We start from the raw sequence: 84,583 nt of genomic DNA on the forward strand, positions 1-84,583 counted from the left end.
ACTGCCAATGCGCGCCTGAAACTGGCAGAACCGAAACTTGAACTGAGCCAGCTCAAAGGCGATTTCCGTTTTGACAGCGCCAAGGGGCTGAGCGGGCAGAACATCGCGGCGCAGGCGTTCGACAAGCCAGTCACCGCGCAGATTTTTGCCGATGGCAGCGCCAACAAGATCAAGACCCGGGTCGCCGCCTCCGGGCAGGTCGAGGTGAAGAAACTCACTGACTGGCTGGGCGTGACTCAGCCGTTGCCGGTGTCCGGGACCATTCCCTATCAGTTGCAGGTCAACCTCGACGGCAGCGACAGCCAGCTGACGGTCAGCTCCAACATGAAAGGTGTGGCGGTGGATCTGCCGGCACCGTTCGGCATGTCGGCCCAGCAGGGCCGGGACACGGTATTCCGCATGACCCTGCAAGGTCCGGAGCGGCGCTACTGGGTCAGCTACGATCAGCTGGCCAGTTTCACTTTCGCGGCGCCACCGAGCAATTTCGCCGATGGCCGCGGCGAATTGTTCCTCGGTACGGGCGATGCGGTTCTGCCGGAGGCCAAGGGTTTGCGCATTCGTGGTGTGCTGTCGGAGCTGGACGTCGCACCGTGGCAGGATCTGGTCAGCAAATACGCCGGCAACGACCCGGGTGGCAGCGCCAAGCAACTGCTCAACAGTGCCGACTTCAAGGTGGGCAAGCTCACCGCTTTTGGCACCACGCTCGATCAGGCGGCAGTGCAGGTCAACCGCAAACCGTGGGCCTGGAATCTGTCGCTCGACAGCCAGCAGGCCAAGGGCTCGGCCAGCCTGCCTGATGCCAAGGGCGCACCGATTGGGGTCAATCTGCAATACGTGCGCCTGCCGGCGCCGGATCCGACGGTGCAGGCTGACGAGAACTCGCCCGACCCGCTGGTTTCGGTCGACCCGACGAAGATTCCTGCGCTGGATATCACCATCAATCAGTTGTACCTCGGCCCGGATCTGGTGGGCGGCTGGTCGCTCAAGGTGCGGCCAACGGCCAAAGGCATTGCCCTGAACAATATGGACATGGGCCTCAAGGGCATCCTGTTGCAGGGTAATGGCGGCTGGGAAGGTACACCGGGGTCGACCAACAGTTGGTTCAAGGGCCGGATCAGCGGCAAGAACCTCGCCGATGTGCTCAAGGGCTGGGGCTTTGCACCGAGCGTGACCAGTGAAGAGTTTCACATGGACGTCGATGGCCGCTGGCCCGGTTCGCCGGCATGGCTGGCGACCAAGCGTTTCTCGGGCACGCTGGATGCCTCGCTCAATAAAGGTCAGTTCGTTGAAGTGGAGGGCGGCGCGCAGGCGTTGCGGGTGTTCGGTCTGCTCAACTTCAACTCCATCGGCCGCCGCCTGCGTCTGGATTTCTCCGACTTGTTCGGCAAGGGCCTGAGCTACGACCGGGTCAAGGGCCTGCTGGTGGCCAACGCCGGTGTCTATGACACTCGCGAGCCGATTCGCCTGACCGGGCCGTCGAGCAATCTGGAACTCAACGGTACGCTGGATCTGGTGCGTGAGCAGGTCGATGCGAAATTGCTGGTGACCTTGCCGGTGACCAACAACCTGCCGATTGCCGCGTTGATTGTCGGCGCGCCGGCGGTGGGCGGGGCGTTGTTCCTGATCGACAAGCTGATCGGTGACCGTGTGGCACGCTTCGCCAGCGTCAAGTACACCGTCAAAGGCCCGTGGAAAGAACCGAAAATCACCTTCGACAAGCCTTTTTGAACAGCCATATCCCAAGCCTATGGAGTAGCATGGCCGCATACCTGTTGCGGAGCGCGCCATGTCTTTAGCGGTGATTCAAATGGTCAGCCAGAGTGATGTGCTCACCAATCTGGCGCAGGCTCGACGCCTGCTCGAACAGGCCGCGGCCGGCGGCGCGAAGCTGGCGGTGCTGCCGGAAAACTTCGCTGCCATGGGCCGTCGCGATATCGCCGACATCGGCCGCGCCGAAGCGCTCGGCGAAGGGCCGATCCTGCCGTGGTTGAAACAGACCGCCCGTGACCTCAAGTTATGGATAGTGGCCGGTACCTTGCCGTTGCCGCCGCTCGGGCAACCGCAGGCCAAGTCCCACGCCTGTTCGCTGCTGGTCAACGATCAGGGTGAAACCGTCGCGCGGTATGACAAGCTGCACCTGTTCGATGTCGATGTGGCGGACAATCGCGGGCGGTATCGCGAATCCGATGACTATGCTTATGGCAGTGGCGTGGTGGTGGCGGACACGCCGGTCGGCCGCGTCGGTCTGAGCGTGTGTTACGACTTGCGCTTCCCGGAGCTGTACAGTGAACTGCGCGCCGCCGGTGCCGAGTTGATCACCGCTCCATCGGCCTTTACCGCGGTGACCGGTGCGGCGCATTGGGACGTGCTGATTCGCGCCCGGGCCATCGAGACCCAGTGTTATGTGTTGGCAGCAGCGCAGGGCGGAACCCATCCGGGGCCGCGGGAAACCTTCGGTCATGCGGCGATTGTCGACCCGTGGGGCCGTGTGCTGGCGCATCAGGATCAAGGCGAAGCGGTGTTGTTGGCCGAACGCGACAGTGATGAACAAGCGTCCATCAGGGCGCGAATGCCGGTGACGAGTCATCGGCGGTTTTTCTCGCAGGGCGCACAGCGGCCTGCTTCAGAACATGAATTTAAGGCGTAAACCTATGAGCGAGTTGTTGTCCTCAGTCAGTGATCACCTGTTGGCGCCCGGCGGCGTGACGATCGAGAGCCTGCAAGGCGTGCTCGGCGATCTGGCAGGCCCGGGCATCGATGCTGCCGACCTGTATTTCCAGGGTCAGATCTCCGAGTCGTGGTCGCTGGAAGACGGCATCGTCAAGGAAGGCAGCTTCAACCTCGATCAGGGTGTTGGCGTTCGTGCGCAGTCCGGTGAGAAGACCGGTTTTGCCTACAGCAACGCGATCACCCTTGAAGCGCTGGGCGCTGCGGCTCGTGCCGCGCGTTCGATCTCCCGCGCCGGGCAGAACGGCACGGTGCAGGCGTTCAGCACTCAGGATGTCGCGCAGCTGTATGCGCCGGACAATCCGCTGGAAGTGTTGAGCCGCGCCGAGAAAGTCGAGCTGCTCAAGCGCATCGACGTCGCTACCCGCGCCCTCGACCCACGGATTCAGCAGGTCAGCGTGAGCATGGCCGGGGTCTGGGAGCGGATTCTGGTGGCGTCCACCGACGGAGGCCTGGCCGCTGATGTGCGACCGCTGGTGCGTTTCAACGTCAGCGTGATCGTCGAGCAGAATGGTCGTCGCGAGCGCGGCGGGCATGGCGGCGGCGGGCGTACCGACTACCGTTATTTCCTCGCCGAAGACCGTGCCATGGGTTATGCCCGTGAAGCGCTGCGTCAGGCCCTGGTGAACCTCGAAGCGATTCCGGCACCGGCCGGCACCTTGCCTGTCGTCCTCGGCTCGGGCTGGTCCGGCGTGCTCCTGCACGAAGCGGTCGGTCACGGTCTGGAAGGCGACTTCAACCGCAAGGGCAGTTCGGCCTACAGCGGGCGGATGGGCGAAATGGTCGCTTCCAAGCTCTGCACCATTGTCGATGACGGCACGTTGAGCGGTCGTCGCGGTTCGCTGAGCGTCGACGACGAAGGCACCCCGACCGAGTGCACCACGCTGATCGAGAACGGCGTGCTCAAGGGCTACATGCAGGACAAGCTCAATGCGCGCCTGATGGGCGTGGCCCGTACCGGTAACGGTCGTCGCGAGTCTTATGCGCATCTACCGATGCCGCGCATGACCAACACCTACATGTTGGGCGGCGAGAGCGATCCGGCGGAAATCATCGCTTCGGTGAAGAAAGGCATCTACTGCGCCAACCTTGGCGGCGGTCAGGTCGACATCACCAGCGGCAAATTCGTGTTTTCCACCAGCGAGGCGTACCTGATCGAGGACGGCAAGATCACTGCGCCGGTCAAGGGCGCGACGTTGATCGGCAACGGTCCCGAGGCGATGAGCCGGGTGTCGATGGTCGGTAACGATCTGGCGCTGGACAGCGGTGTGGGTACGTGCGGCAAGGACGGGCAGTCGGTGCCGGTGGGTGTCGGTCAGCCGACGCTGAAAATCGATGCGATCACCGTGGGTGGCACGGGCGCATAAGAAGAGGTGGAGCTTCGGGTGGCGCGCATTGCGGCCACCCGCTGACGACTATCAACGCAGGCCGCGTTGCGTATCGTCCAGCTCACGGATGTACTTGAAGATCTTGCGGCTGGAAGCAGGAGGTTTGTTTTGCGCAACCTCGTGCTGAGCCTGACGGATCAGGGAACGCAGTTGTTGGCGATCGGCGTCCGGGTACTCGACGACGAATTTCTCCAGCACGGCATCGTCACCGGCGATCAGGCGGTCACGCCAGCGTTCGAGGTTGTGGAAACGCTCGTTGTACTGACGGGTGGAGGCATCGAGTTGATCGAGCAGTACCAGAATCGCGTCAGTGTCCTGATCGCGCATCAGTTTGCCGATGAACTGCAGGTGCCGTTTACGCGCGATGTTCGCGGTGTGCTTGGGCGCATCGGCCAGGGCCCGGCGCAAAGCGTCGGTCAATGGCAGTTTTGCCTGCAAGTCGGGCTTGAGTGTTGTAAGGCGCTCGCCAAGGTCAACCAGAGCATGCAGCTCGCGTTTAACCTGAGATTTGCTTTTTTCTCCCGTATCGAGGGAGTCGTCGTAAGAATCAACCATGGTGGCAGTCCGCAAAGAAACGCCGCCATGATAACCAGTCGGGGGCCGCTTGTCCGGCCCGGTCGCTCGATGACCCCAGCCGAAAGCAGAATTTGAGTGGAGATGAGCATGAGTGCAGTTCAAAGCGTCGGCCCGCAGGCATTGCCGGCACTGCAGGAACAGGTCGAGCAGATCATCGCCGAAGCCAAGCGTCAGGGCGCCAGCGCCTGCGAAGTCGCGGTGTCGCTGGAGCAGGGTTTGTCGACGTCGGTGCGCCAGCGTGAGGTCGAGACGGTCGAGTTCAATCGCGATCAGGGTTTTGGCATCACCTTGTATGTTGGCCAGCGCAAAGGCTCGGCCAGCACTTCCGCCACCGGCCCTGACGCGATTCGCGAAACCGTTGCCGCTGCACTGGCCATCGCCAAACACACCTCTGAAGACGAAGCTTCGGGCCTCGCTGATGCGGCGCTGATGGCCAGGGATCAGCAGGATTTCGATCTGTTTCACGAGTGGGACATCACCCCCGAGCAGGCCATCGAGAAGGCGCTGATCTGTGAAGCGGCCGCGTTCGACGCCGATGCGCGGATCAAGAACGCCGACGGCACTACCCTCAGCACGCATCAGGGCTGCCGTGTGTATGGCAACAGCCACGGTTTCATCGGCGGTTACGCGTCGACCCGGCACAGCCTGAGCTGCGTGATGATCGCCGAAGCCGATGGCCAGATGCAGCGCGATTACTGGTATGACGTGAACCGTCAGGGCAGTTTGCTGGCGGATCCGGTGAGCATCGGCCAGCGTGCCGCGCAACGCGCCGCGAGCCGTCTGGGCGCGCGTCCGGTGCCGACCTGCGAAGTGCCAGTGCTGTTTTCCGCCGAGCTGGCGGGCGGGTTGTTCGGCAGTTTCCTGTCGGCGGTGTCCGGCGGCAGCCTGTACCGCAAATCGTCGTTTCTCGAAGGCACTTTGGGGCAGAAACTGTTTCCGGAATGGCTGACCATCGACGAGCGTCCGCACCTGATGCGCGCCATGGGCAGTGCGTCCTACGACGGCGATGGTCTGGCCACTTACGCCAAGCCGTTCGTCGAGAAGGGCGAACTGGTGTCGTACATCCTCGGCACGTACTCCGGGCGCAAACTCGGCATGCCGAGCACTGCCAACGCGGGTGGCGTGCACAACCTGTTCGTCACTCACGGTGACGAAGACCAGGCGGCGCTGTTGAAGCGCATGGGCCGTGGGCTGCTGGTCACCGAATTGATGGGCCATGGCTTGAACATGGTCACCGGCGATTATTCGCGCGGGGCGGCGGGTTTCTGGGTCGAAAACGGCGAAATCCAGTTCGCGGTGCAGGAGGTGACCATCGCTGGCAACATGCGCGACATGTTCAAGCAGATCGTCGCAGTCGGGAATGATCTGGAACTGCGTAGCAATATTCGTACGGGCTCGGTGCTGATCGAGCGGATGACTGTCGCAGGCAGCTAAGCCCCAGCGGCCAGACAAGAAAGGCGCGCCACCTTATTGGGTGGCGCGCCTTTTTTCTTGGCTCCACACAAAACCCTGTGGGAGCGAGCCTGCTCGCGAAAGCGATTTAACAGCCGACCGCAGCGGTGACTGACACGACGCCTTCGCGAGCAGGCTCGCTCCCACACTGGAGTCTGTGTAATCAGGCACTCTTGTTTTGGTTCTCATTATCATCTAATAATAAATCTCATCTCCGAACGAGTCCCGGATCATGAGTTCTGCCTTGCACGAGCAGCCGTACCTCGAAAGCTGGCGCTGGATGAGTCGCCAGATCCGTTGCGCAATGGATCCTGACGAACCGCGCCTGATCGAACATTACCTGGCCGAAGGCCGTTATCTGGCCTGCTGTACGGCGACTTCCCCGTGGACCATCGCTGAAACCTCCTTCCGTCTGCTGCTCGACACAGCCACCGACATCGCGTTGCCGTGGCACTGGCGCAGTCTGTGTCTCGATCAAGCCTGGCGCCCGCTGCGTGAAATGGAGCGCCTGTCGCTGTGCAACTGCCGGCTCCAGCGCTGGCAGCGCTACACCTGGCAACTGGCGACCTGCGAGTTGCTTCCCTCGATTCCTCTCATTGAACTGGTGCAAGGATTTTCAGATGACCAAGACACGTATTGAGCGCGACAGCATGGGCGAATTGCAGGTGCCGGTGGACGCTCTCTACGGCGCGCAGACCCAGCGTGCAGTGGATAACTTCCCGATCAGCGGCCAACCGATGCCGAGGCAATTCATCCGTGCGCTGATCCTCGCCAAAGCCGCTGCCGCCCGGGCCAACGTCGAACTCAACCAGATCAGCGCCGCCCAAGGCAAAGCCATCAGCGATGCGGCCCAAGGCCTGCTCGAAGGCGACTTCATGCAGCATTTTCCGGTGGATATCTTCCAGACCGGCTCCGGCACCAGCTCCAACATGAACGCCAACGAAGTGATCGCGACCCTCGCCAGCCGTCTGCTCGACGAGCCGGTCAATCCGAACGATCACGTCAACTGCGGCCAAAGCAGCAACGACATCATTCCGACCACCATCCACGTCAGCGCTGCCCTGGCTTTGCACGAACAGCTGTTGCCGGCGTTGCTGCACCTGGTGCAGGTGATCGAAAACAAAGCCGAACAGGTGCATCACCACGTCAAAACCGGTCGCACCCATTTGATGGACGCGATGCCGGTGCGCATGAGCCAAGTGCTCAATGGCTGGGCGCAACAGCTCAAGGCCAATATCGGTCACCTGCAGGATTTGCTGCCGAGCCTGCAATCGCTGGCACAGGGCGGTACGGCGGTGGGTACCGGGATCAATGCGCATCCTGAGTTCGCCGCACGTTTCAGCCGCCAACTGAGCCAGCTGACCCATGTGCAATTCACTCCGGGCAAGGATCTGTTCGCGCTGATCGGCTCGCAGGACACCGCCGTCGCCGTTTCCGGCCAGCTCAAGGCCACCGCGGTGTCGCTGATGAAAATCGCCAACGACCTGCGCTGGATGAACTCAGGGCCGCTTGCCGGTCTCGGCGAGATCGAGCTAGAAGGGCTGCAACCGGGTTCGTCGATCATGCCGGGCAAGGTCAACCCGGTGATTCCGGAAGCCACTGCGATGGTCGCCGCGCAAGTGATCGGCAACGACTCGGTGATCACCATCGCCGGCCAGTCGGGCAATTTCGAACTGAACGTGATGCTGCCGATCATCGCCCAGAACCTGCTCAGCAGCATCGAACTGCTGGCCAATGCCAGTCGTCTGCTCGGCGACAAGGCCATCGCCAGCTTCAAGGTCAATGAGTCGCGGCTCAAGGAAGCGCTGTCGCGCAACCCGATTCTGGTCACCGCGCTCAACCCGATCATCGGCTATCAGAAGGCTGCCGAAATCGCCAAGCAGGCCTACAAACAAGGGCGTCCGGTGATCGACGTCGCGCTGGAACACACCGATCTGTCGCGCAGCCAACTGGAAGAGTTGCTCAACCCCGAGAAACTCACCGCCGGCGGCGTGTAAATCCCGCAACCGCTTTGGAGGCTCACCATGGAGCACTGGAAACGCACGATCGAACGGGCCAATCGCTGCTTCATGCTGGGCGAGCTGATTGATGCCCGTGAAGCTTATCTGCAGGCCCTGGCCCTGGCGCAAGTGCTGTTCGAGCGCTGGGCCGATGCCGACGAAGCGGTGGCGGCCTGCGTCATCTCCCACCACAACCTGGCGGATCTGCACCTGCGCCTGAATCAGCCGGAGGAGAGCGCAGAGTACCTCTGCGCGATTCATCAACGGCTGTTGCAAACCATGCAGGACGAGCGCCTGCGTCCGGCCCTGCGTGAAGCCGCACTACGCCAGAGCAGCAAGACCTACGTCGAGCTGCTGAATTTCATCAGCGAGCACGGCGAATACCCGCGCACCCAGCGCCTGCTGCACCCGGATACCGGCGATGCGCGCCGCGCGCCTGCCTCACATCACCATGGAGTCCACTGAAATGGCTTTTACCTTGCCTGCCCTGCCGTACGCCTACGACGCTCTGGAACCGCACATTGATGCGCAAACCATGGAGATTCACTACACCAAGCACCACCAGACCTACATCAACAACCTCAATGCCGCCGTCGAAGGCACTGAGTACGCCGAATGGCCGGTGGAAAAACTGGTCGCCAGCGTCCAGCAGTTGCCGGAAAAACTCCGCGCAGCGGTGATCAACCAAGGCGGCGGCCACGCCAACCATTCGCTGTTCTGGGAAGTCATGGTGCCCAATGGCGGTGGCAAGCCGGATGGCGCGTTGGCCAAGGCGATCGATGAGCAACTGGGCGGCCTCGACAGTTTCAAGGACGCCTTCACCAAAGCCGCACTGACCCGTTTCGGCAGCGGCTGGGCCTGGCTCAGCGTCACTTCCGACAAGAAACTGATCGTGGAAAGCAGCGGCAATCAGGACAGCCCGCTGATGAATGGCAATACGCCGATTCTCGGTCTGGATGTCTGGGAGCACGCCTACTACCTGCGTTATCAGAACCGCCGTCCGGAATACATCAACGCGTTCTACAACGTGATCAATTGGCCTGAAGTCGCCGCGCGTTATCAGGCCGCACTGGTTTAAGCCATCTATAAAAACAATCCAGGGCTGACTATGGGCACTGAAACACTGTCGATTGGCGGTGGGCGCATGTTTCGTTACGCGGTCGGGTCGCTGTTGCTGCTGGCGGGCATGACACTGCTTGCGGCGCACGGCCTGGAATGGCTGGATCTGCAGCCGAAGCTGTCGCGGGCCTTGCAGGGTGGGGCGATCTGCGCCCTCGGCACGGCGCTCGGCGCGGTGCCGGTGTTGGTGATCCGGCGCATGCCGCAGATGCTCAGCGATACGCTGCTGGGTTTCGGCGCCGGCGTGATGCTGGCAGCGACTGCGTTTTCGCTGATCGTGCCGGGCATTGGTGCCGCCGAAACTCTGGGCCTGACACCGTGGGCAGCCAGCGGGCTGATCTGCTTCGGCATCATGCTCGGTGCATTCGGCTTGTATCTGGTGGACCTGAAACTGTCCGGCGCCTCACCGGAAATGCTCGTCGGTACCCCTGAGCGCCCGGTGATTGCGCCGCGGATCTGGCTGTTCGTCTTCGCCATCATTGCCCACAACATCCCGGAAGGCATGGCGGTGGGGGTCTCTGCAGGTGGTGGCATGCCGGATGCCGACAGTCTGGCGATGGGCATTGCCTTGCAGGATGTGCCAGAGGGATTGGTGATTGCGCTGGTGCTGGCCGGGGCGGGGATGTCGCGGGCCAGGGCGTTCTTGATCGGGGCGGCTTCAGGGCTGGTCGAGCCAGTGTTTGCGCTGCTCTGTGCGTGGATGGTCAGTCTGGCGGAGCTGTTGTTGCCGTTGGGGCTGGCGCTGGCGGCAGGGGCGATGTTGCTGGTGGTGACGCATGAAGTGATCCCCGAGTCGCGACGCAATGGTCATGACAAGCTTGCCAGTCTTGGCTTGCTGATCGGGTTCTGTCTGATGATGGTGATGGATACGGCGCTGGGCTGATTGGCAGAGAGGGAGCAAGCTCCCCCTCCATGCAGGATCAACCACCTTCATCGAAGTAGTTGTTGATCAACGCCACCAGCGCATCCAGCGCTTCCTGCTCCTGATGGCCTTCGGTACTCAGATAGATCTTGGTGCCTTTGCCGGCGGCCAGCATCATCATCGCCATGATGCTTTTGCCATCGACCGTGGTTTCGGGTGTACGCCCCACTCTGATCGTGCAATCCGGGAACTGGCCCGCTACCCCGACGAATTTGGCCGACGCTCGGGCATGCAGGCCCAGCTTATTGATGATTTCGATTTCCAGAGCAGGCATCGCGGTGTGAATCCTTTAAGTGAGGTCGCGGTGGCGAACCTGGACGTTCTTCAGGGTTTTCTGCAGGGCCTGACCCAGACGTTCGGTCAGGTAAACGGAGCGGTGATGCCCGCCGGTGCAGCCAATGGCAATGGTGACATAGGCGCGATTGCTCGCGGCAAAGCGCGGCAGCCATTTATTCAGGTAGCCGTAGATGTCTTGAAACATCTCCTCAACCTCCGGCTGCGCGGCCAGATATTCGGCGACCGGTGCATCGAGACCGGATTGTGCGCGCAATTCAGGCTTCCAGTACGGATTGGGCAGGCAGCGCACGTCGAACACCAGATCCGCATCCACCGGCATGCCGCGCTTGAAACCGAACGACTCGACCAGGAAGGCCGTACCCGGCTCCGGCTGGTTCAGCAGGCGTAGCTTGATGGTGTCGCGCAACTGGTACAGGTTCAGATTGGTGGTGTTGACCTTGAGGTCGGCCAGGTCGGCAATCGGCCCGAGCAGGGCGGTCTCGTCGTTGATCGCTTCGGCCAGCGAACGGTTGGCCGTGCTCAGCGGGTGACGACGGCGGGTTTCCGAAAAGCGCTTGAGCAGGGTTTCTTCGTCGGCATCCAGATACAGCACATCGCACTGGATGTGCCGGGCGCGGACTTCTTCCAGCAACTCGGGGAAACGCGACAGGTGGCTCGGCAGGTTGCGCGCATCAATCGACACCGCCACCAGCGGCTGGGCCAGTTCGGTGTGGATCAGCGCGCGTTCGGCCAGTTCCGGCAGCAGACCGGCCGGCAGGTTGTCGATGCAGTAATAGCCGTTGTCCTCAAGGACATCCAGGGCAGTGCTTTTACCCGAGCCGGAGCGGCCGCTGACGATGATCAAGCGCATGATTAATGCCCGTTTTGCTCGCTCAGGACGACCTGATACAAGGCTTCGTTGCTCGGTGCGCTGCGCAGTTTTTCGCGCACTTCCTTGCGATCGAGCATGCTGGCGATCTGGCGCAGTAATTCCAGGTGGGCATCGGTGGCAGCTTCCGGGACCAGCAGGACAAACAGCAGGTCAACCGGCGCACCGTCGATGGCATCGAAATCGATAGGCGCATCAAGGTGCATCAAAGCGCTGACAGGCGCTTCACAGCCTTTGAGGCGACAGTGGGGAATGGCGATGCCGTTGCCGAAACCGGTGGAGCCGAGTTTCTCACGGGCGATCAGCGCCTCGAAGACATCTTGCATCTCCAGACCCGGCACTTCGCGGGCGATCAGGTTGGCAATCTGTTCGAGGGCTTTCTTTTTACTGCCGCCCGGCACGTTCACCAGGGAACGGCCGGGGGTCAGGATACTTTCAAGTCGGATCATGGGTTGGGGGTGTTAACGACCTGTCGCGCCCTGGAGGAGGCTCTGGGTCTTTTCCTTATGCTTTTTGAGTTGGCGATCCAGCTTGTCGGTCAGTGCGTCGATCGCAGCGTACATGTCGGTATCTTCTGCGTTGGCGACCACTTCGCTGCCGGGAATATGCAAGGTGGCTTCGATTTTCTGCTTCAGCTTTTCGACGCACATCGTGACCTGCACGTTGGTGATCTTGTCGAAATGGCGCTCCAGTCGTTGGAGTTTTTCCTCGATATAGGAACGCAGAGGTTGGGTCACTTCCAGTTGGTGTCCACTGATGTTGACTTGCATACAGCTTCTCCTTCGTTGCCAGTGCATAAAGCGGCAGGCCGAAGAGCCTGCCACTGGAACGCTGTAACGTGGCTTACATCAACCGCTTGCGTTCGCTCGAAGGCGCGATCCCGAGGGATTCGCGGTACTTGGCGACGGTGCGGCGAGCCACCTGAATGCCTTGTGCCTCCAGTAAACCAGCGATCTTGCTGTCACTCAACGGCTTTTTCTGATTTTCCGCCGCAACCAGTTTCTTGATGATCGCGCGAATCGCCGTGGACGAGCATTCGCCGCCTTCGGAGGTGCTGACGTGGCTGGAGAAAAAGTATTTCAGTTCATAAATGCCCCGTGGGGTATGCATGAATTTCTGGGTAGTGACGCGGGAAATCGTCGATTCGTGCATACCAACCGCCTCGGCGATGTCGTGCAGGACTAACGGCTTCATGGCTTCGTCGCCGTACTCCAGGAAACCGCGCTGATGCTCGACGATCTGGGTCGCCACTTTCATCAGGGTTTCGTTGCGGCTTTGCAGGCTCTTGATGAACCAGCGCGCTTCCTGCAACTGATTGCGCATGAAAGTGTTGTCGGCGCTGGTGTCGGCGCGACGGACAAAACCGGCGTACTGTGCGTTGACCCGCAGACGGGGCACCGACTCCTGATTCAGCTCGACCAGCCAGCGTTCGTTGTCCTTGCGCACAATGACGTCCGGCACCACGTACTCGGCTTCAGTCGATTCGATCTGCGAGCCCGGGCGCGGATTCAGACTCTGCACCAGTTCGATGACCTGACGCAGCTCATCTTCCTTGAGCTTCATGCGCCGCATCAGCTGGCTGTAGTCGCGACTGCCGAGCAGATCGATGTAATCGCTGACCAGACGCTTGGCTTCGTTCAGCCACGGAGTCTTGGCCGGGAGCTGGCGCAGTTGCAGCAACAGGCATTCGCCGAGGTTGCGGGCGCCGATGCCGGCGGGTTCGAACTGCTGGATGCGGTGCAGGACGGCTTCGATCTCGTCCAGCTCGATATCGAGTTCCGGATCAAAGGCGTCGAGAATTTCTTCGAGGGTTTCGTCGAGGTAGCCCTGATTGTTGATGCAATCGATCAGGGTCACGGCGATCAGGCGGTCGGTGTCGGACATCGGCGCCAGGTTCAATTGCCAGAGCAAATGGCTCTGCAGGCTTTCCCCGGCAGAGGTGCGGGTGGTGAAGTCCCACTCGTCGTCATCGCTGCTGGGCAGGCTGCTGGCGCTGGTCTGGTAGACATCTTCCCAGGCAGTGTCGACCGGCAGCTCGTTGGGAATCCTCTCGTTCCATTCACCTTCCTCCAGGTTGTCCACCGTCGGGGCGGTTTCCTGGTATGACGGTTCCTGAATGTCGGTGTTGGGCTTTTGTTCGGCGTTGTCGGCCAAAGGATCGGAGTTGTCGAAGTCGTCGCCTTCTTCCTGGCGTTCGAGCATCGGATTGGATTCCAGGGCCTCCTGGATTTCCTGTTGCAGGTCCAGGGTCGACAATTGGAGCAGGCGGATGGCCTGTTGCAGCTGCGGTGTCATCGTCAGCTGCTGGCCCATTCTCAAGACTAGCGATGGTTTCATGGCAGGGGCTTAACACCTTATTCGCCGGCGCGCATGCGCCATCCACTACAGGGCGCCGAAGCGCCAAACTTAAGCAAATTATATGCCTGAAACTGTCGTGTTTGCCTAGAGCGCTGTAACAATAAAAGCGTATAAAAGCCTGCTTCATCGATACAGCACCCGGAGGCTGGCCAAGTGCCTTGGTGCTTACAGGCGGAACTCGTGGCCCAGATACACTTCCTTCACCAGATCGTTGGCAAGGATGGTCGCAGCATCGCCTTCGGCGATCAGTTGACCGTCGTTGACGATGTAGGCGGTTTCGCAGATATCCAGGGTCTCACGCACGTTGTGGTCGGTGATCAGAACACCGATGCCCTTGGCCTTGAGGTGGTGGATGATCTGCTTGATGTCGCCGACCGAGATCGGGTCGACACCGGCGAACGGTTCGTCGAGCAGGATGAATTTCGGTGCGGTCGCCAGTGCGCGGGCGATTTCCACCCGGCGGCGTTCACCACCGGACAGGCTCATGCCGAGGTTGTCGCGGATGTGGCTGATGTGGAATTCCTGCAGCAGGCTTTCCAGTTCCTTGCGACGACCGGCCTTGTCGAGTTCCGCGCGGGTTTCGAGGATGGCCATGATGTTATCGGCCACCGACAGTTTGCGGAAGATCGACGCTTCTTGCGGCAGATAGCCGATACCGGCCTTGGCGCGGCCGTGCATCGGCTGATGGCTGACGTCCAGATCATCGATCAACACGCGGCCCTGATCGGCCTGCACCAGGCCGACAATCATATAGAAGCAGGTCGTCTTGCCGGCGCCGTTCGGGCCGAGCAGGCCAACGATCTGGCCACTGTCGATCGACAGGCTGACGTCGCGCACAACCTGGCGGCTTTTATAGGCCTTGGCCAGGTGTTGAGCTTTCAGAGTTGCCATTACTGGGCCTTTTTCTCGTCGTTTTTCGGCTTCGGCTGGATCACCATGTCGATGCGCGGACGCGCCTCGGTGACTTTACTGCCGGTAGCGCGGCCGGCGCTGGCCAGTTTTTTCACCGTGTCATAGACGATTTTTTCGCCCTGAGTGGTGTTGTTGTCCTTGTCGACAACCTTGGCCTTGTCGATCAGCACGACGCGATTCTGCTGCGCATGATACTGGATGGTCACGCCCCAGCCCTGCACAGGTTTTTTGTCGCCGGCAGTCTGCAGCTGTTCGAAGTAGGCGAGGTTGCCGACTGAGGTCACCACGTCGATATCACCGGTCGGGGTGCGAGTCAGAGTCACGGTATTACCGGTCACCTTCATCGAGCCTTGGGTAATGATCACGTCACCTTTATAAGTGGCAACGCCATTCTTGTCGTCCATCTGGGCATCGTCGGCCTGAATGCGAATGGGCTGCTCTTGATCGTTCGGCAGAGCCCAGGCGCTCACGCTTCCCAGTGCTGCGCCCAGACTGAGCAAAATAGGGAGGGTTTTAACGAGCCTCATACTGTCCTCTTACGTTAGATAGCAGGTGTATCCTGCTTTCCTTCAAATACGCCTTCATTCCCACGCCAGTCGATACACCCCCAGCGCCGTCGATTCTAACGGGTTGCGCGGTCTGCGCATATTGCTGCTGCGGGAACACTGTCATGCGTGTGCTGGTGATCAAGGTGTCGCGGTTCTTTTCGTCAGTACGCTTGACGCGTACGGAATCGATCAGTTCGACCTCGGTGCCGCCTGAATTCACTTCACCGCGCTCGCTGGTCACGTGCCACGGAAACTCGGTGCCGCGGAACATGTTCAGGTCGGGTTTGGTGACAAGCGTCACATCCGTCGCTTTCAGGTGCTCGGCCTTGTCCGACGTCATCTCGTATTGCAGCTTGCCGTCCGGGAGGTACTGAAAGGTGTGTGTATTGGTGGCGTACCAGTCGATGGCAGTGTCTTCGGCCTTGGCTGCAGGCTTGTCGAGGAAGCGTTCCGGACTGATATTCCAGTAGCCGACCGCTGCAAACATGGCAGCGATGCAGCCGAACAGCAGGAAGTTGCGAAATTTTTTGCTAAACATGATTTGGCTCACAGGTACGCGGCGTTGGCCGCATCGAGGCGGCCCTGGGCGCGCAGGATCAATTCGCAGAATTCGCGGGCGGCACCTTCGCCACCACGGGCCCGAGTGACGCCATGGGCGTGTTCGCGCACGAAATCGGCAGCATTGGCGACGGCCATGCCCAGGCCTACGCGGCGGATCACCGGCAGGTCAGGCAAGTCGTCACCGAGGTAGGCGACCTGTTCATAGCTTAGGCCCAGTTGCTGCAGAAGACCGTCCAGAACCACCAATTTGTCTTCGCGGCCCTGAAACAGATGCGGGATGCCGAGGTTCTTCGCTCGACGCTCAACCACCGGCGTCTTGCGGCCACTGATGATGGCCGTCTCGACACCGGCATTCATCAGCATCTTGATGCCTTGGCCGTCGAGGGTGTTGAACGTCTTGAATTCGCTGCCGTCTTCAAGGAAGTACAGGCGCCCGTCGGTGAGGACGCCGTCGACGTCGAACACCGCCAGTTTGATCGCTTTGCCGCGTTGCAGCAGATCGCTTGTCATTACATCACTCCTGCACGCAGCAGATCGGAGAGGTTGAAGGCGCCAATCGGGCGATCTTCTTCGTCAACGACCACCAGTGCGTTGATTCGGTGGTCTTCCATGATTTTCAGCGCTTCGGCGGCGAGCATCTCGGGCCGTGCGGTCTTGCCGTGTGCGGTCATGACCTGGTCGATGGTGGCGCTGCGGATGTCGATGCTGCGATCCAGGGTGCGGCGCAGGTCGCCGTCGGTGAAGATCCCGGCCAGCTTGCCATCGGCTTCAAGGATGACGGTCATGCCCAGACCCTTGCGGGTCATTTCCATGAGCGCGTCCTTGAGCAGGGTGCCGCGTTGCACTTGCGGCAGCTCTTGCCCGGCGTGCATGACGTTTTCCACTTTCAGCAGCAGGCGTCGACCCAGGGCACCGCCCGGGTGGGAAAAAGCAAAATCTTCGGCGGTGAAACCACGCGCTTCCAGCAGCGCCACGGCCAGGGCATCGCCCATGACCAGCGCTGCGGTGGTAGAGGAAGTCGGCGCCAGGTTCAGCGGGCAGGCTTCGTGCTCGACGTGAACATTGAGATTGACTTCGGCGGCCTTGGCCAACGGCGACTGCGGATTGCCGGTCAGGCTGATCAACTGGATACCCAGGCGCTTGATCAGGGGCAGCAAGGTGACGATTTCGTTGGTCGAGCCGGAGTTGGAGAGGGCGAGAATCACGTCGTCACGGGTGATCATGCCCATGTCGCCATGACTGGCTTCGGCCGGGTGGACGAAAAATGCCGGAGTGCCGGTGCTGGCCAGGGTCGCGGCAATCTTGTTGCCGACGTGCCCGGATTTGCCCATGCCGACCACGACCACACGGCCTTTGCTGGCCAGAATCATCTCGCAAGCGCGTACGAAATCGGCGTCGATATGGGGCAACAAGCCTTGTACGGCTTCCACTTCGAGGCGGATGGTGCGTTGTGCCGATTGAATCAGGTCGCTGGATTGGCTCATGTCAGAAATCGTATAGCCCGATGAAAAGGCGGCGATTATAGCGGTTATGTTGAAAAGCCTCACGCAAGTTCGTTGTGCTTTGTCATTCCTCGTAACCAAAACCCTGAAAAAGCGCGGCCGCGCCTGTCATATCGCTGAACACAGGGGGGCATGGGCCTTGGGCGCTTGGCCTTTGCAGTGATATAGTTCGCCGCCAGTTCGGCCTGCCCGGGAGGTATGTGCTTTCTGCGGAAAGCCAGGCGTCCGAGTGAGAGGCTGCATCGCAAGGAGTTTAGATGAGTGCCGATAACGCCTACGCGGTCGAGCTGAAGGGAGTCTCCTTCAAGCGCGGTGCGCGCAGCATTTTCAATAACGTCGATATTCGCATCCCGCGTGGCAAGGTTACCGGCATCATGGGACCTTCCGGGTGCGGCAAGACCACTTTGTTGCGCTTGATGGGTGCACAGTTGCGTCCTTCCAGCGGCGAAGTCTGGGTCAACGGCCAGAACCTGCCGACGCTGTCGCGCAGTGATCTGTTCGATGCGCGCAAGCACATGGGCGTGCTGTTTCAGAGCGGCGCGCTGTTTACCGATCTCGATGTCTTCGAGAACGTCGCTTTCCCCCTGCGCGTTCATACCCAATTGCCGGACGAAATGATCCGCGACATCGTTCTGCTCAAATTGCAGGCGGTCGGTCTGCGCGGCGCCATCGAGCTGATGCCCGACGAACTGTCCGGCGGCATGAAGCGTCGCGTGGCGCTGGCCCGGGCAATTGCGCTCGATCCGCAGATTCTCATGTACGACGAGCCTTTCGTCGGTCAGGACCCGATCGCCATGGGCGTGCTGGTACGCCTGATCCGTCTGCTCAACGATGCGCTGGGGATCACCAGTATCGTGGTCTCCCACGATCTGGCCGAAACCGCGAGCATCGCTGACTACATCTATGTAGTGGGTGATGGTCAGGTGCTGGGGCAGGGCACGCCGGACGAGTTGATGAATTCGGATGAGCCGCGTATTCGCCAGTTCATGACCGGCAACCCCGATGGCCCGGTGCCGTATCATTTTCCAGCGACGGATTACCGCGCAGATCTTCTGGGGAAGCGCTGATGCGCAGAATTTCATTAATAGAACGCGTACGCCGTTTCGGCGAGGCGGCGATCGACGCCGTTGCGGTGTTTGGTCGTGCGACCCTGTTCCTGTTCCACGCCCTGCTCGGTCGTGGCGGCATCAGCGGCGGTTTTGGCCTGTTGGTCAAGCAGCTGCATTCGGTTGGCGTCATGTCGCTGGTGATCATCGTCGTGTCCGGGATTTTCATCGGCATGGTGCTGGCGCTGCAGGGCTTCAGTATTCTGTCGAGCTACGGTTCGGAGCAGGCGGTGGGGCAGATGGTGGCCCTGACGTTGCTGCGTGAACTGGGTCCGGTGGTGACCGCCTTGCTGTTTGCCGGGCGTGCCGGTTCGGCGCTGACCGCGGAAATTGGCAACATGAAGTCCACCGAGCAGCTTTCCAGCCTGGAAATGATCGGTGTCGATCCGCTCAAATACATTATTGCCCCGCGTCTGTGGGCCGGTTTCATTTCCCTGCCGGTGCTGGCGATGATTTTCAGCGTGGTGGGGATCTGGGGCGGTTCGTGGGTGGCTGTCGACTGGCTTGGCGTGTATGAAGGTTCCTACTGGGCGAACATGCAGAACAGCGTGAACTTCACCAGCGATGTGCTCAACGGCGTCATCAAAAGTATCGTTTTCGCCTTCGTCGTGACCTGGATCGCCGTATTCCAAGGCTATGACTGTGAGCCCACTTCCGAGGGCATCAGTCGCGCCACCACCAAGACCGTGGTATTCGCCTCGCTGGCGGTACTGGGCCTGGACTTTATTCTGACCGCTTTGATGTTTGGAGATTTCTGATGCAAAACCGCACCCTGGAAATCGGTGTCGGCCTGTTCCTGCTGGCAGGGATCCTGGCCTTGTTGCTGCTTGCCCTGCGGGTCAGTGGCCTGTCTCCGACTTCGACCACCGACACCTATAAACTGTATGCCTACTTCGACAATATCGCCGGTTTGACGGTCAGAGCCAAAGTGACCATGGCCGGTGTGACCATCGGCAAGGTCACGGCCATCGATCTGGATCGCGACAGCTTCACCGGGCGGGTAACCCTGCAAGTGGATAAAAAGGTCGACAACCTGCCGACCGACTCCACAGCGTCTATCCTGACCGCTGGCCTGTTGGGCGAGAAGTACATCGGTATCAGCGTGGGCGGGGAAGACACCCGTCTGAAGGATGGTGGAACCATCCACGACACGCAGTCGTCTCTGGTACTGGAAGACCTGATCGGTAAATTCCTGCTCAATACCGTTAGCAAAGACGCCAAATGAGGAGCTTTTGAATGATCTCTACCTTGCGACGTGGCCTGTTGGTGTTGCTCGCGACACTGCCACTGCTGGCTAACGCTGCGCCTGGACAGTCGGCGCACGATCTGGTTCAGGACACCACGAACCGGATGCTGGCCGACCTGTCGGCCAATAAAGAGAAGTACAAGAAGGATCCGCAGGACTTCTACACGGCGCTGAACACCATTGTCGGTCCCGTGGTGGATGCCGAGGGCATTTCCAAGAGCATCATGACCGTCAAGTATTCGCGCAAGGCCACGCCTGCGCAGATGCAGACGTTCCAGGAAAACTTCAAACGTGGTCTGTTCCAGTTCTATGGCAACGCTTTGCTCGAGTACAACAACCAGGGCATTACCGTTGATCCTGCCAAGGATGAGTCCGGCGATCGCACCAGCGTCGGCATGACCGTCAAGGGCAACAACGGCGCGGTCTATCCAGTGCAATACACGCTGGAGAAGATCAACGGCGAGTGGAAGCTGCGCAACGTGATCATCAACGGTATCAACATCGGCAAGCTGTTCCGTGACCAGTTCGCCGATGCGATGCAGCGCAATGGCAACGATCTGGACAAGACCATCAATGGTTGGGCCGGTGAAGTGGCCAAGGCCAAGGAAGAAACCGACAAAGCTGCCGCGAAGCCAGCGCAATGAGTGAGGCGGCAATACGTATGAGTGACGTCGACGAGCTATTGCTCAGTGGAGTACTGGATTACCGCACAGGTCCCGACCTGCGCAAGGAAGGCCAGGCGCTGATCAAGTCCAGCAAGGCGACGTCGCTGGTCATCGATTGCTCGGCAGTGAAGAAGTCCAGCAGCGTCGGCTTGTCCCTGCTGCTGTGCTTCATGCGCGATGCCCAGGCGGCCGGCAAGGTTGTCAGCATCCGCGCGATGCCGGAAGACATGCGCGAAATTGCTCAGGTCAGTGAACTGACCGAGTTGCTGGCGCACCCCTGAACCCGCATCGATAAAAAAGCCCCCCGTCAGAGTCCTGCCAATGCGGGGTTCGCAGGCGCGGGGCTTTTTTGTATGATGTCCGACCCGTGCGCACAGGGCGCCGATTGAGGTTGAGCATGCAGGCCGTAGAAGTGAAGAGCTTCCTTGAAGGGAAGCTGCCAGGAACGCAGGTGGAAGTTGAAGGCGAAGGCTGCAACTTTCAGCTGAACGTGATTAGCGATGAACTGGCGGCGTTAAGCCCGGTCAAGCGTCAGCAGAGCATCTATGCCCATTTGAACCCGTGGATCGCCGATGGCAGCATCCATGCGGTCACTATGAAATTTTTCAGCCGCGCGGCCTGGGCCGAGCGCACCTGAGCCCAAGGGCGTCGAGATTCTTATGGATAAATTGATTATTACCGGTGGCGTTCGTCTTGATGGCGAAATCCGTATCTCCGGGGCGAAGAACTCCGCCCTGCCGATTCTGGCTGCCACCCTGCTGTGCGATGGCCCGGTGACCGTTGGCAACCTGCCGCACCTGCACGACATCACCACCATGATCGAGCTGTTCGGTCGCATGGGCATCGAGCCTGTGATCGACGAGAAACTCAGCGTCGAAATCGATCCACGCACCATCAAGACCCTGATCGCACCGTACGAACTGGTGAAAACCATGCGTGCCTCGATCCTGGTACTGGGCCCGATGGTTGCGCGTTTCGGCGAAGCCGAAGTCGCCCTGCCTGGCGGTTGCGCCATCGGTTCGCGTCCGGTCGACCTGCACATCCGTGGCCTCGAAGCCATGGGCGCGGTGATCGACGTCGAAGGCGGCTACATCAAGGCCAAGGCACCTGAAGGCGGCCTGCGCGGCGCAAGTTTCTTCTTCGATACCGTCAGTGTGACCGGTACCGAAAACATCATGATGGCAGCTGCCCTGGCCAAGGGCCGCAGCGTCCTGCAGAACGCCGCGCGCGAGCCGGAAGTGGTTGACCTGGCGAACTTCCTCAACGCCATGGGCGCCAAGGTTTCCGGCGCCGGCACCGACACCATCACCATCGATGGCGTCGAGCGTCTGGGTTCGTGCTTCTACAAGGTCATGCCTGACCGTATCGAAACCGGCACCTACCTGGTGGCCGCTGCGGTCACCGGTGGCCGCGTGAAGGTCAAGGACACCGATCCGACCATCCTCGAAGCCGTTCTGGAAAAGCTCCGTGAAGCCGGCGCTGAAGTCACCAGCGGTGAAGACTGGATCGAGCTGAACATGCACGGCAAGCGCCCGAAAGCGGTCAACGTGCGCACCGCGCCGTACCCGGCGTTCCCGACCGACATGCAGGCCCAGTTCATCTCGCTCAACGCCATTGCCGAAGGCACCGGCGCAGTGATCGAGACGATCTTCGAAAACCGGTTCATGCACGTTTACGAACTGCACCGCATGGGCGCCAAGATCCAGGTCGAAGGCAACACTGCGATCGTCACCGGTACTGAAGTACTGAAGGGCGCGCCAGTGATGGCCACCGACCTGCGTGCTTCGGCCAGCCTGGTGATCTCGGCACTGGTGGCCGAAGGCGACACCCTGATCGACCGCATCTACCACATCGACCGTGGTTACGAGTGCATCGAAGAAAAACTGCAGATGCTGGGCGCCAAGATCCGTCGCGTTCCGGGTTAGTAGCTGCACTGGGCACAGGGAAGTGTCCACTGAATTCGTTTCGAGTCGAGCCGGTATCCGGCTCGATGTGTGTCCGGCGCCGATTGCGACCGGACATGAGTACCTTGATAAGGACTGACGTTTCCCATGTTGACCATCGCACTGTCCAAGGGCCGCATCCTTGACGACACCCTGCCGCTTCTCGCTGAAGCGGGCATCGTGCCGACCGAGAATCCGGACAAGAGCCGCAAGCTGATCATCCCCACCACTCAGGATGACGTACGTCTGTTGATCGTGCGTGCCACCGACGTGCCGACCTATGTCGAGCATGGCGCGGCCGATCTCGGCGTCGCCGGTAAAGACGTGTTGATGGAATACACCGGCCAGGGCCTGTACGAGCCGCTGGATCTGCAGATTGCCCAGTGCAAGCTGATGACCGCCGGCAAGATCGGCGCGGCCGAGCCCAAGGGCCGTCTGCGCGTGGCGACCAAGTTCGTCAACGTCGCCAAGCGTTACTACGCCGAGCAGGGCCGTCAGGTCGACATCATCAAGCTCTACGGCTCGATGGAACTGGCGCCGCTGATCGGCCTGGCCGACAAGATCATCGACGTGGTCGACACCGGCAACACCCTGCGTGCCAATGGCCTGGAACCTCAGGAACTGATCGCCACGATCAGCTCGCGCCTGGTGGTCAACAAGGCTTCGATGAAGATGCAACACGCCCGAATCCAGGCGTTGATCGATACCCTGCGCAAGGCAGTGGAATCGCGACACCGCGGCTGATGTACCTGCGCGACCTTGAGTCGCGCCCGTCTATCCGCCTCATAGCCAGAATCTCAGGTGCCCAAGCGGAAACGACTGCTAAGTTAGGGCGCCTGAGTTTTTGCCATTCCTATGAGGCTCTCGCTATGACCGCACCGACTGCAATTCGCCGACTCAACGCTGCTGACCCGGATTTCGCGCATCATCTGGATCATCTGCTGAGCTGGGAAAGTGTGTCTGACGACTCGGTCAATCAGCGCGTGCTGGACATCATCAAGGCTGTGCGCGAGCGCGGTGACGCGGCGCTGGTCGAGTTCACCCAGAAGTTCGACGGCCTCGAAGTGGCGTCGATGGCCGACCTGATCCTGCCGCGCGAGCGTCTGGAACTGGCCCTGACTCGCATCACCGTGGCACAGCGCGAGGCGCTGGAAAAAGCCGCGGCGCGGGTGCGCAGCTATCACGAAAAACAGAAACAGGATTCCTGGAGCTACACCGAGGCCGACGGCACCGTGCTCGGGCAGAAGGTCACGCCGCTGGATCGCGCTGGCCTGTATGTACCGGGCGGCAAGGCGTCGTACCCGTCTTCGGTGTTGATGAACGCGATTCCGGCCAAGGTCGCCGGCGTGACCGAAGTGGTCATGGTCGTGCCGACACCGCGCGGTGAAATCAATGAACTGGTGCTGGCGGCGGCTTGCATTGCCGGCGTTGACCGGGTGTTCACCATCGGCGGCGCGCAAGCGGTTGCCGCGTTGGCTTACGGCACCGAAAGCGTGCCACAGGTGGACAAGGTCGTCGGCCCGGGCAACATCTATGTCGCTACCGCCAAGCGTCACGTGTTCGGTCAGGTCGGCATCGACATGATCGCCGGCCCGTCGGAAATTCTCGTGGTCTGCGATGGCCAGACCGATCCGGACTGGATCGCCATGGACCTGTTCTCCCAGGCCGAGCACGATGAAGACGCCCAGGCGATTCTGGTCAGCCCCGACGCCGAGTTCCTCGACAAGGTCGCCGCCAGCATCGACAAACTGCTGCCGACCATGGATCGCGCGACCATCATCGAAACCTCGATCAATGGCCGTGGTGCGCTGATCCACGTGCGTGACATGGCGCAAGCCATCGAAGTCGCCAACCGCATCGCCCCGGAACACCTGGAGCTGTCGGTCGCCGACCCGCAAGCGTGGCTGCCGCAGATCCGTCACGCCGGCGCGATCTTCATGGGCCGCCACACCTCCGAGGCGCTGGGCGACTACTGCGCCGGTCCGAACCACGTGCTGCCTACCTCCGGCACCGCGCGTTTCTCCTCGCCGCTGGGTGTGTACGACTTCCAGAAACGTTCGTCGATCATCTTCTGCTCCGAGGCCGGCGCTTCCGAGCTGGGCAAGACCGCTTCGGTGCTGGCGCGCGGCGAATCCCTGAGTGCGCACGCACGCAGCGCCGAATACCGCATCAAAGCTGAGCAGAAGGGGAACTGATCATGAGTAAATTCTGGAGCCCGTTCGTCAAGGATCTGGTGCCGTATGTGCCGGGCGAACAGCCGAAGCTGACCAAACTGGTCAAGCTCAATACCAACGAAAACCCCTACGGCCCGTCGCCCAAAGCACTGGCAGCGATGCAGACCGAGCTCAACGACAACCTGCGCCTGTACCCGGACCCGAACAGCGATCTGCTGAAAACCGCTGTCGCCCACTACTACGGCGTGCAGAGCAATCAGGTGTTCCTCGGCAACGGTTCGGACGAAGTGCTGGCGCACATCTTCCACGGTCTGCTGCAACACGAGCAGCCGCTGCTGTTCCCGGACATCAGCTACAGCTTCTATCCGGTGTATTGCGGTCTGTACGGCATCCAGTTCGATGCCGTGCCGCTGGACGCGCAGTTCCAGATCAACCCGGCCGACTACGCCAAACCGAACGGCGGGATCATTTTTCCCAATCCGAACGCACCGACCGGTTGCCTGCTGGCACTGGAAGCGGTCGAGCAGATCCTCAAGGCCAGCCCGGATTCGGTGGTGGTCGTGGATGAGGCCTACATCGACTTCGGCGGCGAAACCGCGATCAGTCTGGTGGATCGTTATCCGAATCTGCTGGTGACCCAGACCCTGTCCAAGTCGCGCTCGCTGGCCGGGCTGCGCGTCGGTCTGGCGGTGGGTCATCCGGATCTGATCGAAGCGCTGGAGCGGATCAAGAACAGCTTCAACTCCTATCCGCTGGATCGCCTGGCGATTGTCGGTGCGGCGGCGGCGTTCGAGGATCGCGAGTATTTCGACAAGACTTGCCGTCTGGTCATCGAAAGTCGCGAATGGGTGATCGCCCAGTTGCAGGCCAAAGGCTTTGAAGTGCTGCCGTCGGCGGCGAACTTCATCTTCGCCCGTCACCCGCAACACGATGCAGCAGGGCTGGCAGCCAAACTGCGCGAGCAGGGTGTGATCGTGCGTCACTTCAAGCAGGAGCGGATTGCCCAGTTCCTGCGGATTTCGATCGGTACGCCGGAGCAGAACCAGGCGCTGATCGACGGCCTCGGCGACCTCTGAAAGCACTGCTGAACCTGTGGGAGCGAGCCTGCTCGCGAAAGCGGTTGGTCATTCAACATCATGATTGACTGTGACGACCTCTTCGCGAGCAGGCTCGCTCCCACATTGATTTGTACTGGCGGCTTACTCTTCTTCTTTGACCGGCGCCGGCGGTGGGCGCAGGCCGATTTCAGCGGTCAGCTTCAGTTCCTTGCCGTTGCGCATGACCTGAATGGTCACCTTGTCGGTCGGCTTGATCCGCGCCACCTGGTTCATTGACTTGCGGCCATCACCGGCCGGTTCGCCGTCGATACTCAGAATCACGTCACCCAGTTGCAGGCCGGCCTTCTGTGCCGGGCCATCGCGGAAGATCCCCGCCACGACAATTCCCGGACGCCCGGACAGGCCAAACGACTCGGCCAGTTCCTGGGTCAGCGGCTGCACTTCAATACCGAGCCAGCCACGAATCACCTGACCGTGCTCGATGATCGACTTCATCACTTCCATCGCCAGTTTCACCGGTATCGCAAAACCGATGCCCTGCGAGCCGCCGGACTTGGAGAAGATCGCGGTGTTGATCCCGGTGAGGTTGCCGTTGGCATCGACCAGTGCGCCGCCGGAGTTGCCCGGGTTGATCGCCGCGTCGGTCTGGATGAAGTCTTCGTAGTTGTTCAGACCCAGCTGGTTGCGCCCGGTGGCGCTGATGATGCCCATGGTCACGGTCTGGCCGACGCCGAACGGGTTGCCGATGGCCAGCGCGACGTCGCCGATGCGAATACTGTCGGAGCGGCCGACGGTGATTGCCGGCAGGTTTTTCAAGTCGATCTTCAGTACCGCGAGGTCGGTTTCCGGGTCGCTGCCGATGACGCGGGCGAGGGTTTCACGACCATCCTTGAGCGCCACCACGATTTGGTCGGCGCCGGTGGTCACGTGGTTGTTGGTCAGAATGTAGCCTTCCGGGCTCATGATCACGCCGGAGCCGAGGCTCGATTCCATGCGTTTCTGCTTCGGCGAGTTGTCACCGAAGAAACGCCGGAACTGCGGATCCTCAAACAGCGGATGCGCCGGTTTGGCGATGACCTTGGTGGTGTAGAGGTTGACCACCGACGGTGCGGCGATGACCACTGCGTCCGCATAGGACACCGGCCCCTGCTGCACGCTGGTGGTTTGCGGGGCCTGTTGCAGGTTGACGTCGAGGCTGGGTAGCCCGACCCACTGCGGGTAACGTTGAATAATCAACAGAGCGATAAGCACACCGGCCAACAGCGGCCAGCCGAAAAAACGCAGCGCCTTGAGCATTAAGCACGTCCTGGAAAAGTTGCAGGCGGGGTCAGACCGCCCATAATGTCGCGCATTATACGAGGCCGCGCGTGCCTCTGAACGGGATATTTAGGAGTCTTTCATGGCCGTCGCCCTCAGCACCCTGGTCGAAGAAGCCGACCGTTACCTCGGCAGTGCGAAAATCGCCGATTACTGCCCCAACGGCCTGCAGGTCGAAGGCCGTCCGCAGGTGATGCGTATCGTCAGCGGCGTGACTGCCAGTCAGGCGTTGCTCGATGCCGCGGTGGAAGCCGAGGCCGATCTGGTGCTGGTGCATCACGGCTATTTCTGGAAGGGCGAGAACCCGTGCATCACCGGCATGAAGCAGCGGCGCCTGAAGACGCTGCTCAAGCACGATATCAGTCTGCTCGCCTATCACCTGCCGCTGGACCTGCACCCGGAAGTCGGCAACAACGTGCAACTGGCGCGTCAGCTGGATATTACCGTCGAAGGGCCGCTGGACCCGGACAATCCGAAGATTGTCGGGCTGGTCGGCTCGTTGAATGAGCCGATGACCCCGCGTGATTTCGCGCGCAAGGTTCAAGAGGTCATGGGCCGCGAACCGCTGCTGGTCGAAGGCAGTGCGATGATCCGCCGGGTTGGCTGGTGCACCGGTGGCGGGCAGGGCTATATCGACCAGGGCGTGGCGGCGGGTGTTGATCTGTTCCTCAGCGGTGAAGCCTCCGAGCAGACCTTCCACAGCGCTCGGGAAAACGACATCAGCTTCATCGCCGCCGGCCACCATGCCACCGAGCGTTATGGCGTGCAGGCGCTGGGCGATTATCTGGCGAAGCGTTTTGCCCTCGAACACATCTTCATCGACTGCCCGAACCCGATCTGAGACTAAACATCTGACCAGTGTGGGAGGGGGCTTGCTCCCGAAAGCGGTGTGTCATTCAACAATGATTTTGACTGATCCTCCGCCTTCGCGAGCAAGCCCGCTCCCACAGGAACAGCGTTTCACGGCCGAACTGGTGGGCATATTCATATGCCCTTTCGATCTAGTAGGCGTCCTGATTAGAAGAGGTCGCTGTGCTAGGATTCCCCGCTCGAACACGGCCCGCTGGCCGTTCATAAGAAAGCTTTCGTGAGTAGCCATGGTCGACAAACTGACGCATCTGAAACAGCTGGAGGCGGAAAGCATCCACATCATCCGCGAGGTGGCCGCCGAGTTCGACAACCCGGTGATGCTGTACTCCATCGGTAAAGACTCCGCCGTGATGCTGCATCTGGCACGCAAGGCGTTCTTCCCGGGCAAACTGCCGTTTCCGGTGATGCACGTCGACACTCGCTGGAAATTCCAGGAGATGTACAAGTTCCGCGACAAGATGGTCGAAGAGCTGGGCCTGGACCTGATCACTCACATCAACCCCGATGGCGTGGCGCAGAACATCAACCCGTTCACCCACGGCAGCGCCAAGCACACCGACATCATGAAGACCGAGGGCCTGAAGCAGGCGCTCGACAAGCATGGTTTCGACGCAGCGTTCGGCGGCGCCCGTCGCGATGAAGAGAAGTCCCGCGCCAAGGAGCGTGTGTACTCGTTCCGCGACAGCAAGCATCGCTGGGACCCGAAGAATCAGCGTCCGGAGCTGTGGAACGTCTACAACGGCAAGGTCAACAAGGGCGAATCCATTCGTGTATTCCCGTTGTCGAACTGGACCGAACTGGACATCTGGCAATACATCTACCTCGAAGGCATCCCGATCGTGCCGCTGTACTTCGCCGCCGAGCGTGAAGTGATCGAGAAGAACGGCACGCTGATCATGATCGACGACGACCGTATCCTCGAACACCTGTCCGACGAGGACAAGGCACGCATCGTCAAAAAGAAAGTGCGTTTCCGTACCCTTGGCTGCTACCCGTTGACGGGCGCGGTGGAGTCCGAGGCTGAAACCCTCACGGACATCATTCAGGAAATGCTCCTGACGCGAACTTCCGAGCGCCAGGGCCGGGTCATCGACCACGATGGCGCAGGCTCGATGGAAGACAAGAAACGTCAGGGTTATTTCTAAGGGGTTGTCATGTCGCACCAATCTGATTTGATCAGCGAGGACATCCTCGCCTACCTGGGCCAGCACGAGCGTAAAGAGCTGCTGCGCTTTTTGACCTGCGGTAACGTCGATGACGGCAAGAGCACCCTGATCGGGCGCCTGCTGCACGACTCCAAGATGATCTACGAAGATCACCTGGAAGCCATCACCCGCGATTCGAAGAAAGTCGGCACCACCGGTGACGACATCGACCTGGCATTGCTGGTCGACGGCCTGCAGGCCGAGCGTGAACAGGGCATCACCATCGATGTCGCCTACCGCTATTTCTCCACCGCCAAACGCAAATTCATCATCGCCGACACCCCTGGCCATGAGCAGTACACCCGCAACATGGCCACCGGTGCGTCCACCTGTGACCTGGCGATCATCCTGGTCGACGCCCGTTACGGCGTGCAGACCCAGACCCGTCGCCACAGCTTCATCGCCTCGTTGCTCGGCATCAAGCACATCGTCGTCGCCATCAACAAGATGGACCTGAAAGACTTCGATGAAGGCGTGTTCGAGTCGATCAAGGCCGACTACCTGAAGTTCGCCGAAGGCTTGAAGATGAAGCCGACCAGCATGCACTTCGTGCCGATGTCTGCCCTCAAGGGCGACAACGTGGTGAACAAGTCCGAGCGCTCGCCTTGGTACAAAGGCCAGTCGCTGATGGAAATCCTCGAGACCGTGGAAGTGGCGGGCGACCGCAACTTCACCGATCTGCGTTTCCCGGTGCAGTACGTCAACCGTCCGAACCTGAACTTCCGCGGTTTCGCTGGCACCCTCGCCAGCGGCATCGTGCACAAGGGCGACGAAGTGGTGGTTCTGCCGTCGGGCAAGAGCAGCCGCGTCAAATCCATCGTCACCTTCGAAGGTGAGCTGGAGCAGGCCGGCCCGGGTCAAGCGGTGACGCTGACCATGGAAGACGAAATCGACATCTCCCGCGGCGACCTGCTGGTGCATGCCGACAACGTGCCGCCGGTCACCGACAGCTTCGAAGCGATGCTGGTGTGGATGGCTGAAGAGCCGATGCTGCCGGGCAAGAAATACGACATCAAACGTGCGACCAGTTATGTGCCGGGCTCCATCGCCAGCATCGTCAACAAGGTCGACGTGAACACCCTCGAAGAAGGCCCGGCGAGCGCGTTGCAGCTCAACGAAATCGGCAAGGTGAAGATCGCGCTCGACGCGCCGATCGCCCTCGACGGTTACGACAGCAACCGCACCACCGGCGCGTTCATCGTCATCGACCGTTTGACCAATGGCACCGTCGGCGCCGGCATGATCATCGCTCAGCCAGTGGCTCACGGGACTGCCTCGCACCACGGCAAACTGGCTCACGTTGCCACTGAGGAACGTGCCCAGCGCTTCGGCCAGCAGCCGGCTACCGTGTTGTTCAGCGGCCTGTCGGGCGCGGGCAAGAGCACGCTGGCCTATGCGGTCGAGCGCAAGCTGTTCGACATGGGCCGTGCGGTGTTTGTGCTGGATGGTCAGAATCTGCGTCACGACCTGAACAAGGGGCTGCCGCAGGATCGTGCTGGCCGTACTGAGAACTGGCGGCGTGCTGCGCATGTGGCGCGTCAGTTCAACGAGGCCGGTCTGTTGACGCTGGCGGCGTTTGTTGCGCCGAGTGCAGAAGGTCGTGAGCAGGCCAAGGATCTGATCGGTAAGGAGCGTCTGCTGACGGTTTATGTGCAGGCTTCGCCGGCGGTGTGTGCCGAGCGTGATCCGCAGGGCTTGTATGCTGCGGGTGGCGATAATATTCCGGGTGAGTCGTTCCCGTATGACGTGCCGCTGAATGCTGATCTGGTGATCGACACGCAGTCGTTGTCTTTGGAAGAAAGCGTCAAGCAAGTGCTGGATCTGCTGCGTCAGCGTGGCGCGATTTAAGCGTTAGCTGGAAATGAAGAGCCCGTGGATGAGTGATCATCGGCGGGCTTTTTTATTGGGGGGTATTTGGTTTTTGGCGGTGGCGGCCTTTGGGCCGACCATGCTCTTGGGTTTTGGGTGTATATCCGTTGCTGTGGTAACGGCGGCTTGGGGTTCCGCCCTTACGGCGGGTCACTTTTTCCAGACGCCGAAAAAGTAACCAAAAAGGCTTGCTCCTGCGTTCGGCCCGCTCGCTGGGGCTCGGGGTCCCTTCGCTGCGGGATTGATCCGGGGGCAGCGCCTACGGTTTGCTTCGCTGCACCTCCTCTCGCTGTGTTTGGCTGCGCCAAACGGTCGCTGCGCTCCCACCCCCGGATCAATCCCTCCGCTCAGCCTTCCGACGTCGCCTGTGGATCAAGATCAAGATCAAGAGCGACAGCCGAGCTTGCGCTCATCCTGGAGTGGGGCGGCATGCGCCGCGTGCGGGTTGTACTTATCTTCCCTGTAGGAGCTGCCGCAGGCTGCGATCTTTTGATCTTGATTTTGTGGGAGCTGGCTTGCCAGGGATGGCGGCCTGCCAGCCGACCAGTCTCCAACTGACCACACCCGATCCAACTGTAGGAGTGAGCCTGCTCGCGATGGCGGCCTGACAGCCGACCAATCCCCAACTGAACACACCCAATCCCTGTGGGAGCTGGCTTGCCAGCGATGGCGGTGTGTCATTCACCAATGATGCTTGCTGATCTCCGCCATCGCCAGCAGGCTGGCTCCCACAAGGTTTAGTGCTGGTTCGGGAATTCTCGGTGCATCTGTTCCAGCAGCGCATCCTTGTCCTGCCACAGCTGGTTGATCCAGCCCTGGAATTGCAGGCGATATTCGCCGTCCTGGTCGTAGTTCTTGCCGATGAATGCCGGGGGGATTTTCAGTTCTTCAAAGTGCACCACCACGTCGCGCACGTTGCCGCACAGCAGATCCCAGAAACCCGGGCGCCCGCCCGGGTAGTGAATGGTCACGTTGACGATCGACTCCAACTGTTCGCCCATGGCATCGAGCACAAACGCGATGCCGCCGGCCTTGGGTTTGAGCAGGTATTTGAACGGTGACTGCTGTTGCGCATGTTTGCCTTCGGTGAAGCGTGTGCCTTCGACGAAGTTGAAAATCCCCACCGGGTTGTTGCGGAATTTCGCGCAGGTCTTGCGCGTGGTTTCGAGGTCTTTGCCTTTCTTTTCCGGGTGCTTTTCCAGGTAGGCCTTGGAGTAGCGCTTCATGAACGGGAAGCCCAGCGCCCACCAGGCCAGACCGATCACCGGGACCCAGATCAGCTCCTGCTTGAGGAAGAATTTCAGTGGCTGGATACGGCGGTTGAGTACGTATTGCAGCACCAGGATGTCGACCCAGCTCTGGTGGTTGCTGGTGATCAGGTACGAGTGTTGGTAGTCCAGACCTTGCAGGCCGCTGATGTGCCAGCGCGTGCGGCGCACCAGGTTCATCCAGGCTTTGTTGTTGCTGATCCACGCTTCGTGGGTGTGGCTCATCAGCCACAGTGAGGCGCGGCGGGCGAGGTCGAAGGGCAGCACTTTGATCAGCGCCACGCAGAACAGGAACGAGCACAGCAGAATCGTATTGAGCGCCAACAGCAGTGCGGCGATTACGCCGCGAATCGGGGCGGGCAGGAAGTCCAGCATTTACACATCCATAGGTCGGTTGGCGGCTTGGATCGCGGTCAGGGCGATGGTGTAGACGATGTCGTCGACCTGCGCGCCGCGCGGCAGGTCGTTCACCGGTTTGCGCAGGCCTTGCAGCATCGGGCCGAGGCTGACGCAGTCGGCGCTGCGCTGCACGGCTTTATGGGTGGTGTTGCCGGTGTTCAGGTCGGGGAAGACGAACACCGTGGCGCGACCGGCCACCTGGCTGTTCGGTGCCAGTTGCCGGGCGACGTCTGCGTTGGCAGCGGCGTCGTATTGCAGCGGGCCGTCGATCAGCAGCGAATGCTGTTGCTCGTGGGCGAGCAGGGTGGCTTCGCGGACTTTCTCGACTTCTTCGCCGCTGGCCGATTCGCCGCTGGAGTAACTGATCATCGCCACGCGCGGGGTGATGCCGAATGCGGCAGCCGAGTCGGCGCTTTGCAGAGCGATCTCGGCCAGTTCTGTTGCGCTCGGGTGCGGGTTCATCACGCAGTCGCCGTAGACCAGCACCTCTTCGGGGAATAGCATGAAGAACACCGACGACACCAGCGTGCAGCCCGGTGCGGTCTTGATCAGTTGCAGGGCCGGGCGGATGGTGTTGGCGGTGGTGTTGATCACGCCCGAGACCAGACCGTCGACCTCATCCAGCGCGAGCATCATGGTGCCGATCACCACGGTGTCTTCCAGCTGCTGTTCGGCCATCGGCGCGTTGAGGCTTTTGCTTTTGCGCAGGGCGACCATCGGCTCGATGTAGCGCTCGCGGATCAAATCCGGATCGAGAATCTCCAGCCCCGGCGGCAACTCGATACCTTGCGCGCGGGCCACCGCCTCGACGTCCTCGGGTTTAGCCAGCAACACGCAACGGGCGATGCCGCGCTCCTGGCAGATTGCTGCCGCTTGCACGGTGAGCGGCTCGCTGCCTTCGGGCAGGACGATACGTTTGTTCGCCGACTGCGCCCGTTGAATCAGTTGATAGCGGAATACCGCGGGTGACAGGCGCATTTCCCGCGGCGTGCCGCAGCGCTGATGCAGCCACTTGGCGTCGAGGTGGCTGGCGACGAAGTCGGTGATGATCTCCGCGCGCTCGCGGTCATCGATGGGGATTTCCTTGTTCAGGCCATTGAGCAGGTTGGCGGTGTCGTAGGAGCCGGTGCTCACCGACAACACCGGCAGACCGGCCTGCAACGCGCCACGGCAGAGATCCATGATGCGCGGATCGGGGAGGGTGTCGCTGGTCAGCAACAGGCCGGCCAGCGGTACGCCGTTCAACGCCGCGAGGCTGACCGCAAGAATGATGTCGTCGCGGTCGCCCGGGGTCACCACCAGCACGCCGGGTTTGAGCAGCTCCACGGTGTTGCGCATGGTGCGCGCGCAGATGATGATTTTGGTCATGCGCCGGGTTTCGTAATCGCCGGCGTTGAGCACCTGCGCGCCCATCAGGTCGGCGACGTCACGGGTGCGCGGTGCGTTGAGTTCGGGCTGGAACGGAATGCAACCGAGCAGGCGGAAATCACCGCTGCGCAACAGCGGCGAATGCTCCTTCAGACGTGTGGCGAAGGCATCCATGCTTTCATCGGTCTTGACCTTGTTGAGGATCACGCCGAGGACTTTCGGGTCTTTCGGGCCGCCGAACAATTGCGCCTGCAATTCCACGCGGCCGGAGAGCTCGGCGAGCACTTCGTTTTCCGGCGCCGAGACCAGAATCACCTCGGCATCCAGGCTCTTGGCCAGGTGCAGGTTGACCCGCGCGGCGTAACTGGCGCTGCGGGTCGGTACCATGCCTTCGACCACCAGCACGTCTTTACCGATGGCGGCTTGCTGATAAAGGGCGATGATTTCTTCGAGCAACTCATCGAGCTGGCCGTCGCCGAGCATCCGCTCGACGTGGGCCAGGCCCAGTGGCTGCGGCGGTTTCAGGCCGTGGGTGCGCGCCACCAGTTCGGTGGAGCGCTCAGGGCCGGTATCGCCCGGATGCGGCTGGGCAATCGGTTTGAAGAAGCCGACTTTCAGACCGGCCCGCTCCAGGGTACGCACCAGCCCGAGGCTGATGGAGGTCAGACCCACGCCAAAATCGGTGGGCGCGATAAAAAAAGTTTGCATGCGGATTCTCTAAGGGTGCATGGCAATGGTGGCGATCTATACGTGACCGCCTACCGCAATTCAGTCGCCAAGGTTATCGCTAACCGAGCCTTGTGCGCACCAACCGCAGGCAAAGGGTTGGCCTATTTTTTCAATACGTTGCGCCGGATCAAGAACCCAGGCCCGCGATTGCCACGGCGGCTGGTGACGCAGGTGCTGGGTGTGGCCACAGGAAAGCTCGGCCACCCAGTGACCGTCTTCATCCTGATGGAAGCCGGTGATCGTCGAATCCCGTTTGTCCGGGTTGTGTTCGCTTTCGCGCGATTGCTTCGCTAAACTTGGCCTTTCTATATTCTTATGCAAAAGGTCTCGCCCCATGCTGATCGCCGCCAATAAGGCTGTCTCCATCGACTATACCCTGACCAACGACGCTGGTGAGGTCATCGACAGCTCCGCCGGCGGCGCTCCGCTGGTCTACCTGCAAGGCGCAGGCAACATCATCCCGGGCCTGGAAAAAGCTCTGGAAGGCAAAGCTGTCGGTGACGAGCTGGAAGTTTCCGTTGAGCCGGAAGACGCTTACGGCGAATACGCCGCTGAACTGGTCAGCACCCTGAGCCGCAGCATGTTCGAAGGCGTTGACGAGCTGGAAGTCGGCATGCAGTTCCACGCTTCGGCGCCGGACGGCCAGATGCAGATCGTGACCATCCGTGACCTGGACGGCGACGACGTCACCGTCGACGGTAACCACCCACTGGCCGGTCAGCGCCTGAACTTCAAAGTGAAGGTCGTTGCCGTTCGTGATGCCAGCCAGGAAGAAGTCGCTCATGGCCACGTCCATGGCGAAGGTGGCCATCACCACTGATTTTCTGCGCTAAGCTTCGAGTACTGGAGAGGCGCCTGCGGGCGCCTTTTTAGTCCGCGGCTGTCCTTGGTGGCCTCGCCAAGTGGCTGTTTCGAGTAGAACACGGAATCCCTGGAGTACGTCATGAGTGCTTTTCACGACCTTAAGTTGACAGCCCTGGATGGTCAGGAGCTACCGCTGGCGCCTTTCAAGGGCCGAGTCGTGCTGGTGGTCAACGTCGCCTCCAAATGCGGCTTGACCCCACAGTACGCGGCACTGGAAAACCTCTATCAGCAATTCAAAGACAAAGGCTTCAGTGTGCTGGGCCTGCCGTGCAATCAGTTTGCCGGTCAGGAGCCAGGTACCGAACAGCAAATCCAGGAGTTCTGCAGCCTGAACTATGGTGTGACGTTTCCGTTATCGAGCAAGCTTGAAGTCAACGGCCATGATCGTCATCAGCTGTACCGCTTGCTGGCGGGTGAGGGCGCAGAGTTTCCGGGGGATATCACCTGGAACTTCGAGAAATTCCTGCTCGGCAAGGATGGCCGGGTATTGGCGCGATTCTCGCCGCGCACGCCGCCGGATGATCCGACCATTATCCACGCGATTGAAAAAGCGCTGGGCTGAAATACAAAAATCGCAGCCATCGAGCTGCGATTTTTTTTGCCTGACTTTTGACCCTTAATCATTCAGATCAATAGTGCTGTTCAAAGGCACTGACTGTTCATATTATCGCCGTCATAAAGTCATTCCCTGTGGAGCCTTCCAATGCCGGTTCAAGCCCTGTTCAAACCGTTCCACCTCGGTGCCCTCGAACTGCCGACCCGTGTGGTCATGGCGCCGATGACCCGCTCGTTTTCCCCAGGTGGCGTGCCCAATTCCAAAGTGATCGAGTACTACCGTCGCCGCGCTGCGGCCGGTGTTGGTCTGATCATCACCGAAGGCACCACCGTCGGTCACAAGGCTTCCAACGGTTACCCGAATGTGCCGCAGTTCTTCGGCGAAGCGCCACTGGCGGGCTGGAAGAAGGTGGTTGATGCGGTACACGCTGAGGGCGGCAAGATCGTTCCGCAACTGTGGCACGTCGGCAGCGTGCGCCGCATCGGCACCGAGCCGGACGCCAGCGTCCCGGCTTACGGCCCGACGGAAAAACTCAAGGATGGCCAGGTCGTGGTGCACGGCATGACCAAACAGGACATTCAAGACGTGATCGGTGCTTTCGCCCAAGCGGCGAAGGATGCGCAAAGCATCGGTATGGACGGCGTGGAAATCCACGGCGCCCACGGCTATCTGATCGACCAGTTCTTCTGGGAAGGCAGCAACCAGCGTACCGATGAATACGGCGGCAGCCTGGCCAACCGTTCGCGGTTCGCCATCGAGTTGATTCAAGCGGTGCGCGCGGCAGTCGGTGAAGGCTTCCCGATCATCTTCCGTTTTTCGCAGTGGAAGCAGCAGGATTACACCGCGCGTCTGGTGCAGACCCCGGAGGCGCTGGGCAAATTCCTCAAGCCGTTGGCCGACGCCGGGGTGGACATTTTCCACTGCTCGACGCGGCGTTTCTGGGAGCCTGAATTTGATGGTTCCGAGCTGAACCTGGCGGGCTGGACGCGCAAGCTGACCGGCAAACCGACCATTACCGTGGGCAGCGTCGGTCTGGACGGCGAGTTCCTGCAGTTCATGGTCAACACCGATAAAGTCGCGCAACCGGCGAGCCTGGAGAAACTGCTGGAGCGTCTGAACAACGACGAATTCGATCTGGTGGCGGTTGGCCGTGCGCTGCTGGTGGATCCGGACTGGGCGCTGAAAGTCCGTGAAGGGCGTGAGCAGGACATTCTGCCGTTCAGCCGTGAGGCGTTGATGACCCTGGTTTAAGCGTCGCCATTACCGACCCCTTCGCGAGCAAGCCCGCTCCCACATTTTGAAATGCATTCCAAAATGTGGGAGCGGGCTTGCTCGCGAAGAGGGCATCAGAGTCGACGATTATCTAAGGCAATGTCTGCGCATTCGGCACCACCTGCTCCCACATTTTGAAATGCATTCCAAATGTGGGAGCGGGCTTGCTCGCGAAGAGGGCATCAGAGTCGACGATTATCTAAGGTAATGTCTGCGCATTCGGCACCACCTGCTCCCACATTTTGAAATGCATTCCAAATGTGGGAGCGGGCTTGCTCGCGAAGAGGGCATCAGAGTCGACGATTATCTAAGGCAATGTCTGCGCATTCGGCAACACCTGCTCCCGCACACACGCGCCACGCAAATGCTTTTCAAACTGCTCGATGATCGCCGCCCACCCCTGGCGACTGGCATGCTGCCGCGCATTCAGACGCACACAGCGCAAGCGCTCATCTTCCTCCAGCAGCCACGCCGCCGCATCGCAAAACGCTTCCTCATCCCCGGGCATCGCCAACACGCCGTTGTAGCCGTGACGGATGTGCTGCGCCGCCGCAGCCTGATCGTAAGCCACCACCCCCAGACCGGACGCCAGTGCTTCAAGCACCACGTTGCCGAAGGTTTCGGTCATGCTCGGAAACAGAAAGATATCGCCCGACGCATAGTGCGCTGCCAGCGCTTCGCCGCGTTGTGAGCCACAGAAAATCGCCTGCGGGATTTGCTTCAGCGCCAGACGTTGCGGCCCGTCGCCGACCACGATCAGCTTCAGATTGCGCTGTGGATAAGTGCTGCACAGGGTGTCGAAGCAGCGCTTGAGCAGGCCGAGGTTCTTCTCCGGGGCCAGACGTCCGACGTGAATCACCGCGATGTCCTGCTCGGACAAACCCCATTGTTCACGCAAGCCGTTCAGGCGCTTGGCCGGGTGAAACAACTGGCTGTCTACGCCACGGGACAGCAGGGCGAGGCGATCGAAATGCCGACGCTCCAGTTCCAGGCGCTGACTGACACTGGGCACCAGGGTCATCGCCGAACGGTTGTGAAACCAGCGCAGATAATGCGTGAGCAAGCGCGTCAGCAAACTCAGCCCGTATTGGTTGGTGTATTGCTGGAAATTGGTGTGAAAGCCGCTGACCACCGAGATCCCCAGACGTCGCGCCGCGCGCAAGGCCGACAAACCGAGCGGGCCTTCGGTGGCGATGTACAGCACATCCGGGCGCTGGCGTTTCCAGCGCCGCAGCAGCTTGTGCATCGACGACTGACCCCATTGCAGACCGGGATAACCCGGCAATGGCCAGCCCCGACACAACAGCAAGGCATCGTCCTCGACGCGCTGCGGATCGCCCGCCTGACGCGGGCGCACCAACTCCACCTGATGTCCACGCGCTCGTAAGCCATCGCACAAGCGGCCAAGGGTATTGGCCACCCCGTTGATTTCCGGTGGGAAGGTTTCGCTGATCAGGGTGATATGCAGAGCTGTCGTCATGACCTCAGTGTCGGCTGAGGCCATGTCGTGCCTGTGACGTTCGGATGATGGATTTGTGACTGGCTGTCTGGGGCGGCCTAGCGCTGCGTGACGAGGTTCTCCGCACCCCGTTCACGCACCCAGAACAATGTTGCCCCGGCCACAGCGGCCGGCATCATCAGGATGTTGACCACTGGAATCAGCAGCGCCAGATAGACGATCCCGCCAAAACTCATGCTCTGCCAGCGCTTCTGGCGCAGCCAGGCGAGCATTTCGTTCCAGCCCAGTTTGTGGTTGTCCGCCGGGTAGTCGATGTACTGGATCGCCATCATCCACACGCCGAACAGCAGCCACAGCGGTGCGGCGACGATGTTCACCACCGGGATGAACGAGAGGATGAACAGGCCGATCGCCCGGGGCAGGAAGTAGCCGAGTTTGCGCATTTCCCGGGCGAGGGTACGCGGGATCATAGCGATCAGCTCGCCCCAGCTGAAGGCCGGGAAATCATCGGTGCCGCGCACCACCACTTCGACTTTTTCCGCGAGGAAGCCGTTGAACGGCGCGGCGATCACGTTGGCGAGCATGGTGAAGGTGAAGAACACCATCAGCGCCACCAGCACCACGAACAGCGGCCAGAGGATGTAGCTGAGGAAACTCAACCAGTCGGGCAGCGATGGCATCAGGCTGTCGACCCACAGGCTGAACTGATGGCCGGCCAGATAGATCAATCCGACGAACAGCACCAGGTTGATTGCCAGTGGCAGCAACACGAACAGGCGCAGGCCGGGGCTGAGAACCAGTTTGAGGCCTTCGCGCAGGTATTGCGGGCCGGACAGAACAGGTGCGGGCATAAGGTGCTCCGAGCAAGGGAAAACGCGCCGACCTTACCGGCTTTGCACTGCGTGCGAAAGCGCGGCAGAGCGATCGACATTCACTGTAACAAAGACGTCGATCTGGTCGGAGTCTGCGCATAGAGACCACCTATGAGCTGGATTGTTAAACCGTATTTCCTTAATCTTGCCCCCCTCGATACGCTGCACCCAACTTTTTACAGGACTGTCGAGCTCATGCCTTCCCCAAGGTTATCCACAGTCCTTTTTTATTCCCGCCGGCAGTCCGGCGTTCCGCGCCAGTCTTTCGGCCCGGTCAACAGGAGCAGGTCATGTCTGAAGTCCGTCATTCGCGAGTGATTATTCTCGGTTCCGGCCCTGCCGGTTACAGCGCTGCGGTCTACGCCGCCCGTGCCAACCTCAAGCCACTGCTGATCACCGGCATGCAGGCTGGCGGTCAATTGACCACCACCACCGAAGTCGACAACTGGCCAGGCGACGTTCACGGCCTGACCGGTCCGGCGCTGATGGAGCGGATGCGCGAGCACGCCGAGCGCTTTGAAACCGAGATCGTTTTCGATCACATCAACGCCGTGGACTTCGCTGCCAAGCCATACACCCTGACCGGCGACAGCGCGACTTACACCTGCGACGCCCTGATCATCGCCACCGGCGCCAGCGCTCGTTACCTGGGCCTGCCGTCGGAAGAAGCGTTCATGGGCAAAGGCGTTTCGGCCTGCGCGACCTGCGACGGTTTCTTCTACCGCAACAAGCCAGTGGCTGTGGTCGGCGGTGGCAACACCGCTGTTGAGGAAGCACTGTACCTGGCCAATATCGCCAGCACCGTGACCCTGATCCACCGTCGCGAAACCTTCCGCGCCGAAAAGATCCTGATCGACAAGCTCAACGCCCGTGTGGCCGAAGGCAAGATCATCCTCAAGTTGAACGCCAACCTCGACGAAGTGCTGGGCGACAACATGGGCGTGACCGGTGCGCGTCTGAAGAACAACGACGGCAGCTTCGACGAAATCAAGGTCGACGGCGTATTCATCGCGATCGGCCACACTCCGAACACTTCGCTGTTCGAAGGCCAGTTGACCCTGAAAGACGGTTACCTGGTGGTGCAGGGCGGCCGTGACGGCAACGCGACTGCAACCAGCGTCGAAGGCATCTTCGCTGCCGGTGACGTGGCCGACCACGTTTACCGTCAGGCCATCACCTCGGCCGGCGCCGGCTGCATGGCGGCACTGGACACCGAGCGTTACCTGGACGGTCTGCAGAACGCTTCGTTCTAAATCGCAGACACAAAAAAACCGGCTTCGGCCGGTTTTTTTTGTGCCCGTGTTTCCGCTACACCGCATAACCCTGTGGGAGCGGGCTTGCTCGCGAAAGCGTTGTCTCAGACAAAGAAAAGTCGCCTGACACGGCGCCTTCGCGAGCAAGCCCGCTCCCACAGGGGATGGCGTTGTCTATGGGATTCAGCGGCGGGTCAGGGGCTGAGCGGTGAACTTCACGCCGGCCAGACCGTGCTTGATCAGCGCACGGATATTGCCGTGGTCGCTGCCCTCAGGCGTCGCCACCACCGAACGGTAATGTTCACCGAACGCCAGCAGCGCTTCTTCATCGCTCAGGCCTTCCAGCAGTGCCAGGCCCAGGGTCTTGCACGAGCCTTCGTTCTGCCCGGCGGCGTTTTCCACGCCACCGTTGTTGAACGCCTGAGGCTGATAGTCGTAACCGGCGGCGATGAAAGCCAGGGTGTCGGCGAAAGCGTGCTCGCCGCTTTTGAGGCTGGCGCGCAGGGTGTTCAGATCACTCATTGGGTTTTCCTTTGGCGAACGCCGCTTGTTGCTCGGCGCTGGCTTCTTGCTGATATTGGGCTTTCCACTCGGCGTAAGGCATGCCGTAAACCACTTCGCGTGCGTCATCGAGGCTGACCTCGATCTGCTGCTCATCGGCGGCAGCCTTGTACCACTTGGACAGGCAGTTGCGGCAGAACCCGGCGAGGTTCATCAGGTCGATGTTCTGCACGTCCTTGCGGCTGTCCAGGTGAGCGACCAGCCGGCGGAAGGCGGCGGCTTCGAGTTCGAGGCGTTGTTGCTCGGTCATGATGGGCTCTGTGCAGTCTATTCGTGGCGCGGATGATAAAAGTCTGGCGCGCGATGCGCCAGACATGCTCAGCGGCTGGCGGCGAGCGTAATCGACACCGACTCGGCAAACCGCAGCGCATGCGGCTTGTCGACTTCGACTTCGGCGTACAACACCGCGGTATTGGTCATCACCAGGTCCAGCAATTCCTGGGTCAGGCGTTCGAGCAGCGCAAAGCGATTGCCCTCGACGTGGGCGATGATCGCCTTGGTGATGGTGCGATAGTTCAGCGCGTGGTCGATGTCGTTGTCGCGCACCGCTTCCTGCGCGGCGTACTGGATGGTGAGGTTGATCAGCACATCCTGCTTGTTGAGGATCTCGTCCTCGTTGATCCCGATAAAGGTGCGCAGGCGCAGATCCTTGACCCGGATGCGCGCCATTCCCGGTTGAAGTTGTGACATTTACTTGCTCCGTCCAATCAATTGCAGGAACTCCTGGCGGGTGTTGCTCGACTCGCGAAAGGCGCCGAGCATGACCGAGGTGTTCATGGTCGAATTCTGTTTCTCGACACCGCGCATCATCATGCACATGTGCCGGGCCTCGATGACCACCGCGACGCCGGCGGCATCGGTGACCTGTTGCACCGCATCGGCAATCTGCCGGGTGAGGTTTTCCTGAATCTGCAGGCGCCGGGCGAACATGTCCACCAGCCGCGCGATCTTCGACAGCCCCAGCACCTTGCCTGTCGGAATATAAGCCACATGGGCCTTGCCGATGAAGGGCAGCAGGTGATGTTCGCATAACGAGTAGAGCTCGATGTCGGCGACGATGATCATCTCGTCGCTGTCGGAAGCGAACAGCGCGCCATTGACGATCTCATCCACACTCTGTTCGTAGCCGTGACACAGATACTGCATGGCTTTCGCCGCGCGCAGCGGCGTGTCGAGCAAGCCTTCGCGGTCGGGATCTTCGCCGAGGCCGATGAGGATCTCGCGGTAATTCTCGGGCAGGGAACGGGTCATGGCAGATCCTCGCGCAGCAACTTATTTGACGTGACGTCCGCCGTTGACGGTCAGGGTCGTGCCGGTGACATAGGGGTTGTCGAGCAGATAGCGCAGGCTCTGGTAGATCACTTCGCTGCCGGGCTCGATGCCCAGCGCGGATTTGGCCAGTGCCTTGGCGCGGTACGCCGCGTCGTCGTCGGGATTGAACAATAGCAGGGCTGGCGCGATGCCGTTGACCTTGATTGCCGGCGCATAGCGTGCGGCGAAGGACAGGGTCAGGCTGTCGAGCCCGGCCTTGCTGGCGCAATAACCGATGTGTTTGCTGCTGCCCTTGCGCGTGACATCGTCGCTGATGTGGATAATGTCGGCCGGCGTCGAGCGCTTGAGCATGTCGGCGCAGTGCAGGTTGATCAGGTATGGCGCGAGCATGTGCAAGTTGAACATGCGCGAGAAGGCTTCAGCTTCACTGCCCGGGGTTTCCGCCAGCCATTCGGAGGCGTTGTGCACGATGGCGCGCAGGCTATCGGTGCGGGTCTTCAGTTCATCGATGAAGGCAAGGATGGCAGCTTCGCTGGAAAAGTCCGCGAACACGCCGATAGCGCCCAGATCCTGCAAGGTTTGCACGCCGGGACGTTCGCTGCGGTAGGTAAAGATGACCCGATGGCCGTCCTCAAGCAAACGCTGCGCGCAGTGCAGACCGACACGCTGGCCGGCACCGGTAATGAGGATCGGGGCGGAGGATATGGACATGAACGGCTCGCGTCGCGGTGGGAGTAAAAACTATAACAGTGACGCGGGGTGCCCACCTATCGCAAGACGGGTGCTGTGCTTTTGTGGGAGCCGGGCTTGCTCGCGAAGGCGGTGTGCCAGGCACGGATACATCAACTGACACGACGCTTTCGCGAGCAAGCCCGCTCCCACATGGGCTCTCAGCGGTTTTGAGACACTGGTTCAACAGGCAGTCGAGGTGCTGGAACACTGTTCAGCCAGTTCGCCAGCAACCGCGTCGACAACGGAATAAAGAAATACACCATCAACGGCGTCAGGCACGCCGTGCTGATCAACACCCGCGGCAGCAGGCTCATCTCGCCCAGCAGCGGCCCGAGGACAAAGTTGAACAGCAGTGACACCGGGAAGAACGCCAGCCAGATCGCCACGGCCTGTTTCCAGCGCGGTGGCCGTTGACCGGCCGCGCCGAACCAGCCTTCGATGCCGCTGACGCGGTGTTCTTTGGGGTGTGCAAACAGATCGCTGCCACGGGCCAGCCACGCGGTACGCGAGGCCGAGTGCTCCCAGGCGTGCAGGGTCTGCTCGTCGACGAAGCGGAAAATGATCTGGAATTCGTTGTCACCGGGTGGCGGAGCGAGCACGCCGGAACCCAGGTAACCGGGAAAGTCTGTGGCCAGTTGTTCGCCTTCGCGCAGCCAGGTCATCAGGTCCTGATAGCGGCCGTCGGCGACGCGACGCGCAACCATCAGCGTGACGGGGGAAGTAGACATTATGTATCTCCGTATTCCGAGTGCGTCGCTCCGGGTAGGAACTTCGCAATACGCAGGCGGGGGTAGGAGCCTGCGCTTTTCAACAAGCAAGGATTATTCCTGATTTTCGTGATTAAACCAGAGACGTTCGTCGCAGATCATTGCTTGAACGCTGATGGGGCATCGGATATAGAATGGGATCCAAGAACCATCAAGGACATTGATCGGACAATGCCTGTCATAACGGACATTCACCCTGCCTCGCAGGCCTCTGTCGCGCTCGAGCGTGAAGAGCTGTTTCCCATTCGTGAGGTTTCGCGGCTGACGGGCGTGAATCCCGTCACGCTACGTGCATGGGAGCGTCGCTACGGGTTGATTCAACCAACGCGCACCGAAAGCGGGCATCGTCTGTATTCGATGACCGAAATCGAGCGTGTGCGCAGCATTGTCGACTGGATTGATCGCGGCGTGGCCGTGAGCAAGGTCGGCAAGATCCTCGCCAGGACCGAGCCGTTGAAAGCCTTGGCCCATATTATTTCCGATGATCTGGTACAGGCTGATTACGCGCAGTGGCAGCAGCAGGTGCAACTCGCCGTCCGTTCATTTGACGATCGGGCGCTGGATCAGGTCTACAACCAGATCTTCTCGTCCTACGCGTTGCCGGTGGTGTTTCAGGACATCCTCATGCCTTTGTGGCTGCAGATGCTGCAGCGCCAGGACGCCTTCGGCCAGACCAGCGAGTGGCTGTTTTTCGATGGCTTTCTGCGGGCGCGGGTCCTGCAGCGCATCGTCGTGCTGCGCGGCACGCAGCCGCGCAAAGTGGTCGTCAGCGCGCTGGCCGGTCAGTGCCGAGAGCTCGAGTTGCTGGTCGCCGCGTTGTTTCTCAGTGGCAATGACGCCGGGGTGCGGGTGCTGACCACCGGTCAGCCATTCGATGAGTTGGCGCTGGTGTGCGAGCGGATCAAGCCGCAGGCGCTGGTGCTGTTTTCCAATCACGCTCCGACAGCCGATTTGCCGCGACGGTTGAACCGTCTGGCCTTGAGCCTCGATTGTCAGGTGATGCTGGCCGGTGATACCGCGGATCTGGCGCAGGACAGCCTGGCGGGTTCTTCGATTGGTTGTCTGGGCAACGAAGGGGCGACAATGCGTCAGCGCATGACGCAGTTTCTCGCGGGCAAACTGGATACGTGAATTTCAGGTGTGCAGGGCAGGGTGGGTCAGGCGATGTTGCTGCAGGATGAACTGGCGCAGGCGTTCGGTTTCGTCGGCATCGGTCTGGCTGAGTTCATAGGCAAAGAAACCCTGTTCGGTCTCTCGCTCGAAGTTGCCACGCAGGGAGATCCGCTCATAACCTGACGGGCTGAACCACAGGGCGAAATGCCTCGGCGGTTTGGTTTTGTTGCGCATCTCCAGCAGCAGGCCTTTGTGCGATACCTCGTGAACCCACATCGCCCCCGGCTGGCCCTTGGCGTTTTCCAGTGCCACCGGTTCTTCGAGCGTCAGACGCCATGGCCGGATCATCGGGCCGTCTTCGTAAATGCTGGGTACACCGAGACGCAGATGCAGCGCGTGGAATTCGTCCTCCACCAGATGCAGCGGGAAAGTCATCTGCTGGTTTTCGAAGTTGGCCTGAATGGTCACTTGTTCGTGAGCAGCGAGGCGCGTGAGCAGATCGCGGATTTGCGAACCACCGTTGACCAACAGGCTCGACGTCGCATCCCGCACATTAAGCTGCGGGTTATGCTGCATGGTCTGGATGAAATCCAGCTCATCCTGGGTCAGGAGTGCGTCGCGTTGCATGGCCTGGCTCGAAAGAAATAGTTACAAAGTCATTGGTGATTGTAGTTAATGACACTTAGTTCGCAGTTTTGTTTGCGCCGTTCGTCGCTTTCAAAGCTGCCAGCTCCGCCTGCAGTGCGGCGACCTCGGCTTCCAGCTGTGTCACACGATGCTGGGCCTTGACCTGAACGGTCACATCCTTCTGCACGCCGACGAAGTAAGTCAGCCCGTCATCCGCGTTTTTCACCGTCGACAGTGACAGCTCATTCCAGAACGGCGTGCCGTCCTTGCGGTAGTTGCGCAGTGTTTCCCGACACGATCCACCGTTGCGCAGCACCTCGCGAATCCGCGTCAGGCTCGCCTGATCGCGGTCTCCGGCCTGCAGAAAACGGCAGTCCTGATAGAGGATTTCTTCGCTGGTGTAGCCGCTCAGGCGTTCGAAGGCCGGGTTTACATAGATCAGGATGTTGTCCTGCTCGCCTTCTTTCTCTGCCACCACAATTCCATCGTTCGACGCGTTGATCACCATTTGCAGCAGACTGGCATTGATCATCTGTGAATCCTTTCAGCATTGTCGATGGCTCGCATTCTAGAAGATCAATCGGCGCTGTCTATAGGCCATCAGTGTCCGTTGAGAGCCAATCGCAACTTCATCCTTCGGGCTGGTACTATCGCGGCTCTTTTTTTTCGTTTCAGGATCCGTTTGATGAAAGTCGCCATTCTCTCCGGTTCGGTCTACGGCACTGCCGAAGAAGTCGCTCGCCATGCCCAGAATCTGTTGAAAGCCGCCGGTTTTGAAACCTTCTACAGCCCACGTGCCAGCCTGGCGGATCTGCTGTCTTTCGGCCCTGAAGCGCTGCTTGCCGTGACCTCGACTACCGGCATGGGCGAGTTGCCGGATAACCTCATGCCGCTGTATTCGACGATTCGCGATCAATTGCCAATGGCCTGGCGCGGCTTGCCCGGCGCGGTGATCGGCTTGGGCGATGCCAGTTACGGCGATACGTTCTGCGGCGGCGGCGAACTGATGCGCGAGTTGTTCGCCGAGCTGGGCGTGCGCGAAGTGCAGGACATGCTGCGTCTGGACGCCAGCGAAAGCGTGACCCCGGAAGCCGACGCCGAGCCATGGCTGGCGCAACTGATCGCCACGCTCAAGGGCTGATCGCGCGCTCGCGCAGCAAGGCCAGCCAGGCCTGGGCGGCTTTTGACAGATAGGCGCCCTGACGCCAGATGAACGCGATGTCCCAGCGCAGATAATCCGGCGCGCGCAACGTCAGGCGCACCACGCCCGGACGCTCCAGTGCCCGGGCGACCACGCTGGGCAGCAGCACCACGCCTTGCCCGGCGGCGACCAGTGCCACGAGAAAGTCCGCCTGGCCGCTGCGCCCACCCTCTTTAGGGGTGAAACCCATTTGCTGGCAGGCCTGCAATAACCGGTCATTGAGCACGAAACTGCGCTGGTACAGCAGGAACGGCGTGTCGGCCAACTCCTCAAGAGCAATCTCGCCGCGAGCCGCCAACGGATGATCCACCGGCAGCAACGCATCGAGTTTCTCGTCGCAGAACGGCTGAAAGTCGAACTGCGGATCTTTCGGCAACAGGCTGCCGCCCAACTCCAGTTCGCCGCTGAGTACCGCCTGCTCGACGTTGCGACTGCCGCCTTCAAGCAATTGAATGCTGATGTTCGGATAGCGCCGCCGATACTCGGCGAACAGTCCGGCGAATAACGCATCACTGCCCAGCAGCGGCAGACCGAGGCGCAATTCGCCGCGCGCCAGTTGGCTCAGATCATCCAGCTCACTCAGCAACTCATTGCGCAAACGCAACATGCCTTCGGCCCGCTGCAGCACCACGCTGCCCGCGGCGGTCAGGCGCAGTTGCGAGCCGAGCCGTTCGAGCAACGGCGTGCCGAGGCTCTGCTCCAGTTGCGCGACTTGCTTGCTCACTGCCGACTGGCTGATGTGCAGGGTTCTCGCCGCTTGGGTGAAGCCACCTTGATGCATGACTTCGACAAAACTGCGCAGCTGTTTGAATTCCATGATCCGATTCCGTTTTGGAATAGTGCTGAGTCTAACAATTCGCTTCTGGGATGACAGGCCGCTTCGTAAAATAAGCCCCTGTCAGGAGCCCATCATGAACGCCGCATCCCTCAAGTATCTTTCCCGTCTATTCGCCGAGCTGGCCGTGTTGCTCGGTCTCTACCTGCTCGGCTGCCAGATCGCCGCGTGGCTGGCCTGGCCGATTCCCGGCGGAGTCATCGGCATGGCCTTGTTGCTGCTGGCGTTCGCGTTCGGCTGGGTCAAACCGGCGGCGCTGCAACTGGGGGCCGGATTGCTGATGGCCGAGATGCTGCTGTTCTTTATTCCGGCGCTGATGAGCCTGCTCGACTACGGCGCGCTGTTACGCAATGACGGCTGGCGGATTCTGCTGGTGATCGGCGCCAGTACCCTGATGGTGATGCTGGTGACCGCGTTCACCGTAGAGCTGGCCGTGCGTCTGAGGCGGTCCCATGAAGCTTGAATGGATGCCGATGTTCTGGCTCGCCTTCACTCTGCTGGCGTACCTGTTCAGTCGCTGGATTTATCGGCGCACCGGGCGCTATCTGCTGTCGCCGCTGATTCTGGTGCCGGCACTGCTGCTGGCGCTCGCCGTGCCGCTGCACACCGCGTATGCCGAATATTCGAGCAACACCCATTGGTTGATGCTGGTGCTCGGGCCGGTGACGGTCGCCTTCGCCGTGCCGATCTGGCAACAGCGGCGCTTGTTGGTGCGGCACTGGTCAGCGCTGTTGCTGGGTATGCTCGCCGGCAGCGCGGCGTCGATCGCCACCTCGTTCGGACTGGCCAGGGCGCTGGCGCTGGACACCTCAGTCACGATGTCGCTGGTGCCGCGTTCGATCACCACGCCATTCGCCATGCCGTTGGCGCAGGATCTGGGCGGTGTGCCCGAGCTCACCGCGGTGTTCGTGATGTTCACTGGCGTGTTCGGCGCGATGCTCGGCGGTGTATTGCTCAAGTGGTTGCCGCTGCGCAGTGCGCTGGCGCGTGGTGCGTTGTTTGGGGTTGGCGCGCATGGGGCCGGGGTCAGTCGGGCGCATGAAGTGGGCGGTGAGGAAGGCTCGGTGGCGGGGCTGGTGATGGTGCTGACCGGGCTGCTCAATCTGTTCGCCGCGCCTTTGTTGGCGTCGTTGCTTTGACATGGATCCAAGCTGTTTGCATTGCTGACCCGCTCAGTCATCAAGCTGGCTGGCAATGCAACTACGTGAATTGTGGGAGCTGACTAGACTGCTGACACGTGCAAAACAATAAGAACGCAGAGGTGCATACAGTGAGCGTAGCCCCCGTCCAATCGCCCCTTGATGTCAAAGACCAGGTCAGTGCCGCGGAATGGCAGACCCGGGTCGATCTGGCCGCCTGCTATCGACTGGTGGCGCTGCATGGCTGGGATGACCTGATCTTCACCCACATTTCCGCCAAGGTTCCGGGCACCGAAGACTTCTTGATCAACCCGTTCGGGTTGATGTTCCATGAGATCACCGCCTCGAGCCTGGTCAAAGTCGATCAGGCCGGCAACAAGCTCATGGACAGTCCCTACGAAATCAATCCCGCCGGTTACACCATCCACAGCGCCGTGCACGAGGTACGGCACGATGTGGTTTGTGTGCTGCATACCCACACCGCGTCCGGTGTAGCCGTTTCCGCGCAAAGACAGGGTGTGTTGCCGATCAGCCAGCAGTCGCTGTTCGTGCTGTCGAGCCTGGCCTATCACGCCTACGAAGGCGTGGCGCTGAATCACGAAGAGAAGGCGCGCTTGCAGGCCGACCTGGGCGATAACAATTTCCTGATGCTGCACAACCATGGTCTGTTGACCTGTGGCGGCACCATCGCCGACACCTTTCTGATGATGTTCACCTTCCAGCGCGCCTGCGACATTCAGGTCATGGCGCAAACCGGCGGTGCTGAACTGATCGCCATCGAACCGCAAATCCTCGCGGGCGCCAAGGCGATGATCGCCGGCGTGACCAAAAGTGCTCAAGGCATGGGCGGCGCGCTGGCTTGGCCGGCACTGCTGCGCAAACTCGATAAACAAGACCCCGGATATAAACTCTAATGCCTCTTGCCGAGATTCCTCTGTGTGTCTGGCGCAAACGCAGCCGGACGTTTGTCTTTCGCGGCCAGTCGATCCGTTACTGGACGGCGGGGCAGGGTGAACCGCTGCTGCTGATCCATGGTTTCCCGACGGCCAGTTGGGACTGGCACTACCTGTGGCAGCCGCTGGCCCAGCGTTACCGAGTGATCGCCTGCGACATGCTCGGTTTCGGTGATTCGGCCAAACCGCTGAATCACCAGTACAGCCTGCTGGAGCAGGCCGACCTGCAACAGGCGCTGTTGGCGCATCTTCAGGTCGAGCAAGCGGTGCACCTGCTGGCCCACGATTATGGCGACAGCGTTGCCCAGGAACTGCTCGCCCGGCATTACGAAAATCGTATCGAGGTCGCCAGTTGTGTCTTTCTCAATGGCGGCCTGTTCCCGGAAACCCATAGACCGGTGTTGATGCAAAAGCTGCTGCTCAGTCCGGTGGGCTGGATGATCGGGCGTGCGTTTACCCGTGATGCATTGGTGAAAAGTTTTCGGCAGATTTTCGGCCCGCAGACCCGGCCCAGCGAGAGCGAACTGGATGATTTCTGGAGTCTGATCGAGACCCATCGCGGCCCGCGCATCCTGCACAAATTGATCGGCTATATCCCGGAGCGTCGGGTGCAACGTGACCGCTGGGTGTCGGCGATGCAACGTGGTGAGGTGCCGTTGCGAGTGATCGATGGCGAAGTCGATCCGATCTCCGGTGCGCACATGGTCGAGCGTTACCGCAAGCTGATTACCGAGGCCGACACCGTACTGTTGCCGGGCATCGGCCACTATCCGCAGATCGAAGCGCCGGTGCAGGTGCTCAAGCATTATCTGGCGTTTCGTGAGCGCCTGGAGTTGCCGCCACGCAAGGTGGCGTGTTCCTGAAAGATCAAGAGATCGCAGCCTGCGCCAGCTCCTGCACCGATCTTCTGTAGGAGCTGCCGCAGGCTGCGATCTTTTGATTTTGCTGTTCATCATCCCCCAGCCTTATCGCCCACCATTCAGCCCCAGCCGTGTTCGTTGTGACCGAACGCCCCGTGCCTGACACTCGGGATTATTGTCCCTCAGGCCAGCTGGAGTTCCCGCGATGAATGAGTCCGTACGTTTCGAAGATAAAGTCGTGATCGTCACCGGCGCCGGTGGTGGCCTCGGTCGTGCGCACGCTTTGCTGTTCGCCCGGCACGGCGCCAGAGTGCTGGTCAACGACCTCGGCGGCTCGACCCAGGGGGAAGGTGCCAACGCCTCCGCCGCCGACCGTGTGGTGGCGGAAATTCGCGAAGCCGGCGGCATCGCCGAGGCCAACCACGATTCGGTCACCGACGGCGACAAACTGGTGCAAAACGCCCTCGATGTCTTTGGCCGTGTCGACGTGGTGGTGAACAACGCCGGGATCCTGCGCGACAAGACCTTTCACAAGATGGACGACGCCGACTGGGATCTGGTCTATCGCGTCCACGTCGAAGGCGCCTACAAAGTCACCCGCGCCGCCTGGCCGCACCTGCGCGAGCAAAGCTACGGTCGGGTGATCTTCACGGCTTCGACTTCGGGCATCTATGGCAACTTCGGCCAGTCCAACTATGGCATGGCCAAACTTGGTCTCTACGGACTGACCCGAACCCTGGCCATCGAAGGACGCAAGAACAACATCCTGGTCAACGCCATCGCCCCCACCGGTGGCACGCGCATGACCGAAGGCCTGATCCCGCCGCAAGTGTTCGAACAGCTCAAACCGGAACTGGTCAGCCCGCTGGTGGTGTACCTGGCCAGCGAGCAGTGCCAGGAGACCTCCGGCCTGTTTGAAGTCGGTGGCGGCTGGATGGGCAAGGTGCGCTGGGAACGCAGCCTCGGCGCCGGGTTCGATCCCCGCAGCGGCTTCTCCCCGGAAGATGTCGCGGCGCACTGGCAACAGATCTGCGATTTCGAGGGCGCGGCGCATCCGAAGGACAATATTGAAGCGTTGAAGGAGATGATGGGGAATTTGCAGAAGTATTCGCTTTAACAGGAAAAATAACGAGCAGGCACAAAGTGTTTGCTCGTTTTTTTATTTATAAGTTTGAATCCGGGCTTTCCATTGGCAGCACGCCGTGCCTTGACGGTCGGCAATACGATCCTTGTCGAGAGGCGATGCTTGAGTCGTTTTAAGTTGCGACAAGGCCTGAATTCAAAGTCTGAACACTCCATGAATTAAAGCTTGTTTGATTGAGTGCGCTTTCGAATTTTCTTTAATCGCAGGGTTGTGTACTTCTACGCAATAAGAAGTGTTCGATGGGTTTTTCGGAGTTTTCTTTCAGGAGGGTACGCTTGCTTTTTGTCAGGCATAAAAAAGGCCGCTGCAAACGCAGCGGCCAAGGTAAGACGTTGGATCAAGGAGCTACAAATCAACGTCAGTGAACACCGGGGCGATCAATCCGAAGATTCGATTGATCTGAAAACGGTCAGCGATGGCGTGAGGGGCTCAGCAGCCAAGGCTTCCTGCTTCACGGCGCCTGCCGTGAAAGCCCGCTCAGAATAAGGGGTTCGATCCGAAGGAAAAATACCGATTCCGGACATGCACTGTTACGGGGCATGCAACAGTCCAAGGGCTCAACGAGGGCATTGCCCCTTCGCCAGAGGGCAGCCGCGTGCAGTCCATGTCGTGGCGCCACTGAGGGGCCGATGCTTATTTTGATCAATATATTGCCGCAGCAATGCTGTTTCTTTTGCACGATGTGAAGTTGCCGATCCTGGCGTCTCTATTCAATGGGATTGCTGAATAACGAATACAGGGCAGAGGCACTAGACGTCAGTCGAGTGCGGTGTGGGTCAAATCACATTTATGTTTCGACATTAACGCTGTGTCATATGCGGTCATGTTCTCTGGATTTTGGTATTGGTTGTGAGGTTGGGAGTTGGTTTGTCCTTATTTAGATTGGGTTGCCAATTTTTGGAATTGGCTGATCGACTTCTCATAAGGGCAATTCAATGAACGTCATGAACACACATATTCTCACTCAAGACAGCACTGCGCCGACATGGCTGAGCCGTGTAGGGGCGGAAGAGAAACTTAAGTACTGCGAGCTGGAACAGCAGTGGGTCGATAGCCAGGTCGAGCTGGATCGGCAACTGGAGGACGCCGCAAGTTTGCGCGCTTTCGCCCGTTCACTGATGAGTCGGGAGTTGGAGCAGGACTTCGGCAACCCACTGGATCCCGATTTGATCGTCACTCACAGCCGTTATGTATTCCAGGCGGCGGGGCGCACGGTGATTCAGGAGGACAGGCGCTCGTTGACGGATCTGTTGCTGCAAGGCCTGCATGAGCCGGGCATGCGCGGGCGAATCAGCTTTTCCGGGGACGGACTGCCCGCGGGTCTGAACCAGCCATGGCTGGAAAAAATCGTCACCAGCAGTGTTCGCGCCGAATACGGTGTCCGCTTGCGCAAGGCGTACGAACGCCAGGGCGTGCTGGCAGCCTTGAACAGTCTCATCCGTGATCAATTGCTGCTGAGTGCTTTTGCCGCGAAGTGTCAGGGACATTTGAGTGATGCCAACTTGCAGCGGATTCAAAGAGCCGTCGCGGGGGACGCGGCGCTGACGATTGCCCCTTTGCAGCTGCGTGCGGACGTCCGCGCGCTCAAGGATCTGGTGGCCGTCGGCAGTCGCGGCGCGGGCGAGGATAGCTGGCTGCTGTATGCCCCGGGGTCGCCCGACGGTCGGGACTGGTATGAGAAACACACCTTCCGAATCCTCAATCTTGAAGTAGCGGCCTGGGCGGCCACCGAGCGTGGACGTGACTATCTGACCTGGCAGTCCCATGCCCTGGATCGCCAGCAAATCACTGGTTACCTCAAGCAGGCTTCTCAGCGCGGCGATGCCTGGATCGGCCTGACGCTCGCGCCCGCGCACTCTGGCGGTGCCGAAGTGCTCGACCCTCTGGTTTTCAACGAGCGCGCCTGGCGGGTGTCGCAGGAAGAAGGTCAGACGCCATACGGCTACCGCACGGCGGATGAAACGTTGCGTCAGGGCTTCACCCGGATCAACTGCGAACTCAAGGCGCTGCAGACCATCCAGATACGCCAGTGCGGTTTTGCATCCTATGAAAAGTTTTGCCGTGATCTGATCAAGGCGCGGGTAGAAGAAGTCTTGTTGCAACGGGGCCGGCAGGTTGTCATCGATCCGGACCTGATCGAGGTGCAGATCGACGAGCGACAGAGGATGACCTTGCATGAGTTGATCGTGGGTGAGGTCGCGTTTTATGCCGATCAAACGGGGCAGCCGCTATACCCGCGTTTCGTGCTGCTGGACGGGCATCCGCCGTTCACTGGGCTGGATATCCGTGACATCGCCAGTTGGTCGAGAACCTTGCGTCCGGGGGAGCAATACATCGGTCAGCTGCGCGCCGTTGACCTCAATCCAGCCAATTCCGAGGGGCTGCTCAAGCGAGGCATTGCACTGGCCATCCTCCAGCGGCGGATGCGGGTGGCGATCATGCAGGGACAGTTCAATGGGCAACTGCCGCAGGCGCACGTTGAGGCCTTGCTCGGGGTAGTCAACCTGTACGTCGAAAATGATCCGCGACAGATCACCCGGCAGGCCGACGCCTTCGGCAACGTCGGGCACAGTGTTCTGCATCAGTTGCATCTGTTGTTGCGGCCGGTAGTGGGGGTCTATGTGTTCAGGCTGCGTCTGCAGGGGCAGGTCATCGAATACCTGTTTACCCCCGATGCTCCGGATGGCCGCGAGTTGCGACCGTTCAGCGAGTTTGTCAGTGCGGTCAAGACACTAGGCCTGGGCGACTACCTGCATCAGCGGCTCTACGTGAAGCATCAGCTGCAGGTGGGGAGCTATCTGCGTGAGCTTGAAGAATCGTCCAGAGCCACGCAGGCCCCAACGCTCAATGGCAGGATTCACATCACCGACTTCAACGAGTGTTACGAAAGCGTTCTGCACAAGGTGATTGCCGATGTGGATGAAAAGACCCGAAGCCTCAAGGAAATCATCGGCGGTCTGCTGTTCGACGCGGTGGTCGCGGCGGCGGGAGCCATCAGTATTGTGTTCGCGCCCGTCGGCATCGCCCTCACGGCCGTGCTGTTCACCAAAGCGATGGTGCAAGGGTTCGAGGCTTATGGGTTGGGCGACCGGGCACGCGCCATCGGGCATTTCAAGGACGCGCTGATCGAGTTGGCATCCCTGGGCAAGGCCGGGTTCACCAAGGCGTCGGTGACCCAAGTGCAGAAAAACGTCATCGGGCTGATAGGCGATGCTTACGTGATCGAGAAGCTGGTAGCCGAAGCGTCCGGTCAGACTCGATTGCCCAAACGCTTGCTGGAGGTGATTCAAGAGATCCTTGATGACCCGCAGAGCACTGCCAGCAAAACCACCCTCGCCTGATTGCGAGACATGGCCGGCGGCGCTTCAGGGATGGAGGTCGTCGGCCTGATAGCCCATTCGCCAACTGACGGCTCGCGCTGCCGCCAGCAAACGCTGGGCAGCCGGGCCGTTTTCATCGGCGTGGAACAGCGAAGTCGGGCCGACGATGGTGAGCACGGCGGCGATCTGCCCGACCGCGTTGAACACCGGCGCCGACAGCGCGTCCACACCGGGCATCAGCAAGCCATGCACATGATGCAGGCTGCGCGCGCGGATCTGTTCGCACAGGTCCGAATAGGTTTTTTCATCGGCCAGCGGATGATTGGCGACGGCGGTTTCCTGCTCGCGCAATTCATCGGTTTCGCGATGTGGCAGGTAGGCGCTGAACACCAGCCCGGTGGACGAACTGAGCAGCGGTAATACCGAACCCAATTGCGTCACCACCGTCACCGCGCGCACCGCCGGCTCGATGTGCACCACGGTCGCGCCCTGATTACCCCACACCGCGAGAAAACAGGTTTCGTTCAGTTCGTCGCGCAACTCGGACAGGGGCAGGGCGGCGACTTTGAGTACGTCCATACTGTTCAGGGCTGCAAGGCCCACGCGCAACGCTTCACGGCCGAGGCCGTAATGGTTGGTGGCGGCGTTCTGCTCGGCGAAGCCGCTGGCGATCAGGGCCTGGAGATAGCGGTGCACCTTGCTGGCCGGCATCTGCACATGTTCGGCCAGACGCGACAGCGAGGTGGACGGCGACAACTCGGCCAAAGCCTTGAGAATGTCGGTGCCGACCTCGGCGGAGCGGACTTTCTGTTTGCCGTTACTGTCGCTGGTTTTTTCCATGGTGCGGCCGGGTTCCAAAACGAATGGGCGTCTTTATAGCTTGACGCTGGATAGCGAGCAAATTACGTTATGCGTAATCGAATTACGATAATAACAACCCCGGCGTGCGCAAACCTCTGAGCCAGAGCGATGGGCCACTGCCGACTCCCTGTTCAGGAGGCTCCATGAACCTCGATTCAAACGCGTCGGAGCTGGCGTACCAGTCCGGTTTCGGCAACGAATTCAGCAGTGAAGCGTTGCCCGGCGCCTTGCCCATCGGCCAGAACTCCCCGCAAAAAGCCCCCTACGGCCTCTACACCGAATTGCTCTCCGGCACTGCATTCACCATGACCCGCAGTGAAGCCCGGCGCACCTGGATGTATCGCATTCAGCCGTCGGCCAATCACCCGGCGTTCGTCAAACTGGAGCGGCAACTGGCCGGCGGCCCGCTGGGTGAAGTGACCCCCAATCGCCTGCGCTGGAACCCGCTGCAGATCCCCGCCGAACCGACCGACTTCATCGACGGTCTGGTCGGCATGGTCGCCAATTCGGCGGCGGAAAAACCTGCCGGCATCAGCATCTATCACTACACCGCCAACCGCTCGATGGAGCGGGTGTTCTACAACGCCGACGGCGAACTGCTGCTGGTGCCGCAACTCGGGCGTCTGCGGATTGCCACCGAACTCGGTGTGCTCGAAGTCGCGCCGCTGGAAATCGCCGTGCTGCCGCGTGGCCTGAAATTCCGCGTCGAGCTGCTTGATCCGCAAGCGCGCGGGTACGTTGCCGAGAACCACGGCGCGCCGCTGCGCCTGCCGGATCTGGGGCCGATCGGCAGCAACGGTCTGGCCAATCCGCGGGACTTCCTCGCCCCGGTCGCCGCCTACGAAAACCTGCAGCAGCCGACCACGCTGGTGCAGAAATTCCTCGGCCAGTTGTGGGGCACCGAGCTCGATCATTCGCCGTTGAACGTGGTGGCCTGGCACGGCAACAACGTGCCGTACAAATACGACCTGCGCCGTTTCAACACCATCGGCACCGTGAGCTTCGATCACCCGGATCCGTCGATCTTCACCGTACTGACCTCGCCGACCAGCGTGCACGGGCTGGCCAACCTCGACTTCGTGATCTTCCCGCCACGCTGGATGGTCGCCGAGAACACCTTCCGTCCACCGTGGTTCCACCGCAATCTGATGAACGAATTCATGGGCCTGATTCAGGGCGAGTACGACGCCAAGGCTGAAGGTTTCGTGCCCGGCGGTGCGTCCCTGCACAGTTGCATGAGCGCCCATGGCCCGGATGGCGAAACCTGCACCAAAGCGATCAACGCCGAACTCAAACCAGCGAAGATCGACAACACCATGGCCTTCATGTTCGAGACCAGTCAGGTGCTGCGCCCGAGCCGCTTCGCCCTCGACTGCCCGCAACTGCAATCCAATTACGACGCCTGCTGGGCCACGCTGCCCGCCACGTTCGACCCGACCCGGAGATAACCCATGACTCAGACTTCCATCACCCGCAGTTGGGTTGCTTCGGCCAACGGCCACGCGGATTTTCCGTTGCAGAACCTGCCGCTGGGCGTGTTCAGCCTCAATGGCGCGGCGCCGCGCGCAGGCGTGGCGATCGGCGAGCACATTTTCGATCTGCAAGTGGCGCTCGAAGCCGGGCTGTTCGACGGCGCGGCACGCAGCGCGGTCGAAGCCATGCACGGCGGTCTGCTGAACGCCTTCTTCGACCTCGGTCGCGAAGCCCGCGTAGCCTTGCGCAGCCGTTTGCTGGAATTGTTCAGCGAGGGCAGCAGCCATCGCGGCGCCATCGAAGCCCAAGGCGCGAAACTGTTGCCACTGGCTGCCGATTGCCAGTTGCACCTGCCGGCGCGCATCAGCGATTACACCGACTTCTACGTGGGCATCGAGCACGCGCAGAACGTCGGCAAACTGTTCCGTCCGGACAATCCACTGCTGCCGAACTACAAGCACGTGCCGATCGGCTACCACGGTCGCGCCTCCACCGTGCGCGCCTCCGGCACCGACGTGCGTCGTCCGAAAGGCCAGACCCTGCCGGCCGGTGCGAGCGAGCCGACCTTCGGCCCTTGCGCACGTCTGGACTACGAACTGGAGCTGGGCATCTGGATCGGCCAGGGCAACGAAATGGGCGAGCCGATCGCCATCGGTGACGCCGCCGAACACATCGCCGGTTTCTGCCTGCTCAACGACTGGTCGGCCCGCGATATCCAGGCCTGGGAATACCAGCCGCTCGGCCCGTTCCTCTCCAAGAGCTTCATCACCAGTGTGTCGCCGTGGGTGGTGACGGCCGAAGCGCTGGAGCCATTCCGCACCCCACAACCTGCGCGCCCGGAAGGTGATCCGCAGCCGCTGCCATACCTGTTCGACAAACGCGATCAGGACGCTGGCGCATTCGATATTGAACTGGAAGTGCTGCTGCTCACCGAAGCCATGCGCGAACAGAATCTGCCGGCCCATCGCCTGACCCTGAGCAACACCCGCTACATGTACTGGACCGTCGCGCAAATGGTCGCGCACCACAGCGTCAACGGCTGCCAGTTGCAGGCCGGTGACCTGTTCGGTTCGGGGACTTTGTCCGGCCCGCAAAGCGGTCAGTTCGGCAGCCTGCTGGAAATCACCGAGGGCGGTAAAAAGCCGATCGAACTGGCCTCCGGCGAAGTGCGCAAATTCCTTGAGGACGGCGACGAAATCATTCTGCGTGCGCGCTGCGCCCGTGACGGTTTCGCCTCGATCGGCTTCGGTGAATGCCGCGGCAAAGTGCTGGCGGCGCGCTGACAGGAGCGGATCATGGATCTCTACACCTATTACCGCTCGACCTCGTCATACCGGGTGCGCATTGCTCTGGCGCTGAAAGGGCTCGACTACACCGCGTTGCCGGTCAACCTGATCGCGCCGTCCGGGGGCGAGCATCGGCAGGCGGCGTATCTGGCGATCAATCCGCAGGGCCGGGTGCCGGCCTTGCGCACCGATGAAGGCGAGTTGCTGATTCAGTCGCCGGCGATCATCGAGTACCTGGAAGAACGTTATCCACAGCTGCCACTGCTGCCCGAAGACCTTGCCGCCCGTGCCCATGTGCGCGGCGTGGCGGCGGTGATCGGCTGCGATGTGCATCCGCTGCATAACGTTAGCGTGCTCAATCGCCTGCGTCAGTTGGGCCATGAAGAGCCGCAGGTGGTGGAGTGGATCGCGCACTGGATCAGTCAGGGGCTGGCGACCGTCGAGCAATTGATTGGTGACAGCGGTTTCTGTTTCGGCGAGTGGCCGTGTGTGGCGGATGTTTATCTGATTCCGCAGTTGTATGCGGCCGAGCGGTTCGGCGTGAGTCTTGAGGCTTATCCACGGATTCGGCGGGTGGCGGCGTTGGCGGCTGAGCATCCGGCGTTCATCAAGGCGCATCCGGCCAACCAGCCCGATACACCGTAAGACCCTGTGGGAGCGGGCTTGCTCGCGAAAGCGGAGTGTCAGCTACGGGGATGTTGACTGACACACCGCTTTCGCGAGCAAGCCCGCTCCCACCTGTAGTCCGTGTTGCACCTAAAAAATCATAAAAACAAAACAGGTACCTTGCGATGCACAACCAGATTGCCAGCTTCCGCGCGGCACTCGACGCCCGTCCTGTGTCCCGCTATCAGTGGTTGCTCTTGATCCTGCTCGCCTTGCTGCTGGTCACCGACGGTTACGACGCCCAGGTGCTCGGTTACGTGGTGCCGGCCCTGGCCCAGGATTGGGGCCTGGAAAAAGCTGCGTTCGGGCCTGTTTTCAGCGCCAACCTGCTGGGCCTCACCCTCGGTTCCCTCGCGGTCACGCCACTGGCCGATCGCTTCGGCGTGCGGCGGATTCTGCTGGCGTGCGTGTTGATCTACGCCAGCCTCACGGTGCTGATGGTGTTCGCCGATTCGCTGAATACCCTGATGCTCGCGCGCTTCATCTGCGGCATCGGCATGGGCGGGGCGATGCCCAGTGCCATGGCCTTGATGTCGGAATATTCGCCGCCGCGTCTGCGCACGTTAATGGTGACGCTCGCGGCCTGTGGGTTTTCGTTTGGTGGTGCAGCGGGTGGTTTTGTCGCGGCGGGATTCATTGATCGCTTTGGCTGGCAAGCGGTGTTCCTTGCCGGTGGTGTCACGCCGTTGCTGCTGTTTCCGTTTTTGTGGTGGATGCTGCCCGAATCGCTGCCGCGTCTGCTGCGCGATGCACCGCCCTATGCGCGGCTGCGCAAAGTCACCGCGCGAATGCTGCCGGACTGGCAACCGCCGGCCGCGACCGTCGAACAGAACGAGCGCGAGCAGGGCAGCAAGCTGACCGTGGTCGAGCTGTTCCGCAACGGTTATGCGCGACCGACCCTGCTGATCTGGGCGACGTTTTTTGTCAGCCTGATTCTGCTGTATTTCATGATCAGCTGGCTGCCGACGCTGTTGCTGGAAAGCGGCCTGAAACTCAATGAAGCCAACCTGGTGACCTCGATGTTCCTGTTCGCCGGCACCTTGGGCGCGGTGTGCATGGCCTGGTTTGCCGACCGTTTGCAACGCAAGGTGCGCTTGCTCTGCGCGGTGTTGGCCGGGGCGGCGCTGTGCACGATTCTGTTGGGTTTGAACCACGACAATCCACGCTATCTGGTGGCCTGCGTGTTTGCCGCCGGGTTCTGCATCATCGGCGGTCAACTGACGCTGAACGCCTTCGCCAGTAACTTCTACCCGGCCCATGTGCGGGCCACAGGCACTGGCTGGGCGTTGGGGGTAGGGCGGTTCGGTTCGATCCTCGGGCCGCTGTTCGGCAGCATGCTGCTGGCGATGCACATCCCGGTGGCGCAGATTTTCTTCTTCTGCGCGATTCCGGCGGTCATCGCGGCACTGCTGATTATCCAGGTGCGCTCACCCTCGGACCCTACACAACCCCCTGTGGGAGCGGGCTTGCTCGCGAAGAACGATAACGCGGTCTGACAGAAAAAACGGCGGTGCCTGCATCGCGAGCAGGCTCACTCCTACAAAAAGCGTTTAGTGCACGACGGAGTTGGGGGGCAGCTGCCCAAGCCGTTCAGTCAGGCGCAGGCGCTGGACCGGATCGTCACTGAGCAGCAGCGCATGCTCCAGATCGAAGCGCTCGGCGTTCGGGCAGTCGAGGCGTTGGTACAGGCTGGCGCGGGCCAGATAATCGGCAGCGCTGGCGGTGCCCAGTTCCAGTACGCGTTCGGCGTCGATCAATGCGGCGATGTAATCCTCATGGGCCAGATGCAACTGACGCAGATTGCGTGACAGGCGCTGGAGCATCTGCTGCGGGGTGGCGGTGGCGAGATGATCGGCCTTGAGTTTGAGGTGCGCGCCGTACTGACGCTGCAACAACTCGCGACAATCGTTGGGATACAGACGCCGGCCACCACACGGGTCGAGCAGATGATCGGCACCGGGTACCCGCAGCAGGAAATGCCCGGGGAAGTTCACCCCGACCAGCGGGATTTCCAGACCGCGCGCCAGTTCCAGAGCAATCAAGGACAGGGTCAGTGGCTGGCCGCGACGGGTCTGCAACACTTTGTGCAACAACGCGACCTGCGGGCGTAGCGGCAGAAAATCGTCCTGGGCGAACCCCAGGTCATTCATCCGCCGCAGCAATGGCTGCGCCAGTTCGCTGACCGGCAGCATCGGCAAGCCGTAGCTGACGCGCTGCTGCAGCTCCTTGAAGTCTTGCTGCAGCGCTTCGACATCGAGGCCTTTTTCGTGCTCGGCAGCCATCCACAGCGCCGCGTCGAACAACGCGGGCGGTGAACGGTGCAGACACTCGAAAAAACGTTGGCGCGGGCTCATTGCAATCTCCGGAGAATGCCTCGTTTTAGCCCCGTCCGCGCCATTCGTCCAGTACCGGTCAGGTTATGCCGCAAAGTCACCGTTGCCGCTGGCGCTTATTCCGGTGCGCTTCAGCAATTTTTGGGCGCAAGCCTATACTGGCGTCTACCAGAAGTGATTCGGGAGCCTGCCGATGTTCGCTCTCATGCAAAGCACTCGCCTGGAATCGCTGCACCTCAGCGTTGACCCGATCACCGGGTTGAAGGCGGTCATTGCCATTCATAACAGTCGCCTCGGCCCTGCCCTGGGCGGATGCCGTTATCTTGCCTATCCCAACGACGAATCCGCGGTCGAGGACGCCATTCGCCTGGCGCAGGGCATGAGCTACAAGGCGGCACTGGCCGGGCTCGATCAGGGCGGCGGAGTGGCGGTGATCGTGCGCCCGGCGCATGTGGAAAACCGCGCTGCGCTGTTCGAAGCGTTTGGCCGTTGCATCGATCAGCTCGACGGTCGCTACATCACCGCCATCGACAGCGGCACCTCAGTGGCGGACATGGATTGCATTGCCCAGCAGACGCAGCATGTCACCAGTACCACCTCGGCCGGCGATCCGGCACCGCATGCGGCGATGGGCGTGTTCACCGGAATTCGCGCTACCGCCATGGCGCGGCTGGGCAGCGACAACCTCGAAGGTTTGCGCGTGGCGATTCAAGGTCTGGGCAATGTCGGTTATGCACTGGCCGAGCAGCTGCATGCGGCAGGGGCCGAATTGCTGGTCAGCGACATTGATCACGGCAAGGTGCAACTGGCGATGGAGCAACTCAACGCGCATCCGATCGCCAACGACGCGTTGCTCAGCACCCCCTGCGACATCCTTGCGCCGTGCGGGCTCGGTGGCGTGCTCAACAGCCATACGGTGACGCAACTTCGCTGCTCGGCGGTGGCTGGCTCGGCCAACAATCAACTGACGCATCTGGACGTGGCCGATCAACTGGAGCGGCGCGGGATTCTCTATGCACCGGATTACGTGATCAACGCGGGCGGGTTGATTTATGTCTCGCTCAAGCATCGCGGCGAAGAGTTGGGGACGATTACTGCGCACCTGTCGAAGATCAGTTCGCGGCTGACCGAAGTATTCGCCCATGCGCAGGCCGAGAAGCGTTCGCCGGCGCGGGTAGCGGATGAGTTGGCAGAGAAAGTCTTGTATCGCTGAAAAGCAAAAGATCGCAGCCTGCGCCAGCCCCTACAGGAAACGTATTCCAATGCAGGAGCTGGCGCAGGCTGCGATCTTTTCGATTCAAACGTTGTTACTTGGCAGCTTTCGCCGCTTTTGCCGGTTTGACCGGTGCTTCATCGGATTCTGCCGACTCCGCCTCTTGAACCACTGGCTCGGCCGGTGCGTTGATCAACTCCGTCAATGCATCAGGCTGGCTCTTGAACGCCTTGGCGAACACATCGCGGTTCTTCGCCATGTAGATCCCGACTTCTTCAACCTGCTGCTCGTTCAGCGACGGAACGGCTTTTTGCAACACTTCGGACAGCATCTCGGCCAGTTCGAGCATTTTGTCATGACGGTCAGCTTCGGCTTTATCCATGAACAAGCGCTCCAGATCTCGGCTGCTGCGGTATACCACTTCGACGGCCATTCACCACCTCACATGCCTTCACATTTAGTTGTCTTAGCGACTACTGTATTTATATACAGCGAAAGGATAAGCGAATCCCTGCGCTTTGGGTAGTGGCTTTTCAATGTAGACCGGATTCGGGATTTGTCAGTGGGATCGCAGTGCGGCCATTCGCGAGCAGGCTCGCTGCCACAATTGCTCGGGTCTGCGACCAAACGCCACGGCGCGGGTTTGGTGCTGGCTCGCCATGATGGCGTGGCCTCTTTTCTGCATGTAACTCAAGACGTGCAGAAAACCGTCACGTCCAACACGCATCATCCGCCCGAGTCGGGCTAAGGAACATCATTGTGAAAATAAACTGGGCCGAGAAACTGCGGCAAAACGTGCATCAACTGGCCGAGTCCCTGGGCAACCTGTTCGTCGAGACCTTCCACTATCTGGCGCTGTTTGCCATTGGTGCGGTGACCGCGTGGGCGGCGGTGATGGAATTTCTCGGCATGCTCGAAGAAGGTCACATCAAGATCGATGACATTCTGTTGCTGTTCATCTATCTGGAGCTGGGGGCGATGGTCGGGATTTATTTCAAGACCAACCACATGCCGGTGCGCTTCCTGATCTACGTGGCGATCACTGCGCTGACGCGTCTGCTGATCTCCAACGTCTCGCACCACAACCCGCCGGACATGGGCATCATCTACCTGTGCGGCGGCATTCTGCTGCTGGCGTTCTCGATCCTGGTGGTGCGTTACGCTTCGTCGCAATTTCCGTCGGTGAAGATCGAGAAACCGCAACGCAAGCTCGGCGCCGGTTCCGGTGAGCACCCCGAGATCGAGAAGGGCGAGCTTTAAAGTCCCAGCGACGGCCGAGGCTGGCCGGTGCTCTGCTGCGGTGGCGGGGGTAGCCCGTCGCCGCTGGTCATCGCTTCAAGGATCGCCATGGCGCTGTGGCCCTGTTCGATGGCGATGCCGAACTGAATGCTTTGCACCAGCCGTTTGAGCCTTACCGGATCGTTGCGCTGTTCGGCGCTGATCATCCGTTTGGCGACGATCCGGCCGTTGTTGGACAGGGTCAGCATGATGCTGCCGTCCAGTCCCTGAATGCTCAGGTTGATCTGATAGTCCGGCGCGAAGGCATCGGTAATGATCTGAAAAGGGTTGTCCATGATGCGTCACCGCCTGATTGAACGTGCAGTTGTTGACCGGCCGTGATCGGGTTGGTTCGCCATACCGGACCATCGGCCATTCCGTGGCCTGTGTTGTTGCGTTTCGTAGGAGCTGCCGAAGGCTGCGATCTTTTGATCTGCGCTGTTTTGACTTCGGTCATGAAGATCAAAAGATCGCAGCCTCGTTGCACTCGACAGCTCCTACACAGCTCCTGCACAGGTCATAGCAAGGGCTGTGCCGGGAACATTGTTGGACAATGGATACGGCACAAAAAAGGCGAGCACACGGCTCGCCTTTGTCATTTGTGGCCCGTTTCAGGGCAGAACCGAATAGATGATCGCCGACAGTGCAATCAGGCCGATCAGCACCACGAACACGTTGGACGCCTGACCCGAATACTGGCGCAAGGCTGGCACGCGGCGGATGGCGTACATCGGCATCAGGAACAACAGGCAGGCAATCACCGGTCCGCCGAGGGTTTCGATCATGCCCAGAATGCTCGGGTTGAAGGTCGCAACGGCCCAGCAACTGAGGATCATGAACAGCGCGGTCGCACGGTTCAGCCAGCTCGCCGACATCACCTTGCCACGACCGCGCAGGCTCTTGACGATCATGCCCTGAAAGCCTTCGCTGGCGCCGATGTAGTGGCCGAGGAAGGATTTGGTGATCGCCACCAGCGCGATCAGCGGCGCGGCGTAAGCAATGACCGGGGTCTGGAAGTGGTTGGCCAGGTACGACAGGATCGAAATGTTCTGCGCTTTCGCGGCCGCCAGATCCGCCGGCGACAGCGCCAGCACGCAGCTGAAGCAGAAGAACATCACCGTCACCACCATCATCCCGTGGGCCATGGCTAGGATGCCGCTGCTCTTGCGTTCGGCCTGGGCGCCGTAGCGTTGCTTCTGGTCAACCGCGAACGCAGAGATGATTGGCGAGTGGTTGAACGAGAACACCATCACCGGGATCGCCAGCCACATCGTCTTGAGGAACGTCGACAGCGGCATCGCCTCCCTGGCACTGGCGAAGAACGCACCGTTCCAATTGGGGATCAGGCTGAGGCCGAGCAACAGCAGCGCGGCGACGAACGGATAGACCAGCACGCTCATGGCTTTGACGATCACGTTTTGCCCGCATCGGACGATGGCCATCAGGCCGAGGATCAGCGCCAGCGACAGAATCGCCCGGGGTGGCGGGGTGATGTGCAATTGGTGTTCGAGAAAACTGCTCAGGGTGTTGGTCAGCGCGACGCTGTACACCAGCAGAATCGGGAAGATCGCGAAGAAGTACAGCAGGGTGATCAGCTTGCCGGCACCGATGCCGAAGTGCTCTTCGACGACTTCGGTGATGTCGCCCGAACGCCCGGACAGCACGAAGCGGGTCAGGCCGCGGTGGGCGAAGAAGGTCATCGGGAACGCCAGCAGCGCCAGAATCAGCAACGGCCAGAAACCGCCGACACCGGCATTGATCGGCAGGAACAAGGTGCCGGCACCGATGGCGGTGCCGTACAGACCTAGCATCCAGGTGGTGTCGGATTTGCTCCAGCCCTTGTGGGCAATTTCGGTGTTGCGTGTGCGATCTACAGCGGGATTTTCGGCAGCAGGTGTACGTACATCGGTCATCGTTTTTGCCTCGTTATTATTTTTGCTCGGGCTCACGGTTGGCGGGCCGCAAGTTGCGGCCCGCCGGGACGGTCAGGCAATGCGCGTCAGCATTCCACCCAGCTCACGGCCAGGCCGCCCCGTGAAGTCTCTTTGTATTTGTCGTGCATATCGGCGCCGGTATCACGCATGGTGCGGATCACCCGGTCGAGAGAAATGAAGTGTTTGCCGTCGCCGCGCAGGGCCATTTGCGTGGCGTTGATCGCCTTCACGGCGGCGATGGCGTTGCGCTCGATGCACGGCACCTGCACCAGGCCGCCGACCGGGTCGCAGGTCAGGCCGAGGTTGTGTTCCAGGCCGATTTCGGCGGCGTTTTCCAGTTGCTCCGGGGTCGCGCCGAGCAATTCAGCGAGGCCTGCCGCGGCCATGGCGCAGGCCGAACCGACCTCGCCCTGGCAGCCGACTTCAGCGCCGGAGATCGAGGCATTTTTCTTACACAGAATGCCGACGGCGGCGGCGCCCATGAAGAACGCGACCACATCATCGTCAGACGCGTCCGGATTGAATTTCATGTAGTAGTGCAGCACCGCCGGAATGATCCCGGCCGCGCCATTGGTCGGCGCGGTCACCATGCGCCCGCCGGCAGCGTTCTCTTCGTTGACGGCGAGGGCGAACAGGTTGACCCACTCCATCGCCGACAGCGTCGAACTGATGACATTCGGCTTGCCGATTTCCAGCAGGCTGCGGTGCAATTTCGCGGCGCGGCGCGGCACGTTCAGCCCACCGGGCAGAATGCCTTCGTGACGCAGGCCTTGCTCGACACACTCGCGCATCACCGACCAGATGTGCAGCAAGCCGTTACGGATTTCAGCGTCGCTGCGCCAGGCCCGTTCGTTGGCCATCATCAGTTCCGACACGCGCAAGTTGTGCTGCTTGCACAGACTCAGCAGTTCGGCCGCGCTGGAAAAATCGTACGGCAGCACCACGTCGCCGGCCGGTGCCACACCGGACTCGGCTTCCGCGGCTTCGATGATGAAACCGCCGCCAATCGAGTAGTACGTCTGCGTGAACAGCTCGGCGCTTTCGCCGAAGGCTGTCAGCGACATGGCGTTGGGGTGGTAGGGCAGGCTTTCGTCCAGCAGCAGGAGATCGCGCTGCCAGTTGAAGGAAATTTCTCTGTGACCGGCCAGAGACAGCAGACCAGTTTCGCGCAGTTGCTGGATGCGTGGGTCGATGGTCGCCGGATCGATGCTGTCCGGCCATTCGCCCATCAGGCCCATGACCGTGGCGCGGTCGGTGGCGTGGCCGACACCGGTGGCCGACAGCGAACCGTACAAGCGGATTTCCACGCGACGCACATCGTTGAGCAACCGTTGGTCGATCAGCGCCTGGGCGAAGGTTGCGGCGGCGCGCATCGGGCCGACGGTGTGGGAGCTGGACGGACCGATGCCGACTTTGAATAGATCGAAAACACTGATAGCCATGCTAAACCCTTACAAGCAATGGAGTAGGAATCGCTGCCATTTTTTGTAGGACAAGCGCAATGTCGGCGATACTGCCTACCTCGGTCCTACGTGACCAACGAAACTTCCTAAGAAAGCCTTTAGCAGGACTAAACGATGAGTCGTCAATTGCATGCCCAGACCTACGTCTGGCTGCAGGTGTTTTCCTGTGCCGCGCGGCACTTGTCCTTCACCCGTTGCGCGGAAGAGCTGCACATCACCCCGGGGGCGGTCAGTCAGCAGATTCGCCAATTGGAAGAGCGTCTGGGTTTTCGCCTGTTCCACCGACGAGCGCGGGGTGTCGAGTTGAGTGCGGAAGGCCAGCGACTGGCCATCACGGTCAACGAGGCCTATGGCAGCATCGATGCTGAATTGCGCCGTCTGGATGCCGGGATGATCAGTGGGATTCTACGGGTGCGTTCGATTCCATCGTTCCTCAGCAAATGGCTGACCCCGCGTTTGCCGCGTCTGCAACAGCGCTATCCGGACATCCAGTTGCGCCTGGTGGCCGAGGACAGCAGCGTGCCGTTGCATGAGGGCGATTTTGATCTGGCGATTGACCTGAATGACGGCAGCTATCCGGGGCTGTTATCCACAGCCTTGCTCGACGAACAGATTTTCCCGGTGTGCGCGCCGAGCCTGTTGCGTGGACGTCCGCCGCTGCATGGGCCGGTGGATCTGGTGCATTTTCCGTTGTTGCACGACATCACCGCGTGGCGTGGCAGTTATGAATATGCGGAATGGGAGTTCTATCTGAATGCGATTGGCTTCGAGGGTGCCGACGTACGGCGTGGGCACACGTTCAATCGCAATCACTTGACCATCGAAGCGGCGATCGCCGGTATGGGTGTGGCGATTGCCCGGCGCACGCTGCTCAACGATGAGCTGGAGCGCGGGACGCTGATTGTGCCGTTCGGCCTGTCGGTGCCCAACCACAAACGCTACGTGTTGCTGTATGCGCCGGGGGCGTTGAGCCATCCGGGCGTGCGCGCGGTGCATGACTGGCTGGTGGAGGAGGCGGGGATTTTCCGCAGCTTGCACCCGTTGAATGACGGGCAATTGTGACCAAATCTTGCGGGATAGCGAGGCAACCCAACTCCCGACCTTACCAGTGACTTGCCCGGTTGTCCGGCTTTTTTTGCGAATGAATATTTATCTTTTTTCAGGGGTTGAAATGTTCGCCGGTCGGGCCGATTGTTGTAACCAAGAGGTCAGGAAATTCAATTCGAGGCCTCTCGCGAGCTAGCTGAAATAAGGGATGAACTATGCAAATCCAAGTCAACAGCGATAACCATATTCAAAGCAGTAAACGACTGGAGGAGTGGGTACGTACAACTATTGAGAGCACGCTCGACCGTTATGAAGAAGACCTGACCCGTGTCGAAGTCCACCTGAGCGACGAGAACGGCGACAAACCAGGTCCTCATGACATGCGTTGCCAACTGGAAGCGCGGCCAAAAGGCCATCAACCGATTTCCGTCACCCATAAAGCCGATTCGCTGGAACAGGCGATCGATGGTGCAGCCGAAAAACTGGAACACGCGCTGGAGCACCTGTTTGGCAAACTGCGGGGCAAACCACGCGCCGCCATCGTGCCATTCAGCAAGGCGAATGACGCACTGCTGGAAGAAGAGTTTCTGGAGAACGAACAGGCAGCGATCAACAGTTGATGCGCTGATTTTTCAAGCCACCCCATGAGAACGGGCCTGCGCAAGCAGGCCCGTTTTTGTTTGTGCTGCTGAACAGTGTGGCGAGGGAGCTTGCTCCCGCTGGGCTGCGAAGCGGCCCCAAAACCTGCAAAGGCGTTCAACAGCCAGACCGCATTAGCAGGATTTACGTCTGCTTCGCAGCCGAGCGGGAGCAAGCTCCCTCGCCACAGTTTTTTTAGAAAGCCACAGACGTTTGTACATACACCGTACGTGGTTCACCCACGTACTTGCCCTTGTTGTTGTCATCGAACGAGCGGGTGAAGTACTGGGTGTTGAAGATGTTCTTCACCCCCACCGCCACGTTCAGATCCGACAATTGCGGGCCGAAGTCGTAACCGGCGCGGCTGCTGAACAGCATGTAGCCGGGGATCTTGCCGGTGCTGCCGTCGGCGCTTTCTTTCGAGGTGTTGGCGTTGTCGGCGAACTGGTCGCTCTGGAAGCTGCTGTCGACGTTGAGTTTCCACGGCCCTTCGGTGTAACCGACGCCAATCGTGCCTTTGTGTTTCGAGGAAAACGGCACGCGATTGCCCTTGTTCGGTCCGTCTTCGCGGATGGTCGCGTCGACATAGGCATAAGTGGCGTACACATCGAAACCGGCCAGTGCCGGGCTCAAGTCATCCAGCGCGTAGTTGACGCTGGTCTCGATGCCCTGATGACGGGTCTCGCCACGGGCGATCACCGAGTCGTTGGTCTGGTTGCTTTCGTACTGGTTGTCGAAGTTGATCAGGAACGCGCCGATCTCCGCGCGCAGTGCGCCGTTGTCATAACGGGTGCCGAGTTCCCAGGTGCGCGCCTTCTCCGGTTTCACTTCGCCGCTGCTCACGCGGTTGGGCATCTGGCTGTACTGCACGCTGCCGAACGAGCCTTCGGTGTTGGCGTACAGGTTCCAGCTGTCAGTCAGGTGGTACAGCACGTTCAATGCCGGCAGCGCGGTGTTGTAGTCGCCCTTGTATTTGACGTCGGTCAGGTTGTTGGTCTGCTGCGATTCGATCATCTCGTAGCGCACGCCCGGAGTGATGGTCCATTTGCCGATGTCGATGCGATCGTCGACGAAGAACGCATTGGCTTCGGTGCCACCGCGGGTGTCGCGGTCGTTGCGGCTGTCGGTGGTCGGGTATTGGTTGCTGCTGATCGGCGTGCGATAGCGCAATTCGTGGCCGGCCTCGTTGATGTAGCGGTAGCCAACGCCGACCTCGTGGCTGGTCGGGCCGAGGTCGAAGCCTTGGGCGAAACGCGTTTCGAAACCGCGCACCCAATACTCGCGCGGCGACAGCGAGAGGAATGTGCCCTGATCCAGATAACCGCTGCGAAGCGTCTTGGTGAAGAAGGTGTTGGCGGTGAATTCGCGGCGATCTTCCTGATAGCGATAGCCGAAGTTGAACATCGTCCGACGGCCCCAGAACTGATCTTTCAGGCGTGTCGACTGATACGGATCGGCGTCGTAATCGGCAACGCTGAGGCCGCCGGGCATGTCGGCCTTGCCTTCGTAATACTGGGCCATGGCGTTGAAGCTGTTGGCCTCGTCGAGCTGGTATTTGCCCTTGAGGATCAGGTCGTCGATTTCGCTGTCGCTGTGTTCGCGCCAGTCGCCGCCACGGGTGCCGGAGTACAGCAGCGCACCGCCCAGGCCATTTTCGTTGGTGCCGCCGGCCAGCAGGTTGGCGCTGGTCTTGAAGCCATCGTGACTCGACGACGGGCTGGTTTCCGTCTGGAAACCACCCTTGACCGTCGGCGCGTCGGGAATGGCGCGGGTCACGAAGTTGACCACGCCGCCGACGTTCTGCGGGCCGTAACGCACGGCGCCGCCGCCACGCACCACGTCCACGGCATCCATGTTGCCCATGCTGATCGGCGCGAACGACAACTGCGGTTGGCCGTAGGGTGCGAACGGTACGGGGATGCCGTCCATCAGTACGGTCGAGCGCGCGGCCAGGCGCGGATTGAGGCCGCGAATACCGAAGTTCAGCGCCATGTCGTGGCTGCCGGTGCCGTTGTTTTCCGGAGCGTTGACCCCGGGAATGCGGTTGAGCACATCGCGCGCCTGAGTCGCGCCCTGCCGTTCAAAATCTTCGCGGCGGATCACATCGCGGGCACCCGGGTGTTCGAACACGTTGACCTGCGCTGCATCACCGAGCCAGTCACCGACGACTTTCGAGGTGTCCAGCTCCAGCGCCGTGTCGCCGACCGGTTGCAGGCTGAAGGCATTGTTGCCCTCGGCGCGGGCTTGCAGGCCGGTGCCTTCGAGCAGCGCATCGAGACCTTGTTCGGCGCTGTAGCTGCCTTCGAGGCCACGGCTTTGCACGCCGCTGGTGATTTGTGAGCCGAAGGAAATCAGCACGCCGGCTTCACGACCAAACTGGTTGAGGGCGTTTTCCAGCGACGCCGGGGCGATGTGGTAAACCTTGGTTTCGGCAGCCATGACCGGCAGGGCGCTGAAGCTCAGGCTGGCGCCCAGTACGAGGTTGCGCAGACTGCGGGCCAGCGGCGTGAGGCGAGTGGGGTGCATGAAGGTTGATCCTGAGAAGGTTGAATCAAGGGGGCTTTCCTTCTCTGTCACGCCAGATCTGAAAAACGGCTCATTTATTTTTCGAGAGTAAAAGATCGCAGCCTGCGGCAGCTCCTACATTGACTCGGTGTACATCCTGTAGGAGCTGCCGCAGGCTGCGATCTTTTGATTTTGCTTCTAAGCCCGCGCCTCGACGCTGACCCAATAGCGGGTAAAGCGCCGCACTTTCACCGGCAGACTGATTTGCAGCAGATCAAGAATCCGTTCGCTGTCGTCCAGTGGATAAGTCCCCGATATCAGCAGGTCGGCCACTTTCGCAGCGCAATGCAACTGCCCGCGACGGTAGCGGCCGAGCTCTTCAAGGAAGTCGCCCAGGCGCATGTGCGCGGCGATCAGCATGCCGTCGGCCCAGGCGCCGCTGTTGGCGTCCAGTGGCTTGGCTTCGCTGATCGAGGTGGCACTGAAACTCAGTTGTCGGGCGATCGGCAGTTGCATCGGCGCGCGTCCGTTGGCGGTCAGTTCGACCGTGCCTTCGAACAGCGCGACCTGTGTGCGATCAGCAAATTGTCGAGCGTTGATACGGGCAGCACTGGTTTTCAACACACCTTGCGCCGTGCGCACTGCGAACGCTTGCGCGGTGCTGAGCAGGATCTCGCCTTCGAGCAAACGGATCAGTCGTTGCGCGCCATCCACGTCCGCCGCACTGGCTGTGTTGAGCTGCAACTGGCTGTCTGCGCCCAGCGCAATTTTGCGGCGTAGGCCCACCGGGCTGCGGTAATCGGCGAGCAGCGTCGGCAGCGGATTGTGCTCGCGCATGCCCCAGGTGACGGCGGAACCGGCACCCAGAAGCAGCAGCAACTTGAGGGTCTGGCGTCGACTGGAAGACTTCGGCCCGTTCAATGCGGCATGCGCCAATGGCGAAGCCACACCGCGCAAGCGCTGGTTGACCCGCTGCATGTGCTCCCACGCCCGACGATGTTCGCTGTGGGCGTCCAGCCAGTGTTGCCAGGCCTGTTGCTGACGCGGGGAGAGCGTGCCTTGCTGCATTTCCATCAGCCAGTACACGGCCTGTTCGGCCACTTGCGCAGAGAAATCCGGCACGCGGTTCACAGGGCGAAGTAGCAGCGCAGGGCGGCTTTTTGCAGATGACGTTTGACGGTGGCCACCGAGATGCCCAGCTCGGCGGCAATCTGCGGATAGGTCAGGCCATCGACCTGCGCCAGCAAAAACGCGCGTTTGACCGGTCGTGGCGAACCATCGAGCAATTGGTCCAGTTCGATCAGGGTTTGCAGGATGATCGCTTTGTCTTCTTCCGATGGCGCAACCATTTCCGGCATCTGCGCCAGGGTGTCGAGGTAGGCGCGTTCCAGATCCTGACGACGGTAATGATTGAACAGCACGCGTTTGGCGAGGGTGGTGAGAAAGGCGCGCGGTTCGATGATCACCGCGGGTTCGCGGGCGCTGAGCACGCGAATGAACGTGTCTTGCGCCAGATCCGCTGCGCTGTCCGGGCAGCCGAGTTTGCGCCGCAACCAGCCGGTGAGCCAGCTGTGGTGGTCTTGGTAGAGCGATTCGACGGGATGGGCGGACGGCAACGGTATTACTCCGGGCGCATGATCGATGCGTTAGAGAACAAGAACTGTTCGCATTGTAGGGGCGGGCGAGGGTGTCCGGCAATCAGATGCTTTTGCGTATGAGAATATTTATCATTAATATTGTTCGCCTGTTGGTCCGGTCTCGTCGGTCGGACGTTTTTTTCGTTTCAGGGTCGAAACATGAAAGGCAAACTCGCCTCACTTCCCATGTCCTATCGTCTGGCCGTCACCTCGCGGGTGCTGGCGGCGGTGTTCGGCGGCTATCTGGTCGCGGCGCTGGCCAGCGTGGCCCTGACGATGTGGTTACCGTTGAGCCGCGCCGAAGCTGTAGTGACTGGCATGACCATTTCCTTTCTGGTCTATCTGGTTGCGGTGCTGTGGTGTTTCGCTTGCCGCACGGCATGGTCGGCGTGGGTCGGATTGCTGGTGCCGAGCGTGATTCTGGCGACGGTGTCCGGGGCCGCACGTGGTTTGGGCTACGCATGAAAGAGGGCTTTCGCCAGTCGATGGCCTGGCTGCACACCTGGGCCGGACTGGTGTTCGGCTGGCTGCTGTTCGCGATTTTCCTGACCGGGACACTGGCCTATTTCAAGGACGAAACCACGCACTGGATGCAGCCGGAAATCCCTTTGCGCCCGCTCAATGCCGAAGCGAGCCTGACGCTGGCGCAAAACTATCTGCAACAACGGGCGCCGAATGCTTCACGCTGGCGGATCGGCCTGCCCAGCGCCCGCGAACCCGGCCTTTCCGTCAGTTGGCAAGACACTCCGGCCAGCCCTGGCAAGCGCGGCAAGTTCACTGAAAAGACGCTCGACGCGCAAACCGGAGCCGAAGTAGAACCCCGGGAAAGCATGGGCGGCGAATTCTTCTACCGTTTCCATTTCCAGCTGCAAATGCCCTATCCGTGGGGCCGCTGGCTGGCGACCAGCGCGGCGATGGTGATGTTCATCGCGTTGATCACTGGCATCATCACCCACAAGAAAATCTTCAAGGATTTCTTCACCTTCCGCCCGCGCAAGGGCCAGCGCACCTGGCTCGACGGCCACAACGCCGTGGGTGTGCTGGTTTTGCCGTTCCACCTGATGATCACCTACAGCAGCCTGGTGATTTTCATGGCGATGGTTATGCCGGCGAGCATTCTGGCGACTTACGGCAACAACCTCGGTGCGTTCTACGATGAAGTATTTCCCGAAACGCCGCTGCCGGAGCGCGCCGGCCAGCCAGCGACTTTGCCGCCGCTGGCTGCGCTAATGACGCGCGCCAGTGAGCACTGGGACGGCGGCCACGCGACACGGGTGACGGTCACTAACCCCGGCGATGCCAGTGCCTCTGTGCAGTTTTCCCGTGCCAGTTCCGACAAGATCACCTACGAGTACGGTAGCGATGTGACCTTCAATGGCGTGACCGGGCAGTTGCTCGGCGCCACAGCGGACAAGCCGCTGCCGATGGCGATTGCCGGGAGTTTTTACGGTTTGCACATCGGCCGTTTCGCCGGCCCGGTACTGCGCGGGCTGTACTTCCTCTGCGGCCTGGCCGGTACGGCGATGATCGGCACCGGGCTGGTGATCTGGCTCGGCAAGCGTCAGCTCAAGCACGCAAAAAGCAGCGTGATGCCGTTCGAGTTACGGCTGGTCGAAGTGCTGAACATTGTCAGCATGGCGGGATTGGTCAACGCGGTGGCGGTGTTCTTCTGGAGCAATCGTCTGTTGCCGCCGAGTCTCGATGGGCGGGCCGATTGGGAGGTGAACGCCTTCTTCATCGCCTGGGGCTTGAGCGTGGTGCACGCACTGCTCAGGCCTGGACGCAAGGCTTGGGTCGAACAACTGGCGCTGGCAGCGCTGCTGTTCGGCGCGGTGCCGTTGCTCAATGCGTTGACCACTTCGCATCACCTCGGCGTCACGCTGGCACAAGGTGACTTGGCGCTGGCCGGTTTCGACCTTACCTGTCTCGGCGCCGGTCTGTTTCTGACGTGGGCCGCCTGGAAGATGCAGCGCGCCGGGCATAGTGTGCGAGTGAAAAAAACGCCCCGCGAAAGGGCTCGGCCAATCGCGCTTGAGCAGGGGACGAACTGATGCTGCTGGCGTTGCTGCTGTGCTATGCCGGATTCACCGCGTTGTGCCTGTCGATGCCGCGGCATCACGACGAACTGCTGGGGCGCAAACCTTCAGCCCGGCGTGGTCGGGGTCTGAAACTCTTCGGTTGGCTCATGCTGGGCCTGTCACTCTGGGCCACCGTGGCTGCCAACGGTTGGGGCTTGGGTCTGGTCGACTGGTTCGCGGTGCTGATGTGCAGTGCGCTGGCGTTGGTACTGCTGATGCCATATCGACCGAAACTGGCCTTGGTGCTGGCCGCTTTGAGTCTGCTGGCAAGCCCGGTCGCTGCCTGGGCGCAGTGCTGACATGCTGATCGGTCATCCTCCGGAATCCCGCGACGACGAGCCACACGGCGCGCGTGCGCATTTTCTTCAGGTGTTTCTGTCGCAGCGCTCGCAGATGGAAGCGCTGGTGAACCGGCGCGTCGGCTGCCGGGCCACGGCGGCGGATCTGGTGCAGGATCTGTTTCTGCGTTTCTGGCGTCGGCCACTGGTGCAGGTCGAAGAGCTCAGTACCTATCTTTTGCGTTGCGCCGGCAACATCGCCATCGATCATTTGCGCAGCGAAGGTACGCGGGTGCGGGTCAATGAGGGCTGGCAACCGGACGCGCCGGACAGCCACGGCAGCGAACCGCAAGCTGCGCTCGAAGCAGGCAATGATCTGCGCCATGTCGAAGCGGCGTTGCGCGCCTTGCCCGAACGCACACGGCAGATCTTTTTGCTCAATCGCATCCACGGTCGCAAGTACGCGGACATCGCCAAGGCCATGGGCTTGTCCCAAAGCGCGGTGGAAAAACATATGATGCGCGCCCTCGAGGCCTGCAAGGCCAGCCTGCGCGAACCCGCGCCACGTCTGCCAGGGAAAGCACCGTGAATCACACCGACCGCATCGTCCCGACGCCGACTCAGGAACAGGCCGCACTCGCCTGGCTGAGTCTTCTGCATGACCGCCCGAGCAGCGGCGATCAACTGACCTTCAGCCAGTGGCTGCGCGCCGACCCGGCCCACGCCGAGGCTTACGCGCAGGCGCAAGTGCTGTGGGAGCTAAGCGAAAGTCCGGCGCGCACCCTGGCCGATGAAGATGCGTTTGCGTTGCAGGCTTACCTCAATGCGATGGATCGCCCGCGTCGCTCAGCGCTTGTGCGCTTGTCGGGCGCGCTGGCGATGGCCGCGTGTCTGATGCTGATGATCAGTCTCGGCACCGGCTGGCAACCGCAGCGCTGGGTCGATGATCTGGGCGCCGATTACGTTTCGGCGCCGGGCGAGATCCGCACCGTGACGCTGGCCGATCAATCGCAAGTCACACTGGATGCCGACAGCGCCATCGCCGTGGATTTCAGTCAGGGCGAGCGGCATGTGCGGTTACGTCGCGGCGCCGGATTTTTCAGTGTCACGCATACCGGCGAGCCGTTCGTGGTCGAGGCCGAAAAAGGTCAGGCGCGGGTACTCGGCACGCAGTTCGAAGTGCGTCTGCAACCTCGCGGTGCGCAGGTCACGGTGCTGTCCGGGCGCGTTGGCGTGACGGCGGATCGCGACGCGCCGCAGCAGATTCTGACGGCCGGCCAGCAAGTGGCCTATGGGCTGGGCACTGCGGAAAAACTGCACGCGGTGGACAGCGAAGCGCAACTGGCCTGGCGTCAGGGCTGGCTGAATTACTACAAGACACCACTGGCCGATGTGGTGCAGGATTTGCGGCGCTATTACCCGGGGCGGATCGTTGTACTCAACGATGAGCTGGCGGCGCGCAAGGTCAGCGGCAGTTTTCCGAGCAAGGACCCGCAGGCGGTGTTGAGTTCGCTGCAAGGAGTGATGGGGTTTGAGCAGCATCAGGTGTTGGAGCATCTGATTATTTTGCGCTAGGTCTACTGGCCTCTTCGCGAGCAAGCCCGCTCCCACAGGGGAATGCATTCCAGATGTGGGAGCGGGCTTGCTCGCGAAGGCGTCAGAACTACCGACGCTGCTCCCGAAAAATATTTTCAAAATTGTGGTGAGGTAAACCACAGGCCCATCCGTGTAGTGACTGAAACTGCGAGTCATTCGCATCCGTTGCGGTTCTACACAGGTCATTGAGCAATGAAGTCCAGGGCAAAATCGGGTTCGGTCAAACAGTGGTTAGGTGTTTCGGCATTGAGTTTTTGCGCATTGGCGCTGTTGCCGATGAGCGTGGCGCTCGCCGCTGAAACCGTCAGCAGCCCGGCGCAAAAGCAGTTCAGTTTTTCCCTGAGCGCCAAACCGCTGCCCCAGGCCCTGAGCGACTTCAGCCGTGTCACCGGGCAAAGCGTGGTCTACACCGATGAAGCGCCGTACGGCCTCAACGCCCCGGCGGTCAGCGGCCAGATGAGTGCCGAACAGGCGCTGCAACGCTTGCTCAGTGGCTCCGGCATGACCTTCCGCCGCACCGACAGCCACACCTTCGCGCTTGAGCCGCAACCCACCGCGGGCGCCCTCAATCTCGGCGCCACCACCATCACCTCGATGCGCGACGAGTCGATGAGCTACCAGCCGCCGCAAACCAGTTCGGTGATGCGCTCCTCGGCTTCGCTGCAGGAAATCCCGCAGACCGTCAACGTGATCCCGGCTCAGGTCATCCGCGATCAGACCCCGCGCAATCTCGACGATGCGCTGGCCAATATCAGCGGCATTACCCAGGCCAATACCTTGGGCAGCACTCAGGATTCGGTGATGATTCGCGGCTTTGGCGACAACCGCAACGGCTCGATCATGCGCGACGGCATGCCGATTGTGCAGGGTCGCGGGATGAACGAGACCGTTGATCGTGTCGAAGTGCTTAAGGGCCCGGCCTCACTGCTGTACGGGATTCAGGACCCGGGCGGCGTGGTCAATCTGGTCAGCAAGAAGCCGGAACTGACGCAATACAACGCTTTGACCCTGCGCGGCTCGACCTACGGCGACGGCAAGAATGGCAGCGGCGGCAGCTTCGACAGCACCGGTGCGCTGGGCAATTCCGGCCTCGCTTATCGCATGGTGCTGGATCACGAAGACGAAGATTACTGGCGCAACTTCGGCACCCATCGCGAGACGTTGATCGCGCCATCGCTGGCCTGGTATGGCGAGCGTACCAAGCTGCTGTTCTCCTACGAACACCGCGAGTTTCTCACGCCGTTCGACCGTGGCACGCTGATCGATCCGCGCACCAACCATCCGCTGGACATCTCGCGCAACGAGCGGCTGGACGAGCCGTTCAACGACATGGAAGGCCGCTCCGACCTGTACCACTTCGAGGCCGACCACGAACTCAACGACGACTGGAAAGCCCACTTCGGCTACAGCTGGAACCGCGAAACCTACGACGCCAGCCAGGTGCGCGTGACCGCCATCGACACCAAAAAAGGCACGCTGACCCGCAGCATGGACGGCACGCAAGGCGCGATCAGCACTGACCGCTTCGCCACCGCCAGCCTCGAAGGCAAGGTCAACCTGTTGGGCATGCAACATGACCTGGTGTTCGGCGTCGACGACGAGTACCGCAAGATCTACCGCGCCGACCTGATCCGCCAGAAAAGCCTGAGCACCTTCAGCTACGTCAACCCGGTCTACGGTCGCGAAGTCGAAGGCACCACCGTCAGCCCGGCGGACAGTGCGCAGACCGATCTGCTGCGCAGCGATTCGGTGTTCCTGCAGGACTCGATCCACCTCAATGACCAGTGGATTCTGGTTGCCGGCGGGCGCTTCCAGGAATACGACCAGTACGCCGGCAAAGGCGTGCCGTTCAAGGCCAACACCGACAGCAACGGGCAGAAATTCGTACCGCGCGCCGGTCTGGTGTATCGCTACACCGACGAGTTGTCGTTCTACGGCAGCTACACCGAATCGTTCAAACCCAACTCGACCATCGCCCCGCTCAGCGGCAGCAGCACCGTGCTCGACGGCAGCATCGCGCCGGAGGAAGCCAAGTCATGGGAGCTGGGTGCGCGCCTGGACATGCCGGGGCGCATCACCGGGAATATTGCGTTGTTCGACATCAAGAAACGCAACGTGCTGGTCTCCAACTCTGAAGGCCCGACCACTATTTACAGCGCGGCGGGCGAGGTGCGTTCCCGTGGTCTGGAACTGGACCTGACCGGCCAGCTGACCGACCGTTGGAGCGTGATCGGCGCCTATGCCTACACCGATGCCGAGGTCACCGAAGACCCGGACTACAAAGGCAATCGTCTGCAAAACGTGGCGAAGAACAGCGGCTCATTGTCGGCGGTGTATGACTTCGGCAGCGTGATCGGTGGCGATCAACTGCGGGTCGGCGCCGGGGCGCGGTATGTCGGCGAACGCGCGGGCAACGCGGTGAATGATTTCGACCTGCCGAGCTACACCGTGGCCGATGCGTTCGCCACTTATGACACCAAGCTTGAGGGGCAGAAGGTCAAGTTTCAGCTCAACGTGAAGAACCTGTTCGACCGCACCTACTACACCTCGGCGGCGAGCCGGTTCTTTGTGTCGATGGGGGATTCGCGGCAGATTTCGTTGTCGAGCACGTTGGAATTCTGATCCGCAACCGCGTCATCGTTCTTCGCGAGCAAGCCCGCTCCCACAGGTTCCCCGGTCGGACACAAACGTCTTGAACGGCCGCAGACCTTGTGGGAGCGGGCTTGCTCGCGAAGAGGCCCGAACAGGCAATAAAAATCCCCTCTAACGCAAAAACGCCTGCCGATATTCCCCCGGCGTCCCACCCAATACCTGCCGAAACCGGTTGGTGAAATGACTGGCACTGGCAAACCCGCACGCCAGCGCAATCTCCCCCAACGGCAACGCCGTGCCGCGCAACAACTCCCGCGCCCGGCTCAAGCGTCGCGCCAGCACGTACTGATGCGGCGGCAAGCCAAAGCTCACGCGAAACATTCGGGCAAAGTGGTATTCCGACAGCGCACACAATCCGGCCAGTTGCCCGAGGCTGATCGGCTCGGCCAACTGATTGTCGATGAACTCGACCAACTGCCGACGCTGATGCGGCGCCAGTCCACCCTTGAGGCGCAACCCCTGACGGGCGCCGACCTGGCTGAGCAAGGTATGGCTGATCAATTCATGGGCAATGCTGCTGGTCAGCACGCGCTCGGCAGGCTCTTCCCAATTCAGCGTCAGTAACTGGCGAAAACGTCGCGCTTGCTGCGGATCTTCCAGAAAGGTCTGCTCGCGCAGTTGCATCTCCCGCGGCTCGCGATCAAGCAGCGTGACGCAACCGAGGGCAAATTGTTCGGCGCTGAAATACAGGTGAGCGAGGCGGATATCACCGTTGATCACCCAGCCGGATTCGTGATCCGCCGGCAGGATGCACAGCTTGTCCGGCCCGCCCTTGTGTCCCGGTTGCCCGCGACGAAAAGTGCCGGTGCCGCCGGCGATGTAGCAGGACAGGGTGTGATGGCTCGGCGCTTCGTATTCCTGGGCGTCGTGGTGGTTGGTCCACAGGGCCGCAGACAAGCCGTCACCGAGCTCGGCGCTGTGCACAAGGCGCGCGTTCGGCGAGCGGTTGAGGGCTTGAAAGACTTGCAGGGTATCGATAGCGGCCATGTTCGGTTCTCTCCAACGCATTGCATCCTACTCCGTAGACGTCGCGCTGCCAGCCTGTCGGGCGACAAAAGCGCAAGAATCTGCAAGCGCCCCGACCCTTGCTGCCGCACCCTGAATCGCTGTTAAACGTAAAACCTGTGGCGAGGGAGCTTGCTCCCGCCGAGTGCGCAGCACTCATGAACGGGGCCGCTTCGCAGCCCAGCGCGAGCAAGCTCGCTCGCCACAGAGTGTCCCGTGTCCTCAGGAGTCTCGTCATGAACCTTTCGCTGTATCTGCTGACCGTGCTGATCTGGGGCACCACCTGGATTGCCCTGAAATGGCAACTCGGTGTGGTGGCGATTCCGGTGTCGATCGTCTATCGCTTTGGCCTCGCTGCGTTGGTGCTATTCGTATTGCTGCTGCTCAGTCGGCGACTGCAACCGATGAATCGGCGCGGGCATCTGATCTGCGTGGCGCAGGGTTTGTGCCTGTTTTGCGTCAACTTCATGTGCTTCCTGACGGCCAGCCAGTGGATTCCCAGCGGACTGGTCGCGGTGGTGTTTTCCACGGCCACTTTGTGGAACGCACTCAATGCACGGGTATTCTTCGGTCAGCGCATCGCCCGTAACGTGCTGATGGGCGGCGCGCTCGGCCTGTTCGGTCTGGGGATGCTGTTCTGGCCGGAACTGGCCGGCCATCACGCCAGCCCTGAAACGTTGCTCGGGCTTGGTCTGGCGCTGTGCGGCACGCTGTGTTTCTCGGCGGGCAACATGCTCTCGAGCCTGCAGCAGAAGGCCGGTCTGAAACCGTTGACCACCAATGCCTGGGGCATGGCCTACGGCGCGGCGATGTTGTCGGTGTGGTGCCTGGTCAAAGGGATTCCGTTCGACATGGACTGGTCGCCGCGTTACGTCGGGGCGTTACTGTATCTGGTGATCCCGGGTTCGGTGATTGGCTTCACCGCCTACCTGACGCTGGTCGGGCGCATGGGGCCGGAGCGCGCAGCCTATTGCACGGTACTGTTCCCGGTGGTGGCGTTGAACGTCTCGGCGTTTGCCGAAGGGTATCAATGGACTGCGCCGGCGCTGGTCGGACTGGTGTTGGTCATGCTCGGGAACATTCTGGTGTTCCGCAGACCTCGTGCAATACAGGTGCCGGCTCAGGGAAAGTTGGCCTGATGGTGAATTGAGTCGGGCGCTGTTTCAGCGCTCGACTCTTATGACGATATAAATCAGCAGCGGAAATATGACGTCGACAATGTGTCGGGCCCAGTCCTTGGCGTTCCAGGTTTGTGAAGTATCCATGTCAAACCATTCAACGCCGATTACTTGCAGGCACAAGTAGTAGATAAACAGCGCGATCAATAAACCGATGATTGAAAACCGCTTTGCTTCGTGAAATTTTTCTTTCGAAGCATTTATGTTTTTCAACAGATGATAAGTGCCTAACAGGCAAAACGCGGTGTAGGTCACTTCCAGCGTGATAATGAGCCAGTAGATCCGATGGTGAAGCATGGGGGAAGTGATCGCGCGATAGCGGATGCTGAGGTTGTGTTGGGTAGTGTCCATGCTCAGAACATGCCCGACATACTCATAGTTTGAAGCATAGTCAGTGAAGTTGCTGTACATCACCAGCAAGCCAAAAAAACTGATATAGCCCATCAGTATGACTTTGCTGAAGCGGATGATTTTATCCGTGGTCAGAGTGTTCAAGTGAGTGTTCTCCATGATATTTATCGAGAAGTCGACAAGTCAGGAGAGTTTATAGCGGGTGTTTTTATTTCGGTGCAGGGTTGAATTTCAAAACATGTGCGGGGAGAAACTTGTCGGGCAAGTATCTTTTGATACTTGCCCGATGTTTTTTAACCGCGCCAGACCTGTGGGTTCACCAGATCCTGTGGACGTTCGCCGAGCAAAGCGCTGCGCAAGTTGGCCATTGCGCGATTGGCCATGGCTTCGCGGGTTTCATTCGTAGCGGAGCCGATGTGCGGCAATGTCACTGCGTTTTTCAGCTGAAACAGCGGCGATTCGGCCAGCGGTTCTTTCTCGTAGACGTCCAGACCGGCGCCGCGGATGCGGTTGTTTTGCAGGGCTTCGATCAACGCCGGTTCGTCGACCACCGGGCCACGGGAGATGTTGACCAGAATCGCACCCGGCTTCATCAGCGCCAGTTCGCGGTGGCTGATCAGGTGGCGGGTCTTGTCGCTGAGCGGTACTACCAGGCAGACGAAGTCGGCTTCGGCCAGCAGTTGGTCGAGGCTGCGAAACTGTGCGCCGAGTTGCTGTTCCAGCTCAGTCTTGCGACTGTTGCCGCTGTAGAGGATCGGCATGTTGAAGCCCAGGCGTCCGCGGCGGGCGACGGCGGCGCCGATGTTGCCCATGCCGACGATGCCCAGGGTCTTGCCGTGCACGTCGCAGCCGAACAGCGGGGCGCCGACACTGGCCTGCCACTGGCCAGCCTTGGTCCAGGCGTCGAGTTCGGCGACGCGGCGGGCGCTGCTCATGATCAGGGCGAAGGCGAGGTCGGCGGTGCTTTCGGTGAGCACGTCCGGGGTGTTGGTGAGCATGATTCCGCGTTCATTGAAGTAGGCGAGGTCGTAGTTGTCGTAGCCGACCGACACGCTTGAGACCACTTCCAGTTTTGTCGCGGTTTCGAGTTGGGCCTTGCCGAGTTTGCGGCCGACGCCGATCAGGCCGTGGGCGTGGGGGAGGGCTTCGTTGAACTGGGCGTTGATGTCGCCGTTCTTGGGGGTGGGGACGATGACGTCGAACTCCTGTTGCAGGCGTTCGATCATGGGTGGGGTGATGCGGCTGAAGGCCAGGACTGTTTTTTTCATCGGGCTTGGGCTCGGCTGTCTTGATTGCCAAGCACGCTAACATTTCTGTTTTGGGTTGTCTTGGCGGCCTTTGGGCCGACCATGCTCTTGGGGTTTTGGGGGTTTATCCGTTGCTTCGGGGGTTGCGGCTGGCGGTTTCGCCCTTACGGCGAGTCACTTTGGCAAACGCCCCAAAGTAACCAAAAGTCTGGGCCCCGGCGTTCGGCCCTCGCTTAGGCTCGGGTTCCTTCGTTGCGGGATTCATCCGGGGGCATCGCCTCCGGTTTGCTTCGCTGCACCTCCTCTCGATGCATTTGGCTGCGCCAAACGGTCGCTGCGCTCCCACCCCCGGATAAACCCCTCCACTCAGCCTGCCGATGGGGCCGGCACGGCAAGATCAAGAGCCGCAGCCGAGCTTGCGCTCATCCTGTTGAGTGGTGAAAAGCATGCGGTCTGTCTGGACTGCTTTGCTTTTCTGTGGGAGCTGGCTTGCTAGCGATGGCGGCCTACGAGCCGACCAATCCCCAACTGACCACACCCAATCCAACTGTGGGAGCGGGCTTGCTCGCGAAAGCGGTGTGTCAGTCACCGCAAGTGTTGGATGTGTTGCAACTTT

86 protein-coding genes and 1 pseudogene (1 of these 87 only partly in view) are annotated in these 84,583 nt (G+C 60.7%); 49 read left to right on the forward strand and 38 right to left on the reverse strand.

The features are described from left to right. The 3 genes in view from AC27VU_RS05035 to tldD are tightly spaced (at most 58 nt apart) and all read left to right on the forward strand, a layout consistent with a single transcriptional unit that may run on beyond the window. Positions 1-1,728, forward strand: the final stretch of a protein-coding gene (locus AC27VU_RS05035) for a YhdP family protein (RefSeq protein WP_488723575.1). The gene continues 2,076 nt to the left of window position 1, outside the view; 1,728 of the gene's 3,804 nt are visible here — the last part of the coding sequence; its start codon lies off the left edge, out of view; it ends in the stop codon at positions 1,726-1,728. A 58-nt stretch (positions 1,729-1,786) separates the two neighbouring features. Beyond that, the gene (locus tag AC27VU_RS05040) at positions 1,787-2,647 is read left to right on the forward strand and encodes a carbon-nitrogen hydrolase family protein (RefSeq protein ID WP_488723576.1); all 861 of its coding nucleotides are present in this window, start codon (positions 1,787-1,789) and stop codon (positions 2,645-2,647) included. Between the two features lie 4 nt (positions 2,648-2,651). Beyond that, positions 2,652-4,094: a metalloprotease TldD gene (gene tldD, locus AC27VU_RS05045; RefSeq protein ID WP_007961588.1), complete on the forward strand. Its 1,443-nt coding sequence runs from the start codon at positions 2,652-2,654 to the stop codon at positions 4,092-4,094. A gap of 51 nt (positions 4,095-4,145) precedes the next feature. Here tldD and yjgA read toward each other — a convergent pair whose 3' ends face one another. Beyond that, positions 4,146-4,670, reverse strand: coding sequence for a ribosome biogenesis factor YjgA (yjgA, locus tag AC27VU_RS05050; protein ID WP_003221672.1), 525 nt, complete (start codon positions 4,668-4,670; stop codon positions 4,146-4,148). A 108-nt stretch (positions 4,671-4,778) separates the two neighbouring features. Here yjgA and pmbA point away from each other — a divergent pair, with 108 nt between their 5' ends. The 6 genes from pmbA (at position 4,779) to AC27VU_RS05080 (ending at position 10,145) form a co-directional block, all read left to right on the forward strand. Beyond that, entirely contained in the window at positions 4,779-6,125 is a 1,347-nt protein-coding gene (gene pmbA / locus AC27VU_RS05055; protein WP_045122292.1) for a metalloprotease PmbA, read from the forward strand. 250 nt (positions 6,126-6,375) lie between these two features. Then, on the forward strand, positions 6,376-6,783 hold the full coding sequence (locus AC27VU_RS05060) for a FagA protein (protein WP_103521624.1): 408 nt from the start codon (positions 6,376-6,378) through the stop codon (positions 6,781-6,783). Beyond that, positions 6,764-8,140 carry a class II fumarate hydratase gene (locus AC27VU_RS05065; RefSeq protein WP_400499020.1) on the forward strand — a complete coding sequence of 459 codons (1,377 nt, stop codon included), beginning with the start codon at positions 6,764-6,766 and terminating at the stop codon, positions 8,138-8,140. The genes AC27VU_RS05060 and AC27VU_RS05065 overlap by 20 nt, the downstream gene beginning before the upstream one ends. 27 nt (positions 8,141-8,167) lie before the next feature. Beyond that, entirely contained in the window at positions 8,168-8,608 is a 441-nt protein-coding gene (locus AC27VU_RS05070) for a DUF2753 family protein (RefSeq protein WP_262142040.1), read from the forward strand. 1 nt (position 8,609) lies between these two features. Further along, the gene (locus AC27VU_RS05075) at positions 8,610-9,221 is read left to right on the forward strand and encodes a superoxide dismutase (RefSeq protein ID WP_488723577.1); all 612 of its coding nucleotides are present in this window, start codon (positions 8,610-8,612) and stop codon (positions 9,219-9,221) included. Between the two features lie 30 nt (positions 9,222-9,251). Next, positions 9,252-10,145, forward strand: a complete 894-nt coding sequence (locus AC27VU_RS05080) for a ZIP family metal transporter (protein ID WP_488723578.1) — start codon at positions 9,252-9,254, stop codon at positions 10,143-10,145. 37 nt (positions 10,146-10,182) lie between these two features. Here AC27VU_RS05080 and AC27VU_RS05085 read toward each other — a convergent pair whose 3' ends face one another. From AC27VU_RS05085 to AC27VU_RS05130, 10 genes are all read right to left on the reverse strand, one after another. Then, on the reverse strand, positions 10,183-10,458 hold the full coding sequence (locus tag AC27VU_RS05085; protein ID WP_003221684.1) for an HPr family phosphocarrier protein: 276 nt from the start codon (positions 10,456-10,458) through the stop codon (positions 10,183-10,185). Positions 10,459-10,473: 15 nt separating this feature from the next. Further along, positions 10,474-11,331, reverse strand: coding sequence for an RNase adapter RapZ (rapZ, locus tag AC27VU_RS05090; RefSeq protein WP_103485942.1), 858 nt, complete (start codon positions 11,329-11,331; stop codon positions 10,474-10,476). Between the two features lie 2 nt (positions 11,332-11,333). After that, a complete protein-coding gene (gene ptsN, locus AC27VU_RS05095) occupies positions 11,334-11,798 on the reverse strand; it encodes a PTS IIA-like nitrogen regulatory protein PtsN (protein WP_003221688.1) in 465 nt (154 codons plus the stop codon). Between the two features lie 12 nt (positions 11,799-11,810). Beyond that, a complete protein-coding gene (gene hpf, locus AC27VU_RS05100; RefSeq protein WP_003221690.1) occupies positions 11,811-12,119 on the reverse strand; it encodes a ribosome hibernation-promoting factor, HPF/YfiA family in 309 nt (102 codons plus the stop codon). A gap of 73 nt (positions 12,120-12,192) precedes the next feature. Further along, complete coding sequence (locus AC27VU_RS05105) at positions 12,193-13,686, reverse strand: RNA polymerase factor sigma-54 (protein WP_045122294.1); 1,494 nt, start codon at positions 13,684-13,686, stop codon at positions 12,193-12,195. 186 nt (positions 13,687-13,872) lie between these two features. Next, complete coding sequence (gene lptB / locus AC27VU_RS05110) at positions 13,873-14,598, reverse strand: LPS export ABC transporter ATP-binding protein (RefSeq protein WP_003221693.1); 726 nt, start codon at positions 14,596-14,598, stop codon at positions 13,873-13,875. Then, the gene (gene lptA, locus AC27VU_RS05115) at positions 14,598-15,146 is read right to left on the reverse strand and encodes a lipopolysaccharide transport periplasmic protein LptA (protein ID WP_201135789.1); all 549 of its coding nucleotides are present in this window, start codon (positions 15,144-15,146) and stop codon (positions 14,598-14,600) included. Before lptA ends, lptB begins: the two co-directional genes overlap by 1 nt. Next, positions 15,133-15,705 (reverse strand): LPS export ABC transporter periplasmic protein LptC, encoded by a 573-nt coding sequence (gene lptC / locus AC27VU_RS05120; protein WP_103485944.1) that lies wholly within the window; start codon positions 15,703-15,705, stop codon positions 15,133-15,135. The genes lptA and lptC overlap by 14 nt, the downstream gene beginning before the upstream one ends. Positions 15,706-15,713: 8 nt before the next feature. Then, entirely contained in the window at positions 15,714-16,238 is a 525-nt protein-coding gene (locus AC27VU_RS05125) for a KdsC family phosphatase (protein ID WP_003221699.1), read from the reverse strand. After that, positions 16,238-17,212: a KpsF/GutQ family sugar-phosphate isomerase gene (locus AC27VU_RS05130; protein WP_103520210.1), complete on the reverse strand. Its 975-nt coding sequence runs from the start codon at positions 17,210-17,212 to the stop codon at positions 16,238-16,240. Before AC27VU_RS05130 ends, AC27VU_RS05125 begins: the two co-directional genes overlap by 1 nt. A gap of 275 nt (positions 17,213-17,487) precedes the next feature. Between AC27VU_RS05130 and AC27VU_RS05135 the strand changes: the two genes are divergently transcribed. The 10 genes from AC27VU_RS05135 (at position 17,488) to hisC (ending at position 25,440) form a co-directional block, all read left to right on the forward strand. Then, positions 17,488-18,297 carry an ATP-binding cassette domain-containing protein gene (locus tag AC27VU_RS05135; RefSeq protein WP_003221703.1) on the forward strand — a complete coding sequence of 270 codons (810 nt, stop codon included), beginning with the start codon at positions 17,488-17,490 and terminating at the stop codon, positions 18,295-18,297. Further along, complete coding sequence (gene mlaE / locus AC27VU_RS05140) at positions 18,297-19,094, forward strand: lipid asymmetry maintenance ABC transporter permease subunit MlaE (RefSeq protein ID WP_003221704.1); 798 nt, start codon at positions 18,297-18,299, stop codon at positions 19,092-19,094. The genes AC27VU_RS05135 and mlaE overlap by 1 nt, the downstream gene beginning before the upstream one ends. Further along, the gene (gene mlaD / locus AC27VU_RS05145; protein WP_007967220.1) at positions 19,094-19,561 is read left to right on the forward strand and encodes an outer membrane lipid asymmetry maintenance protein MlaD; all 468 of its coding nucleotides are present in this window, start codon (positions 19,094-19,096) and stop codon (positions 19,559-19,561) included. Before mlaE ends, mlaD begins: the two co-directional genes overlap by 1 nt. Before the next feature lie 11 nt (positions 19,562-19,572). Then, positions 19,573-20,226 (forward strand): MlaC/ttg2D family ABC transporter substrate-binding protein, encoded by a 654-nt coding sequence (locus tag AC27VU_RS05150; RefSeq protein ID WP_226500637.1) that lies wholly within the window; start codon positions 19,573-19,575, stop codon positions 20,224-20,226. Continuing rightward, positions 20,223-20,528, forward strand: a complete 306-nt coding sequence (locus AC27VU_RS05155) for an STAS domain-containing protein (RefSeq protein WP_003221709.1) — start codon at positions 20,223-20,225, stop codon at positions 20,526-20,528. Before AC27VU_RS05150 ends, AC27VU_RS05155 begins: the two co-directional genes overlap by 4 nt. Before the next feature lie 116 nt (positions 20,529-20,644). Then, positions 20,645-20,884 (forward strand): BolA family protein, encoded by a 240-nt coding sequence (locus AC27VU_RS05160; RefSeq protein WP_003221710.1) that lies wholly within the window; start codon positions 20,645-20,647, stop codon positions 20,882-20,884. Positions 20,885-20,906: 22 nt separating this feature from the next. Beyond that, entirely contained in the window at positions 20,907-22,172 is a 1,266-nt protein-coding gene (gene murA / locus AC27VU_RS05165) for a UDP-N-acetylglucosamine 1-carboxyvinyltransferase (protein ID WP_045122295.1), read from the forward strand. 126 nt (positions 22,173-22,298) lie between these two features. After that, positions 22,299-22,934, forward strand: coding sequence for an ATP phosphoribosyltransferase (gene hisG / locus AC27VU_RS05170; protein ID WP_003221711.1), 636 nt, complete (start codon positions 22,299-22,301; stop codon positions 22,932-22,934). Between the two features lie 125 nt (positions 22,935-23,059). Beyond that, positions 23,060-24,385 carry a histidinol dehydrogenase gene (gene hisD, locus AC27VU_RS05175; protein ID WP_097090392.1) on the forward strand — a complete coding sequence of 442 codons (1,326 nt, stop codon included), beginning with the start codon at positions 23,060-23,062 and terminating at the stop codon, positions 24,383-24,385. Between the two features lie 2 nt (positions 24,386-24,387). After that, positions 24,388-25,440, forward strand: a complete 1,053-nt coding sequence (gene hisC, locus AC27VU_RS05180) for a histidinol-phosphate transaminase (RefSeq protein ID WP_488723579.1) — start codon at positions 24,388-24,390, stop codon at positions 25,438-25,440. 123 nt (positions 25,441-25,563) lie between these two features. Here the strand turns inward: hisC and algW are convergent, their stop codons facing one another. Then, positions 25,564-26,718: a Do family serine endopeptidase AlgW gene (algW, locus tag AC27VU_RS05185; protein WP_045122296.1), complete on the reverse strand. Its 1,155-nt coding sequence runs from the start codon at positions 26,716-26,718 to the stop codon at positions 25,564-25,566. Positions 26,719-26,821: 103 nt separating this feature from the next. On the opposite strand from algW, the gene AC27VU_RS05190 reads away from it, so the two are divergent. From AC27VU_RS05190 to cysN, 3 genes are all read left to right on the forward strand, one after another. Beyond that, complete coding sequence (locus tag AC27VU_RS05190) at positions 26,822-27,580, forward strand: Nif3-like dinuclear metal center hexameric protein (RefSeq protein WP_473018817.1); 759 nt, start codon at positions 26,822-26,824, stop codon at positions 27,578-27,580. A 256-nt stretch (positions 27,581-27,836) separates the two neighbouring features. Next, positions 27,837-28,754 carry a sulfate adenylyltransferase subunit CysD gene (gene cysD, locus AC27VU_RS05195; RefSeq protein ID WP_003221715.1) on the forward strand — a complete coding sequence of 306 codons (918 nt, stop codon included), beginning with the start codon at positions 27,837-27,839 and terminating at the stop codon, positions 28,752-28,754. 9 nt (positions 28,755-28,763) lie between these two features. After that, a complete protein-coding gene (cysN, locus tag AC27VU_RS05200; protein WP_003221716.1) occupies positions 28,764-30,662 on the forward strand; it encodes a sulfate adenylyltransferase subunit CysN in 1,899 nt (632 codons plus the stop codon). A gap of 758 nt (positions 30,663-31,420) precedes the next feature. On the opposite strand, the gene yihG is transcribed toward cysN, so the two are convergent. Genes yihG through AC27VU_RS05215 form a run of 3 tightly spaced genes read right to left on the reverse strand, consistent with a single transcriptional unit; the run spans position 31,421 to position 34,813 of the window. After that, a complete protein-coding gene (gene yihG, locus AC27VU_RS05205; protein WP_488723580.1) occupies positions 31,421-32,326 on the reverse strand; it encodes a 1-acylglycerol-3-phosphate O-acyltransferase, YihG family in 906 nt (301 codons plus the stop codon). Next, positions 32,327-34,426 carry a phosphate acetyltransferase gene (pta, locus tag AC27VU_RS05210; protein ID WP_003221718.1) on the reverse strand — a complete coding sequence of 700 codons (2,100 nt, stop codon included), beginning with the start codon at positions 34,424-34,426 and terminating at the stop codon, positions 32,327-32,329. Positions 34,427-34,486: 60 nt separating this feature from the next. Next, positions 34,487-34,813, reverse strand: coding sequence for a DUF3565 domain-containing protein (locus AC27VU_RS05215; RefSeq protein ID WP_080593221.1), 327 nt, complete (start codon positions 34,811-34,813; stop codon positions 34,487-34,489). Here AC27VU_RS05215 and AC27VU_RS05220 point away from each other — a divergent pair. The 3 genes from AC27VU_RS05220 (at position 34,782) to AC27VU_RS05230 (ending at position 37,118) form a co-directional block, all read left to right on the forward strand. After that, positions 34,782-35,267 (forward strand): FKBP-type peptidyl-prolyl cis-trans isomerase, encoded by a 486-nt coding sequence (locus tag AC27VU_RS05220; protein WP_003221719.1) that lies wholly within the window; start codon positions 34,782-34,784, stop codon positions 35,265-35,267. The two genes, AC27VU_RS05215 and AC27VU_RS05220, sit on opposite strands and share 32 nt — an antisense overlap. A 123-nt stretch (positions 35,268-35,390) precedes the next feature. Further along, positions 35,391-35,873 carry a glutathione peroxidase gene (locus AC27VU_RS05225; RefSeq protein ID WP_488723581.1) on the forward strand — a complete coding sequence of 161 codons (483 nt, stop codon included), beginning with the start codon at positions 35,391-35,393 and terminating at the stop codon, positions 35,871-35,873. Positions 35,874-36,014: 141 nt separating this feature from the next. Beyond that, complete coding sequence (locus AC27VU_RS05230) at positions 36,015-37,118, forward strand: NADH:flavin oxidoreductase (protein ID WP_488723582.1); 1,104 nt, start codon at positions 36,015-36,017, stop codon at positions 37,116-37,118. Between the two features lie 328 nt (positions 37,119-37,446). On the opposite strand, the gene AC27VU_RS05235 is transcribed toward AC27VU_RS05230, so the two are convergent. Next, positions 37,447-38,643 carry a glycosyltransferase family 4 protein gene (locus tag AC27VU_RS05235; protein WP_488723583.1) on the reverse strand — a complete coding sequence of 399 codons (1,197 nt, stop codon included), beginning with the start codon at positions 38,641-38,643 and terminating at the stop codon, positions 37,447-37,449. Positions 38,644-38,696: 53 nt separating this feature from the next. Next, positions 38,697-39,449: a sulfate transporter CysZ gene (gene cysZ / locus AC27VU_RS05240; RefSeq protein WP_007968036.1), complete on the reverse strand. Its 753-nt coding sequence runs from the start codon at positions 39,447-39,449 to the stop codon at positions 38,697-38,699. Between the two features lie 311 nt (positions 39,450-39,760). Between cysZ and trxB the strand changes: the two genes are divergently transcribed. Further along, positions 39,761-40,723, forward strand: a complete 963-nt coding sequence (gene trxB / locus AC27VU_RS05245) for a thioredoxin-disulfide reductase (protein WP_003221727.1) — start codon at positions 39,761-39,763, stop codon at positions 40,721-40,723. Positions 40,724-40,906: 183 nt separating this feature from the next. Here the strand turns inward: trxB and AC27VU_RS05250 are convergent, their stop codons facing one another. From AC27VU_RS05250 to AC27VU_RS05275, 6 genes are all read right to left on the reverse strand, one after another. Continuing rightward, entirely contained in the window at positions 40,907-41,245 is a 339-nt protein-coding gene (locus tag AC27VU_RS05250) for a HopJ type III effector protein (RefSeq protein ID WP_102900671.1), read from the reverse strand. After that, positions 41,238-41,534, reverse strand: coding sequence for a DUF1244 domain-containing protein (locus AC27VU_RS05255; RefSeq protein WP_003221730.1), 297 nt, complete (start codon positions 41,532-41,534; stop codon positions 41,238-41,240). Before AC27VU_RS05255 ends, AC27VU_RS05250 begins: the two co-directional genes overlap by 8 nt. 68 nt (positions 41,535-41,602) lie before the next feature. Beyond that, positions 41,603-41,974, reverse strand: a complete 372-nt coding sequence (gene folX, locus AC27VU_RS05260) for a dihydroneopterin triphosphate 2'-epimerase (RefSeq protein ID WP_003221732.1) — start codon at positions 41,972-41,974, stop codon at positions 41,603-41,605. Next, the gene (gene folE / locus AC27VU_RS05265) at positions 41,975-42,535 is read right to left on the reverse strand and encodes a GTP cyclohydrolase I FolE (protein ID WP_003221735.1); all 561 of its coding nucleotides are present in this window, start codon (positions 42,533-42,535) and stop codon (positions 41,975-41,977) included. It lies immediately after the preceding gene. Positions 42,536-42,556: 21 nt separating this feature from the next. Continuing rightward, the gene (gene folM, locus AC27VU_RS05270; RefSeq protein WP_488723584.1) at positions 42,557-43,267 is read right to left on the reverse strand and encodes a dihydromonapterin reductase; all 711 of its coding nucleotides are present in this window, start codon (positions 43,265-43,267) and stop codon (positions 42,557-42,559) included. A gap of 179 nt (positions 43,268-43,446) precedes the next feature. Continuing rightward, positions 43,447-44,016, reverse strand: coding sequence for a putative antibiotic biosynthesis monooxygenase (locus tag AC27VU_RS05275; protein WP_103485807.1), 570 nt, complete (start codon positions 44,014-44,016; stop codon positions 43,447-43,449). Positions 44,017-44,226: 210 nt separating this feature from the next. Here AC27VU_RS05275 and AC27VU_RS05280 point away from each other — a divergent pair, with 210 nt between their 5' ends. Next, the gene (locus tag AC27VU_RS05280) at positions 44,227-45,186 is read left to right on the forward strand and encodes a MerR family transcriptional regulator (RefSeq protein ID WP_488723585.1); all 960 of its coding nucleotides are present in this window, start codon (positions 44,227-44,229) and stop codon (positions 45,184-45,186) included. 3 nt (positions 45,187-45,189) lie between these two features. Here the strand turns inward: AC27VU_RS05280 and AC27VU_RS05285 are convergent, their stop codons facing one another. Together AC27VU_RS05285 and AC27VU_RS05290 are read right to left on the reverse strand one after the other, a co-directional pair. Continuing rightward, positions 45,190-45,795, reverse strand: a complete 606-nt coding sequence (locus AC27VU_RS05285) for a hypothetical protein (RefSeq protein WP_003221742.1) — start codon at positions 45,793-45,795, stop codon at positions 45,190-45,192. 55 nt (positions 45,796-45,850) lie between these two features. Next, on the reverse strand, positions 45,851-46,327 hold the full coding sequence (locus AC27VU_RS05290) for a PAS domain-containing protein (protein ID WP_488723586.1): 477 nt from the start codon (positions 46,325-46,327) through the stop codon (positions 45,851-45,853). A 153-nt stretch (positions 46,328-46,480) separates the two neighbouring features. Here AC27VU_RS05290 and AC27VU_RS05295 point away from each other — a divergent pair, with 153 nt between their 5' ends. Next, the gene (locus AC27VU_RS05295) at positions 46,481-46,936 is read left to right on the forward strand and encodes a flavodoxin (RefSeq protein WP_488723587.1); all 456 of its coding nucleotides are present in this window, start codon (positions 46,481-46,483) and stop codon (positions 46,934-46,936) included. On the opposite strand, the gene AC27VU_RS05300 is transcribed toward AC27VU_RS05295, so the two are convergent. Further along, entirely contained in the window at positions 46,926-47,813 is an 888-nt protein-coding gene (locus tag AC27VU_RS05300; RefSeq protein ID WP_045122297.1) for a LysR family transcriptional regulator, read from the reverse strand. The genes AC27VU_RS05295 and AC27VU_RS05300 overlap by 11 nt on opposite strands. 94 nt (positions 47,814-47,907) lie before the next feature. Here AC27VU_RS05300 and AC27VU_RS05305 point away from each other — a divergent pair, with 94 nt between their 5' ends. From AC27VU_RS05305 to AC27VU_RS05330, 6 genes are all read left to right on the forward strand, one after another. Next, complete coding sequence (locus tag AC27VU_RS05305) at positions 47,908-48,294, forward strand: CidA/LrgA family protein (RefSeq protein WP_007968058.1); 387 nt, start codon at positions 47,908-47,910, stop codon at positions 48,292-48,294. Beyond that, positions 48,284-48,970 (forward strand): LrgB family protein, encoded by a 687-nt coding sequence (locus tag AC27VU_RS05310; RefSeq protein ID WP_103485812.1) that lies wholly within the window; start codon positions 48,284-48,286, stop codon positions 48,968-48,970. Before AC27VU_RS05305 ends, AC27VU_RS05310 begins: the two co-directional genes overlap by 11 nt. A 131-nt stretch (positions 48,971-49,101) precedes the next feature. Continuing rightward, positions 49,102-49,884 carry a class II aldolase/adducin family protein gene (locus AC27VU_RS05315; protein ID WP_338800837.1) on the forward strand — a complete coding sequence of 261 codons (783 nt, stop codon included), beginning with the start codon at positions 49,102-49,104 and terminating at the stop codon, positions 49,882-49,884. After that, complete coding sequence (locus AC27VU_RS05320; protein WP_488723588.1) at positions 49,884-50,786, forward strand: alpha/beta fold hydrolase; 903 nt, start codon at positions 49,884-49,886, stop codon at positions 50,784-50,786. Before AC27VU_RS05315 ends, AC27VU_RS05320 begins: the two co-directional genes overlap by 1 nt. A 202-nt stretch (positions 50,787-50,988) precedes the next feature. Continuing rightward, positions 50,989-51,900, forward strand: coding sequence for an SDR family oxidoreductase (locus tag AC27VU_RS05325; RefSeq protein WP_201135777.1), 912 nt, complete (start codon positions 50,989-50,991; stop codon positions 51,898-51,900). Positions 51,901-52,871: 971 nt separating this feature from the next. Further along, positions 52,872-55,268, forward strand: a complete 2,397-nt coding sequence (locus AC27VU_RS05330; protein WP_488723589.1) for a dermonecrotic toxin domain-containing protein — start codon at positions 52,872-52,874, stop codon at positions 55,266-55,268. Positions 55,269-55,292: 24 nt separating this feature from the next. Here the strand turns inward: AC27VU_RS05330 and AC27VU_RS05335 are convergent, their stop codons facing one another. Beyond that, positions 55,293-56,087 (reverse strand): IclR family transcriptional regulator, encoded by a 795-nt coding sequence (locus AC27VU_RS05335; protein ID WP_103521452.1) that lies wholly within the window; start codon positions 56,085-56,087, stop codon positions 55,293-55,295. Positions 56,088-56,251: 164 nt separating this feature from the next. On the opposite strand from AC27VU_RS05335, the gene hmgA reads away from it, so the two are divergent. The 4 genes from hmgA (at position 56,252) to AC27VU_RS05355 (ending at position 61,029) form a co-directional block, all read left to right on the forward strand. Beyond that, positions 56,252-57,556: a homogentisate 1,2-dioxygenase gene (gene hmgA, locus AC27VU_RS05340; RefSeq protein ID WP_488723590.1), complete on the forward strand. Its 1,305-nt coding sequence runs from the start codon at positions 56,252-56,254 to the stop codon at positions 57,554-57,556. Positions 57,557-57,559: 3 nt separating this feature from the next. Continuing rightward, positions 57,560-58,864 carry a fumarylacetoacetase gene (gene fahA, locus AC27VU_RS05345; RefSeq protein ID WP_003221764.1) on the forward strand — a complete coding sequence of 435 codons (1,305 nt, stop codon included), beginning with the start codon at positions 57,560-57,562 and terminating at the stop codon, positions 58,862-58,864. Positions 58,865-58,876: 12 nt separating this feature from the next. Further along, entirely contained in the window at positions 58,877-59,512 is a 636-nt protein-coding gene (gene maiA, locus AC27VU_RS05350) for a maleylacetoacetate isomerase (protein WP_103521449.1), read from the forward strand. 146 nt (positions 59,513-59,658) lie between these two features. Beyond that, positions 59,659-61,029, forward strand: a complete 1,371-nt coding sequence (locus tag AC27VU_RS05355; protein ID WP_488723591.1) for an MFS transporter — start codon at positions 59,659-59,661, stop codon at positions 61,027-61,029. A gap of 54 nt (positions 61,030-61,083) precedes the next feature. Here AC27VU_RS05355 and AC27VU_RS05360 read toward each other — a convergent pair whose 3' ends face one another. Beyond that, positions 61,084-61,887, reverse strand: coding sequence for a SirB1 family protein (locus tag AC27VU_RS05360; protein WP_488723592.1), 804 nt, complete (start codon positions 61,885-61,887; stop codon positions 61,084-61,086). 172 nt (positions 61,888-62,059) lie between these two features. Between AC27VU_RS05360 and AC27VU_RS05365 the strand changes: the two genes are divergently transcribed. Further along, complete coding sequence (locus AC27VU_RS05365) at positions 62,060-63,079, forward strand: Glu/Leu/Phe/Val dehydrogenase family protein (protein ID WP_003221772.1); 1,020 nt, start codon at positions 62,060-62,062, stop codon at positions 63,077-63,079. A 178-nt stretch (positions 63,080-63,257) separates the two neighbouring features. Here the strand turns inward: AC27VU_RS05365 and AC27VU_RS05370 are convergent. Further along, a pseudogene (locus AC27VU_RS05370) lies at positions 63,258-63,512 on the reverse strand (YebG family protein); the annotation flags it as partial. Between the two features lie 326 nt (positions 63,513-63,838). On the opposite strand from AC27VU_RS05370, the gene AC27VU_RS05375 reads away from it, so the two are divergent. Then, the gene (locus tag AC27VU_RS05375) at positions 63,839-64,339 is read left to right on the forward strand and encodes a phosphate-starvation-inducible protein PsiE (RefSeq protein ID WP_003221775.1); all 501 of its coding nucleotides are present in this window, start codon (positions 63,839-63,841) and stop codon (positions 64,337-64,339) included. Here the strand turns inward: AC27VU_RS05375 and AC27VU_RS05380 are convergent. The 3 genes from AC27VU_RS05380 to AC27VU_RS05390 all read right to left on the reverse strand — a co-directional run bounded on the left by AC27VU_RS05380 (position 64,336) and on the right by AC27VU_RS05390 (position 67,733). Next, complete coding sequence (locus AC27VU_RS05380; RefSeq protein WP_003221777.1) at positions 64,336-64,653, reverse strand: DUF3509 domain-containing protein; 318 nt, start codon at positions 64,651-64,653, stop codon at positions 64,336-64,338. The two genes, AC27VU_RS05375 and AC27VU_RS05380, sit on opposite strands and share 4 nt — an antisense overlap. A gap of 315 nt (positions 64,654-64,968) precedes the next feature. Continuing rightward, positions 64,969-66,270 (reverse strand): HAAAP family serine/threonine permease, encoded by a 1,302-nt coding sequence (locus AC27VU_RS05385; protein WP_488723593.1) that lies wholly within the window; start codon positions 66,268-66,270, stop codon positions 64,969-64,971. 86 nt (positions 66,271-66,356) lie between these two features. Then, complete coding sequence (locus AC27VU_RS05390) at positions 66,357-67,733, reverse strand: L-serine ammonia-lyase (RefSeq protein ID WP_488723594.1); 1,377 nt, start codon at positions 67,731-67,733, stop codon at positions 66,357-66,359. A gap of 135 nt (positions 67,734-67,868) precedes the next feature. Between AC27VU_RS05390 and AC27VU_RS05395 the strand changes: the two genes are divergently transcribed. Beyond that, on the forward strand, positions 67,869-68,816 hold the full coding sequence (locus tag AC27VU_RS05395) for a LysR substrate-binding domain-containing protein (protein WP_103369604.1): 948 nt from the start codon (positions 67,869-67,871) through the stop codon (positions 68,814-68,816). Between the two features lie 200 nt (positions 68,817-69,016). Then, positions 69,017-69,421 (forward strand): HPF/RaiA family ribosome-associated protein, encoded by a 405-nt coding sequence (locus AC27VU_RS05400; RefSeq protein WP_003221782.1) that lies wholly within the window; start codon positions 69,017-69,019, stop codon positions 69,419-69,421. A gap of 214 nt (positions 69,422-69,635) precedes the next feature. On the opposite strand, the gene fecA is transcribed toward AC27VU_RS05400, so the two are convergent. The 3 genes from fecA to AC27VU_RS05415 form a co-directional block, all read right to left on the reverse strand. Further along, entirely contained in the window at positions 69,636-71,966 is a 2,331-nt protein-coding gene (gene fecA / locus AC27VU_RS05405) for a TonB-dependent Fe(3+) dicitrate receptor FecA (RefSeq protein ID WP_488723595.1), read from the reverse strand. A 177-nt stretch (positions 71,967-72,143) separates the two neighbouring features. Next, positions 72,144-73,076, reverse strand: a complete 933-nt coding sequence (locus AC27VU_RS05410; protein WP_488723596.1) for a DUF4880 domain-containing protein — start codon at positions 73,074-73,076, stop codon at positions 72,144-72,146. After that, on the reverse strand, positions 73,073-73,561 hold the full coding sequence (locus AC27VU_RS05415) for a sigma-70 family RNA polymerase sigma factor (protein WP_488723597.1): 489 nt from the start codon (positions 73,559-73,561) through the stop codon (positions 73,073-73,075). The genes AC27VU_RS05410 and AC27VU_RS05415 overlap by 4 nt, the downstream gene beginning before the upstream one ends. A 180-nt stretch (positions 73,562-73,741) precedes the next feature. Between AC27VU_RS05415 and AC27VU_RS05420 the strand changes: the two genes are divergently transcribed. From AC27VU_RS05420 to AC27VU_RS05445, 6 genes are all read left to right on the forward strand, one after another. Next, positions 73,742-74,047 carry a DUF3649 domain-containing protein gene (locus tag AC27VU_RS05420; RefSeq protein WP_007967542.1) on the forward strand — a complete coding sequence of 102 codons (306 nt, stop codon included), beginning with the start codon at positions 73,742-73,744 and terminating at the stop codon, positions 74,045-74,047. Beyond that, complete coding sequence (locus tag AC27VU_RS05425) at positions 74,044-75,633, forward strand: PepSY-associated TM helix domain-containing protein (protein ID WP_488723598.1); 1,590 nt, start codon at positions 74,044-74,046, stop codon at positions 75,631-75,633. Before AC27VU_RS05420 ends, AC27VU_RS05425 begins: the two co-directional genes overlap by 4 nt. Then, positions 75,633-75,959, forward strand: coding sequence for a DUF3325 domain-containing protein (locus AC27VU_RS05430; protein WP_103485828.1), 327 nt, complete (start codon positions 75,633-75,635; stop codon positions 75,957-75,959). Before AC27VU_RS05425 ends, AC27VU_RS05430 begins: the two co-directional genes overlap by 1 nt. 1 nt (position 75,960) lies before the next feature. Beyond that, complete coding sequence (locus AC27VU_RS05435; protein WP_003221797.1) at positions 75,961-76,527, forward strand: RNA polymerase sigma factor; 567 nt, start codon at positions 75,961-75,963, stop codon at positions 76,525-76,527. Continuing rightward, a complete protein-coding gene (locus tag AC27VU_RS05440) occupies positions 76,524-77,513 on the forward strand; it encodes a FecR family protein (protein WP_488723599.1) in 990 nt (329 codons plus the stop codon). The genes AC27VU_RS05435 and AC27VU_RS05440 overlap by 4 nt, the downstream gene beginning before the upstream one ends. A gap of 213 nt (positions 77,514-77,726) precedes the next feature. Beyond that, entirely contained in the window at positions 77,727-80,156 is a 2,430-nt protein-coding gene (locus AC27VU_RS05445) for a TonB-dependent siderophore receptor (protein ID WP_488723600.1), read from the forward strand. A gap of 141 nt (positions 80,157-80,297) precedes the next feature. Here the strand turns inward: AC27VU_RS05445 and AC27VU_RS05450 are convergent, their stop codons facing one another. Continuing rightward, positions 80,298-81,173: a helix-turn-helix domain-containing protein gene (locus AC27VU_RS05450; RefSeq protein ID WP_003221805.1), complete on the reverse strand. Its 876-nt coding sequence runs from the start codon at positions 81,171-81,173 to the stop codon at positions 80,298-80,300. Positions 81,174-81,427: 254 nt separating this feature from the next. On the opposite strand from AC27VU_RS05450, the gene AC27VU_RS05455 reads away from it, so the two are divergent. Further along, on the forward strand, positions 81,428-82,330 hold the full coding sequence (locus AC27VU_RS05455) for a DMT family transporter (protein ID WP_103485833.1): 903 nt from the start codon (positions 81,428-81,430) through the stop codon (positions 82,328-82,330). Positions 82,331-82,354: 24 nt separating this feature from the next. Here AC27VU_RS05455 and AC27VU_RS05460 read toward each other — a convergent pair whose 3' ends face one another. Next, positions 82,355-82,864, reverse strand: a complete 510-nt coding sequence (locus AC27VU_RS05460; protein WP_003221807.1) for a DUF2165 family protein — start codon at positions 82,862-82,864, stop codon at positions 82,355-82,357. 149 nt (positions 82,865-83,013) lie between these two features. Continuing rightward, a complete protein-coding gene (locus tag AC27VU_RS05465) occupies positions 83,014-83,988 on the reverse strand; it encodes a 2-hydroxyacid dehydrogenase (RefSeq protein WP_488723601.1) in 975 nt (324 codons plus the stop codon). Positions 83,989-84,583: the final 595 nt, after the last annotated feature.

Source organism: Pseudomonas sp. 14P5.3.2 (genome assembly GCF_057799175.1).

Bases quoted from the DNA above. Each gene is read 5' to 3' on its own strand.
- folX (WP_003221732.1), bottom strand. From the start codon at position 41,974: ATGTCACAACTTCAACCGGGAATGGCGCGCATCCGGGTCAAGGATCTG.
- AC27VU_RS05365 (WP_003221772.1), top strand. From the start codon at position 62,060: ATGTTCGCTCTCATGCAAAGCACTCGCCTGGAATCGCTGCACCTCAGC.
- hmgA (WP_488723590.1), top strand. From the start codon at position 56,252: ATGAACCTCGATTCAAACGCGTCGGAGCTGGCGTACCAGTCCGGTTTC.
- AC27VU_RS05335 (WP_103521452.1), bottom strand. From the start codon at position 56,087: ATGGAAAAAACCAGCGACAGTAACGGCAAACAGAAAGTCCGCTCCGCC.
- AC27VU_RS05320 (WP_488723588.1), top strand. From the start codon at position 49,884: ATGCCTCTTGCCGAGATTCCTCTGTGTGTCTGGCGCAAACGCAGCCGG.
- AC27VU_RS05060 (WP_103521624.1), top strand. From the start codon at position 6,376: ATGAGTTCTGCCTTGCACGAGCAGCCGTACCTCGAAAGCTGGCGCTGG.
- ptsN (WP_003221688.1), bottom strand. From the start codon at position 11,798: ATGATCCGACTTGAAAGTATCCTGACCCCCGGCCGTTCCCTGGTGAAC.
- hisC (WP_488723579.1), top strand. From the start codon at position 24,388: ATGAGTAAATTCTGGAGCCCGTTCGTCAAGGATCTGGTGCCGTATGTG.
- AC27VU_RS05230 (WP_488723582.1), top strand. From the start codon at position 36,015: ATGCCGGTTCAAGCCCTGTTCAAACCGTTCCACCTCGGTGCCCTCGAA.
- hisD (WP_097090392.1), top strand. From the start codon at position 23,060: ATGACCGCACCGACTGCAATTCGCCGACTCAACGCTGCTGACCCGGAT.
- AC27VU_RS05040 (WP_488723576.1), top strand. From the start codon at position 1,787: ATGTCTTTAGCGGTGATTCAAATGGTCAGCCAGAGTGATGTGCTCACC.
- AC27VU_RS05285 (WP_003221742.1), bottom strand. From the start codon at position 45,795: ATGCAACGCGACGCACTCCTGACCCAGGATGAGCTGGATTTCATCCAG.
- cysD (WP_003221715.1), top strand. From the start codon at position 27,837: ATGGTCGACAAACTGACGCATCTGAAACAGCTGGAGGCGGAAAGCATC.
- AC27VU_RS05250 (WP_102900671.1), bottom strand. From the start codon at position 41,245: ATGAGTGATCTGAACACCCTGCGCGCCAGCCTCAAAAGCGGCGAGCAC.
- mlaE (WP_003221704.1), top strand. From the start codon at position 18,297: ATGCGCAGAATTTCATTAATAGAACGCGTACGCCGTTTCGGCGAGGCG.
- AC27VU_RS05070 (WP_262142040.1), top strand. From the start codon at position 8,168: ATGGAGCACTGGAAACGCACGATCGAACGGGCCAATCGCTGCTTCATG.
- AC27VU_RS05215 (WP_080593221.1), bottom strand. From the start codon at position 34,813: ATGGAGACAGCCTTATTGGCGGCGATCAGCATGGGGCGAGACCTTTTG.
- AC27VU_RS05300 (WP_045122297.1), bottom strand. From the start codon at position 47,813: ATGGAATTCAAACAGCTGCGCAGTTTTGTCGAAGTCATGCATCAAGGT.
- yihG (WP_488723580.1), bottom strand. From the start codon at position 32,326: ATGCTGGACTTCCTGCCCGCCCCGATTCGCGGCGTAATCGCCGCACTG.
- AC27VU_RS05435 (WP_003221797.1), top strand. From the start codon at position 75,961: ATGCTGATCGGTCATCCTCCGGAATCCCGCGACGACGAGCCACACGGC.
- fahA (WP_003221764.1), top strand. From the start codon at position 57,560: ATGACTCAGACTTCCATCACCCGCAGTTGGGTTGCTTCGGCCAACGGC.
- lptB (WP_003221693.1), bottom strand. From the start codon at position 14,598: ATGGCAACTCTGAAAGCTCAACACCTGGCCAAGGCCTATAAAAGCCGC.
- AC27VU_RS05360 (WP_488723592.1), bottom strand. From the start codon at position 61,887: ATGAGCCCGCGCCAACGTTTTTTCGAGTGTCTGCACCGTTCACCGCCC.
- AC27VU_RS05065 (WP_400499020.1), top strand. From the start codon at position 6,764: ATGACCAAGACACGTATTGAGCGCGACAGCATGGGCGAATTGCAGGTG.
- mlaD (WP_007967220.1), top strand. From the start codon at position 19,094: ATGCAAAACCGCACCCTGGAAATCGGTGTCGGCCTGTTCCTGCTGGCA.
- AC27VU_RS05275 (WP_103485807.1), bottom strand. From the start codon at position 44,016: ATGTCTACTTCCCCCGTCACGCTGATGGTTGCGCGTCGCGTCGCCGAC.
- pta (WP_003221718.1), bottom strand. From the start codon at position 34,426: ATGCAAACTTTTTTTATCGCGCCCACCGATTTTGGCGTGGGTCTGACC.
- AC27VU_RS05400 (WP_003221782.1), top strand. From the start codon at position 69,017: ATGCAAATCCAAGTCAACAGCGATAACCATATTCAAAGCAGTAAACGA.
- cysN (WP_003221716.1), top strand. From the start codon at position 28,764: ATGTCGCACCAATCTGATTTGATCAGCGAGGACATCCTCGCCTACCTG.
- AC27VU_RS05425 (WP_488723598.1), top strand. From the start codon at position 74,044: ATGAAAGAGGGCTTTCGCCAGTCGATGGCCTGGCTGCACACCTGGGCC.
- hisG (WP_003221711.1), top strand. From the start codon at position 22,299: ATGTTGACCATCGCACTGTCCAAGGGCCGCATCCTTGACGACACCCTG.
- folM (WP_488723584.1), bottom strand. From the start codon at position 43,267: ATGTCCATATCCTCCGCCCCGATCCTCATTACCGGTGCCGGCCAGCGT.
- AC27VU_RS05430 (WP_103485828.1), top strand. From the start codon at position 75,633: ATGCTGCTGGCGTTGCTGCTGTGCTATGCCGGATTCACCGCGTTGTGC.
- AC27VU_RS05310 (WP_103485812.1), top strand. From the start codon at position 48,284: ATGAAGCTTGAATGGATGCCGATGTTCTGGCTCGCCTTCACTCTGCTG.
- pmbA (WP_045122292.1), top strand. From the start codon at position 4,779: ATGAGTGCAGTTCAAAGCGTCGGCCCGCAGGCATTGCCGGCACTGCAG.
- AC27VU_RS05385 (WP_488723593.1), bottom strand. From the start codon at position 66,270: ATGACCGATGTACGTACACCTGCTGCCGAAAATCCCGCTGTAGATCGC.
- AC27VU_RS05130 (WP_103520210.1), bottom strand. From the start codon at position 17,212: ATGAGCCAATCCAGCGACCTGATTCAATCGGCACAACGCACCATCCGC.
- lptC (WP_103485944.1), bottom strand. From the start codon at position 15,705: ATGTTTAGCAAAAAATTTCGCAACTTCCTGCTGTTCGGCTGCATCGCT.
- AC27VU_RS05455 (WP_103485833.1), top strand. From the start codon at position 81,428: ATGAACCTTTCGCTGTATCTGCTGACCGTGCTGATCTGGGGCACCACC.
- folE (WP_003221735.1), bottom strand. From the start codon at position 42,535: ATGACCCGTTCCCTGCCCGAGAATTACCGCGAGATCCTCATCGGCCTC.
- lptA (WP_201135789.1), bottom strand. From the start codon at position 15,146: ATGAGGCTCGTTAAAACCCTCCCTATTTTGCTCAGTCTGGGCGCAGCA.
- AC27VU_RS05380 (WP_003221777.1), bottom strand. From the start codon at position 64,653: ATGGACAACCCTTTTCAGATCATTACCGATGCCTTCGCGCCGGACTAT.
- AC27VU_RS05190 (WP_473018817.1), top strand. From the start codon at position 26,822: ATGGCCGTCGCCCTCAGCACCCTGGTCGAAGAAGCCGACCGTTACCTC.
- yjgA (WP_003221672.1), bottom strand. From the start codon at position 4,670: ATGGTTGATTCTTACGACGACTCCCTCGATACGGGAGAAAAAAGCAAA.
- AC27VU_RS05355 (WP_488723591.1), top strand. From the start codon at position 59,659: ATGCACAACCAGATTGCCAGCTTCCGCGCGGCACTCGACGCCCGTCCT.
- AC27VU_RS05255 (WP_003221730.1), bottom strand. From the start codon at position 41,534: ATGACCGAGCAACAACGCCTCGAACTCGAAGCCGCCGCCTTCCGCCGG.
- AC27VU_RS05305 (WP_007968058.1), top strand. From the start codon at position 47,908: ATGAACGCCGCATCCCTCAAGTATCTTTCCCGTCTATTCGCCGAGCTG.
- AC27VU_RS05325 (WP_201135777.1), top strand. From the start codon at position 50,989: ATGAATGAGTCCGTACGTTTCGAAGATAAAGTCGTGATCGTCACCGGC.
- AC27VU_RS05220 (WP_003221719.1), top strand. From the start codon at position 34,782: ATGCTGATCGCCGCCAATAAGGCTGTCTCCATCGACTATACCCTGACC.
- AC27VU_RS05235 (WP_488723583.1), bottom strand. From the start codon at position 38,643: ATGGCCTCAGCCGACACTGAGGTCATGACGACAGCTCTGCATATCACC.
- AC27VU_RS05155 (WP_003221709.1), top strand. From the start codon at position 20,223: ATGAGTGAGGCGGCAATACGTATGAGTGACGTCGACGAGCTATTGCTC.
- AC27VU_RS05445 (WP_488723600.1), top strand. From the start codon at position 77,727: ATGAAGTCCAGGGCAAAATCGGGTTCGGTCAAACAGTGGTTAGGTGTT.
- trxB (WP_003221727.1), top strand. From the start codon at position 39,761: ATGTCTGAAGTCCGTCATTCGCGAGTGATTATTCTCGGTTCCGGCCCT.
- AC27VU_RS05395 (WP_103369604.1), top strand. From the start codon at position 67,869: ATGAGTCGTCAATTGCATGCCCAGACCTACGTCTGGCTGCAGGTGTTT.
- AC27VU_RS05290 (WP_488723586.1), bottom strand. From the start codon at position 46,327: ATGATCAATGCCAGTCTGCTGCAAATGGTGATCAACGCGTCGAACGAT.
- AC27VU_RS05295 (WP_488723587.1), top strand. From the start codon at position 46,481: ATGAAAGTCGCCATTCTCTCCGGTTCGGTCTACGGCACTGCCGAAGAA.
- AC27VU_RS05225 (WP_488723581.1), top strand. From the start codon at position 35,391: ATGAGTGCTTTTCACGACCTTAAGTTGACAGCCCTGGATGGTCAGGAG.
- AC27VU_RS05390 (WP_488723594.1), bottom strand. From the start codon at position 67,733: ATGGCTATCAGTGTTTTCGATCTATTCAAAGTCGGCATCGGTCCGTCC.
- murA (WP_045122295.1), top strand. From the start codon at position 20,907: ATGGATAAATTGATTATTACCGGTGGCGTTCGTCTTGATGGCGAAATC.
- AC27VU_RS05135 (WP_003221703.1), top strand. From the start codon at position 17,488: ATGAGTGCCGATAACGCCTACGCGGTCGAGCTGAAGGGAGTCTCCTTC.
- maiA (WP_103521449.1), top strand. From the start codon at position 58,877: ATGGATCTCTACACCTATTACCGCTCGACCTCGTCATACCGGGTGCGC.
- hpf (WP_003221690.1), bottom strand. From the start codon at position 12,119: ATGCAAGTCAACATCAGTGGACACCAACTGGAAGTGACCCAACCTCTG.
- AC27VU_RS05160 (WP_003221710.1), top strand. From the start codon at position 20,645: ATGCAGGCCGTAGAAGTGAAGAGCTTCCTTGAAGGGAAGCTGCCAGGA.
- AC27VU_RS05450 (WP_003221805.1), bottom strand. From the start codon at position 81,173: ATGGCCGCTATCGATACCCTGCAAGTCTTTCAAGCCCTCAACCGCTCG.
- AC27VU_RS05420 (WP_007967542.1), top strand. From the start codon at position 73,742: ATGAAAGGCAAACTCGCCTCACTTCCCATGTCCTATCGTCTGGCCGTC.
- cysZ (WP_007968036.1), bottom strand. From the start codon at position 39,449: ATGCCCGCACCTGTTCTGTCCGGCCCGCAATACCTGCGCGAAGGCCTC.
- AC27VU_RS05080 (WP_488723578.1), top strand. From the start codon at position 9,252: ATGGGCACTGAAACACTGTCGATTGGCGGTGGGCGCATGTTTCGTTAC.
- AC27VU_RS05085 (WP_003221684.1), bottom strand. From the start codon at position 10,458: ATGCCTGCTCTGGAAATCGAAATCATCAATAAGCTGGGCCTGCATGCC.
- AC27VU_RS05125 (WP_003221699.1), bottom strand. From the start codon at position 16,238: ATGACAAGCGATCTGCTGCAACGCGGCAAAGCGATCAAACTGGCGGTG.
- fecA (WP_488723595.1), bottom strand. From the start codon at position 71,966: ATGCACCCCACTCGCCTCACGCCGCTGGCCCGCAGTCTGCGCAACCTC.
- AC27VU_RS05075 (WP_488723577.1), top strand. From the start codon at position 8,610: ATGGCTTTTACCTTGCCTGCCCTGCCGTACGCCTACGACGCTCTGGAA.
- AC27VU_RS05465 (WP_488723601.1), bottom strand. From the start codon at position 83,988: ATGAAAAAAACAGTCCTGGCCTTCAGCCGCATCACCCCACCCATGATC.
- AC27VU_RS05330 (WP_488723589.1), top strand. From the start codon at position 52,872: ATGAACACACATATTCTCACTCAAGACAGCACTGCGCCGACATGGCTG.
- rapZ (WP_103485942.1), bottom strand. From the start codon at position 11,331: ATGCGCTTGATCATCGTCAGCGGCCGCTCCGGCTCGGGTAAAAGCACT.
- tldD (WP_007961588.1), top strand. From the start codon at position 2,652: ATGAGCGAGTTGTTGTCCTCAGTCAGTGATCACCTGTTGGCGCCCGGC.
- AC27VU_RS05150 (WP_226500637.1), top strand. From the start codon at position 19,573: ATGATCTCTACCTTGCGACGTGGCCTGTTGGTGTTGCTCGCGACACTG.
- AC27VU_RS05105 (WP_045122294.1), bottom strand. From the start codon at position 13,686: ATGAAACCATCGCTAGTCTTGAGAATGGGCCAGCAGCTGACGATGACA.
- AC27VU_RS05280 (WP_488723585.1), top strand. From the start codon at position 44,227: ATGCCTGTCATAACGGACATTCACCCTGCCTCGCAGGCCTCTGTCGCG.
- algW (WP_045122296.1), bottom strand. From the start codon at position 26,718: ATGCTCAAGGCGCTGCGTTTTTTCGGCTGGCCGCTGTTGGCCGGTGTG.